The organism is Streptomyces sp. NPDC041784 (genome assembly GCF_055591025.1).
The window spans coordinates 171,481-284,015 of sequence record NZ_JBVJAB010000012.1 but is presented as its reverse complement, the minus strand read 5'-3'; the positions used below and the strand labels follow the sequence as shown (position 1 = coordinate 284,015).

101 protein-coding genes, 1 tRNA gene and 5 pseudogenes (1 of these 107 running past the window's edge) are annotated in these 112,535 nt (G+C 71.9%); 39 read left to right on the top strand and 68 right to left on the bottom strand.

The features are described 5' to 3' along the window. Nucleotides 1–39: 39 nt before the first annotated feature. The 3 genes from ACZ6D7_RS26455 to ACZ6D7_RS26445 form a co-directional block, all read right to left on the bottom strand. Nucleotides 40–660: a TetR/AcrR family transcriptional regulator gene (locus tag ACZ6D7_RS26455; RefSeq protein ID WP_469495471.1), complete on the bottom strand. Its 621-nt coding sequence runs from the start codon at nt 658–660 to the stop codon at nt 40–42. Then, nucleotides 657–1,481: a sugar phosphate isomerase/epimerase family protein gene (locus tag ACZ6D7_RS26450; protein ID WP_469495469.1), complete on the bottom strand. Its 825-nt coding sequence runs from the start codon at nt 1,479–1,481 to the stop codon at nt 657–659. The genes ACZ6D7_RS26455 and ACZ6D7_RS26450 overlap by 4 nt, the downstream gene beginning before the upstream one ends. Before the next feature lie 251 nt (nt 1,482–1,732). Then, nucleotides 1,733–2,689: a Ppx/GppA family phosphatase gene (locus ACZ6D7_RS26445; RefSeq protein WP_469495467.1), complete on the bottom strand. Its 957-nt coding sequence runs from the start codon at nt 2,687–2,689 to the stop codon at nt 1,733–1,735. Between the two features lie 95 nt (nt 2,690–2,784). Here ACZ6D7_RS26445 and ACZ6D7_RS26440 point away from each other — a divergent pair, with 95 nt between their 5' ends. Continuing rightward, nucleotides 2,785–3,669 carry a DUF3109 family protein gene (locus ACZ6D7_RS26440; RefSeq protein ID WP_469495465.1) on the top strand — a complete coding sequence of 295 codons (885 nt, stop codon included), beginning with the start codon at nt 2,785–2,787 and terminating at the stop codon, nt 3,667–3,669. 60 nt (nt 3,670–3,729) lie between these two features. On the opposite strand, the gene ACZ6D7_RS26435 is transcribed toward ACZ6D7_RS26440, so the two are convergent. Next, nucleotides 3,730–5,511 (bottom strand): BACON domain-containing protein, encoded by a 1,782-nt coding sequence (locus tag ACZ6D7_RS26435; RefSeq protein ID WP_469495463.1) that lies wholly within the window; start codon nt 5,509–5,511, stop codon nt 3,730–3,732. Between the two features lie 243 nt (nt 5,512–5,754). On the opposite strand from ACZ6D7_RS26435, the gene radA reads away from it, so the two are divergent. Together radA and disA are read left to right on the top strand one after the other, a co-directional pair. Beyond that, nucleotides 5,755–7,164, top strand: coding sequence for a DNA repair protein RadA (radA, locus tag ACZ6D7_RS26430; protein ID WP_469495460.1), 1,410 nt, complete (start codon nt 5,755–5,757; stop codon nt 7,162–7,164). Nucleotides 7,165–7,245: 81 nt separating this feature from the next. Further along, nucleotides 7,246–8,370 (top strand): DNA integrity scanning diadenylate cyclase DisA, encoded by a 1,125-nt coding sequence (disA, locus tag ACZ6D7_RS26425; RefSeq protein ID WP_469495459.1) that lies wholly within the window; start codon nt 7,246–7,248, stop codon nt 8,368–8,370. A gap of 143 nt (nt 8,371–8,513) precedes the next feature. On the opposite strand, the gene ACZ6D7_RS26420 is transcribed toward disA, so the two are convergent. Beyond that, the gene (locus ACZ6D7_RS26420) at nt 8,514–9,329 is read right to left on the bottom strand and encodes a hypothetical protein (RefSeq protein WP_469495456.1); all 816 of its coding nucleotides are present in this window, start codon (nt 9,327–9,329) and stop codon (nt 8,514–8,516) included. A gap of 261 nt (nt 9,330–9,590) precedes the next feature. Here ACZ6D7_RS26420 and ACZ6D7_RS26415 point away from each other — a divergent pair, with 261 nt between their 5' ends. From ACZ6D7_RS26415 to cseC, 5 genes are all read left to right on the top strand, one after another. Next, nucleotides 9,591–10,514 (top strand): HhH-GPD family protein, encoded by a 924-nt coding sequence (locus ACZ6D7_RS26415; RefSeq protein WP_469495453.1) that lies wholly within the window; start codon nt 9,591–9,593, stop codon nt 10,512–10,514. Nucleotides 10,515–10,826: 312 nt separating this feature from the next. Then, nucleotides 10,827–11,369, top strand: a complete 543-nt coding sequence (locus ACZ6D7_RS26410) for a SigE family RNA polymerase sigma factor (RefSeq protein WP_469495450.1) — start codon at nt 10,827–10,829, stop codon at nt 11,367–11,369. Continuing rightward, nucleotides 11,354–11,998, top strand: coding sequence for a hypothetical protein (locus ACZ6D7_RS26405; RefSeq protein ID WP_469495448.1), 645 nt, complete (start codon nt 11,354–11,356; stop codon nt 11,996–11,998). The genes ACZ6D7_RS26410 and ACZ6D7_RS26405 overlap by 16 nt, the downstream gene beginning before the upstream one ends. A 296-nt stretch (nt 11,999–12,294) precedes the next feature. After that, nucleotides 12,295–12,993 (top strand): two-component system response regulator CseB, encoded by a 699-nt coding sequence (gene cseB, locus ACZ6D7_RS26400; RefSeq protein WP_469495445.1) that lies wholly within the window; start codon nt 12,295–12,297, stop codon nt 12,991–12,993. 20 nt (nt 12,994–13,013) lie between these two features. Then, nucleotides 13,014–14,357, top strand: coding sequence for a two-component system sensor histidine kinase CseC (gene cseC, locus ACZ6D7_RS26395; protein ID WP_469495442.1), 1,344 nt, complete (start codon nt 13,014–13,016; stop codon nt 14,355–14,357). A 49-nt stretch (nt 14,358–14,406) separates the two neighbouring features. Here the strand turns inward: cseC and ACZ6D7_RS26390 are convergent, their stop codons facing one another. The 3 genes from ACZ6D7_RS26390 to ACZ6D7_RS26380 form a co-directional block, all read right to left on the bottom strand. Next, nucleotides 14,407–14,841, bottom strand: coding sequence for a VOC family protein (locus ACZ6D7_RS26390; RefSeq protein ID WP_469495440.1), 435 nt, complete (start codon nt 14,839–14,841; stop codon nt 14,407–14,409). After that, entirely contained in the window at nt 14,838–15,368 is a 531-nt protein-coding gene (locus ACZ6D7_RS26385) for a helix-turn-helix transcriptional regulator (RefSeq protein ID WP_469495439.1), read from the bottom strand. Before ACZ6D7_RS26385 ends, ACZ6D7_RS26390 begins: the two co-directional genes overlap by 4 nt. 114 nt (nt 15,369–15,482) lie before the next feature. Beyond that, nucleotides 15,483–17,066 (bottom strand): MDR family MFS transporter, encoded by a 1,584-nt coding sequence (locus ACZ6D7_RS26380; RefSeq protein ID WP_469495539.1) that lies wholly within the window; start codon nt 17,064–17,066, stop codon nt 15,483–15,485. Between the two features lie 133 nt (nt 17,067–17,199). Between ACZ6D7_RS26380 and ACZ6D7_RS26375 the strand changes: the two genes are divergently transcribed. Further along, nucleotides 17,200–17,796 carry a TetR/AcrR family transcriptional regulator gene (locus tag ACZ6D7_RS26375; protein WP_469495437.1) on the top strand — a complete coding sequence of 199 codons (597 nt, stop codon included), beginning with the start codon at nt 17,200–17,202 and terminating at the stop codon, nt 17,794–17,796. A 72-nt stretch (nt 17,797–17,868) separates the two neighbouring features. Here the strand turns inward: ACZ6D7_RS26375 and ACZ6D7_RS26370 are convergent, their stop codons facing one another. Next, entirely contained in the window at nt 17,869–18,462 is a 594-nt protein-coding gene (locus tag ACZ6D7_RS26370) for a M23 family metallopeptidase (RefSeq protein ID WP_469495435.1), read from the bottom strand. 538 nt (nt 18,463–19,000) lie between these two features. On the opposite strand from ACZ6D7_RS26370, the gene ACZ6D7_RS26365 reads away from it, so the two are divergent. Then, on the top strand, nt 19,001–19,636 hold the full coding sequence (locus tag ACZ6D7_RS26365) for an HAD family acid phosphatase (protein ID WP_469495433.1): 636 nt from the start codon (nt 19,001–19,003) through the stop codon (nt 19,634–19,636). Between the two features lie 138 nt (nt 19,637–19,774). Here the strand turns inward: ACZ6D7_RS26365 and ACZ6D7_RS26360 are convergent, their stop codons facing one another. Continuing rightward, nucleotides 19,775–22,300, bottom strand: coding sequence for an ATP-dependent Clp protease ATP-binding subunit (locus ACZ6D7_RS26360; protein ID WP_469495430.1), 2,526 nt, complete (start codon nt 22,298–22,300; stop codon nt 19,775–19,777). A gap of 865 nt (nt 22,301–23,165) precedes the next feature. Here ACZ6D7_RS26360 and ACZ6D7_RS26355 point away from each other — a divergent pair. Next, nucleotides 23,166–23,555: pseudogene (locus tag ACZ6D7_RS26355) on the top strand (SCO3374 family protein); the annotation flags it as partial. Here ACZ6D7_RS26355 and ACZ6D7_RS26350 read toward each other — a convergent pair. The 10 genes from ACZ6D7_RS26350 to ACZ6D7_RS26305 all read right to left on the bottom strand — a co-directional run bounded on the left by ACZ6D7_RS26350 (nt 23,534) and on the right by ACZ6D7_RS26305 (nt 31,937). Continuing rightward, on the bottom strand, nt 23,534–23,869 hold the full coding sequence (locus tag ACZ6D7_RS26350) for a histone-like nucleoid-structuring protein Lsr2 (RefSeq protein WP_469495427.1): 336 nt from the start codon (nt 23,867–23,869) through the stop codon (nt 23,534–23,536). The pseudogene ACZ6D7_RS26355 and the gene ACZ6D7_RS26350 sit on opposite strands and share 22 nt — an antisense overlap. 226 nt (nt 23,870–24,095) lie before the next feature. Further along, on the bottom strand, nt 24,096–24,644 hold the full coding sequence (locus ACZ6D7_RS26345; RefSeq protein ID WP_469495425.1) for an amino-acid N-acetyltransferase: 549 nt from the start codon (nt 24,642–24,644) through the stop codon (nt 24,096–24,098). A 9-nt stretch (nt 24,645–24,653) separates the two neighbouring features. Beyond that, the gene (locus ACZ6D7_RS26340; RefSeq protein WP_469495422.1) at nt 24,654–25,076 is read right to left on the bottom strand and encodes a BlaI/MecI/CopY family transcriptional regulator; all 423 of its coding nucleotides are present in this window, start codon (nt 25,074–25,076) and stop codon (nt 24,654–24,656) included. A gap of 146 nt (nt 25,077–25,222) precedes the next feature. Further along, nucleotides 25,223–25,402 (bottom strand): hypothetical protein, encoded by a 180-nt coding sequence (locus tag ACZ6D7_RS26335; protein ID WP_469495419.1) that lies wholly within the window; start codon nt 25,400–25,402, stop codon nt 25,223–25,225. 155 nt (nt 25,403–25,557) lie between these two features. After that, the gene (locus ACZ6D7_RS26330) at nt 25,558–26,292 is read right to left on the bottom strand and encodes a hypothetical protein (protein ID WP_469495538.1); all 735 of its coding nucleotides are present in this window, start codon (nt 26,290–26,292) and stop codon (nt 25,558–25,560) included. A gap of 166 nt (nt 26,293–26,458) precedes the next feature. Continuing rightward, nucleotides 26,459–27,256 (bottom strand): type III pantothenate kinase, encoded by a 798-nt coding sequence (locus tag ACZ6D7_RS26325; RefSeq protein ID WP_469495416.1) that lies wholly within the window; start codon nt 27,254–27,256, stop codon nt 26,459–26,461. Between the two features lie 16 nt (nt 27,257–27,272). Then, the gene (gene nadC / locus ACZ6D7_RS26320) at nt 27,273–28,256 is read right to left on the bottom strand and encodes a carboxylating nicotinate-nucleotide diphosphorylase (protein WP_469495535.1); all 984 of its coding nucleotides are present in this window, start codon (nt 28,254–28,256) and stop codon (nt 27,273–27,275) included. Between the two features lie 5 nt (nt 28,257–28,261). Then, nucleotides 28,262–29,977 carry an L-aspartate oxidase gene (locus ACZ6D7_RS26315; protein ID WP_469495413.1) on the bottom strand — a complete coding sequence of 572 codons (1,716 nt, stop codon included), beginning with the start codon at nt 29,975–29,977 and terminating at the stop codon, nt 28,262–28,264. Beyond that, nucleotides 29,974–30,975 carry a pantoate--beta-alanine ligase gene (gene panC, locus ACZ6D7_RS26310; protein WP_469495410.1) on the bottom strand — a complete coding sequence of 334 codons (1,002 nt, stop codon included), beginning with the start codon at nt 30,973–30,975 and terminating at the stop codon, nt 29,974–29,976. The genes ACZ6D7_RS26315 and panC overlap by 4 nt, the downstream gene beginning before the upstream one ends. After that, nucleotides 30,972–31,937, bottom strand: coding sequence for a Rossmann-like and DUF2520 domain-containing protein (locus tag ACZ6D7_RS26305; protein ID WP_469495407.1), 966 nt, complete (start codon nt 31,935–31,937; stop codon nt 30,972–30,974). The genes panC and ACZ6D7_RS26305 overlap by 4 nt, the downstream gene beginning before the upstream one ends. A 184-nt stretch (nt 31,938–32,121) precedes the next feature. Between ACZ6D7_RS26305 and ACZ6D7_RS26300 the strand changes: the two genes are divergently transcribed. After that, nucleotides 32,122–33,309 (top strand): threonine aldolase family protein, encoded by a 1,188-nt coding sequence (locus ACZ6D7_RS26300; RefSeq protein ID WP_469495404.1) that lies wholly within the window; start codon nt 32,122–32,124, stop codon nt 33,307–33,309. A gap of 208 nt (nt 33,310–33,517) precedes the next feature. After that, entirely contained in the window at nt 33,518–34,627 is a 1,110-nt protein-coding gene (locus ACZ6D7_RS26295) for a DUF5937 family protein (protein ID WP_469495403.1), read from the top strand. A gap of 51 nt (nt 34,628–34,678) precedes the next feature. On the opposite strand, the gene ACZ6D7_RS26290 is transcribed toward ACZ6D7_RS26295, so the two are convergent. Next, on the bottom strand, nt 34,679–35,350 hold the full coding sequence (locus ACZ6D7_RS26290) for a response regulator transcription factor (protein ID WP_469495400.1): 672 nt from the start codon (nt 35,348–35,350) through the stop codon (nt 34,679–34,681). Nucleotides 35,351–35,454: 104 nt separating this feature from the next. Then, nucleotides 35,455–36,657 carry a sensor histidine kinase gene (locus ACZ6D7_RS26285; RefSeq protein WP_469495398.1) on the bottom strand — a complete coding sequence of 401 codons (1,203 nt, stop codon included), beginning with the start codon at nt 36,655–36,657 and terminating at the stop codon, nt 35,455–35,457. 118 nt (nt 36,658–36,775) lie between these two features. On the opposite strand from ACZ6D7_RS26285, the gene ACZ6D7_RS26280 reads away from it, so the two are divergent. Next, nucleotides 36,776–37,903, top strand: a complete 1,128-nt coding sequence (locus ACZ6D7_RS26280; RefSeq protein WP_469495395.1) for an SAM-dependent methyltransferase — start codon at nt 36,776–36,778, stop codon at nt 37,901–37,903. A 1-nt stretch (nt 37,904) separates the two neighbouring features. On the opposite strand, the gene ACZ6D7_RS26275 is transcribed toward ACZ6D7_RS26280, so the two are convergent. Beyond that, nucleotides 37,905–39,056 carry an NADH-quinone oxidoreductase subunit D gene (locus ACZ6D7_RS26275; RefSeq protein WP_469495392.1) on the bottom strand — a complete coding sequence of 384 codons (1,152 nt, stop codon included), beginning with the start codon at nt 39,054–39,056 and terminating at the stop codon, nt 37,905–37,907. Nucleotides 39,057–39,087: 31 nt separating this feature from the next. Between ACZ6D7_RS26275 and ACZ6D7_RS26270 the strand changes: the two genes are divergently transcribed. Together ACZ6D7_RS26270 and ACZ6D7_RS26265 are read left to right on the top strand one after the other, a co-directional pair. Then, the gene (locus ACZ6D7_RS26270) at nt 39,088–39,591 is read left to right on the top strand and encodes a PH domain-containing protein (RefSeq protein WP_469495388.1); all 504 of its coding nucleotides are present in this window, start codon (nt 39,088–39,090) and stop codon (nt 39,589–39,591) included. Nucleotides 39,592–39,641: 50 nt separating this feature from the next. After that, nucleotides 39,642–41,048: a PH domain-containing protein gene (locus ACZ6D7_RS26265; RefSeq protein ID WP_469495532.1), complete on the top strand. Its 1,407-nt coding sequence runs from the start codon at nt 39,642–39,644 to the stop codon at nt 41,046–41,048. A gap of 45 nt (nt 41,049–41,093) precedes the next feature. On the opposite strand, the gene ACZ6D7_RS26260 is transcribed toward ACZ6D7_RS26265, so the two are convergent. Both ACZ6D7_RS26260 and ACZ6D7_RS26255 read right to left on the bottom strand, forming a co-directional pair. Then, a complete protein-coding gene (locus ACZ6D7_RS26260) occupies nt 41,094–42,551 on the bottom strand; it encodes a hypothetical protein (RefSeq protein ID WP_469495384.1) in 1,458 nt (485 codons plus the stop codon). A gap of 188 nt (nt 42,552–42,739) precedes the next feature. Continuing rightward, nucleotides 42,740–43,864 carry an alpha/beta hydrolase gene (locus ACZ6D7_RS26255; RefSeq protein ID WP_469495379.1) on the bottom strand — a complete coding sequence of 375 codons (1,125 nt, stop codon included), beginning with the start codon at nt 43,862–43,864 and terminating at the stop codon, nt 42,740–42,742. Between the two features lie 235 nt (nt 43,865–44,099). On the opposite strand from ACZ6D7_RS26255, the gene ACZ6D7_RS26250 reads away from it, so the two are divergent. The 6 genes from ACZ6D7_RS26250 to ACZ6D7_RS26225 all read left to right on the top strand — a co-directional run bounded on the left by ACZ6D7_RS26250 (nt 44,100) and on the right by ACZ6D7_RS26225 (nt 49,280). Further along, entirely contained in the window at nt 44,100–45,911 is a 1,812-nt protein-coding gene (locus ACZ6D7_RS26250) for a phosphatidylglycerol lysyltransferase domain-containing protein (protein WP_469495375.1), read from the top strand. 105 nt (nt 45,912–46,016) lie between these two features. Further along, on the top strand, nt 46,017–46,877 hold the full coding sequence (folP, locus tag ACZ6D7_RS26245) for a dihydropteroate synthase (RefSeq protein ID WP_469495372.1): 861 nt from the start codon (nt 46,017–46,019) through the stop codon (nt 46,875–46,877). Then, the gene (locus tag ACZ6D7_RS26240) at nt 46,874–47,386 is read left to right on the top strand and encodes a nuclear transport factor 2 family protein (RefSeq protein ID WP_469495369.1); all 513 of its coding nucleotides are present in this window, start codon (nt 46,874–46,876) and stop codon (nt 47,384–47,386) included. Before folP ends, ACZ6D7_RS26240 begins: the two co-directional genes overlap by 4 nt. Before the next feature lie 384 nt (nt 47,387–47,770). Beyond that, nucleotides 47,771–48,130 (top strand): dihydroneopterin aldolase, encoded by a 360-nt coding sequence (gene folB, locus ACZ6D7_RS26235; protein ID WP_469495366.1) that lies wholly within the window; start codon nt 47,771–47,773, stop codon nt 48,128–48,130. Beyond that, entirely contained in the window at nt 48,127–48,738 is a 612-nt protein-coding gene (folK, locus tag ACZ6D7_RS26230; RefSeq protein ID WP_469495364.1) for a 2-amino-4-hydroxy-6-hydroxymethyldihydropteridine diphosphokinase, read from the top strand. The genes folB and folK overlap by 4 nt, the downstream gene beginning before the upstream one ends. 56 nt (nt 48,739–48,794) lie before the next feature. Continuing rightward, on the top strand, nt 48,795–49,280 hold the full coding sequence (locus ACZ6D7_RS26225; protein WP_469495361.1) for a DUF3180 domain-containing protein: 486 nt from the start codon (nt 48,795–48,797) through the stop codon (nt 49,278–49,280). 1 nt (nt 49,281) lies between these two features. Here the strand turns inward: ACZ6D7_RS26225 and folE are convergent, their stop codons facing one another. From folE to dacB, 6 genes are all read right to left on the bottom strand, one after another. After that, nucleotides 49,282–49,887 carry a GTP cyclohydrolase I FolE gene (gene folE / locus ACZ6D7_RS26220; RefSeq protein ID WP_469495358.1) on the bottom strand — a complete coding sequence of 202 codons (606 nt, stop codon included), beginning with the start codon at nt 49,885–49,887 and terminating at the stop codon, nt 49,282–49,284. 152 nt (nt 49,888–50,039) lie between these two features. Then, entirely contained in the window at nt 50,040–52,079 is a 2,040-nt protein-coding gene (gene ftsH / locus ACZ6D7_RS26215; protein WP_469495355.1) for an ATP-dependent zinc metalloprotease FtsH, read from the bottom strand. A 205-nt stretch (nt 52,080–52,284) separates the two neighbouring features. After that, on the bottom strand, nt 52,285–52,845 hold the full coding sequence (hpt, locus tag ACZ6D7_RS26210) for a hypoxanthine phosphoribosyltransferase (protein ID WP_469495529.1): 561 nt from the start codon (nt 52,843–52,845) through the stop codon (nt 52,285–52,287). 53 nt (nt 52,846–52,898) lie between these two features. Continuing rightward, nucleotides 52,899–53,930, bottom strand: coding sequence for a tRNA lysidine(34) synthetase TilS (tilS, locus tag ACZ6D7_RS26205; RefSeq protein WP_469495352.1), 1,032 nt, complete (start codon nt 53,928–53,930; stop codon nt 52,899–52,901). Nucleotides 53,931–54,123: 193 nt separating this feature from the next. Beyond that, on the bottom strand, nt 54,124–55,248 hold the full coding sequence (locus ACZ6D7_RS26200) for a zinc-dependent metalloprotease (protein ID WP_469495349.1): 1,125 nt from the start codon (nt 55,246–55,248) through the stop codon (nt 54,124–54,126). A gap of 112 nt (nt 55,249–55,360) precedes the next feature. Beyond that, entirely contained in the window at nt 55,361–56,968 is a 1,608-nt protein-coding gene (dacB, locus tag ACZ6D7_RS26195) for a D-alanyl-D-alanine carboxypeptidase/D-alanyl-D-alanine endopeptidase (protein WP_469495347.1), read from the bottom strand. Nucleotides 56,969–57,092: 124 nt separating this feature from the next. On the opposite strand from dacB, the gene ACZ6D7_RS26190 reads away from it, so the two are divergent. Together ACZ6D7_RS26190 and ACZ6D7_RS26185 are read left to right on the top strand one after the other, a co-directional pair. Beyond that, entirely contained in the window at nt 57,093–57,584 is a 492-nt protein-coding gene (locus ACZ6D7_RS26190; RefSeq protein WP_059193998.1) for an inorganic diphosphatase, read from the top strand. A gap of 100 nt (nt 57,585–57,684) precedes the next feature. Further along, nucleotides 57,685–59,340 (top strand): threonine/serine exporter family protein, encoded by a 1,656-nt coding sequence (locus ACZ6D7_RS26185; RefSeq protein WP_469495345.1) that lies wholly within the window; start codon nt 57,685–57,687, stop codon nt 59,338–59,340. A gap of 16 nt (nt 59,341–59,356) precedes the next feature. Here the strand turns inward: ACZ6D7_RS26185 and ACZ6D7_RS26180 are convergent, their stop codons facing one another. Further along, nucleotides 59,357–60,292, bottom strand: coding sequence for a DedA family protein (locus tag ACZ6D7_RS26180; protein WP_469495344.1), 936 nt, complete (start codon nt 60,290–60,292; stop codon nt 59,357–59,359). Nucleotides 60,293–60,430: 138 nt separating this feature from the next. On the opposite strand from ACZ6D7_RS26180, the pseudogene ACZ6D7_RS26175 reads away from it, so the two are divergent. Beyond that, nucleotides 60,431–60,778, top strand: a pseudogene (locus ACZ6D7_RS26175) (YbjQ family protein); the annotation flags it as partial. 162 nt (nt 60,779–60,940) lie between these two features. Here the strand turns inward: ACZ6D7_RS26175 and ACZ6D7_RS26170 are convergent. Further along, complete coding sequence (locus tag ACZ6D7_RS26170; RefSeq protein WP_469495341.1) at nt 60,941–61,702, bottom strand: MerR family transcriptional regulator; 762 nt, start codon at nt 61,700–61,702, stop codon at nt 60,941–60,943. A gap of 273 nt (nt 61,703–61,975) precedes the next feature. On the opposite strand from ACZ6D7_RS26170, the pseudogene ACZ6D7_RS26165 reads away from it, so the two are divergent. Together ACZ6D7_RS26165 and ACZ6D7_RS26160 are read left to right on the top strand one after the other, a co-directional pair. Then, nucleotides 61,976–62,274: pseudogene (locus tag ACZ6D7_RS26165) on the top strand (ion channel protein); the annotation flags it as partial. A gap of 55 nt (nt 62,275–62,329) precedes the next feature. Continuing rightward, nucleotides 62,330–63,730: a glutamate decarboxylase gene (locus ACZ6D7_RS26160; RefSeq protein ID WP_469495339.1), complete on the top strand. Its 1,401-nt coding sequence runs from the start codon at nt 62,330–62,332 to the stop codon at nt 63,728–63,730. 69 nt (nt 63,731–63,799) lie between these two features. On the opposite strand, the gene ACZ6D7_RS26155 is transcribed toward ACZ6D7_RS26160, so the two are convergent. The 3 genes from ACZ6D7_RS26155 to ACZ6D7_RS26145 all read right to left on the bottom strand — a co-directional run bounded on the left by ACZ6D7_RS26155 (nt 63,800) and on the right by ACZ6D7_RS26145 (nt 66,890). Continuing rightward, complete coding sequence (locus ACZ6D7_RS26155; protein ID WP_469495336.1) at nt 63,800–64,441, bottom strand: PadR family transcriptional regulator; 642 nt, start codon at nt 64,439–64,441, stop codon at nt 63,800–63,802. A gap of 54 nt (nt 64,442–64,495) precedes the next feature. Continuing rightward, the gene (locus tag ACZ6D7_RS26150; RefSeq protein WP_469495333.1) at nt 64,496–65,956 is read right to left on the bottom strand and encodes an aldehyde dehydrogenase family protein; all 1,461 of its coding nucleotides are present in this window, start codon (nt 65,954–65,956) and stop codon (nt 64,496–64,498) included. A gap of 109 nt (nt 65,957–66,065) precedes the next feature. Beyond that, entirely contained in the window at nt 66,066–66,890 is an 825-nt protein-coding gene (locus tag ACZ6D7_RS26145; RefSeq protein ID WP_469495526.1) for a helix-turn-helix domain-containing protein, read from the bottom strand. A 375-nt stretch (nt 66,891–67,265) separates the two neighbouring features. Here ACZ6D7_RS26145 and ACZ6D7_RS26140 point away from each other — a divergent pair, with 375 nt between their 5' ends. Then, nucleotides 67,266–67,748, top strand: a complete 483-nt coding sequence (locus tag ACZ6D7_RS26140) for an ATP-binding protein (protein WP_469495331.1) — start codon at nt 67,266–67,268, stop codon at nt 67,746–67,748. A gap of 120 nt (nt 67,749–67,868) precedes the next feature. On the opposite strand, the gene ACZ6D7_RS26135 is transcribed toward ACZ6D7_RS26140, so the two are convergent. The 5 genes from ACZ6D7_RS26135 to rpmG form a co-directional block, all read right to left on the bottom strand. Then, nucleotides 67,869–68,087 carry a DUF397 domain-containing protein gene (locus tag ACZ6D7_RS26135; protein ID WP_469495523.1) on the bottom strand — a complete coding sequence of 73 codons (219 nt, stop codon included), beginning with the start codon at nt 68,085–68,087 and terminating at the stop codon, nt 67,869–67,871. A gap of 713 nt (nt 68,088–68,800) precedes the next feature. After that, nucleotides 68,801–69,034, bottom strand: a complete 234-nt coding sequence (rpsR, locus tag ACZ6D7_RS26130) for a 30S ribosomal protein S18 (protein ID WP_469495329.1) — start codon at nt 69,032–69,034, stop codon at nt 68,801–68,803. 4 nt (nt 69,035–69,038) lie between these two features. After that, a complete protein-coding gene (locus tag ACZ6D7_RS26125) occupies nt 69,039–70,286 on the bottom strand; it encodes a CobW family GTP-binding protein (RefSeq protein WP_469495326.1) in 1,248 nt (415 codons plus the stop codon). Next, on the bottom strand, nt 70,283–70,537 hold the full coding sequence (locus ACZ6D7_RS26120) for a type B 50S ribosomal protein L31 (protein ID WP_469495324.1): 255 nt from the start codon (nt 70,535–70,537) through the stop codon (nt 70,283–70,285). The genes ACZ6D7_RS26125 and ACZ6D7_RS26120 overlap by 4 nt, the downstream gene beginning before the upstream one ends. 3 nt (nt 70,538–70,540) lie before the next feature. Next, nucleotides 70,541–70,705, bottom strand: coding sequence for a 50S ribosomal protein L33 (rpmG, locus tag ACZ6D7_RS26115; protein WP_015658813.1), 165 nt, complete (start codon nt 70,703–70,705; stop codon nt 70,541–70,543). Between the two features lie 62 nt (nt 70,706–70,767). On the opposite strand from rpmG, the gene rpmB reads away from it, so the two are divergent. The 4 genes from rpmB (at nt 70,768) to ACZ6D7_RS26095 (ending at nt 72,601) form a co-directional block, all read left to right on the top strand. Beyond that, nucleotides 70,768–71,004 carry a 50S ribosomal protein L28 gene (rpmB, locus tag ACZ6D7_RS26110; RefSeq protein ID WP_469495322.1) on the top strand — a complete coding sequence of 79 codons (237 nt, stop codon included), beginning with the start codon at nt 70,768–70,770 and terminating at the stop codon, nt 71,002–71,004. 16 nt (nt 71,005–71,020) lie between these two features. Next, nucleotides 71,021–71,326 (top strand): 30S ribosomal protein S14, encoded by a 306-nt coding sequence (gene rpsN / locus ACZ6D7_RS26105; protein ID WP_469495320.1) that lies wholly within the window; start codon nt 71,021–71,023, stop codon nt 71,324–71,326. Between the two features lie 87 nt (nt 71,327–71,413). Next, entirely contained in the window at nt 71,414–71,929 is a 516-nt protein-coding gene (locus ACZ6D7_RS26100) for a hypothetical protein (RefSeq protein ID WP_469495317.1), read from the top strand. Nucleotides 71,930–72,061: 132 nt separating this feature from the next. Next, nucleotides 72,062–72,601 (top strand): DUF4232 domain-containing protein, encoded by a 540-nt coding sequence (locus ACZ6D7_RS26095; RefSeq protein WP_469495314.1) that lies wholly within the window; start codon nt 72,062–72,064, stop codon nt 72,599–72,601. 63 nt (nt 72,602–72,664) lie between these two features. Here ACZ6D7_RS26095 and ACZ6D7_RS26090 read toward each other — a convergent pair whose 3' ends face one another. Continuing rightward, nucleotides 72,665–73,777, bottom strand: a complete 1,113-nt coding sequence (locus ACZ6D7_RS26090) for a DUF2786 domain-containing protein (protein WP_469495310.1) — start codon at nt 73,775–73,777, stop codon at nt 72,665–72,667. A gap of 128 nt (nt 73,778–73,905) precedes the next feature. Here ACZ6D7_RS26090 and ACZ6D7_RS26085 point away from each other — a divergent pair, with 128 nt between their 5' ends. Then, nucleotides 73,906–74,637, top strand: coding sequence for a Clp protease N-terminal domain-containing protein (locus ACZ6D7_RS26085; RefSeq protein WP_469495307.1), 732 nt, complete (start codon nt 73,906–73,908; stop codon nt 74,635–74,637). 47 nt (nt 74,638–74,684) lie between these two features. Next, nucleotides 74,685–76,406: a bifunctional 3'-5' exonuclease/DNA polymerase gene (locus ACZ6D7_RS26080; RefSeq protein WP_469495305.1), complete on the top strand. Its 1,722-nt coding sequence runs from the start codon at nt 74,685–74,687 to the stop codon at nt 76,404–76,406. A 91-nt stretch (nt 76,407–76,497) separates the two neighbouring features. Here ACZ6D7_RS26080 and ACZ6D7_RS26075 read toward each other — a convergent pair whose 3' ends face one another. From ACZ6D7_RS26075 to ACZ6D7_RS26065, 3 genes are all read right to left on the bottom strand, one after another. Continuing rightward, nucleotides 76,498–79,809: an AfsR/SARP family transcriptional regulator gene (locus ACZ6D7_RS26075; RefSeq protein ID WP_469495302.1), complete on the bottom strand. Its 3,312-nt coding sequence runs from the start codon at nt 79,807–79,809 to the stop codon at nt 76,498–76,500. A gap of 598 nt (nt 79,810–80,407) precedes the next feature. Further along, the gene (locus ACZ6D7_RS26070; protein ID WP_469495521.1) at nt 80,408–81,301 is read right to left on the bottom strand and encodes a glycosyltransferase family 2 protein; all 894 of its coding nucleotides are present in this window, start codon (nt 81,299–81,301) and stop codon (nt 80,408–80,410) included. Between the two features lie 90 nt (nt 81,302–81,391). Then, a complete protein-coding gene (locus ACZ6D7_RS26065) occupies nt 81,392–81,826 on the bottom strand; it encodes a DUF3052 domain-containing protein (protein WP_469495301.1) in 435 nt (144 codons plus the stop codon). Nucleotides 81,827–81,876: 50 nt separating this feature from the next. Between ACZ6D7_RS26065 and ACZ6D7_RS26060 the strand changes: the two genes are divergently transcribed. After that, the gene (locus tag ACZ6D7_RS26060) at nt 81,877–82,836 is read left to right on the top strand and encodes a D-2-hydroxyacid dehydrogenase family protein (RefSeq protein WP_469495298.1); all 960 of its coding nucleotides are present in this window, start codon (nt 81,877–81,879) and stop codon (nt 82,834–82,836) included. A 128-nt stretch (nt 82,837–82,964) separates the two neighbouring features. Here ACZ6D7_RS26060 and ACZ6D7_RS26055 read toward each other — a convergent pair whose 3' ends face one another. Genes ACZ6D7_RS26055 through ACZ6D7_RS26045 form a run of 3 tightly spaced genes read right to left on the bottom strand, consistent with a single transcriptional unit; the run spans nt 82,965 to nt 85,338 of the window. After that, a complete protein-coding gene (locus tag ACZ6D7_RS26055) occupies nt 82,965–84,146 on the bottom strand; it encodes an FAD-dependent oxidoreductase (protein WP_469495295.1) in 1,182 nt (393 codons plus the stop codon). A 27-nt stretch (nt 84,147–84,173) separates the two neighbouring features. Further along, nucleotides 84,174–84,872 carry a TetR/AcrR family transcriptional regulator gene (locus tag ACZ6D7_RS26050; protein WP_469495292.1) on the bottom strand — a complete coding sequence of 233 codons (699 nt, stop codon included), beginning with the start codon at nt 84,870–84,872 and terminating at the stop codon, nt 84,174–84,176. Between the two features lie 25 nt (nt 84,873–84,897). After that, entirely contained in the window at nt 84,898–85,338 is a 441-nt protein-coding gene (locus ACZ6D7_RS26045; RefSeq protein ID WP_469495289.1) for an ATP-binding protein, read from the bottom strand. A gap of 207 nt (nt 85,339–85,545) precedes the next feature. Between ACZ6D7_RS26045 and ACZ6D7_RS26040 the strand changes: the two genes are divergently transcribed. Further along, nucleotides 85,546–86,397 (top strand): helix-turn-helix domain-containing protein, encoded by an 852-nt coding sequence (locus ACZ6D7_RS26040; RefSeq protein WP_469495286.1) that lies wholly within the window; start codon nt 85,546–85,548, stop codon nt 86,395–86,397. Nucleotides 86,398–86,405: 8 nt separating this feature from the next. Then, nucleotides 86,406–86,609 (top strand): DUF397 domain-containing protein, encoded by a 204-nt coding sequence (locus tag ACZ6D7_RS26035; protein ID WP_469495518.1) that lies wholly within the window; start codon nt 86,406–86,408, stop codon nt 86,607–86,609. 246 nt (nt 86,610–86,855) lie between these two features. On the opposite strand, the pseudogene ACZ6D7_RS26030 reads toward ACZ6D7_RS26035, so the two are convergent. The 3 genes and pseudogenes from ACZ6D7_RS26030 to ACZ6D7_RS26020 all read right to left on the bottom strand — a co-directional run. Continuing rightward, nucleotides 86,856–87,131: pseudogene (locus ACZ6D7_RS26030) on the bottom strand (IS982 family transposase); the annotation flags it as partial. Between the two features lie 57 nt (nt 87,132–87,188). Continuing rightward, nucleotides 87,189–87,650 (bottom strand): hypothetical protein, encoded by a 462-nt coding sequence (locus ACZ6D7_RS26025; protein WP_469495283.1) that lies wholly within the window; start codon nt 87,648–87,650, stop codon nt 87,189–87,191. 122 nt (nt 87,651–87,772) lie between these two features. Further along, on the bottom strand, nt 87,773–88,024 hold the full coding sequence (locus ACZ6D7_RS26020) for a hypothetical protein (RefSeq protein ID WP_469495280.1): 252 nt from the start codon (nt 88,022–88,024) through the stop codon (nt 87,773–87,775). 146 nt (nt 88,025–88,170) lie between these two features. Here ACZ6D7_RS26020 and ACZ6D7_RS26015 point away from each other — a divergent pair, with 146 nt between their 5' ends. Beyond that, nucleotides 88,171–89,463 carry a tyrosine-type recombinase/integrase gene (locus ACZ6D7_RS26015; RefSeq protein ID WP_469495277.1) on the top strand — a complete coding sequence of 431 codons (1,293 nt, stop codon included), beginning with the start codon at nt 88,171–88,173 and terminating at the stop codon, nt 89,461–89,463. An 11-nt stretch (nt 89,464–89,474) separates the two neighbouring features. On the opposite strand, the gene ACZ6D7_RS26010 is transcribed toward ACZ6D7_RS26015, so the two are convergent. The 11 genes from ACZ6D7_RS26010 to bldG form a co-directional block, all read right to left on the bottom strand. Continuing rightward, nucleotides 89,475–89,548: transfer RNA gene (locus tag ACZ6D7_RS26010), tRNA-Thr, on the bottom strand. Between the two features lie 85 nt (nt 89,549–89,633). Further along, nucleotides 89,634–91,226: an alpha/beta hydrolase gene (locus ACZ6D7_RS26005; RefSeq protein WP_469495275.1), complete on the bottom strand. Its 1,593-nt coding sequence runs from the start codon at nt 91,224–91,226 to the stop codon at nt 89,634–89,636. 183 nt (nt 91,227–91,409) lie between these two features. Continuing rightward, entirely contained in the window at nt 91,410–92,615 is a 1,206-nt protein-coding gene (locus ACZ6D7_RS26000; protein WP_469495271.1) for a DNA polymerase III subunit delta', read from the bottom strand. Between the two features lie 178 nt (nt 92,616–92,793). After that, complete coding sequence (gene tmk / locus ACZ6D7_RS25995) at nt 92,794–96,171, bottom strand: dTMP kinase (RefSeq protein ID WP_469495268.1); 3,378 nt, start codon at nt 96,169–96,171, stop codon at nt 92,794–92,796. 219 nt (nt 96,172–96,390) lie between these two features. Then, the gene (gene topA, locus ACZ6D7_RS25990; protein ID WP_469495265.1) at nt 96,391–99,231 is read right to left on the bottom strand and encodes a type I DNA topoisomerase; all 2,841 of its coding nucleotides are present in this window, start codon (nt 99,229–99,231) and stop codon (nt 96,391–96,393) included. A gap of 533 nt (nt 99,232–99,764) precedes the next feature. Continuing rightward, nucleotides 99,765–99,962 (bottom strand): hypothetical protein, encoded by a 198-nt coding sequence (locus tag ACZ6D7_RS25985; RefSeq protein WP_469495260.1) that lies wholly within the window; start codon nt 99,960–99,962, stop codon nt 99,765–99,767. A gap of 710 nt (nt 99,963–100,672) precedes the next feature. Beyond that, the gene (locus tag ACZ6D7_RS25980; RefSeq protein ID WP_469495257.1) at nt 100,673–102,193 is read right to left on the bottom strand and encodes a DUF7059 domain-containing protein; all 1,521 of its coding nucleotides are present in this window, start codon (nt 102,191–102,193) and stop codon (nt 100,673–100,675) included. Nucleotides 102,194–102,339: 146 nt separating this feature from the next. Further along, entirely contained in the window at nt 102,340–102,939 is a 600-nt protein-coding gene (locus ACZ6D7_RS25975; protein ID WP_469495254.1) for a small secreted protein, read from the bottom strand. A gap of 193 nt (nt 102,940–103,132) precedes the next feature. Next, the gene (locus ACZ6D7_RS25970; protein ID WP_469495251.1) at nt 103,133–105,541 is read right to left on the bottom strand and encodes a sodium-translocating pyrophosphatase; all 2,409 of its coding nucleotides are present in this window, start codon (nt 105,539–105,541) and stop codon (nt 103,133–103,135) included. Between the two features lie 276 nt (nt 105,542–105,817). Continuing rightward, the gene (locus tag ACZ6D7_RS25965) at nt 105,818–106,249 is read right to left on the bottom strand and encodes an ATP-binding protein (protein WP_469495248.1); all 432 of its coding nucleotides are present in this window, start codon (nt 106,247–106,249) and stop codon (nt 105,818–105,820) included. 111 nt (nt 106,250–106,360) lie between these two features. Next, entirely contained in the window at nt 106,361–106,702 is a 342-nt protein-coding gene (bldG, locus tag ACZ6D7_RS25960; protein WP_009189842.1) for an anti-sigma factor antagonist BldG, read from the bottom strand. Between the two features lie 81 nt (nt 106,703–106,783). Here bldG and ACZ6D7_RS25955 point away from each other — a divergent pair, with 81 nt between their 5' ends. Further along, the gene (locus ACZ6D7_RS25955) at nt 106,784–109,378 is read left to right on the top strand and encodes a DEAD/DEAH box helicase (protein WP_469495245.1); all 2,595 of its coding nucleotides are present in this window, start codon (nt 106,784–106,786) and stop codon (nt 109,376–109,378) included. Between the two features lie 40 nt (nt 109,379–109,418). Here the strand turns inward: ACZ6D7_RS25955 and ACZ6D7_RS25950 are convergent. The 6 genes and pseudogenes from ACZ6D7_RS25950 to ACZ6D7_RS25925 all read right to left on the bottom strand — a co-directional run. After that, nucleotides 109,419–109,691: pseudogene (locus ACZ6D7_RS25950) on the bottom strand (Rv3654c family TadE-like protein); the annotation flags it as partial. Then, nucleotides 109,688–110,032, bottom strand: coding sequence for a TadE family type IV pilus minor pilin (locus tag ACZ6D7_RS25945; protein WP_469495242.1), 345 nt, complete (start codon nt 110,030–110,032; stop codon nt 109,688–109,690). The pseudogene ACZ6D7_RS25950 and the gene ACZ6D7_RS25945, both read right to left, overlap by 4 nt. 46 nt (nt 110,033–110,078) lie before the next feature. Continuing rightward, nucleotides 110,079–110,288 carry a DUF4244 domain-containing protein gene (locus ACZ6D7_RS25940; protein ID WP_469495239.1) on the bottom strand — a complete coding sequence of 70 codons (210 nt, stop codon included), beginning with the start codon at nt 110,286–110,288 and terminating at the stop codon, nt 110,079–110,081. A gap of 175 nt (nt 110,289–110,463) precedes the next feature. Further along, nucleotides 110,464–111,246, bottom strand: a complete 783-nt coding sequence (locus tag ACZ6D7_RS25935; protein ID WP_469495515.1) for a type II secretion system F family protein — start codon at nt 111,244–111,246, stop codon at nt 110,464–110,466. A 103-nt stretch (nt 111,247–111,349) separates the two neighbouring features. Further along, the gene (locus tag ACZ6D7_RS25930) at nt 111,350–112,237 is read right to left on the bottom strand and encodes a type II secretion system F family protein (RefSeq protein ID WP_469495236.1); all 888 of its coding nucleotides are present in this window, start codon (nt 112,235–112,237) and stop codon (nt 111,350–111,352) included. Further along, a protein-coding gene (locus ACZ6D7_RS25925; RefSeq protein ID WP_469495234.1) for a TadA family conjugal transfer-associated ATPase crosses the window boundary here: on the bottom strand, nt 112,234–112,535 show its end. 916 nt of this gene lie beyond the right edge of the window; 302 of the gene's 1,218 nt are visible here — the last part of the coding sequence; its start codon lies beyond the right edge, outside the window; the stop codon is at nt 112,234–112,236. The genes ACZ6D7_RS25930 and ACZ6D7_RS25925 overlap by 4 nt, the downstream gene beginning before the upstream one ends.

The window sequence follows — 112,535 nt, the reverse complement described above, 5'->3', positions numbered from 1 at the left end:
CTCGGCCCGAGAAGCCGATGATCGCCTCCCTCTGGCGGCTCAGGGCCCGGTGAGATGCCCCTGTACGACCGGTGCCACCCGCGCGATGATCAGTTCGATGTCCGCCGAGGCCAGCGGCTCCACCTTGATCACGTACCGCAGCATCGCGCACCCGACCAGCTGCGCGGCCGCCAGCTCGGCGCGCAGTTCGGCGTCCGGCAGGTCGAGCTGCGCGGCGATGCGGCGCAGCACCTGGGCGGCGACGAGGCGGCGGAAGACGGCGGCCGCGGTGTCGTTGTTCACAGCCGAGCGGACGATCGCCAGCAGGGGCGCACGGGTGGCGGGGTTCTCCCAGACGCCGAAGACGAAGCGGGCCAGCCGCTCCCCCACACCGTCCAGCGGACCCTCGGCGATCGCGGCCGGCGCGTCGAGGGCGGGCACGAAGGCGACCTCGATGGCCGCCTCGAAGATCTGTTCCTTGGTGCCGAAGTAGTGGTGCACGAGCGCCGAGTCCACCCCGGCCGCCTTCGCGATCCCGCGCACGGACGTCTTCTCGTACCCCCGCTCGGAGAACTGCTCACGGGCGGCGGCGAGGATGCGGTCCCGGGTGTCGGCCGACTCGGCCCGCGGGGGGCGGCCCCGGCGGCGGGCGGCGGGTTCGGTCGCGCCGGCGTCGGTCACGGGCGGGGCACCTTCGCCGCCGACGCCAGGTGCAGCCGGGTGAAGGCGAGGGCCTCCGCCAGGTCGGCCTCGCGTTCGGCGCTCGACATGGCCCGCCGGGTGTTGACCTCGATCACGACATGGCCGTCGAAGCCGCTCAGCGCGAGCCGCTCCAGCAGCTCGGCGCAGGGCTGGCCGCCGCGGCCGGGGACCAGGTGCTCGTCCTTGGCGGAACCGTTTCCGTCGGCGAGGTGGACATGGCCGAGCCGGTCGCCCATGCGGTCGATCATCTGCATCGCGTCCGTGCGGGCCGTCGACGCGTGGCTGAGATCGATCGTGAAGTGCCGGTAGTCGTCCTTCGTCACGTCCCAGTCCGGGGCGTAGGCGAGCATCTCGCGGTCGCGGTAGCGCCACGGGTACATGTTCTCGACGGCGAACCGTACGTCGGTCTCGTTCGCCATCCGCCAGATCCCCCGGACGAAGTCACGGGCGTACTGGCGCTGCCAGCGGAAGGGCGGGTGGACGACCACCGTAGTCGCCCCGAGCTTCTCCGCCGCGGCGCGGGCGCGCGTGAGCTTGACCCAGGGGTCGGTGGACCACACGCGCTGGGTGATGAGCAGGCAGGGGGCGTGCACGGCGAGGATCGGGATCCGGTGGTGGTCGCTCAGCCGGCGCAACGCCTCGATGTCCTGGCTGACCGGGTCGTTCCAGACCATGACCTCGACACCGTCGTAGCCGAGGCGCGCGGCGATCTCGAAGGCCGTCGCCGTCGACTCCGGGTACACGGACGCCGTCGACAGGGCGACCTTCGCATCCGGGATCCGCACGACTGGCTCTGCCATGGGGGACAGGTTACGGGGTGCGGGTGAGTGCGACCGGGCGCTCGTTCGCCGTTGTGGGGTGCGCCACGGGCGGGTGCGGGGTGTTTGTGGCCGATCGCGCACATTCCCCGCACTCCTTTCCCTTCCGGCGCGCTCCTTTCCCTTCCGGTACGAGCGGGGGCCCTGGCCGAGCAAGGCCCTGTCCGAGCAAGGCCCTGGCCGAGCAAGGCCCTGGCCGAGCAAGGCCCTGGCCGAGCTAAGCCCTGGCCGAGCTAAGCCCTGGCCGAGCTGGACCCCGAGCTGGGCCCCATGTGATCGAGTCGCCGCAGGATCACGCCCTCGCGCAGTGCCCACGGGCAGATCTCCACGCTGTCCACACCGAACAGGTCCATCGCGCCCTCGGCGACCAGGGCGCCGGCGAGGAGCTGGCCCGCGCGGCCCTCGGAGACGCCGGGCAGCTCGGCGCGCTGCGCGGTCGTCATGCCGGCCAGGCGCGGCACCCATGCCTCCAGGGACGCCCGCTTCAGCTCGCGCTGGATGTAGAGGCCCTCCGTGGAGCGGGCGGCGCCGGCGATGCGGGCGAGCTGCCTGAACGTCTTCGACGTGGCGACGACGTGGTCGGGGGCGCCGAAGCGGCTGAATTCGCCCACCGTACGGGCGATCTGCGCGCGGGCGTGCCGACGCAGGGCCCTTATGTCCTCGGGGTCGGGCGGGTCGCCGGGCAGCCAGGCCGAGGTGAGCCGGCCGGCGCCCAGCGGCAGCGACGCGGCCGCGTCGGGCTCCTCGTCGATGCCGTACGCGATCTCCAGGGAGCCGCCGCCGATGTCCAGGACCAGCAGCTTCCCCGCCGACCAGCCGAACCAGCGGCGGGCCGCGAGGAAGGTGAGGCGGGCCTCCTCGGCACCGGTGAGGACCTGGAGCTCGACGCCGGTCTCGGCCTGCACGCGCGCGAGGACGTCGTCGGCGTTGGTGGCCTCGCGCACGGCGGAGGTCGCGAACGGCAGGAGCTCCTCGACGCCCTTGTCCTCGGCGGCCTGGAGCGCCTCGTGGACGACTCCGATCAGCCGGTCGACCCCGTCGGGGCCGATGGCGCCGTCCGTGTCGAGGAGTTGGGCCAGGCGCAGCTCCGCCTTGTGCGAATGCGCGGGCAGCGGGCGCGCGCCAGGGTGCGCATCCACGACCAGCAGATGCACCGTGTTCGATCCCACGTCGAGGACACCGAGTCTCATGAAAGGAACGCTACTGCCAGAGGTGCCGTGCTCCGCCCCAGGTGTACGCACCGGGACGGTGCCGTGAAGGGGTGTGGGCGACTTACCCTGGACGGGTGCCAAAGACGAAAAAGGCGAAGGAAGCAAAGGCCGACAAGGCTGCCAAATCGACCAAGGGCTCCTCGCCGGTGCGCTCGGTGAAGTCACCGACGATGTCGAAGCAGGCCCTGGCAGCGGACGAGAAGGGCCTCGACTTCGCGCGCGCATGGGTGGAGTTCCCTGATCCGGCGGACGACGAGCAGGTCTTCCGGTGCGATCTGACATGGCTGACCTCTCGCTGGAACTGCATCTTCGGCAGTGGCTGCCAGGGCATCCAGGCCGGCCGCGCGGACGACGGGTGCTGCTCGCTCGGTGCTCACTTCTCCGACGAGGAGGACGAGAAGCGCGTCGCCGATCATGTGGCACGTCTCACGCCGGACATCTGGCAGCACCACGACGAGGGCACCCGGGACGGCTGGATCTCGGAGGACGAAGAGGGCTCGCGGCAGACCCGCCCGTTCAACGGCTCGTGCATCTTCCAGAACCGGCCGGGCTTCGCGGGCGGCGCGGGCTGCTCGCTGCACATCCTGGCCCTCAAGGAGGGCCGCGAGCCGCTGGAGACCAAGCCGGACGTCTGCTGGCAGCTTCCGGTGCGGCGGACGTTCGACTGGATCGACCGGCCCGACGACACGCGCGTGCTCCAGGTGTCGATCGGCGAGTACGACCGCCGCGGCTGGGGTCCGGGCGGCCATGACCTGCACTGGTGGTGCACGTCGGCGACCTCGGCGCACGGCGCGGGCGACCCGGTGTACGTGTCCTACCGGGCGGAGCTGACCGAGCTGATGGGCAAGGCCGGGTACGACCGGCTGGTCGAGCTGTGCGAGGAGCGTCTGGCGTCGCAGCTGCCCCTGCTGGCGCCGCATCCGGCGGATCCCGCCCCTCCGGCGGGTTCGGCGGGCTGACCTGCGCATCTCTGGGGACCGGTGGGTCTCGTCCGAGGGAGCGTCGTCCGCACGCATGCCCTACGAGGCCGCCGGGCTCGTGTCGCCGCCGTCCCCCGGTGGCGGTGCCGAGCCCGGGTCGGTCGGGGGCGGGTCGGTGGGCGTGGGCTCCGGGTCGGTCGTGGGCGGCGGGTCGCTCGGAGGCGGCTCGTGGGAGCCCGGATCCGTGGGCGTCGGGTGCGTGGGTGTCGGGTCCGGGTCGGGCGAGGACGCGGGCGGGCCGGACGGGCCGCCGGGGTGCGGGCCGGGACCGGGTCCGGTGCCAGGTCCGGTGCCGGGGTCCGAGGGGCGCGGCGCGCTGCCGTAGCCGTCGATCGACACGACCACGCCGGCCGGGGCGACCGCCACGCGCGCGTGCCAGTGCCCGGCGGGCTCGCGCAGTTGGTCGACGTGGACCTTGACCGTCGCCGACTCGCCGGGTCTCAGGGTGCCCGTGGAGCGGCTCAGGTAGAGCCAGTGGGCGCCGGTGGTGGCCGACCAGCGGATCGATTCCTCGGCGTCCTCGGACGCGGTGAGGGTGATCAGGGTGGTGTCGCCGCTGGTGGCGGCCGTCACGCTCAGCCGGCCCGCGCTCTTGGTGCCGAGCCCCGTGACGCTGACGACCTCCACCGAGACGTCCGGCCCGTCGTCCTCGGCGAAGCCGGTGCCCGGACGGGTGCTGGCGTTCCCCGCGTTCTCGTAGCCGCCGGCCGCCTCTCCGTCGAGGCCGCCGGGGCCCTGCGCCTCGCCGGCGGTGGGCGAGTGCCCCTCGGCGCCCTCGCCCACCGGGGTGCCCCGGTAGGCGGCCCACAGGGCGAGCACGGGCGCGGCGACGACGGTGGCGACCACGGTGGTCGTGACGGCACGCGCGCGGAGCCGGTCCCGGCGGGCGGCGCGGTCCTTGGGGTCCATGGGGAAGCCGCGCCGGTCGTAGCGCGGCAGGGCCGCGCCCCGCGCGCGCGGGGCGTGCGCCAGGGCCATGTGCAGCTCCGCGCGGGGCGCCTCCAGGACGGGCAGCTCGGCGGGGGTGACACCGGCGCCGGGCCAGCGGCCGGGGGCGGCGCGCTCGGCGGTCCGGCGGCAGCGCGGGCAGTCGTCGACATGCCGGACGAGTTCACGGCGCAGGGCCGCGCTGAGCACCAGTTGGTGTTCGCCGGTGAGCCGGGCGACGCCGGGACAACCGCCGGTCTCGACGACGGCGAGGGCCGCGCGGGTGCGCTCGACCTCGCAGGCGGCGGTGGCGAGCAGCTCGCGGGCCGTCGCCTGGTCCCTGCCGAGGACGGCGGCGACCTCGTGCGCGGCGAGGTGGTGGCGTACGGCGAGTTCGAGCGCCTCGCGCTGTTCCGGGGTGGTGCCGGCGGCCTCCGGCCAGGCGAGCAGGGCTAGTTCGCGCCGCCGCCGCTCCTGGAGTTCGTCCGGTACGGCGGTCCCGGCGGGCTCGGTGGGCCGGCTGCCCGGCCGGCGGTGGCCGCCGCCGGTGCGGCCGGACGCGTGCGTGCTCTGACGTTTCTGCTTGGCCTCGGCCAGCTTGCGCAGGCACGCCCAGCGGGCCAGGGCGTACAGCCAGGCCCTGCGGTCGCCGGCGGCGTCCGGGGCGCGCTGGCCGCGCCGCTCGGCGAGCGCGAGGACGTCCCCGAGGGCGGCGGTGGCCGCGTCGTGGTCGCACAGCACGGACAGGCAGTAGGTGAACAGCCCGTCCAGGTACGGCTCGTAGCGTGCGGGCGGGCGCTGCACCAGGGTGCGCGGCGCAGTGCGCCCGCGCACCTCCCGGTGCGCCCGGTGTGCGCCGGTCGTGCGGGTCGAGGTTTCCGGGCTGCTGCTCATCACCCGTGCGACCGTAGGCGGCACGGAACGCACTCTTCTTGTCCCTTGAGTCCTTTTAATCCGTACGGGTGAAACGATCCCTCAATAGGGGACAGGAGAGGGGGGTCCCATGGCTCGTTCGTGACGGGATGTGGCCGGATCACAGGGGGTGTCCTGCTTTGTCCACAAGTGCCTGTCGATGCCGGGTCCCCGCTCGTCCACAGGCACCCCCCGCTGTCGGTGGCGGCGGTTACGGTGTGACCCATGGCTGCCCGTACGAAGACCACCAAGGACCGCCCGTCCTACCGCTGCACGGAATGCGGCTGGCAGACGGCCAAGTGGCTCGGCCGCTGCCCCGAATGCCAGGCATGGGGCACGATCGAGGAGTACGGCACGCCCGCGGTCCGTACGACGGCGCCGGGACGCGTCACCACCTCCGCCGTCCCGATCGGCCAGGTCGACGGCCGGCAGGCCATGGCCCGCACCACCGGAGTCCCCGAGCTGGACCGGGTGCTCGGCGGCGGCCTGGTCCCCGGCGCGGTCGTGCTGCTGGCCGGCGAGCCCGGCGTCGGCAAGTCGACCCTCCTGCTGGACGTGGCGGCGAAGTCGGCGAGCGACGAGCACCGCACGCTCTATGTCACGGGCGAGGAGTCGGCGAGCCAGGTCCGTATGCGCGCCGACCGCATCGGCGCCATCGACGACCACCTGTACCTCGCGGCCGAGACGGACCTCGCGGCCGTCCTCGGCCATCTGGACGCGGTGAAGCCGTCCCTGCTGATCCTGGACTCCGTACAGACGGTGGCCTCCCCGGAGATCGACGGCGCCCCAGGCGGCATGGCCCAGGTCCGCGAGGTCGCCGGCGCCCTGATCCGCGCCTCCAAGGAGCGGGGCATGTCCACCCTCCTGGTGGGCCATGTCACCAAGGACGGCGCGATCGCCGGCCCCCGCCTCCTCGAACACCTGGTGGACGTCGTCCTGCACTTCGAGGGCGACCGGCACGCGCGCCTGCGCCTCGTGCGGGGCGTGAAGAACCGCTACGGCGCGACCGACGAGGTGGGCTGCTTCGAACTGCACGACGAGGGCATCACCGGCCTCGCCGACCCGAGCGGACTTTTCCTGACCAGACGTGACGAACCGGTCCCGGGCACCTGCCTGACGGTCACCCTGGAGGGCCGCCGTCCGCTGGTCGCCGAGGTCCAGGCGCTCACCGTCGACTCCCAGATCCCCTCCCCGCGCCGTACGACCTCCGGCCTGGAGACGTCCCGGGTCTCGATGATGCTGGCCGTCCTGGAGCAGCGCGGCCGTATCAGCGCGCTCGGCAAGCGGGACATCTACTCGGCGACGGTCGGCGGGGTGCGGCTCTCCGAGCCCGCCGCCGACCTGGCGATCGCCCTCGCCCTGGCCTCCGCCGCCAGCGACACCCCGCTGCCCAAGAACCTGGTCGCGATCGGCGAAGTGGGCCTCGCGGGCGAGGTCAGACGGGTCACGGGCGTGCAGCGCAGGCTCGCCGAGGCCCACCGCCTGGGCTTCACCCACGCGCTCGTCCCGGGCGATCCGGGCAAGGTCCCGGCCGGCATGAAGGTCCTGGAAGTCGCGGACATGGGAGACGCCCTGCGGGTCCTCCCGCGCTCGCGTCACCGAGACGCCCCACGGGAGGCGGAGGACCGCCGGTAGACTTTGCCCAGGTCTCGCCCGTCCGTACGAACCGAGTGCGCGAAACGGGAGCGCCTCAGAACCTGCGACCGGAGGAGTGCAGTGGCAGCCAACGACCGGGCGGCAGCTCCCGGAAAGTCCGGTGGGAGTTCCGGTGCCGAGGGCCTGATGCGCGCCGCGCTGAGCGCTGTGGCTCCGGGCACACCCTTGCGCGACGGCCTCGAACGGGTTCTGCGCGGCAACACCGGCGGGCTCATCGTGCTCGGCTCCGACAAGACCGTCGAGACGATGTGCACGGGCGGCTTCGACCTGGACGTCGAGTTCTCGGCCACGCGTCTGCGCGAGCTGTGCAAGCTCGACGGCGGCATCGTGGTCTCCTCCGACCTGTCGAAGATCCTGCGGGCCGGCGTCCAGCTGGTCCCGGACCCGACGATCCCCACGGAGGAGACGGGCACCCGGCACCGCACCGCGGACCGCGTGTCCAAGCAGGTCGGCTTCCCGGTCGTCTCCGTCTCCCAGTCGATGCGGCTGATCGCCCTGTACGTCGACGGACAGCGCCGTGTCCTGGAGGACTCGGCGGCGATCCTGTCCCGCGCGAACCAGGCCCTCGCCACCCTGGAGCGCTACAAGCTCCGCCTGGACGAGGTCGCGGGAACGTTGTCAGCGCTGGAGATCGAGGACCTGGTGACGGTCCGGGACGTCTCCGCGGTCGCACAGCGTCTGGAGATGGTCCGCCGCATCGCCACCGAAATCGCCGAATACGTGGTCGAACTGGGCACGGACGGCCGTCTGCTCGCCCTTCAGCTCGACGAGCTGATCGCGGGCCTGGAGCCCGAGCGCGAGCTGGTCGTGCGGGACTACGTCCCCGAGCCGACAGCGAAGCGCTCCCGCACCGTCGACGAGGCCCTGTCCGAGCTGGACGCGCTCACCCACGCCGAGCTGCTCGAACTGTCCACGGTGGCCCGTGCGCTGGGCTACACCGGCTCCCCCGAGGCCCTGGACTCCGCGGTCTCCCCGCGCGGCTTCCGCCTCCTGGCGAAGGTCCCGAGGCTGCCGGGCGCCATCATCGACCGCCTGGTGGAGCACTTCGGCGGCCTCCAGAAGCTCCTCGCCGCCAGCGTCGACGACCTCCAGACGGTGGACGGCGTGGGCGAGGCACGGGCGCGCAGCGTCCGGGAGGGGCTGTCGCGACTGGCGGAGTCCTCGATCCTGGAGCGGTACGTCTAGGGCACCTCAGAAGCACCTCAGAAGCACCTCAGAGGTCGAACGCCTCATGGGTGGGTGGGACGTCCGTCGCACGCCCTCCCTCGGCGCGCCCGCGGACGCCCAGCGCCCGGGCGCACCACCGGGCGCCCCCTGCCCCGGTCCGCTCAGTCGTCCGTCAGCACGAAGGACGTCTGTGCCTTCGCGAACCCCGGCGCCTGCGCCTCCACGAGGTACGTGGCGGCACCGGCCACCCCGGCCGGAGGCGTGGCACACCCGGCGGCACTCGGCTTGCGGTTCCACGTGACGGTGTACGTGAAGGTGTCGCCGGACGGCACGCGGTACAGCAGGCTGCCGGAGACCTTGGGGCAGTCGGCCGAGGACCAGTAGGCGTCGGTGCTGCCGGTCTGAGTGATCGTCAACACGGCCTTCTTCGGGCCGAGATCGACCTTGCAGTCGCTGCCGGAGGAGTTCTTCGCGGTCAGCCGGAAGGTCGGCGTCTGGTCGGGCGAGTACTCGTTGCGGACGCTGCTCAGCGTCAACGTGACCACGCTGGCGGTGCAGTTGGGCAGTGTGGTGCCGGCCGGCAGGGTCGTACCCGAACCGCTGCCGCTTCCGTTTCCATCTCCGTCTCCGCTGCCGTTGGCGCCGTCGTCGGTGCCGCCGCCGCCCGCGTCGGAGCCCGAACCGTCGTCGCCCGAGCCGGTGCCGGAACCTCCGCCGTCGGCGCCCTCGGTCGATTCGTCACGCCCGCCCGGGGCCTGGCTGATGGCAGGCCCCGACCCGGAGGGTCCCGGGGTGATCGAGGACACGGGATTCTTGCCGTTGGACCCCTTCGCGCTGTCGTCGCCGCCACCCCCGCCCGAGGTGACGATCCAGGTGATGAGCAGCGCCAACAGGGCGATCACGGACAGCAGTACGACCCTCCGTCGCCAGTAGATGGAGGAGGGAAGCGGCCCGATCGGATTGCGCAGAGATCCCACGGCGCAAACTGTACGAGAGATCGCCGCGTTCGCTGGCCCCACCCGCCGCCCGGAGTACAACTTTTCCGGATCATCATCCTGGATCCCCGGTCCGCGCGCCCGCCTTCACGCCCGCGCGCACCCCCCGGATGTTTGCAGCGGCGCCGCTTGCACCTCTGGCCATGGCTACGGCACGCGCGTGTGGCGGCTCTCCTGGACCGGACCCGGGCGAGTGGCGGTACGCACGTGTGCCCCATCGCGCATGGCAGGATCGGAAGGGCCATGACTGCGCCCACGAAGCCCCCGCACAGCAGCCCCGCCGACGGCGTCTCCGGAGCGGACCTGCACGCCCCCGTCATCGACTGGTTCGACGACAACGCCCGTGACCTGCCCTGGCGGCACCCCGAGGCGGGCGCGTGGGGCGTGATGGTCAGCGAGTTCATGCTCCAGCAGACCCCGGTCAGCCGGGTCCTGCCGGTCTACGAGCAGTGGCTCGCCCGCTGGCCGCGCCCGGCCGACCTGGCCGCGGACGCCCCCGGCGAGGCCGTCCGCGCGTGGGGGCGGCTCGGCTACCCGCGCCGCGCCCTGCGGCTGCACGGCGCCGCCGTGGCCATAACGGAGCGGCACGGCGGCGACGTACCGTCGGACCACGCGCAGCTGCTCTCGCTGCCGGGCATCGGCGAGTACACGGCGGCGGCCGTCGCCTCCTTCGCCTACGGGCAGCGGCACGCCGTGCTGGACACCAATGTCCGCCGGGTCTTCGCGCGGGCCGTCACGGGTGTGCAGTACCCGCCGAACGCCACCACGGCCGCCGAGCGCAAGCTGGCCCGCGCCCTGCTCCCCGAGGACGACCGGACCGCCGCGCGCTGGGCCGCCGCCTCCATGGAGCTGGGCGCGCTGGTGTGCACGGCCAAGAACGAGACGTGCGTGCGCTGCCCGATCGCCGCGCAGTGTGCCTGGCGGATCGCGGGCAAGCCGGATCACGACGGCCCGCCGCGCCGCGGCCAGACGTACGCCGGTACGGACCGGCAGGTGCGCGGCAAGCTGCTCGCCGTCCTCAGGGACGCGCACGCGCCCGTGCCGCAGGCAGTCCTGGACCGGGTGTGGCACGAGCCGGTGCAGCGCGCGCGTGCGCTGGACGGCCTCGTCTCCGACGGTCTGGTGGAGCCGCTGCCGGGCGGGCTGTACCGCCTGCCGCTGACCTGACGCACGGTCACGTCACAGGCAACCGGCTCCGTCACGGCCCTTCATCACAGTCGGCGGTCGCCACCGTCACACGCACCGTCCGTCAAAATCCGCACTTAGACGGATGATCCGGCCTGCCTCCTTACCCCGAACCCAGTTCCGTTACACAACCGACGGACAGCCGAGCGCTAGCCGCAGGCTGCTTCGGACAGCCCCGTGACAACACCTCCGTAGCTTCGTTTGCGTGCCCACCGAGGGCACGACGACGACGGACCACGGCAGGAAACCGGCGGACGACCGCGAGCCGGAACGGGGAAAACGGAGGGGTTGACCATGGCGCAGGGCGAGGTGCTCGAGTTCGAGGAGTACGTCCGCACCCGGCAGGACGCGCTGCTGCGCAGCGCCCGCCGGCTGGTCCCGGACCCGGTCGACGCACAGGACCTGCTCCAGACGGCGCTCGCCCGGACGTACGGCCGCTGGGAGGGCATCGCGGACAAGCGGCTCGCGGACGCCTACCTGCGCCGGGTCATGATCAACACCCGGACCGAGTGGTGGCGGGCCCGCAAGCTGGAGGAAGTCCCCACCGAGCAGCTCCCGGACGCCTGTGTGGAGGACTCCACCGAACAGCACGCGGACCGCGCCCTGCTGATGGACGCGATGAAGGTGCTCGCTCCGAAGCAGCGCAGTGTCGTGGTCCTGCGACACTGGGAGCAGATGTCCACGGAGGAGACGGCCGCCGCCCTCGGCATGTCGGCCGGAACGGTCAAGAGCACGCTGCACCGGGCGCTCGCCCGGCTCCGCGAGGAGCTGGAGGCCCGCGATCTGGACGCACGCGCGCTGGAGCGTGAGGAGCGGGAGCGTTGCGCGGCGGCCTGACCCAGGCCGGGCCCCCACGGGCCCGAGGCACCTTCCAGGCGGCGATCACGGCGATGTCCGTGCTCGCCGCCCTCGGCCTTTTCCTCTCCTCGTGCGGTACGGGCGGCACCGGCGCCCGGGACGAAGGACCGGCGCACTCCGACACGGTGGAGGGCGCCGCCCCGGCCGCCACACCCTCGACGGCCCCCACCAACACCCTCGGCCGGGTGGACGCGGTCCAGCTCGTCAAGGACGACCCCCAGGTCTCGCCGGAGGTCAAGCACCAGCTGGCGCCCTGCGTCGGCGACGAGTACCCGGTCGACGTGTCGTACGGCGAGCTGACCGACGGCCCGGAGACCGACATCGTGGTCAATGTGCTGACGTGCAGCGACGCCGTCGGCGTCGGCTCGTACGTATACCGGGAGACGGACGGCCGGTACGAGAACGTGTTCCGGACCGAGGAGCCTCCGGTCTACGCGGAGATAGACCGGGGCGACCTGGTGGTGACCAAGCAGGTGTACGAGAGGGGCGACCCGGTGTCGAACCCCTCCGGCGAGAACGTGATCACCTACCGATGGGTCTCGGGCCGCTTCGTCAAGGCGTTCAGCTGGCACAACGATTACAGCGAAGCGGCCGGCGAGGACTTGTAGGACCTCAGGGACCCTCGGGGACCTGTAGGACCCGGGAGCCTGTAGGACCTCAGGACGGCCGCCCTCCGGTGCCGGTCAAAAAAATCTTCCGGCATCGTGAACCGATCGGGCCGCTCGTTCCGATCAATGGATGAGCGGGCGGGGACGGAGCACTCGTCGCGGCCGCCGAATGAACGCGCGACACCGCCCACGCGTCCCCCTCAGGGGGCGCTCCGACAGGCACACGTCACACTGGCGACGGCAACCGACACCAGACGACTACGACCGACACCCAAACGAGGACTGAGAGCACCGGGATGGCAGACCAGACACACGTCCTGTTCGTCGAGGACGACGACGTCATCCGCGAGGCCACCCAGCTCGCCCTGGAGCGGGACGGCTTCGCGGTCACCGCGATGCCCGACGGCCTGTCCGGCCTGGAGGCGTTCCGGGCGAACCGCCCCGACATCGCGCTGCTGGACGTCATGGTGCCCGGTCTGGACGGCGTGAGCCTGTGCCGGCGCATCCGCGACGAGTCCACCGTGCCGGTGATCATGCTTTCGGCCCGCGCCGACTCGATCGACGTGGTGCTGGGCCTGGAGGCGGGCGCCGACGACTACGTGACCAAGCCCTTCGACGGCGCCGTCCTGGTCGCCCGGATCCGCGCCGTGCTGCGCCGCTTCGGGCACGCGGGCGGTGGCGACCGGAGCGAGGAGGCCCCGCCGGACGGTGGTGTGCTGACCTTCGGGGATCTGGAGGTCGACACCGAGGGTATGGAGGTCCGCAGGGCCGGGCAGCCGGTGGCGCTGACGCCGACCGAGATGCGCCTGCTGCTGGAGTTCTCCTCCGCCCCCGGCACGGTTCTCTCCCGGGACAAGCTGCTGGAACGCGTGTGGGACTACGGCTGGGGCGGTGACACCCGGGTCGTCGACGTCCATGTGCAGCGGCTGCGGACGAAGATCGGCCAGGACCGTATCGAGACCGTCCGTGGCTTCGGCTACAAACTGAAGGCCTGAGCGGCGGGGGTATGCGGGGGATGTTCCGGCACCTGGTTTCCGACCGCGTGGAGCGCGCGGGCATCCGCACGGGCCTGCGGTGGAAGCTCAGCGCGGCGATCGCACTGGTCGGCGCGCTGGTGGCGATCGTGCTCAGCCTGGTCGTGCACAACGCCGCCCGGGTCTCCATGCTGGACAACGCACGCGACCTCGCGGACGAGCGGGTCCAGATCGCCCAGCGCAACTACGAGCAGACCGGGCGGGCCAACTTCCCCAAGATCAAGATCGACGACCACAGGCTGCCGCCGGCGCTGCGCGAGAAGGTCGACGACGGGCGGCGGGCGACGTTCGTCTCCGACAGCGCGGGCGGCCCGGACATCTGGGCGGCCGTGCCGCTCAAGGACGGGCATGTCCTGTCCCTGCACACCGGGTTCACCGACCGCAGCACCGACATCCTCAACGACCTGGACCAGGCCCTGGTGATCGGCTCCATCGCCGTCGTCCTCGGCGGCAGCGCGCTCGGCGTGCTCATTGGTGGGCAGCTGTCGCGCCGGCTGCGCAAGGCTGCGACCGCGGCGAACCAGGTCGCGAAGGGCGAGCCGGACGTCCGGGTGCGGGACGCGATCGGCGGGGTCGTCCGGGACGAGACCGACGACCTGGCGAGCGCGGTGGACGCCATGGCGGACGCCCTTCAGCGGCGGCTGGAGGCCGAGCGCCGGGTCACCGCCGACATCGCGCACGAACTGCGCACCCCGGTCACGGGCCTGCTGACGGCCGCCGAGCTGCTACCGCCGGGCCGGCCGACGGAGCTGGTCCTGGACCGGGCGAAGGCGATGCGCACCCTGGTGGAGGACGTCCTGGAGGTGGCCCGGCTCGACGGCGCCTCGGAGCGCGCCGAGCTTCAGGACATCCTGCTGGGCGAGTTCGTCGCCCGGCGGGTGGCGGCCAAGGATCCGGCGGTCGAGGTACGGGTGGTGCACGAGTCGATGGTCACGACCGACCCCCGGCGGCTGGAGCGCGTCCTGTTCAACCTGCTGGCCAACGCCGCCCGGCACGGCAAGCCGCCGATCCAGGTCACCGTCGAGGGCCGGGTCATCCGGGTCCGCGACCACGGCCCCGGTTTCCCCGGGGATCTGCTGGCCGAGGGGCCGCGCCGGTTCCGCACCGGCAGCGCCGACCGCGCCGGCCACGGCCACGGGCTCGGTCTGACCATCGCGGCGGGCCAGGCCCGGGTCCTCGGCGCCCGGTTGACGTTCCGCAACGTACGGCCGGCCGGGGCGCCGGAGCACATATCGGCCGAGGGGGCGGTGGCGGTCCTGTGGCTGCCCGAGCACGCGCCGACGAACACGGGGAGCTACCCGATGATGCCGCTGTCGGGAGCCTGAGCCGAAAGCTCGGGCCCCGGCCCGTCCCCTTTCGGCTCGTACGGGTCTGTCAGCCGAAGTCCTTCGAGAAGTCCAGCTCCTCGCTGCGCTCGGTCAGCGAGTACCAGTTGCCGTTGTCGTCACGGAAGATCGCCTCGATGCCGTACGGCCGCTCCCGCGGCTCCTGGATGAACTCGACGCCGCGCGCCCTGAACGTCTCGTAGTCGCCGCGGCAGTCGTCCGTGCGGAAGGCACCCGCGCCGATGACGCCCTTGCTGACCAGCTTCTTCAGTGCCTCGGAGGAGTCCGGGTCGAGGCCGGGGCCGTCGAGGCTCATCAGGGCGAGTTCGACGTCCGGCTGGTCCTTGGCGCCGACGGTGACCCAGCTCATGTCGCCCATGGCGAGTTCGGTGCGCACCTCGAAGTCGAGCTTCTCGGTGAAGAAGGCCTTGGTGCGCTGCTGGTCGAAGGTCCACACGGTGGTGATGCCCAGGCCCTTGATCATGGTTCCGCTCTCCTGTCGTTCGAGGGGTCCTGTGCGTCACCGTAGGCAGGGCCGGGGTCGGGGTGCTTCTCCGAAGTTGCGGTTCTCGTGGCGGGCCTCGGCGCAGGCTTCGGCGAGGGCCGTGGCGTGGGCCGTGTCGTGGGGAAGCCGCCGGCCCAGAGCATCGCGTAGCAGCCGGGGATCAGCGAGGCGCCGCGGCCGACATGCTTGGTCCGGTACTCGCTGGGGGTGAGCCCGGTGCGGGCCTTGAAGCGGGTGGAGAAGGTGCCGAGGCTGCTGAAGCCGACCAGGTGGCAGATCTCGGTCACGCTGAGGTCGGCGGTGCGGAGCATCTCCTCGGCGCGCTCGATCCGGCGGTGGGTGAGGTACTGACCGGGTGTCTCGCCGTACGCGTCCTTGAAGGCGCGGACGAAGTGGTAGCGGGAGTAGCCGGCGTGTGCGGCCACGGCGTTCAGGTCGAGCTGCGGATCGGCCCAGTCACGGTCCATGGCGTCCTTGGCCAGCCGCAACTGCCGCATCTTGTCCATGAGGCCGATGGTGGCACGGAGCAGTGACAGCGGGGACTGGGGACATGGGGCCATCGGGACATGACGAAGGCCCCCGGGGCGGACACCGACCGGGGGCCTCACATCAGCGGAGGATCAGACCGCCTCGGCGACCGGCGCCGCCGCGGCCGCACCGTCGGCGGAGTCCTCGTCGGGCTTCTGCGGTCCGGCGCCCTTGAGCGGGACCTCCTTGACGAACACCGCCGCCGCCAGCGCGGCCACCGCGACCACGGCACCCAGCAGGAACGCCGAGTGGGTACCGGCCGAGACGGCGTGCTGGTAGGCCTCGCGGGCCGCGGCCGGCAGCTTGGCCAGGCTGGCCGCGTCGAGCTGCGCGGACTGTTCGGTGATCTTCGAGCCGAGCGCGCCGGCCCGCTCGGACATGACGTCCTGGACTCGGTTGTTGAACAGGGCGCCCATGATCGCGACCCCGAAGGAGGAGCCGAGCGTACGGAAGAGGGTGGTGGACGAGGACGCGACGCCCATGTCCTTCATCTCCACGCTGTTCTGCGCGACGAGCATGGTGATCTGCATCAGGCAGCCCATGCCGAGACCGACGACGGCCATGTACACACCGGAGGTGAACCGGGTCGTACCGGTGTCCATCGTCGACAGCAGGTAGAGGCCGACGACCATCAGCACACTGCCGACCAGCGGGAAGACCTTGTACTTGCCGGTGTTCGTGGTGACCCGGCCGGCGACCATCGAGGTGACCAGCATGGCGCCGAGCATCGGCAGGAGCAGCAGGCCGGAGTTGGTCGCGGAGGCGCCCTGCACCGACTGCTGGTAGAGCGGCAGGAAGAGGGTCGCGCCGAACATCACGAAGCCGGTGATGAAGCCGATCAGGGACATCAGGGTGAAGTTGCGGCTGCGGAAGATGTGCAGCGGCACGATCGGCTCGGCGGCCCGGGTCTGCCAGAACACGAACCCGATGAGCGAGGCGACGCCGATGCCGATCAGCTCCATGATCCGCGCGGACGTCCAGGCGTACTCCGTGCCGCCCCAGGTGGTGACGAGGACGATGGAGGTGATGCCGACGGTGAGCAGCGTGGCGCCCAGGTAGTCGATGCGAGCCTGCGAGCGCTTCTTCGGCAGGTGAAGGACGGCGCTGATCAGGCCGAGCGACACCACGCCGAGCGGCAGGTTGATGTAGAAGGACCAGCGCCAGCCCCAGTTGTCGGTGATGGTGCCGCCGACCAGCGGGCCGCCGATCATCGCCAGCGCCATGACGCCGGCCATCATGCCCTGGTACTTGCCGCGCTCCCGCGGCGGGATCAGGTCGCCGATGATCGCCATGACCCCGACCATCAGACCGCCGGCGCCGAGGCCCTGCACGGCGCGGAAGCCGATCAGCTCGCCCATGTTCTGGGCCATGCCGCTGAGCGCGGAGCCGATCAGGAAGATCACGATCGATGCCATGAAGGCGCCCTTGCGCCCGTACATGTCGCCGAGCTTGCCCCAGATCGGGGTGGAGGCCGCCGTCGCGAGGGTGTACGAGGTCACGACCCACGAAAGGTGTTCGAGTCCGCCGAGTTCGCCGACGATCGTCGGCATCGCCGTGCCCACGATCATGTTGTCGAGCATCGCGAGCATCATCGTGATCATCAGCGCGAGCAGGACGACCCGCACGCTCTTCGGCTGTTTGTCCGGCTCCGGCTCGACCGTCCGTATGTCCGCCATCATTCCCACTCCCCTGGGTACCGCCTCGGCCCGCCCACTTACTTGCCGCCCGGCTAGTTACTACACTGGGGAAGGTAGACCCGTCACTAGCCGGTCGTCAAGTAAGTTTCATAGGAGCTCGAGGAGTACGAGGATGGACGTCACCATGGACGGCACGAAGCGGCAGCGCCGCGGCAACACTCGCCAGCGCATCCAGGACGTCGCACTCGAACTCTTCGCCGAGCAGGGCTACGAGAAGACCTCCCTCCGCGAGATCGCGGAGCGCCTGGAGGTCACCAAGGCCGCCCTGTACTACCACTTCAAGACGAAGGAAGAGATCATCGTCAGCATCTTCCAGGATCTGACGAAGCCGATCGAGGAACTGATCGAGTGGGGCAAGGAGCAGCCGCACACCCTGGAGACCAAGCAGGAGATCGTACGGCGCTACAGCCAGATCCTCGCCGACGCGGCCCCGCTCTTCCGCTTCATGCAGGAGAACCAGGCCACCGTCCGGGAGCTCCAGATCGGCGACTCCTTCAAGGACCGGATGCGCGGGCTGCGGGACATCTTCATCGACCCCGACGCCCGGCTCACCGAGCAGGTCCGCTGCGTGAGCGCCATCTTCACGCTGCACGCCGGGATGTTCCTGCTCCAGGACCTCGAAGGCGACCCCGAGGAGAAGCGTGCGGCCGTCCTCGAGGTCGCCGTCGATCTGGTGACCCAGGCCCACGAGGGCACCCACCCGTCCTGACGGACCAGCGGGCTCCTCGGCGAGCGATGCGCGGGGTTGCTCAGAGGCTCAGAGCCCCAGAGACACAGTGGCTCAGAGGCTCAGACCCTTGGCGCGCAGGAAGGCGACCGGGTCGATGGCCGAGCCGTAGTTCGCGGTCGTACGGATCTCGAAGTGCAGGTGCGGGCCACTGGAGTTGCCCGTGTTGCCGGACAGGGCTATGCGCTGACCGGTCTTGACGATCTGGCCGGCCTTCACGTCGACGCGCGAGAGGTGGGCGTACTGGGAGTACGTCCCGTTGCCGTGCTTGATGACGACGGCGTTGCCGTAGGCCGGGCCGTCACCGGCGCCGTTGCCGCCGGCCTTGACGACCGTGCCACCGTGCACGGCCACGACCTTGGTGCCGCTCGGCACGGCGAAGTCCTGCCCGCTGTGGGTGGACTGCCACATGGCACCGGCCTGGTGGAAGCTCGCGGACTTGGCGTACTTCGCGACCGGCTTGACCCAGCCGGTGGCCGCGACGGCCTTCTTGGCGGCGACGGCGGCGACGGGCGCCGCGGCGGGCGCGGCGGCGGACGCCACTCCGGCTCCCAGCACGACCGAGGCACCGAGGGCGGCGGCCCCGACGGCCACGCGGTTGCGAAGCAGGGACGTACGGGAGGAACGGAAAGTGACGCGCTGGAACATCGAAGACCTCATGGGTTCGGGGACAGACAAACCACCCGGCACACGGACGTCCGCCGGATGGCCATCCCTTGGTAACCCCGGGGCCCACAGACCCCCAAACGTGTGATCTACGACGGAAGCTAGTACTTCAGGTCAAAACTTCACAGTCCTTGACAGACACCCTCAACGCCGCAATTTGGACACGAACCACGCCGGAGGCTCGGGCCGCTTCAGACCCCTGGGATGTATGTCCTTTTTGCCCAAATCGACTGATCCACTACCCGCGCTAGTACCCGCCGAACGGCCTGTGCGGCATGTCACCGACCCCCCGACCCAAGGGACTTCGGGATGTGACGGGGGCTACTCCCCTGCCTCGTAGGGCACTTGTGACCCCGGTCACGATCGCATGCAGGGGTCTGTGACCAGCCTCTCATCACCGTCTACCGTCCAGTAACCCGCTGGTTTCCGCCAGTAACCCTTTGGTTCCCCTCAGGCCATCCCCACCGATCAGCATGCCCACGACACCCGGCAATGCAAAGACGCGAGAGGACCCCCCACCATGACCCGAGGCACCTGGACGCGCCGTATAGCCATGACCGCCGTGGCCACCGCCGCCGTCACGGCGATGGCCGTCCCGGCCGGCGCCCAGGCCGCTACGGCCACCTCCACCACCGTCGCCGTCGCCGCCGCGGCGGCGGAGGACGTCGACTACGCCACCTGGCAGACCGACTGCCAGGCCGTGATGAACCAGGCCCTGCCGTACCTGAAGCAGCGCATCGCCGCCGCCAAGCCGGGCGAGAAGCAGGCGATCGTCCTCGACATCGACAACACCACCCTCGAGACGGACTTCGGCTTCAGCTACCCGCAGCCGGCCAACAAGCCGGTCCTCGACGTCGCCAAGTACGCCCAGGAGCACGGCGTCTCGCTGTTCTTCGTCACCGCCCGCCCGGGCATCATCTCCGGGGTGACCGACTACAACCTCAAGTACGTCGGCTACAAGGTCTCCGGCCTCTACGTCCGCGGCTTCCTCGACCTCTTCAAGGACGTCGCCGCGTATAAGACCGCCCAGCGCGTCGACATCGAGAACAAGGGCTACACGATCATCGCGAACATCGGCAACAGCGCCACCGACCTCTCGGGCGGGCACGCCGAGAAGACGTACAAGCTGCCGGACTACGACGGCCAGCTGTCGTAACCCGACGGCGCCGACGACGCCGTCACCACGTACGAGGCCGCGACGGCGCCGCTCACGAGCGGCGCCGTCACCGCGTACAGGCATGCAGAAGGGGCCGGTGCTCGAAAGCACCGGCCCCTTCTGGCGTCGCCGTGAGGCTTACGCCTCCTTGCTCAGGTTCGGCCCGGCACCGCCGGCCGCCTGCTCGATCGGCGGGACGTCGGGCAGCGCCGACTTCTCCTCGCCGCGGAAGGTGAAGGTCTGGGTCTCGCCCTCGCCCTCGGTGCCCACGACCACGATGTGACCGGGACGCAGCTCGCCGAAGAGGATCTTCTCCGACAGCGTGTCCTCGATCTCGCGCTGGATCGTGCGACGCAGCGGACGCGCGCCCAGCACCGGGTCGTAACCCTTCTTCGCCAGCAGCTCCTTGGCGGACTGGGACAGCTCGATGCCCATGTCCCGGTCCTTCAGGCGCTCGTCCACCTTGCCGATCATCAGGTCGACGATCCGCAGGATGTCCTCCTGCGTCAGCTGCGGGAAGACGACCACGTCGTCGACGCGGTTGAGGAACTCGGGCCGGAAGTGCTGCTTGAGCTCGTCCGAGACCTTGTTCTTCATGCGCTCGTAGTTGGACTTCTTGTCGCCGGAGGCCGCGAAGCCCAGGTTGAAGCCCTTGGAGATGTCCCGGGTGCCGAGGTTGGTCGTCATGATGATGACCGTGTTCTTGAAGTCCACGACCCGGCCCTGGGAGTCGGTCAGACGACCGTCCTCCAGGATCTGCAGCAGCGAGTTGAAGATGTCCGGGTGGGCCTTCTCGACCTCGTCGAAGAGGACGACGGAGAACGGCTTGCGGCGGACCTTCTCGGTCAGCTGGCCGCCCTCTTCGTAGCCCACGTATCCGGGCGGGGAACCGAAGAGACGCGACACCGTGTGCTTCTCGCTGAACTCCGACATGTCGAGGGAGATCAGCGCGTCCTCGTCGCCGAAGAGGAACTCGGCGAGCGCCTTGGACAGCTCGGTCTTACCGACACCGGACGGACCGGCGAAGATGAACGAACCACCGGGACGCTTCGGGTCCTTCAGACCGGCACGCGTACGACGGATCGCCTTCGACAGCGCCTTGACGGCGTCGACCTGGCCGATGACCCGCTTGTGGAGCTCGTCCTCCATGCGCAGCAGACGCGAGGACTCCTCCTCGGTCAGCTTGAAGACCGGGATGCCGGTGGCCGTGGCGAGGACCTCGGCGATCAGCTCGCCGTCGACCTCGGCGACGACGTCCATGTCGCCGGCCTTCCACTCCTTCTCGCGCTTGGCCTTGGCGGCCAGGAGCTGCTTCTCCTTGTCGCGCAGGGAGGCGGCCTTCTCGAAGTCCTGCGAGTCGATCGCGGACTCCTTGTCGCGGCGGACGCCGGCGATCTTCTCGTCGAACTCGCGCAGGTCCGGCGGAGCGGTCATCCGGCGGATGCGCATCCGGGATCCGGCCTCGTCGATCAGGTCGATCGCCTTGTCCGGCAGGAAGCGGTCCGAGATGTACCGGTCGGCCAGGGTGGCGGCCTGGACCAGCGCCTCGTCGGTGATGGAGACACGGTGGTGCGCCTCGTACCGGTCACGCAGACCCTTGAGGATCTCGATCGTGTGCGGCAGGGACGGCTCGGCGACCTGGATGGGCTGGAAGCGGCGCTCGAGGGCCGCGTCCTTCTCCAGGTGCTTGCGGTACTCGTCCAGCGTGGTGGCACCGATGGTCTGCAGCTCACCGCGGGCCAGCATCGGCTTCAGGATCGAAGCGGCGTCGATGGCGCCCTCGGCGGCACCCGCACCGACCAGCGTGTGCAGCTCGTCGATGAACAGGATGATGTCGCCGCGGGTGCGGATCTCCTTGAGGACCTTCTTCAGGCGCTCCTCGAAGTCACCGCGGTAGCGGGAGCCGGCGACCAGCGCGCCGAGGTCCAGGGTGTAGAGGTGCTTGTCCTTGAGGGTCTCGGGCACCTCGCCCTTGACGATGGCCTGGGCGAGCCCCTCGACGACGGCGGTCTTGCCGACGCCGGGCTCACCGATGAGCACCGGGTTGTTCTTGGTACGGCGGGACAGCACCTGCATGACCCGCTCGATCTCCTTCTCGCGCCCGATGACCGGGTCGAGCTTGGACTCACGAGCGGCCTGGGTGAGGTTCCGGCCGAACTGGTCGAGGACCAGGGACGTCGAGGGGGTGCCCTCGGCAGGCCCGCCGGCGGTGGCGGTCTCCTTGCCCTGGTAGCCGGAGAGCAGCTGGATGACCTGCTGCCGCACCCGGTTGAGATCGGCGCCCAGCTTGACCAGGACCTGGGCGGCGACGCCCTCGCCCTCACGGATCAGGCCGAGCAGGATGTGCTCCGTGCCGATGTAGTTGTGGCCCAGCTGAAGGGCCTCGCGGAGCGACAGCTCCAGGACCTTCTTGGCACGGGGGGTGAAGGGGATGTGCCCGGACGGGGCCTGCTGCCCCTGCCCGATGATCTCCTCCACCTGCTGGCGGACCGCCTCGAGCGAAATCCCGAGGCTCTCAAGGGCCTTGGCGGCGACACCCTCACCCTCGTGGATCAGGCCCAGGAGGATGTGCTCGGTGCCGATGTAGTTGTGGTTGAGCATCCGGGCTTCTTCCTGAGCCAGGACGACAACCCGCCGCGCGCGGTCGGTGAACCTCTCGAACATCGTTAATCGCTCCTCAGAGCGGTCAGGCAGTGGGGGGAACTTCCCCTCCCTGTCCTTCCGCAGCTTAGTCCCGCAAGCGGGGACCGCTCATTCCAACTGCCGACACCGTCGATGGCCTCCTGACCCCGAACGCCGACATCTGCTCCAACCCGATGGTGCGAGACGATGTTCCCGCAGGCCAGGCAGTTACCCTCACCATCAGTACGCCGATGGCGAACGCGAGACGCCCTTTCCTGCGTGTCGCCCCCTCCCACTAGGCATGTCTTACCCGCTGGGACTGACACTCCATGCCCTGCGCACCGGTTCCCTCCGCTACGGGCGAACAACCTTGCGCCTCCCGACACCCCCGCGCGCTCCGGATTCCGGCACACTGCGCATGCGCGGCGACACCCAGCGTAACTCTCGGGACTTTTGGGCGGTTGCACTTGGCATGGCTGGCTCGGTCCCACCGCTCTCACACCCGCTCGTGCCTCCGTCCGGTCCCCCCTCCGTGCCACCGGCCGCCCTTCCGGCCGCCTCCGCGCACCCCCTGCTGCCCCTCCCCCGCCGCCCGCTCGCTCCCGAGGCGGAAGGCAGGGACACAGGGGTCCACGGCTGGTACGAGAACGAACTGGGGTGGCCGACGGTGCCCGGGGAGCCGGTACGACTTTTGACCGGCGTGCGCTTCGACGTCCTGGACGTACCGGCTTCGGCCGGGTACGCGGCGCTGTGGCGACCGGGGGCTGCCACCGCCCGGCTCGGAGCAACCGCGACAGCGGCGACACCGGCGGCGGCGACACCATCGGCAGCGGCGGCAGCGACAGCGACAGCGACAGGAAACGGTCGCGCCGGTTCGATTCCCGCAGCGGGGAACGGTGGCACCGATCCGCTTCCGGCGCCGGGCTTCCCGGTGGCCGTGTGCGGGGACCGGATGCGGCTGCTGGTGGCCGCGGGCGGCGCGGAGGAACTGGCGGGGATCCTTCAGTGGCTGGAGTGGGGCTCACTGCCACTGGGCCTGACGGCGATCGGCGCGGGCGGGTTCGTCGAGGCCCCCCTGCCTCCGGGCCGCCACCGCGCCGGGCCATTGCAGGGGGCCGCCGTGTGGGTGCGGCCCCCCGTGGCGGGGTGCGAGGTCGAGGCCTCGCTGCCGACGATGTCGGCCCTCGGGGGCGTAGGGAGCGCCCCCGATCTCGTACGACTGGTGAACACGCTGGCCACGGAGTGCCACCGTGTCCGGCTGGGGCGCGCGTGCGCTCAGCCGTTGGCCTTCTCGTAAGCCTCGCGAATCTGCGCCGGAACACGGCCGCGGTCATTGACCTCGTAACCGTTCTCCTTCGCCCACGCGCGGATCTGAGCGGTGTCCTGGCTGCCACCGGAAGCGGCGCGCGCCTTTCCACGCCCACCCGCGGCGCGGCCACCGGTACGCCGGCCGCCCTTCACGTAGGCCTCGAGAAGACCACGCAGCTTGTCCGCATTGGCAGTCGTGAGATCGATCTCGTACGTCTTGCCGTCCAGCGCGAACGTCACGGTCTCGTCCGCCTCGCCGCCGTCGAGGTCGTCGACAAGAAGGACCTGAACCTTCTGTGCCACCGGATTTCCTTTCATCGATAACGTGAGGGCCGGGAGTCCGCGGCGTCCGCCGTTTAGCCGCACCCTGTTATATGCAGTACTGCGTTACATCGGAAAGCAAACCGCTTTTGCTGGGAAAACACAAACCCCTAGCGGAGACCGGCAGCCCGCCCTCCGCCCGGAAACATGCGCGTTTCGGACATAGGGAACCCGGGCAAGCGTGCTCGGCCTGAATGGGGCCAGACGATCACAGATGCAGAAGCATCCGGCTGTTGCCCAAGGTGTTGGGTTTCACTCGTTCGAGTCCGAGGAACTCCGCGACGCCCTCGTCATAGGAACGCATCAGCTCCGCGTAGACATCGGTGTCGACGGGCGTCTCGCCGATCTCCACGAAGCCGTGCTTGCCGAAGAAGTCCACTTCGAAGGTCAGGCAGAAAACGCGGCGAACGCCGAGCCACCGGGCGGTGTGCAGCAACTTCTCCAACAACTGGTGACCGACCCCCGCGCCCTTCAGGCCGGGCTTCACCGCGAGAGTGCGGACTTCCGCCAGGTCTTCCCACATCACGTGCAGGGCGCCGCAGCCGACCACCTCGGCGTTGTCGTCGCGTTCGGCGACCCAGAACTCCTGGATGTCCTCGTAAAGCGTCACCGTCGCTTTGTCGAGCAGGATGCCGCCGCGGACGTACGCGTCAAGGAGTCGGCGTACGGCCGGGACATCGCTGGTCCGGGCCCGCCGGACGGTGATGGCTTTAGCGGTGACTTCGGGGTTCTCGGCGGAGGGGCTCTCTGCGGACATGTGCGGACGCTATCGCCCGTCGTCCTCCGTTGCCGAGGCGGGGTTCTCCCCGGGAGTCCCCGCACTTGCGGCTTCGGATGTTTCCGGACCTTGGGCGATGCGTACGGCGTCGCGCAGCTGCTGTCGCTGTTCGTCGCTCATCATCCCGAAGAAGGCGACGAGAGCGGCGGCGGGGTTGTCGCTCTGCGCCCAGGCGTCGTTCATGAGGGCGGCGGCGTAGGCGGCACGGGTGGAGACCGCCTCATATCGATAGGCCCGGCCTTCCGCCTCACGGCGCACCCAGCCCTTCTGATGGAGATTGTCCAAAACGGTCATCACCGTGGTGTAGGCGATGGACCGTTCCTGCTGAAGGTCTTCCAGGACTTCTCGAACGGTCACCGGGCGGTTCCACTTCCACACCCGCGTCATGACCGCGTCTTCGAGTTCTCCCAATGGGCGAGGCACAACTCAGAACAATAATGGGAGATCTCGCCAATCGCGTGCCGGACGTGCACCTTCATCGGCAAACATGAACAAAAAGGGCGCACGGCTCCGGGTGGGAGTCGTGCGCCCTTCGAGGGTGCGAGCGGACCGGCCGGTCAGGCGTCGGGGCCCGTGGAGGCCTGGCGGGCGCCCTCCGCGCGCGCGAGGGCGGCGTCGACGGCGGCGTCCTCCTTGGCCTTGTTTGCCCCGCCCTGGGTCTTCACGATCACCCGGATCAGACCGATGAAGAACACGGCCATGACGACCGGGGGCACGAGCGCGGAGACGTAGTCCATGGATCCAGAGTAGCCAGGGAGGAAAGGGACATCGGGGCGGGGTGGGGCTGGTGGCGGAGGCGCAGGTCGCGACTGGTGGCGACTGGTGGCGACTGGTGGCGACGGCTGGAGGCAGCTGGTGGCGGCCGATCGTCGCCGGTGGTGCCGCCTCAGCCTCAGCCCGCCACGAGTCGCCGCTGCTCCGGGTCCGCGGGCGGCGGGCTCGGTTTGCGGCGCGGGAAGACCTCGCCCGGCGTGGGGACGGGCCGGCGCTCCGGCTGCGGTGTGGAGGGCTTCGCCGGGACAGGTCGCGGTGCGGGCGGAGCCGGCTTCTCGGCGGGCTTTCTGCGCGGCTCCTCAGCCGGCCCGCCCTGTCCGCCCGACCCTCCCTGCCCGTCCTGCCCGTCCTGACCGCGCGGCGCGTGGGCCACGGCGAGGACTCGGTCGGCGTCGTCGCCGGAACGGCCTCCAGGGAGGGCCAGGAGGCGCGTACGGGACGCCGGGACCAGCGGAGCGGTGGAAGCGGCCCCGCGGGCCGTACGGCGGGCGAGACGGGCGCGTACGTCCCGTTCGGCGAGGACCTGGCAGCGCTCCAGGAGGGCGGCGGCGGCCGGATTGCCGCGCAGGGCGCGCAGCGCGGCCAGGTCGTCGGGGCCGGGCCGGTGACCTGCGGCCAGGACCTCCTCCAGGAGTGTCAGATAGCCGGCTGCGGTGCCGGGCAGGGCGGCGCGGTACCGGGCGAGGTCGGCCACCAGGAAGGCCCGCAGCCGGGCCGCCTCGCGCATCGCCTCGTCGAGGGAGTCGGCGAGGCGATGGCAGTCCTGGACGTCCTCGGCGGAGACGGGACCGGGGTGGAGGGCGAGGGCGAGGGCGCGGCGGAGCACACGCAGCTCCTCCGCACCGAACGCCATGCCGCCGCGGGATCCGTAGGGCGTGGGCATGCCGCGACGATACGCGCTAATCAGACAAATTTGACATAGCAGGCGAATGCGACGCGCCCGAATCCGCCCTGGTGGCCCCGTCGACGCCCATCACTGCGGCTCGTGCTCCGGCCCCGCCCACCGGCCGCCCGTCGCCTCACATCCGCGAGACGTTCCGCTCGTACACCAGCCGCAGTCCGATCAGCGTCAGCCAGGGCTCGTGCTCGTCGATCACCGAGGACTCGCCGAGCACCATGGGGGCGAGGCCGCCGGTGGCGATCACCGTCACGTCGTCCGGGTCCTCGGCCAGCTCCCGCGCCATCCGGCCGACCACACCGTCGACCTGGCCGGCGAACCCGTAGACGATGCCGGACTGCATGGCTTCGACCGTGTTCTTGCCGATCACGCTCCGGGGCCGCGCCACCTCGATCTTGCGCAGCTGGGCGGCCTTGACGCCGAGGGCCTCGACGGAGATCTCGATGCCGGGGGCGATGACCCCGCCGACGTACTCCCCGCGCGCGCTGATCGCGTCGAACGTGGTGGCCGTGCCGAAGTCGACGACGATCGCCGGACCGCCGTACAGCTCGTTCGCGGCGACCGCGTTGATGATGCGGTCGGCGCCGACCTCCTTGGGGTTGTCGAAGAGGATCGGCACGCCCGTCTTCACGCCGGGTTCGACGAGGACCGCGGGCACGTCGCCGTAGTAGCGGCGGGTCACCTCGCGCAGTTCGTGCAGCACGGAGGGGACCGTGGCGCAGATGGCGATCCCGTCGATGCCGTCGCCCAGCTCCACCCCGAGCAGCGGGTGCATGCCCATCAGGCCCTGGAGGAGGACCGCCAGTTCGTCGGCCGTACGGCGGGCGTCGGTCGAGATCCGCCAGTGCTCGACGATGTCCTCGCCGTCGAAAAGTCCCAGCACGGTGTGCGTGTTGCCCACGTCGATCGTCAGCAGCATGGCCGGTTCCCGCTCTCTATTCAGCCGCTCGCAGATCCAGGCCGATGTCCAGGATCGGCGAGGAGTGCGTGAGGGCCCCGACGGCCAGGAAGTCGACGCCGGTGTCGGCGTACGCCTTCGCGTTGTCCAGGGTGAGCCGGCCGGACGCCTCCAGCAGGGCGCGCCCGCCGACGACGCCGACCGCCTCCGCGCACTCCCCGGGCGTGAAGTTGTCCAGCAGGATCAGATCGGCGCCGGCCTCCACGACCTCGCGCAGCTGGTGCAGGGTGTCGACCTCGACCTCGATCGGCACGTCCGGGAAGGTCTCCCGTACGGCCTCGAAGGCCTGGGCGACGCCGCCTGCGGCGACCACGTGGTTGTCCTTGACCAGGGCCGCGTCGGAGAGCGACATGCGGTGGTTGACGCCACCGCCGCAGCGGACCGCGAACTTCTCCAGGGAGCGCAGGCCCGGTGTGGTCTTGCGGGTGTCACGCACGCGTGCCTTGGTGCCGTCCAGGACGTCCGCCCACGCGCGGGTGGCGGTCGCGATGCCGGAGAGGCGGCACAGCAGGTTGAGCGCGCTGCGCTCGGCGGTGAGCAGGTCACGCGTGCGCGTGGTGACCGACAGCAGCTTCTGCCCGGCCTCCACGCGGTCGCCGTCCTCGACGTGCCGCTCGACCTCGAACTCGTCCGTGCAGACGACCGAGACGACCGCCTCGGCGACCCGCAGGCCCGCGACGACGCCGGCCTCGCGCGCGGTGAAGTCGGCGGTGGCCACCGCGTCCTCGGGGATGGTCGCGACCGTGGTCACGTCCACGCCGTTGTCCAGGTCCTCCTGGATCGCGACGTTGGCGATGTCCTCGACCTCGACGGGGTCGAGTCCGGCGTCGGCCAGGAGCTGGGCGAGCGCGGGGTCGAGCCCGCACTCCAGGTACTCCTCGTCCGCGACGCCGTCGGCGCCGCAGGCGCAGCCGTCGCCGCAGCCGCCGCTCTGGGCGAGGGGAAGGTCGGGGGTGCTCACGTCTGTCACTGCCATTCCTGCTGGTGCTGCCGGGTCGGGGGGAAGTCTGCGGTATCGGTGGTGTGCACGGCGAGCGTGCGGTCCGGATTCAGCCGTACGACGATGTGGCGACGCCAGTCGGCGTCGTCGCGGTCGGCGCGGTCCTCGCGCCAGTGGCAGCCGCGGGTCTCCTCGCGCAGCGCGGCGGCGGCGACCAGGACGCGGGCCACGCACAGGAGGTTGGTGGCCTCCCAGGTGTCGACGCCGGGCTCGGCGGTCTTGCCGTTCTCGTCGAGGGCGTCGCGGGCCTCGGTGTGCAGCCGCTGGAGCTGGTCGGCGGCCTTCTTCAGGGAGTCGGCGGAGCGCAGGACGCCCGCGCCATCGGTCATGATCCGCTGGATCGCGAACCGGGCCTCCGGGGCGAGGAGCGGGTGCGCGGGCCGCTCGGGGTGCTCGACCGGTGCGGGCACACGCGCGTGCAGGCCGTCGTCCGCGTGGCTGTCGGTGATGTCGACGGCGATCCGCTCGGCGTAGACCAGGCCCTCCAGGAGGGAGTTGGAGGCCAGCCGGTTCGCGCCGTGCACACCGGTGCAGGCGACCTCGCCGCACGCGTACAGGCCCGGGACGGTCGTGCGGCCCCGGGAGTCGGTGCGCACGCCACCGGACGCGTAGTGGGCCGCCGGCGCTATCGGGATGGGCTCGTGGACGGGGTCGATGCCGTGGGCGCGGCAGGCGGCGAGGATCGTCGGGAAGCGGTGCTCCCACATGGCCGCGCCAAAGTGCCGGGCGTCCAGGAACATGTGTTCGGCGTCCTGCTCCTGCATGCGGCGCATGATGCCCTTGGCGACGATGTCCCGGGGCGCCAGCTCGGCCAGCTCGTGCTGCCCGACCATGAAGCGCACGCCGTCGGCGTCGACCAGGTGGGCGCCCTCGCCGCGTACCGCCTCGGAGACCAGCGGCTGCTGGCCCTCGGCGTCCGGGCCGAGGAACAGCACCGTGGGGTGGAACTGCACGAACTCCAGGTCGGAGACCTCGGCGCCGGCGCGCAGGGCGAGCGCCACGCCGTCGCCGGTGGACACGGACGGGTTGGTGGTCGCGGAGAACACCTGGCCCATGCCGCCGGTCGCGAGGACGACCGCGGGGGCGTGCACGGCGCCCACGCCGTCGTGCTGGCCCTCGCCCATGACGTGCAGGGTGACGCCCGCCGTACGGCCGTGCGCGTCCGTCAGCAGGTCCAGCACGAGCGCGTTCTCGATCGTGCGCAGGCCACGCGCGCGTACGGCCTCGACGAGCGCGCGGGAGATCTCCGCGCCGGTCGCGTCACCGCCCGCGTGCGCGATACGGCGCCGGTGGTGGCCGCCCTCGCGGGTGAGCTCCAGCCGGCCCTCGGACTCGTCGAAGTGGGCGCCGGTCTCGATGAGCCGCCGTACGGCGTCGGGGCCCTCGGTGACGAGGATCCGGACGGCCTCCTCGTCGCACAGGCCCGCGCCCGCCACCAGGGTGTCGTCGAGGTGCTGTTCGGGGGTGTCGCCCTCGCCGAGGGCCGCGGCGATGCCGCCCTGCGCCCAGCGGGTGGAGCCGTCGTCGAGGCGGGCCTTGGTGACCACGACCGTGCGCAGGCCGGCGGCCTCGCAGCGCAGGGCGGCGGTCAGGCCGGCGACGCCGGAGCCGACGACCACGACGTCCGCGGAGATGCTCCACCCGGGCGCGGGCGCGTGCAGTCGTATGCCTGTGCTGGTCACGAGGCGGCTCCGAAGGTTCCGAAGGTGAGGGGGAGGTTGTCGATCAGCCGGGTCGCCCCGACGCGGGCGGCGACGGCCAGGACGGCCTCGCCGGTGAAGTCGTCGTCGATCTCGGTGAAGTCCGACGGGTCGACGAGCGCGAGGTAGTCCAGTTCCAGCGGCGGGTCGAGGCGGACGGCCTCGTCGAGGATCTGCCGGGCGGCCGCGCGAACGGCCGCCGGGTTCCCCGGGGCGGCCTTGGCGACGGCGTGCGCGTCGGCTGCCGCGCGGGACTCCCCTATGGCGCTGAGCGCCTCGGCCCGTGCCTGGGTGGCGGGCACTTCACGCGCGCGTGCCCGCAGCGCCTCCTGGGCAGCGTGCCGGTCGCGGCCCGCGAACAGGGCGCCCGAGAGCGCGAGCGCGGTGCGCCGTTCCTTCGGGGAGAGAAAGCGGTTACGGCTGGACAGGGCCAGCCCGTCGGCCTCGCGGACGGTGGGGACGGCGACGATGTCGATGCCGAAGTTCAGGTCGCGGACCATGCGGCGGATCAGGGCGAGCTGCTGGGCGTCCTTCTGCCCGAAGAGGGCCACGTCGGGCCGGGTGAGGTGCAGCAGCTTGGCGACGACGGTGAGCATGCCGTCGAAGTGCCCGGGGCGCGAGGCGCCCTCCAGCCGCTCCCCCATGGGGCCCGCGCTGATCCGGACCTGGGGTTCGCCGCCCGGGTAGACCTCGTCCACGGACGGGGCGAACACGGCGTCCGCGCCGGCCTGCTCGGCGATCTTGAGGTCGGCGTCCAGGGTGCGCGGGTAGCGGTCGAGGTCCTCGCCCTCGCCGAACTGGAGGGGGTTCACGAAGACCGTGACGACGACCTCGCCGTCCGGTCCGGCGATCTCCCGGGCGTTGCGTACGAGGGTGGCGTGGCCCTCGTGCAGGGCGCCCATCGTCATCACGACGGCCCGGCGGCCCGCACGCGTGCGTGCGTGCAGTTCGGCGGCGGTGCGCAGCAGGGTGGTGGTCATCCGGCATCTCCTTCGGTGCCGTGCGTGCCGTGCGGGCCCTCGGGGTCGCGGGTGCCATGGGGGCCGTCCGCGAGCACCCCGAGGAGGTCCTCGGCGAGTTCGGGCTTGAGCAGCCCGTGGGCGAGCGCGCGGTCGGCGGTGGCGCGGGCCATCGCCAGATAGCCGTCGACGGCCTGCGGGGCGTGCCGGCGCAGCTCGGAGACGTGTGCGGCGACCGTGCCCGCGTCACCGCGCGCGACGGGCCCGGTGAGCGCCGCGTCGCCGGAACGCAGCGCGTTGTCGAGGGCGGCGCCGAGCAGCGGGCCCAGCATCCGGTCGGGGGCCTCCACGCCCGCCGCCCGGAGCAGCTCCATGGACTGGGCGACCAGGGTGACCAGGTGGTTCGCGCCCAGAGCGAGGGCCGCGTGGTAGAGCGGGCGGTTCTCCTCGGCGATCCACTCCGGCTCGCCGCCCATCTCGATGACGAGCGCCTCGGCGGCCAGCCGCAGCTCGTCGGGGGCGGTGACGCCGAAGGAGCACCCGGCCAGGCGCTGGACGTCCACGGGCGTGCCGGTGAACGTCATCGCCGGGTGCAGGGCCAGCGGCAGCGCGCCCGCGCGCAGGGCGGGGTCGAGGACCCGTGCGCCGTAGCGCCCGGAGGTGTGCACGAGCAGCTGGCCCGGCCGGACGGCGCCGGTCTCGGCGAGGCCCTCGACGAGCCCGGGCAGGACGTCGTCGGGGACGGTCAGCAGCACCAGGTCTGCCCGCCGGAGGACTTCCGCGGGCGGGACGAGGGGCACGTCGGGCAGCAGCAGCGCGGCCCGCCGCCGGGAGGCGTCGGAGACACCGGAGACGGCCACCGGGCGGTGCCCGGCGAGCTGGAGGGACGCGGCCAGCGCGGGGCCCACGCGGCCGGCGCCGACGACGCCGACGGTGAGCCGCGCGGGGCGGTCCCTGGGGTCTGGCTGTTGGACTGTACTCACGCGACGGCGGCCTTCCGTTCCAGTCCGCTCGGGGTACCGGACGATTTCTCGTCATGTTAACGCGATTGGTTCGAGGGGAGTCCGACTGTCCACAGGCTGTGGGTAATCTCGCAGCGAAACGCCGCGCGGGAGTCCACGGGAAATCCGTGTGCCCGCGCGAACCGGCGCGCGGCATGATCCGCGCATGACGGATACGGCGAAGCAGAGCGACCAGGACGAGGGGAAGTCGCCGCAGCAGCGGCTGCGGGAGCGGCGGAGGGCGGCCTTCCGGGCGGCCGAGCGCGTCCTGTCGCGCGGGGGCTTCCTGGGCACGCTGCGTGAGCGGCTCGCTCAGCTCCAGGAGGCCGCGCCCGAGGTCTACGACCTGGACGAGCGCGCGGACGTCTACGGCGACGGGGTCGTGGCGGCCTTGGAGGAGCGGGTCGCCGCGCTGCTGGGGACGGAGGCGGCCGCGTTCTTCCCGACCGGCACCATGGCCCAGCAGGTCGCCCTGCGCTGCTGGGCGGGCCGCACCGGCGACACCACGGTCGCGTTGCACGGGCTGGCCCATCCCGAGGTGCACGAGCGGGGCGCGCTGTCCGTGGTCAGCGGATTGCGCACGGTCCGGCTGACGAGCGAGCCCCGACTGCCGACGGCCGACGAGGTGCGTGGCTTCGAGGAGCCGTTCGGCGCGCTGATGCTGGAACTGCCCCTCAGGGACGCCGGTTTCGTGCTGCCCACCTGGGAGGAGCTGACCGAGCTTGTGGAGGCGGCGCGCGAGCGCGACGCGGTGGTGCACTTCGACGGCGCGCGCCTGTGGGAGTCCACCGTCCACTTCGGCCGCCCGCTGGACGAGATAGCCGGTCTCGCGGACAGCGTCTACGTGTCGTTCTACAAGTCCCTCGACGGCTTCGGCGGTGCCGCGCTCGCCGGCCCGCGCACCCTGGTCGAGGAGGCGAAGGCCTGGCGGCACCGGTACGGCGGCATGGTCTTCCAGCAGTTCCCCACCGCCTTGTCGGCGCTCGTCGGCCTGGAGCGGGCGCTGCCCCGGCTGCCCGAGTACGTGCGGCACGCGCGCGTGGTGGCCGCCGCGCTGCGCGAGGGGTTCGCCGAGTCGGGCGTGGCGTGGGCGCGCGTGCACCCCGAGGTGCCGCACACCCACGAGTTCCGGGTCTGGCTGCCGTACGAGCCCGATGTGGCGGCCGAGGCGGCGGCACTCCAGGCCGAGGAGACCGGGACGATGCTGTTCGCCACCCCCTGGGACGCCGGCGGGCCGGGACTGTCGTTCACCGAGGTGACCGTCCGCTCCCAAGGGCTGGAGTGGACGGCGGACGACGTGAAGGCGGCGGTCGCCGACTTCGTCGCCCGGGTGGAGTCGGTGGCCGGGAGGTAGTTCCGGGCGGGGGGGGAAGCGGGAGGAGCGGACGGTCGGCGGGTCGGGCGCGAGTGGTGCGGGCGGAGCAGGCGGCCCGGGGCCCTCCGGACTCGCCCCTTGGCCCGGTCGTCCCAGGTTGCGCCCGGCCGGCGGGGTTCGTCGCGTCGTTTGACGGCAGCCGTCAATCGAGGGCGGCGTTGTCAGTGGCCGGGTGCACCATGAGGGCATGAGCGTGAGCATCGACATCGCGGGGCTGCGGCCGGAGAGGGTCGCCGTCGTGCCCTCGCCCCTGGCCGAGCTGGGCATGGCGCTGCACGCCCTGTCCGAGCCCGGCCATCACCCCCGCCTCCAGGGCTGGGCCACCGGCGTCACCGCAGGGCTCGACCCGCATCTCGCCGACCGGATGTGCGAGGCGGACTTCCTGTGGCGGACGACGTTCTCGGACACCTTCCTGCCGTACGCGGGCATCCCGAGCGGCGCCACGCTCCCGGGGGCCACGCTCGCCGAGGAGCTGGACCTCCTGGACAAGCTGACGGACGAGCAGTTCGTGGACGCGGCCCTGGAGTTCATCACGTGCTCGCTCACCTACGACATGCAGACGGCGGACTTCCTCTCCGACGCGTCCGCGCGCCTGCGGGCCCTGGAGGCCGCCGCCTATCGCGGCCCGCAGCAGGTGCGGTTCACCCAGCGACTGCTCGACGACCCGCCCGGCGTCCGTGCGTGGGTGCGCCGCTTCCTGGAGGACTGCGACGAGGCGTTCTTCGCGGACGCCTGGTCCCGGCTGTCGCACCAGCTGGCGGCGGACGCCCGGCACAAGACGGAGCTGCTGCGGCACAAGGGGCTGGCGGACGCGCTGGCCGCCGTCTCCCCGGTGGTGACGCTGGACGAGGCGGCCGGGCGGATCGTCGTCGACAAGCTGCTGGAGGGCCGCACCTCGCTGCGAGACGGCGGCCTGCTTCTCGTCCCGACCAGCTTCGGCTGGCCGCACCTCAGTGTGCTGCACCGGGCGGGCTGGCAGCCCGTGCTGCACTACCCGGTCGGCTCCCCCGACCCCGCCTCGCCACCGTCGGTCGAGCAGCTCACGCTGCGGATGACCGCCCTGTCCCATCCCGTCCGGATGCGGATCTGCCGCTATCTGGCGCGCAGCGCCTACACCACGACCGAACTGGCCCAGGTGCAGGGCATGACGGCCCCCGAGATATCCCGGCACCTCGCCGTCCTGAAGAAGGCCCGACTGGTCACCACCCGCAGGCGCGGCCGGTACGTGCTGCACCAGCTGGACGTGGCGGTGGTGGCGCGGCTGGGCAGCGACTTCCTGGAAGGCCTGCTCAGATAGCCGCCCCGTACGCGGCCCCGGCGGCCCCCATGTCAGCCGTGGCCCCCCGCGTCAGCCGTGGCCGCCCGCGCGGACGAGCCCCGTCTCGTACGCCAGGACGACGACCTGCACACGGTCGCGCAGCCCCAGCTTGGTCAGGATGCGGCCCACATGGGTCTTGACGGTCGCCTCGGACAGCACGAGCCGGGCCGCGATCTCCCCGTTGGACAGGCCCTGCGCGACCAGCACCATGACCTCGCGCTCGCGGCCGGTCAGCCGCTCCAGCTCCTGGTGCTGGGGCTCCTTGCCGGTGGACGGCAGCATCGGCGCGAACCGGTCGAGGAGACGGCGGGTGGTGGAGGGGGCGACGACGGCGTCACCGCTGTGCACGGAACGGATCGCGGCGAGCAGCTCACCGGGCGGCACGTCCTTGAGCATGAAGCCGGAGGCGCCCGCCTTCAGTCCGGAGAACGCGTACTCGTCGAGGTCGAAGGTGGTCAGGATCAGCACCTTCGGCGGGTCGGGCTCCTCGCAGATCCGCCGGGTCGCCTCCACGCCGTCCAGCTTCGGCATGCGGACGTCCATCAGGACGACGTCGACCGCCGTGGACCGCACCACCTGAAGGGCCTCGACGCCGTCGCCCGCCTCGGCCACGACCTCCATGTCCGGCTGGGCGGCGAGCACCATCCGGAACCCGGTGCGCAGCAGCACCTGGTCGTCGACGAGCATCACGCGGATCGTCATCGGGTCCTCTTCCGTGGGTTGGTTACAAGTACGGGGGGCGGGGGCGCGGGGCGTGACAGGTGTCGCGGGGCGTGACAGGTGTCAACGGGGGGCGTGCGTTCGCGTCAATGCGCCGGTTTGAGCGGGAGCAGCACGCTGATGCGGAATCCTCCGCCCGGGCGCGGGCCCGCGTCCAGGGTTCCGCCGACCATGCCGACCCGTTCCCGCATGCCGATCAGGCCGTGGCCCTGGCCGTCGACGCCGCCCTCCTCGTACAGCTCGTGCGGGGCGCCCTTGCCGTCGTCCTCGACGAGGAGGCCGAGGCCGTCGTCGAAGTAGACCAGACGGACGCTGGCGCCCGCGTTCGGCCCTCCGTGCTTGCGCGTGTTCGTCAGCGCCTCCTGCACGATGCGGTACGCGGTCAGCTCGACACCGCTGGGCAGCGGCCGCGGGGTCCCCTCGATCTTGAAGTCCACGGGCAGTCCGGAACCCCGGCACTGCTGGACGAGGTCCTCGATCTGCTCGACGTCCGGCTGCGGCACGTACTCGCCGCCCTCCTGGTGCTCCCCGGTGCGCAGCACGCCCAGCAGGCGCCGCATCTCGGCGAGGGCCTGGCGTCCGGTCGAGGAGATCGTCTCCAGGGCCTTCTTCGCCTGGTCGGGTGCGGCGTCGAGGACGTACGCGGCGCCGTCGGCCTGCACCACCATCACCGACACGTTGTGCGCGACGACGTCGTGCAGCTCGCGCGCTATCCGGGCGCGCTCGGCGGCGACCGCGACCTTCGCCTGCGCCTCGCGCTCCTTCTCCAGGCGCGCCGCGCGCTCCTCCAGCTGCGCGAAGTAGGCCCGCCGGGTACGCACCGAGTCGCCGAGCACCCACGCGAGCGCGAACGGCACCGTCTGGAAGACGACGATCGCGACCTGGCCCGGGACACTCACGTTCTCCTGCGGCCAGCGCAGGCTCGCCACGGTCGCCGCGCCCAGTCCCATGACCAGCGCGAGCCGGGAGGCCCAGCGGGCACCGGTCGCGGCGACCGTGTAGACGATCACCAGCAGGGCGAAGTCGGCGGCCGTGATCCCGACGTTCAGCACCAGCTGCGCGATCCCGAGCGCGGCGGCCAGCAGCAGCATCTTCTCGGGCATACGCCGACGCAACGCGATGACCAGGCACAACAGGAGGACGACGGGCACGAGCAGCGCCGTGGAGTTGGTGCCACCCCGCTCCTGACCGGCGGTTCCGGCGGCCACGGAGATCCCGAACAGGACGAGGGCCCAGAAGCCGTCGACCCAGGTCGGGTGTCTGCGGAGGAAGTCGTAGAGGCGCTGCACGTGACCCAGCGTAGGGAAGGGGGAAGTGTGCGGGGGTCAACCGGAGGGCCGATCCGTTCCCGACGCGCGTACTCCGCAAGGTGGAGGCGATGATCACCTGTACGCCTAGTCTGTCCGGGTGGCGCGAGAGGTGACCGGTTTCGGCGAGTGGCGCGGGTGGCGTGCGGCGGCCCGGTCCGCCCTGTACGGGGCGGACGGCGACGGAGGCTTCTACCGGCGGCCCGAGGGCCCGGCCGGGCACTTCCGGACGTCCGTGCACGCGTCGCCGCTCTTCGCCTCGGCCGTGGCCCGGCTGCTGTGCCGTGTGGACGAGGCGCTGGGCCGGCCCGCGTCGCTCGACTTCGTCGACATGGCGGCCGGGCGCGGCGAACTGGTCAGCGGGGTGCTCGCCGCGCTGCCCGCCGACGTGGCGGCCCGCACGCGCGCGTACGCCGTCGAGATCGCCGGCCGTCCCGAGGGCCTCGCCCACCGGATCGAGTGGCTGGCCGATCCTCCGCCGCAGGTCACGGGGCTGCTCTTCGCCAACGAGTGGCTCGACAACGTGCCCCTGGAGGTCGCGGAGGTCGACTCCGCGGGCGTACCGCGGCTGGTGCTCGTCCGCGACGACGGCACCGAGCGGCTCGGGGATCCCGTCTCCGGGGCGGAGGCGGAGTGGCTCGCGCGGTGGTGGCCGCTGCCGGCCGAGGAAGGGCTCCGCGCGGAGATCGGGCTGCCCCGGGACACGGCCTGGGCGTCCGCCGTCTCGGGTGTCGCGCGCGGGCTCGCGGTGGCGGTGGACTACGCCCACACGGCCGGCGCCCGGCCCCCGTTCGGGACCCTCACCGGTTTCCGGGAGGGACGCGAGACGGCTCCCGTACCGGACGGGTCGTGCGACATCACGGCGCACGTGGCACTGGACGCGTGTGCCGCGGCGGGTACGGAGGCGGGCCGCGCGAAGGCGGGCACGGCGGCGGATGCGACGGCGGATTCGGACGGCTGCACGGCGGCGGGTGCGGACAGGTACGCGACCGCGGACGCGCCGGAGCGCGCGACCCTGATTCCCCAGCGCGCCGCCCTGCACGCCCTGGGCATCGCGGGCGCGCGCCCCCCGCTCGCGCTCGCCTCCACGGACCCCTCGGCCTACGTCCGCGCCCTCGCGAGCGCCGGGGAAGCCGCCGAACTCACCGCACCGGGCGGGCTGGGCGACTTCGGGTGGCTGCTCCAGCCCGTTGGAATTCCGAACCCACTGACGGACGAGCCGGCGTGACCTACTTGTCGATGTCCCCGACCACGAAGAACATCGACCCCAGGATCGCCACCATGTCCGCGACCAGCGTGCCCGGCAGCAGCTCGGTGAGCACCTGGATGTTGTTGTAGGAGGCGGACCGCAGCTTCAGGCGGTACGGCGTCTTCTCGCCCTTGCTGACGAGGTAGTAGCCGTTGATGCCGAGCGGGTTCTCGGTCCACGCGTACGTGTGCCCCTCGGGCGCCTTGAGGACCTTCGGGAGCCGCTGGTTGATCGGGCCGGGCGCCAGCTCGGCGAGACGGTCCAGGCAGGCGTCCGCGAGGTCGAGCGCGTTGTGGGTCTGGGCCAGCAGGCACTCGAAACGGGCGAGGCAGTCGCCCTCGCTCCGGGTGACCACCTTCAGGGTGTCCTGCAGCTCCCCGTAGGCCAGGTAGGGCTCGTCGCGGCGCAGGTCGAAGTCGACGCCCGAGCCGCGCGCGATCGGCCCGCTCACGCCGTACGCGTGCACCGCCCGGGCCGTGAGGGTGCCCACGCCACGCGTGCGCCCCCGGAAGATCTCGTTGCCGAGGACGAGGTCGTCGAAGACGTCCATGCGCGAGCGCACGGCGGAGACGGCGGCACGCGCGCGTGCGGCCCAGCCGGCCGGCAGGTCCTCCTTGAGGCCGCCGACGCGGTTGAACATGTAGTGCATGCGCCCGCCGGAGACCTCCTCCATGACGTTCTGGAGCACCTCGCGCTCACGGAACGCGTAGAAGACCGGGGTGATGCCGCCCAGTTCCAGCGGATAGGAGCCCAGGAACATCAGGTGGTTGAGGACCCGGTTCAGCTCCGCGAGCAGCGTGCGTGTCCATACCGCGCGCGGGGGGACCTCCATGCCGAGCATCCGCTCCACGGCGAGGACCACACCCAGCTCGTTCGAGAAGGCGGACAGCCAGTCGTGGCGGTTGGCCAGCATGACGATCTGCCGGTAGTCGCGCGCCTCGAACAGCTTCTCCGCGCCCCGGTGCATGTAGCCGATCACCGGCTCCGCGTGCTGGATGCGCTCGCCGTCCAGCACGAGCCGCAGCCGCAGCACGCCGTGCGTGGACGGGTGCTGGGGGCCGATGTTCAGCACCATGTCGGTGCTCTCCGCGGCACCGCCGATCCCGACCGTGGTCTCCGTCGTAGGAGTCATGGGCACAGTCTCCCCTACGTACGCTGACCGTATGGAAACGGGGAGCCCGGGGGGCGTGGAGACGGCGGCGGACGAGCCGGTGTGGACCGGACTGCCGCCGGGGCTGCTGCGGATGCGGCGGCTGTTGCTGGTGGTGTGGCTGGGCCTGGCGGCCGTGGCCGCCGGGCTGCCGCTCGGCCTGCTCGCCGGCCCCGGCTGGGCGGCGTTCGCGCTGCTGCCGCTGGCCGGGATCGGCTGGGGCTGGGTGCTGCTCGGCCGCAACTGGCGCTCCTGGCGCTACGCCGAGCGCGCCGACGACCTGCTGATCAGCCGGGGTGTGCTGTGGCGGGAGGAGACCGTGGTGCCGTACGGGCGGATGCAGCTGGTCGAGGTCACCTCCGGGCCCGTGGAGAGGCACTTCGGGCTGTCCAGCGTCCAGCTGCACACGGCGGCCGCCGCGACCGACGCGACCATCCCGGGCCTGGACCCGGCCGAGGCGGAGCGGCTGCGCGACCGGCTCACCGCGCTCGGCGAGGCCCGATCGGCGGGGCTGTGACGGCGCCGGGCGCCGACGACGGCGGATCCGACGCACCAGAAGTCGGCGCGCTGGCGGGCGGGTCCGGGGCCGACGGCCTACCCGACGCGTCCGGCACACCCGGGGAGCGCCCCGGGCGGCCCGTCACCGAGCGCCGGCTGCATCCCATAACGCCGTTCCGGCGGGCCTGGGCGCCCGTCGCGGTGCTCGTCGGCTGGGCGGCGCACGACCCGAACCAGACGCAGCAGCAGCTGACCCGGCTGACCACCACGACCTTGCTGATCGCGCTCGCCGTACTGCTCCCGGCGGCCGCCGCGTACGGGTTCCTGACCTGGTGGTTCACCCACTTCGCGGTGACGGACAGCGAGCTGCGCATCCGTACCGGTCTGCTGTTCCGGCGCACCGCGCACATCCGGCTGGAGCGCATCCAGGCGATCGACGTCACCCAGCCGCTGCTCGCGCGCGTCGCGGGGGTGGCGAAGCTGCGGCTCGACGTCGTCGGGGTGGAGAAGAAGGACGAGCTGGCCTTCCTGGGCGAGGAGGAGGCCCGCGCGCTGCGTGCCGAGCTGCTCGCGCGGGCGGCGGGTTTCGCGCCCGAGACGGCGCACGAGGTGGGCGAGGCGCCGGCGCGCGAGCTGGTGCGCGTACCGGCGCGCGAACTGGCGATCGCGCTGGTGCTGACCGGAGCGACCTGGGGTGCGCTGGCCGCCGCGCTCGTCGTACCGCCGGTGCTGTGGCTGACGACGCACAGCGTGGTCACGGTCCTGGCGACCGGCCTGCCGCTGCTCGGCGCTGCGGGCGCGAGCAGCGTGGGGCGGTTCGTCGGCGAGTACGACTGGCGGGTCGGCGAGTCCCCGGACGGGCTGCGCATCGACCACGGGCTCCTGGACCGCGCCCACGAGACGGTGCCCCCGGGACGCGTGCAGACCGTGCGGATCGTCCAGCCCTTGCTGTGGCGGCGGCGCGGCTGGGTGCGCGTGGAGCTGGACGTGGCCGGGTCGTCCAACTCCGTGCTCCTGCCGGTCGCCCCGCGCGTGGCGGCGGAGGCCGTCATCGCGCGCGTGCTGCCCGGCGTGACCGTCCCGCCGACGGATGCCCTGTCCCGCCCGCCGCGCCGGGCCGGGCGGTGCGTGCCGCTGTGGTGGCGGGGCTACGGCATCACCGTCACGGACGCGGTGTTCGCGGCCCGGCATGGACTGCTGCGCCGGCACCTGTCGCTCGTGCCCCATGCGAAGGTGCAGAGCGTACGGCTGTCCCAAGGGCCCTGGCAGCGCCTCTGGCGCCTCGCGGACGTCCATGTGGACACGGGAGCCGACAAGACCGTCACGGCCCGGCTGCGGGACGCACAGGAGGCCGCGGAACTGCTCCGCGGCCAGGCCGAGCGGTCCCGGACCGGGCGCCGGGACGCGCGGCCCGACCGGTGGATGGCCCTGGAGACGACGCGGGAGACGACGCGGGCCCCGCGGCCGACGTCCTGACGACGGCGGTGCGGGGCCCGGGGGTCGACCGGCTCTCGGGGCGGTTCAGGAAGCGGCGCTGCGCAGTCCGTGAAGGTTGATCTGCTCGGTCTCGTCGTGCGCGGTCAGGTCGATCACCTGGCCCACACCGCGCGCCTCCGCACCGGCGGGCTTGAACTCCGCCTCGGCCTCGGCCTTGTGCAGTGCCAGGGCCTCCTGCCCGACGACGTCGGCGAGGTCCTCGTTGTGCATGTCCGCGAGAGCGTCGGACGACGTGGCGCTCTTCGTGCCGAAGAAGTCGAACCCGCCCTCCGCCGTGGGACGCCGTACGGGCGGCGTGGCCGGGACGACGGCGACGGCGGTCGGCACGGTGAAGTGCCCGGAGGGCCGCACCACGGGGGCGGCGGGACGCCGGACGAGCGCGGTCGAATCGGAGAGGGAGGGCGCCGGAGCCGGGGGCTCCAGGGCGTCGGCCTCTTCCGGAGCGGGCGATTCGGCAGCGGTGGCTCCCGAAGAGGTCTCTCTCGCCGGGCTCTCGTGCTGCTCGGCGACCGTGTGGAGGGCGGCCGCGCGCGTGTGCTCGTCGACCGCCTCGGGCTTCCCCTCCGCCTCGTCCTCCCGGGCGGCATCCGCGTCGCCGCCGGAAGCACCGGTCGTACCGCTCGCACCGCTCGCGGTCTCGGCGGAGACCGCGTTCGCGGGCTCCTCACCGGCCGGGTCGTCGTCCTTGGCGGTCTCGGTGGCCTTGGCAGCCTTTGCGGCCTTGGCCGCGTCCGGGTCGAGCTTGATCAGCGCCACCCGGGCACGCAGGAACAGCTTGGAACCCTCGGGAGAGAAAGCCGCCGGAGCGTCGGGCTCCTCCTCGGCGGCACCGCTCATGTCGAGCGGCTCGTCGGCAGTCCCGGCCGTGTCGACGGCCGTTTCCTTCGTCTCGGCCGCGTCGTCGGCCGTGCCAACGGTCATGTCGTCGGCCGTGTCGTTCGTCTCGGCAGTCTCGGTCTCGCGCGTGTCGGCGGCGTCCGTCTCCTGGTCCTGCGCCGAGCGCGCGGGCGGCAGGGCGGGCGGCGCCGTGGTCTCTATCTCGAGCAGGCGGCGGCCCTCCAGGGCGCTCGCCCGCTCGGTCTCCGCGGTGGCGTAGCGGCGCAGCAGGGCGGCGTGCTCGTTGCGCAGGCCGGCCAGCTCGGCGCGCTTGGCCCGCAGCCGCTGTTCCAGCTTGACGCGCAGCTCACGCGATTCGTCGAGGTCTGTCTCCAGTTCGGCGACGCGTTCCTCGAAGCGCCACTCGTCGCTCGCACGCGCGCGCGTGAGGTCGGCTACGTGCCTGCCGGCCTGCATGTCCCAGCGGCGCATGACGACGCCGCCGAGGACCGCCGTCACCGCGGCGGCCGCGGCCAGACCTCGGAGCACCATGGGCTCCGTGAACAGCCAGGGTCCCAGGGCGCAGACGACCGAGACACCTGCGATCGCCGAGGGAGGCAGCAGCCTGTGCAAAGGCGGGGAATGGCGGTGACGTCCACGTGGCATGGCCAGAAACTTACCGCGCGTAGGCGAATGTTGGCGCCCCGCCCCGCAAAAACACAGCCATACCGAAGTCTTCACAGGACATCAGGAAACAGACAGGTCGCCGAATTCAACAGGACACAAGATCATTTCCGGTAGGGCCCGACCCGAGCCGGACGCCACCCGACCCCCACCGCCCGCTTCCCGCCCGCTCACCGGTCGCTCAGCCGCCCGCTGATCCACTCCAGAGTCGGCGGGATCTCCCGTCGCCAGGTATTGAAGTTGTGCCCGCCGCTTTCGAGGATGATCGACGAGATCCTCGTCTTGTCCGTGGCCTTCACCTGGTCGATGAACTTCAGCGTGGCCTTGTAGTTGGATTCTCCAACCTTGCTGCTCGTGACCAGCAGAGAGGTGTCGGGGGCGGAACGGTTCTTCAGATACCAGTGCAGATCGGCCTCGTTGCGCAGGGTCTCGTTCCCGTGGAAGAGGTCGCCGGTCGTCGGGTCCTTCGGCGCCTTGTAGTACGCCGACAGGCCCGCGCCCGCCGCGTACACGTCCGGGTGGTGCATCGCGAGCTTCAGCGCGCAGTAACCGCCCGTCGAGTCCCCGATGATGCCCCAGCTGCCGGGCTTCTTCCCGACCCTGTAGTGGGCCGTCACCGCGTCCGGCAGATCCTTGGCGAAGAACGACTCGGTCTGCGGCCCGCCCGGGATGTCCACGCACTCCGTGTCGCGCGGCGGCGCCACCGTGGGCCGCAGCATCACCAGGATCATCGGCTGCATCCGCCCGTCCTTGGCGAGCTGCCGCGCGGTGCGCGGGTAGTGCAGCTTGTCCACGAGCGCCTCCGCCGTCCCGGGGTAGCCGGTCAGGACGACGGCCGCCGGGAACGTACGCGTGCGGTTCGCCGGGTCGAAGTACTCCGGCGGCAGGTACACGTACGCGGGCGTGGCGATGCGTGTCGTACGGCCGCTGACGGCCACCTTCTGGATCTGCCCGCCGTACCGCGGCCGTCCCCCGCCCCCGCCCACGTCCCGGGTGTCGAGGACCTGAAGGGGTCCGCCCGGCGCGCCGCCCGCCGTGTGGTCGACGACGACGCCGACGTCCGTCTCCCGGCCGAGGAGGTCCGCCCAGCTGGCGTAGAACCCGAAGGCCTGGTTCGCGAAGAGGCCCACCGACACGAACAGCGACAACTGCGTGGCGAACAGCAGGCCGACGCGTCCGCTGACGGCCCGCCAGCCGCGCCGGGCCAGGCGCGGCCACAGCCACACCGTGCCGACGAACAGCGCCGAGGCGAACGCAACGGACAACAGCAGCACTGTGGTGCTCGTAAGACCCATGCGGTGGCTTCCTGCCTGCTCTCCGTCCGGGCACAGACCCGTCCCCCCGACTCCTTCGCGAGGGCTTGTCCCGGACTTTCCCTGGCCTTTTCAGTGGCTTTGAGGAGCCGAGTGAACCTCTCTCCCCCAGACACCGTCCTAGAGGGCGCAATGTCGCCGGATGCCCGAATCGGCACCGGGTCCAAGGTCTCTCGCGGAACAACGGGATGCGATGTCTGTCAGGGAAGATGGGGAAATGTCGGGCGGGGTTCCGAATCGATCAGGCCTGGTGCGGCGGGTAGCGCGTGGCCCGCGCCCCGAGTCCGTGCCCGTCCTCGTCGGCAGAGCCTGTGCCCTCGTCGGCCTGCTGGACGTGGCCGCGGGTGTCTTCCCGCGGTTCCGGCACAGCCGTATGCACACCCTCGCCGAGGTGCTGCCCGGCTCGTTCGGCCCGTTCGCCGCGGCGCTCTCGCTCAGCGTCGGCGTCCTGCTGCTGCTCCTCGCCCACGGCCTCAAGCGCTCCAAGCGACGCGCGTGGCGCGCCGCGGTGGTGCTGCTCCCGGCGGGCGCGGCCGCCCAGTTCGTGTACCGCCACTCGATCGTGGGCGCGCTCATCTCCCTCGCGCTCCTGGTGCCGCTGGTGGTCCACCGCGACCAGTTCGCCGCCCTGCCCGACCCGCGCAGCCGCTGGCGCGCGCTCGCCAACTTCGTCCTCATGGGCGCCGGTTCCCTCGGTCTCGGACTGGTCATCGTCAGCGTCCACCCGAACCGCCTGATCGGCGACCCGAGCCTGGCCGATCGCATTACGCACGTCCTGTACGGCCTCTTCGGCTTCGAGGGCCCGGTCGACTACTCGGGCAACACGTCCTGGACCGTCGCCTTCTCGCTCGGCGCCCTGGGCTGGATCACCGCGGTCACCACCGTCTACCTGGCCTTCCGGCCCGAACACCCGGCCGCGCGCCTCACCGAGGACGACGAGGCCCGGCTGCGTGCCCTGCTGGTGAAGCACGGCCGCCGCGACTCCCTCGGCCACTTCGCGCTGCGCCGCGACAAGGCGGTCGTCTTCTCGCCCAGCGGCAAGGCCGCGGTGACGTATCGCGTCGTCTCCGGCGTGATGCTCGCCAGCGGTGACCCGATCGGTGACGTCGAGGCCTGGCCCGGCGCCATCGAGCGCTTCATGGACGAGGCCAAGGCCCACTCCTGGACGCCCGCCGTCATGGGCTGCTCGGAGACCGGCGGCGAGGTCTGGACCCGGGAGACCGGCCTCGACGCCCTCGAACTGGGTGACGAGGCGGTGGTGGACGTCGCGGATTTCTCGCTCGCCGGCCGCGCGATGCGCAACGTGCGCCAAATGGTCAAGCGCATCGAGCGTGCCGGTTACGAAACCCGGGTACGACGTGTCCGTGACCTCGGCGAGGCCGAGCTGGACCGGATCAGGCGGGCCGCCGAGGACTGGCGCGGCACCGACACCGAGCGCGGCTTCTCCATGGCGCTGGGCCGGGTCGGCGACCCGGCCGACGGCGACTGCCTCATCGCCACCGCCCACAAGGCCGACGAGACCCCCGGTCCGTACGGCGACCTGAAGGCGATCCTGCACTTCGTGCCCTGGGGCACCGACGGCGCCTCCCTGGACCTGATGCGGCGCGACCGCGCGGCGGACCCGGGCATGAACGAACTGCTGATCGTCGCCGCGCTCCAGGCCGCCCCCAGGTTCGACATCACACGCGTGTCCCTGAACTTCGCGATGTTCCGCTCGGCGCTGGCCCGCGGCGAGAAGATCGGCGCGGGGCCGGTGCTGCGCGCCTGGCGGGGTCTGCTGGTGTTCCTCTCCCGCTGGTTCCAGATCGAGTCCCTGTACAAGTTCAACGCCAAGTTCCAGCCCCGCTGGGAGCCCCGCTTCGTCGTCTACCGCGCCTCCGGCGACCTGCCCCGCATCGGTTTCGCCGCCATGCAGGCCGAGGGCTTCGTCAACCTCGCCGTCCCCCTGCCCCGCTTCCTGCGCCGGCGCGCGAAGCCGGCACGCGTGTGTGCGCACGGGCTGGCGGAGAGAGACGTGCGGGCGGCGTAGGAGCGAGAAGGGGCCGTGGCCGGTGAGCCGCGGCACGGCCCCTTCGAACGCCGGGCGCCCGGGCCGGGCGGAGTCCCCGTCCGCCGCTGGGCCTACGCTGAACATATGAGCAAGCAGAGCGGACGCGGACGGGTCGCGGGTCTTCCGGAATGGGACCGCTGCGCGGTCATGGGGGTCGTCAACGTGACCCCCGACTCCTTCTCCGACGGTGGCCGCTGGTTCGACACGACGGCCGCCGTCAAACACGGCCTCCACCTCGTCGACGAGGGCGCCGACCTCGTCGACGTCGGCGGCGAGTCCACCCGCCCCGGCGCCACCCGCGTCGACGAGGCCGAGGAACTGCGCCGGGTCGTCCCCGTCGTCCGCGGCCTCGCCGCCGAGGGCGTCGTCGTCTCCGTCGACACCATGCGCGCCTCCGTCGCCGCCCAGGCCCTCGCCGCCGGCGCCGCCCTCGTCAACGACGTCAGCGGCGGCCTCGCCGACCCGGAGATGATCCCGGTGGTGGCCGACTCCGGCGCACCCTTCGTCGTCATGCACTGGCGCGGCTTCCTCGAGGGCGGCAACGTCAAGGGCGTCTACGCCGACGTCGTCGCCGAGGTCGTCAACGAACTGCACGCGCGCGTGGACGCCGTTCTGGCGGGCGGCATCGCCCCCGACCGGGTCGTGGTCGACCCCGGCCTCGGCTTCTCCAAAGACGCCGAACACGACCTCAACCTGCTCGCCCACCTCGACCGGCTGCGCACACTCGGACACCCGCTGCTCGTCGCCGCCTCCCGCAAGCGGTTCCTCGGCCGCGTCCTGGCCGGACCGGAGGGCGCACCGCCCCCCGCGCGCGAGCGCGACGCCGCCACGGCCGCCGTCTCCGCGCTCGCCGCGCACAACGGCGCATGGGCGGTGCGCGTGCACGAGGTCCGCGCGACAGCGGACGCCGTGCGGGTCGCGCGCGCCGTGGAAGGAGCCCGGTGAGCGCCCCCCACACCGACGTCGAACAGGTCGAGGCCGCCAACACCGCCTTCTACGAGGCGCTGGAGCGGGGCGACTTCGAGACGGTGTCCGGGCTCTGGCTCACCCCCGCCGACCTCGGCGTCGACGAGGAGTACCACGACCCGGCGGACACTGGCGTGATCTCCTGCGTGCACCCCGGCTGGCCGGTGCTCACCGGCCGCGGCGACGTGCTGCGGTCGTACGCGCTGATCATGGCGAACACCGACTACATCCAGTTCTTCCTGACCGACGTCCATGTCTCCGTCACCGGCGACACGGCCGTGGTGACCTGCACGGAGAACATCCTCAGCGGCGGCCCCGCCCCGTCGGCCGGCGAGGAGCTGGGGCCGCTCGTGGGCCAGCTGGTGGTCGCCACGAACGTGTTCCGCCGCACCCCCGACGGCTGGAAGCTCTGGTCGCACCACGCCTCCCCGGTCCTGGCGGAGAACGACGAACCCGAGGGCGACGAGGACGGCGACGCACCGTCGTGACGGCGGACGCATCGCCCTGAACCTGCCGACGCATCGCCCTGAACCGGCGGACACGACGCCCTGGACCGGCAGACCCGCCGCCGTGACCTGACGACAACAAGGGATGATCCCCCCAAACAATCAGCAACCCCCCGAACCCGCCCGTTCCCCCTCCTGAACCAAGGAGTGGTTGGAATCACGAACCCGCGGGTAGGGGCGGCTACCACCCCGTGAGCCGCCGGGTTCCCCAAGGGAAACGCCCGGTGAAAACTCCCGGCACCCGGCCGGGCCACGCCAGGCGGAGCCCGGCCCTGTCAGTGCTCGCAGGTAGATTCGTTCGAGGCCGGGGTGTCGCCCGCACGCGGCACGGGCCGGCCGAAACCGACGATTGCAGGAGTGATTCGCGTGGATCGTGTCGCACTGCGCGGCCTGAAGGCCCGCGGGTACCACGGTGTGTTCCCCAAGGAGCGCGAGGAGGGCCAGACCTTCATCGTGGACCTCGTGCTGGGCCTGGACACCCGGCCGGCCGCCGCCGACGACGATCTGGCGAAGACCGTGCACTACGGCGTCGTGGCGGAGGAGGTCGTCGCGGTCGTCGAGGGCGCGCCGGTCGACCTCATCGAGACGCTCGCCGAGCGCATCGCCCAGGCCTGTCTGAAGCACAAAGGGGTAGACGAGGTCGAGGTGTGCGTCCACAAACCGGACGCGCCGATCACCGTCCCCTTCGACGACGTGACCGTCACCATCACCCGGAGCCGAGCATGACCGCGTCCTTCACCGAGGGTCACAGCGACCCGACCGTACAGCCGGTACCCGCCTCCGTCGTCGAGAAGGTCGACGCCGCCGACACCACCCTGCACAACCCGCAGCGCGCCGTGATCTCCCTCGGCTCCAACCTCGGCAACCGTCTGGAGACCCTCCAGGGCGCCATCGACGCCCTGGAGGACACCCCGGGCGTCCGCATCAAGGCCGTCTCCCCCGTGTACGAGACGGAGCCGTGGGGCGTCGAGCCCGGCAGCCAGCCCTCGTACTTCAACGCGGTGGTCCTGCTGAAGACGACCCTGCCGCCGTCCTCCCTGCTGGAGCGGGCGCACGCGGTCGAGGAGGCCTTCCACCGCGTCCGCGACGAGCGCTGGGGCGCACGCACCCTCGACGTCGACATCGTCGCGTACGCCGATGTCGTCGACGACGACCCGCACCTCACCCTCCCTCACCCGCGCGCCCACGAACGCGCCTTCGTGCTCGCCCCCTGGCACGACGTCGAGCCCGAGGCCCAACTGCCCGGCCGCGGCCCGGTCGCGGGCCTGCTCGACACGATCACCCGTGAGGGAGTCACCGCGCGCAAGGACCTGGAACTTCACCTGCCCGAGTAGTCGTTAAGGTCAAGACGACCACTGTCCGGGAGACCCGGGGGAGCTGAAGGGACACCGTGAGAGAGCTGCGCATCAGGGTGCTGGCCGGGGTCTTCCTCGTGGCCGGCATCCTGTCCTGGGCGGGCGCCCGCCTCTGGAACTCGATCGGGACCCTGCCCAGCGTCCCGCTGGCCGCCCCCATCGTCCTCGCCCTGATCGCGGTGGTCCTGCTGGCCACGGCGCTCTCGCTGCGCGCCCGCCTCAAGGCCCAGCGCGAGCGCCGCCCCGGCGCCAAGGGAGTCGACCCCCTGATGGCGGCCCGCGCGGTCGTCTTCGGCCAGGCCAGCGCCCTGGTCGCCGCCCTCGTCTCCGGCATGTACGGCGGCACGGGCGTCTTCCTGCTGGAGTCCCTCGACATCCCGGCCCGCCGCGACCAGGCGATCTACGCCGGCTTCTCCGTCGTCGCGGGCATCGGCGTCATAGCGGCCGCCCTGTTCCTGGAGCGCGTCTGCAAGCTCCCCGAGGACGACGACCACAACAACGGTGCGGCGTCCGCGGCCTGACTCAGCGAGCCATGATCAGGCTCATCGCCTCGTTGCGCGTCGCCATGTCCCGCAACTGCCCGCGCACCGCCGAGGTGATGGTCTTGGCACCGGGCTTGCGGATGCCCCGCATGGACATGCACATGTGTTCGCACTCGACGACGACGATCACCCCGCGCGGCTCCAGGATCTCCATCAGTGAGTCCGCGACCTGCGTAGTGAGACGTTCCTGCACCTGCGGTCGGCGCGCGAAGACGTCCACGAGCCGCGCCAGCTTGGACAGGCCGGTGATCTTCCCAGTGGTGGACGGGATGTAGCCGACGTGGGCCACCCCGCGGAACGGCACCAGGTGATGCTCACAGGTCGAGAACACCTCGATGTCCTTCACGAGCACCATCTCGTCGTGCCCCAGGTCGAACGTCGTGGTCAGCACGTCCTCGGGCTGCTGCCACAGACCCGCGAATATCTCCCGGTACGCCCGCGCCACCCGCGCCGGAGTCTCCTTGAGGCCCTCGCGGTCCGGGTCCTCGCCGACCGCGATCAGCAGCTCGCGTACGGCGTTCTCGGCCCGCTTCTCGTCGAACTCGCCGATCAGGCCCTCGCCGTCCAGCGTCACGGGGTCGGTCATCTGGTGCCTCGTTCCTGTGGGTCGCGCGTGTGGGTCACGCGCCTCATCTGCGGACATACGCAACCGGTCATACGGAAATGCCGCGCCCCCCAGGCTAGAACCTGGGGGGCGCGGCATCCATTCCGGGCCTGGTTGCGGCTCCGGGAGCCTGATCAGCTCTCGGGGCGGTCCTCCGGAGCCGGCTCCGCCACCGGGGTGGCCTCCGCCGCAGTGGACTTCGCGGTGGAGATCGCCGGGGTCGCGCCGTTGGCACCGTTCGTCAGGGCCAGCTCCTTGGGGGAGAGCACCGGCGGACGGGTCGAAGGCGTGCGGCGGGAGGAGCCGGTCCAGGCCGGCCGCGGGGGACGCTTGACGATGGGGGCGAAGATCTCGGCGATCTCCTCCTTGCCCAGCGTCTCCCTCTCCAGCAGCTGGAGCACCAGGTTGTCGAGGACGTCGCGGTTCTCGACCAGGATCTCCCAGGCCTCGTTGTGCGCGTTCTCGATGAGCTTCTTGACTTCCTCGTCCACCAGTGCGGCGACCTCTTCCGAGTAGTCGCGCTGGTGAGCCATCTCACGGCCGAGGAACGGCTCGGTGTTGTCGCCGCCGAACTTGATCGCGCCCAGACGCTCGGTCATGCCGTACTGGGTGACCATCGCGCGGGCGGTGGTGGTGGCCTTCTCGATGTCGTTCGCCGCGCCCGTGGTCGGGTCGTGGAAGACCAGCTCCTCCGCCGCGCGGCCGCCCAGCATGTAGGCCAGCTGGTCCAGCATCTCGTTGCGGGTGGTGGAGTACTTGTCCTCGTCCGGCAGGACCATCGTGTAACCGAGGGCACGGCCGCGGGACAGGATCGTGATCTTGTGGACCGGGTCGGAGTTCGGCGAGGCCGCCGCGACCAGGGCGTGACCGCCCTCGTGGTACGCGGTGATCTTCTTCTCCTTGTCCGACATGATCCGGGTCCGCTTCTGCGGGCCCGCGACCACGCGGTCGATCGCCTCGTCCAGCATGTGGTTGTCGATCAGCTTCTTGTCCGAGCGGGCCGTCAGCAGCGCGGCCTCGTTCAGCACGTTCGACAGATCGGCACCCGTGAAGCCGGGGGTGCGGCGGGCGACGGCGGACAGGTCGACGTCGGGCGCGACCGGCTTGCCCTTCTGGTGGACCTTGAGGATCTCCAGACGGCCCTGCATGTCCGGGCGGTCGACCGCGATCTGGCGGTCGAAGCGGCCGGGGCGCAGCAGCGCCGGGTCGAGGATGTCGGGCCGGTTCGTCGCGGCGATGAGGATCACGCCGCCCTTGACGTCGAAGCCGTCCATCTCCACGAGCAGCTGGTTCAGCGTCTGCTCGCGCTCGTCGTGACCGCCGCCGAGGCCGGCGCCGCGGTGGCGGCCGACCGCGTCGATCTCGTCGACGAAGACGATCGCCGGGGCGTTCGCCTTGGCCTGCTCGAAGAGGTCACGGACTCGCGAGGCACCGACACCGACGAACATCTCGACGAAGTCGGAACCGGAGATCGAGTAGAAGGGGACCCCCGCCTCGCCGGCGACTGCGCGCGCGAGGAGCGTCTTGCCGGTGCCGGGCGGGCCGTAGAGCAGGACGCCCTTGGGGATCTTGGCGCCGACGGCCTGGAACTTCGCCGGCTCCTGGAGGAACTCCTTGATCTCGTGGAGTTCCTCGACGGCCTCGTCCGAGCCCGCGACGTCCGCGAACGTCGTCTTCGGCGTGTCCTTGGTGATGAGCTTCGCCTTGGACTTGCCGAAGTTCATGACACGGGAGCCGCCACCCTGCATCTGATTCATCAGGAACAGGAAGACGACCACGATGAGGACGAAGGGGAGCAGGGACAACAGGATCCCGACGAAGGCGTTCTGCTTCGTCGGAGAGACCGTGTAGCCGTCCGGAATCTGCTTGTCCTGGTACTTGGTCTGCAGCGTGTTGGCGATGGTCACGCCCTGATCGCCGATGTAGCTCGCCTGGATCTTCGAGCTGCCCTCGACCTTTACGCCGTCCTTGAGCGTGACCTTGATGATCTGCTCGTCACCGGTGGTGAGCTTGGCCGACTCGACCTTGTTGTCGTTGATCGCTGCAACGACCTGGCCGGTGTCCACCGTCTTGTAGCCGCCGGACGAGCCGACGACCTGCATCAACACGACCACGGCAAGGACGGCCAGCACGATCCACATGACCGGCCCACGGAAGTATCGCTTCACGTCCATCCATACGGAGCGGTGCCGCCCCGTCCCTCCTGCCATAGTGAGTTTGATAAGACAGTTCTTCTGACGGTACCCCAGCATTGTGGCCCGAAGCCGCACAGGAGAGCCGGTGAACCCGTCTGCCTGCTCCAACGGTGCGAAACCCGCTGGGGTTCCCGATCGTCCTACAAGACTGGCCCGTCCGGCTCAGTCGTCGCAGGGGTTCGGCTCAGCCGCCGTAGACATGGGGCGCGAGCGTACCGACGAACGGGAGGTTGCGGTACTTCTCGGCGTAGTCGAGGCCGTAGCCGACGACGAACTCGTTGGGGATGTCGAATCCGACCCACTCGACGTCGATGGCGACCTTGGCGGCGTCCGGCTTGCGCAGGAGCGTGCACACGTTGAGCGTGGCGGGCTCGCGGGAGCCGAGGTTCGAGATCAGCCAGGACAGCGTCAGGCCGGAGTCGATGATGTCCTCGACGATCAGGACGTGCTTGCCCTTGATGTCGGTGTCGAGGTCCTTGAGGATCCGCACGACACCGGAGGACTGGGTGCCCGCGCCGTACGACGACACGGCCATCCAGTCCATGGTGACGGGGGTGGACAGCGCCCGGGCGAGGTCGGCCATGACCATCACCGCGCCCTTGAGGACACCGACGATCAGCAGGTCCTTGCCCTCGTACTCGGCGTCGATCTTCGCGGCCAGCTCGGCCAGCTTCGCGTCGATCTCTTCCTTGGTGATGAGGACCTGCTTGAGGTCCGCACCCATGTCTTTCGCGTCCACCCGCATCACTTTCGGTCGTCCCACCGGCCGCCCGAGCCCTCCGTGCGGAGGGTCGGGATTCAGCCTTGCCGAATCACCAGTCTGCCACCCTGACGCTGGGCCACGACTTTGCCGGGGAGATTGATGGCTCCCTGGCCGCGCCATCCGGTGATCAGCCGGTCGACCTCCTCGATGTGCCGGGCGAAGAGGGAACCCGCCGGAGCGCCCGCCTCGATGGCGGCGCGGCGCAGGATGCGGCGCCGGACGGCGGGCGGCAGGGCGTAGAGCTTGGCGCACTCCAGGAGGCCGGTGGCGTCCCGTACGGCGGTCTCGGCCTGCCCGGCCCAGGCGTCCAGGGCGTCGGCGTCGTCGCGGGAGAGCTGGGCCGTCCGGGCGAGGGCCTCGACGACGCCCTTGCCGAGGGCCTTCTCCAGTGCGGGCAGGCCCTCGTGGCGCAGCCGGGAACGGGTGTACGCGGGGTCGGCGTTGTGCGGGTCGTCCCACACGGGCAGCGACTGGACCATGCAGGCCTTGCGGGCCGTCTGCCGGTCGACCTGGAGGAAGGGGCGCCGGTAACGGCCGCCGGCCCCCGAGACCTCGGCCATTCCGGACAGGGAGCGGATGCCGGAGCCGCGGGCGAGGCCGAGCAGGACGGTCTCGGCCTGGTCGTCGCGGGTGTGGCCGAGCAGGATCGCGGCGGCTCGGTGGCGTTCGACGGCGGCGTCGAGGGCGGCGTAGCGGGCGTCGCGGGCGGCGGCCTCGGGTCCGCCCTCGCGGCCGACGGTCACGGCGGTGGCCTCGACCGGGTCGAGGCCGAGTTCGCGCAGGCGCAGGACGACTTCGTCGGCGCGCAGGTCCGAGCCGGGCTGGAGGCCATGGTCGACGGTGACGCCGCCGGCGCGCAGGCCGAGCCGGGGGGCTTCGAAGGCCAGTGCGGAGGCGAGCGCCATGGAGTCGGCGCCGCCGGAGCACGCCACGAGCACGAGCGGCGCGGGCGGGCGCTCGTACGAGCCCTGCGCGGTGGTGTCGGAGGGCTGGTGGTCGTTGAGGATGTCGTGAAGTACGCGGCGGACCGCCAGGCGTATCGCCGCGACCGCAGGATGGGGACCCATTGTCCGGTTCCCTTCATGAAGTTTTCGGGGGATGAACCCCGGGCCGGTCACTCAGAGTGTGTAGATGGTGACAGAACCGGGCGGTTCCCCGAGCATTGCACGCCTGTCGAGGGCCCACGGTCCCTCGGACGGGTGATTGAAGGGGCGTTCGCCTGCCGTCGGCCGGATCCGGTTCACGACGTGCCGCACGGGTTCACGACTCGGCCTTGCGGTGCACCCGTGCGACCCAGTCCGCGGGTTTGGCGATCTCCGCCTTGGTCGGCAGGGTGTTCGGAGAGGTCCACACGCGGTTGAAGCCGTCCATGCCGACCTGCTCGACGACGGCCCGGACGAAGCGTTCGCCGTCCCGGTACTGGCGGAGCTTGGCGTCCAGGCCGAGCAGCTTGCGCAGGGTCATGTCCAGGCGGGAGGCGCCCTTGGCGCGGCGCTGCTGGAACTTCTCGCGGATCTCGGAGACGGTCGGCACGACGGCCGGGCCGACCCCGTCCATGACGAAGTCGGCGTGTCCCTCCAGGAGGGACATCACGGCGGTGAGCCGGCCGAGGATCTCCCGCTGGGCGGGGGTCTGCACGAGTTCGACCAGGGAGCGGCCGCCGTCGTCCTCCTCGCCCTCGGGACGGCCCCCGGAGAGGGACTGGGCGGCTTCCCGGACGCGCTCCAGGAAGGTCATGGGGTCGACGTCGGTCTCGCCCAAGAACGACTGGATCTCGCCCTCCAGGTGGTCGCGCAGCCAGGCGACGGCGGAGAACTGGGTGCGGTGCGTCTCCTCGTGGAGGCAGACCCAGAGGCGGAAGTCGTGGGGGTCGACGTCGAGTTCGCGCTCGACGTGGACGATGTTCGGCGCGACGAGGAGCAGCCGGCCGCCGTTCCTGCCGCCGGCGGGGAGCTCGCGGGTGGCGGGGGCGAAGGTCTCGTACTGGCCGAGGACGCGGGAGGCCAGGAACGAGAGCAGCATGCCCAGTTCGACACCGGTGACCTTGCCGCCGACGGCGCCGAGCATCGCGCCGCCGGGACCGCCGCCCCGGCGTTCCTGCATCTTGTCGAGGAGGGGTTTGAGGATCTCCCGGAAACCGGCGACGTTGGCCCGCACCCAGCCGGGGCGGTCGACGACGAGGATCGGGGTGTCGTGGATGTCCTCGGTGCCCATCCGGGTGAAGCCGCGGACGTGTTCCTCCGAGGCCTTGGCGTGCCGGCGCAGCTCGGTGACGACGGCCCTGGCCTCGTCACGGCTCACCTCGGGGCCCGGCCGCACCAGCCGGGTCGCGGTCGCCACCGCGAGATTCCAGTCGACCATCTCCACACCACCGATGCTCGTCATGCGTCAACCGTACGTGGTCGCTGCCGGTTGGGGCAGGGCCGCGAAGGGCGACGGGGCCGTGCCGGGTGCGAAAGGCACCACCCGGGACGGCCTCGGACAAGCCGGCCGCGGGCTATCCGCAGCCGCAGCCCGCCAGGGCCGTCGCCGCCTTGTCCAGGGCCGTCTGGGCCGCTGTCCGGTCGGTCGTGCCGGAGGTCAGGAGGGCGAAGGCCAGGAGGTGGCCGTCGTGGTCCACGACCGTCCCGGCCAGGGCGTTGACGCCGGTGAGGGTGCCGGTCTTGGCCCGTACGACACCGGCGGCGCCCTCGGCGTAGCGGGTGCTGAGGGTGCCGGTGAAGCCGGCGACCGGGAGGCCGGTGAGGGCCGGGCGCAGGTCGGGGCGGTCCGGGTCGGCGGCCTCGACCAGGAGGGCGGTCAGGAGGTTCGAGGTGAGGCGGTCGCCGCGGTCGAGTCCGCTGCCGTCCCTGAAGACCGCGCCGGCCATGGGCAGCCCGAGCTTCTTCAGCTGGGCGTGGACGGCGCGGCCGCCGCCGGCGAAGTCGGCCCGGCCGCCGGTCGCGAGGGCGGTCTGGCGGGCGAGGGCCTCGGCGATGTCGTTGTCGCTGTTGGTGAGCATCCGCTCGACCAGGTCGGACAGCGGGGGCGAGGAGACCGTGGCGAGGGTCTGCGCGCGCGTGGTCGCCTTCGAGGGGCCCGGGGACGTCGCTTTGATGCCCTCGGCCTTCAGGAACCCGGCGAACGTGCGGGTGGCGTCGGCCGCCGGGTCGCTCACGCGGGTGGCGGTGCCGCTCGTGGAGTCGTCGGTGCGGCCCTGGTCGGCGCTGAGGGCGGTGACGGGGGCGAGGTTGGGGTCGATCCCGATCGGGTGAATTTCGGAGCCGGTGAAGAGGGTCGTGTCGTACGAGAGGGTCACCTCGGTGAGGCCGCGCTTCTTGAGCGCCTTGGCGGCCGAGGCGGCGAGGGCGCGCAGGTCGGCCCAGCCCTCGGCGTCCTTGCGGGCGGTCAGGGTGGGGTCGCCGCCGCCGACGAGCACGAGTTCCCTGGTGTCGGGTTCCAGGGCGGCACGGGTGGTGAGGCGGTGGTCGGGGCCCATCGCGCTGAGCGCGGCGACCGCGGTGGCGATCTTCGTGGTGGAGGCCGGGGTGAGCGCCTGGTCGGCGCCGACGCCGTACAGACGGCTGCCGGTGGTCACGTCGACGACCGCGGCGGTGTGCCGGGTGCCGAGCGCCGGGTCGCGCAGGAGGGGCTCCAGGACGGCGGCGAGGGCCTTGCCGGCCGGGGCGGACTTCACGGTGCTGCTGGTGGCGCCGCCGAGGCCGGAGAGGACGGAGGCGGCGCTGGGGGCGGGCCGTGGGGCACCGGCCGCGGTGTCGGACGAACCGGACGAACCGGTGCGACGGCCGTGATCTGTGCCACCCGTGCGTTCCAGTGCGGTGGCCCGGTCCCGCTCGGCCGTACGCTGACCGGTGGAGTCCCAGGGCCCGGCGGCGGTCACCGCGCCGGCGGCCAGCGCCAGGCCGGCGGTCGCCGCACCCGCGGTGTACTGCCAGGACCTGATGGCCGGACCGGCCTTCGTGATCCGCGCGAGCTGCGGTTTCGCCGCCTGCGTGAGCCGTGCGACCTGCGGCTTCGCGGCGGCCGCCGCCCGCGCGAGACGAGGGCCTACGATCCCTGCGGCCCGTGCCAGACGCGGTCGTACGGCGTCCGCGACCCGCACCACATGCGGTCTCGCGGCTCGCCAAGGCCTCAGCTCTGGCACAACCACCAGCCCCTTTCGCGATCACACACCTGCGTGAGGGACACTTAACCACCAGAACTATGTGCTGATCATGGAGGAGCCACCGGTGGAGTTCGACGTCACGATCGAGATCCCGAAGGGTTCGCGGAACAAGTACGAGGTGGACCACGAGACCGGTCGGATCCGCCTGGACCGTCGACTCTTCACCTCGACCGCCTACCCGACCGACTACGGCTTCGTCGAGAACACCCTCGGCGAGGACGGCGACCCGCTGGACGCGCTGGTCATCCTGGACGAGCCGACGTTCCCGGGCTGTCTCATCAAGTGCCGCGCGATCGGCATGTTCCGGATGACGGACGAGGCCGGCGGCGACGACAAGCTGCTGTGTGTCCCGGCGACCGACCCGCGCGTGGAGCACCTGCGCGACATCCACCACGTTTCGGAGTTCGACCGCCTGGAGATCCAGCACTTCTTCGAGGTCTACAAGGACCTGGAGCCCGGCAAGTCCGTCGAGGGCGCCGACTGGGTCGGCCGTACCGACGCCGAGGCCGAGATCGAGCGGTCCTACAAGCGCTTCAAGGACCAGGGCGGTCACTGACCCCGCTGTGAAAGGGCCGCACGCACACGCGTGCGGCCCTTTCGCGTGTCTGTGCGCATACTGAGGCCTACGGAAGGTGTCGTTCAGGGAGCGTTGCCCAGTGTCGGAGGCGGAGGACCGCAAGCCGCAGTCGGACGAGGCGAGGGGCTCCTACGAGCCCGAGGTCACCTCCGAGTTCGCCGTTCCGGACGGGCTGGCCGTCCCGAGGACGGGCGGCGAGTCGGAGACCACGTCGGAGTTCGCGGTCCCGGAGGGGCTGGACGTGGCGCCCGCCGGGGAGCCGGAGGGGTCGGCGTTCAGCCGGCCGAGCACGTACAGCGCCCGCAGCGCCCCGGCCGCGTTCACCCCGGCCGACGGGATACCCCTGGTCAGTCTGACCAAGGACGTGCCCTGGCAGGACCGGATGCGCACGATGTTGCGGATGCCGGTGGCCGAGCGGCCCGCGCCGGAGCGCGCCGTGAAGGCGGAGGAGGGCGGACCGGCCGTCCCGCGCGTGCTCGACCTGACGCTGCGCATCGGCGAGCTGCTGCTGGCGGGCGGGGAGGGCGCCGAGGACGTGGAGGCCGCGATGTTCGCGGTCTGCCGCTCGTACGGGCTGGACCGCTGCGAGCCGACCGTCACCTTCACGCTGCTGTCGATCTCGTACCAGCCGTCGCTGGTGGAGGACCCGGTGACGGCGTCCCGGACGGTGCGCCGGCGGGGCACCGACTACACGCGGCTGGCGGCCGTCTTCCGGCTCGTGGACGACCTGAGCGACCCGGAGGCCCATCTCTCGCTGGAGGAGGCCTACCGGCGGCTCGCGGAGATGCGCCGCAACCGGCACCCGTATCCGACCTGGGTGCTGACCTCGGCGAGCGGGCTGCTCGCGGGCGCGGCCTCGGTGCTGGTCGGCGGTGACGTGATCGTGTTTGTCGCCGCCGCGCTCGGGGCGATGCTCGGCGACCGGCTGGCCTGGCTGTGCGCGGGGCGCGGGCTGCCGGAGTTCTACCAGTTCCTGGTGGCCGCGATGCCGCCGGCCGCGATAGGGGTCGCGCTGACCCTGGCCGACGTCGATGTGAAAGCCTCCGCGGTGATCACCGGCGGGCTGTTCGCCCTGCTGCCCGGACGGGCGCTGGTGGCGGGCGTCCAGGACGGGCTGACCGGCTTCTACATCACCGCGGCCGCGCGTCTGCTGGAGGTCATGTACTTCTTCGTGGGCATCGTGGTCGGGGTGCTGGTGATGCTCTACGTCGGGGTGCAGCTGGGGGCGCATCTCAACCCCGACGCGGCCCTGGGCATCACCGAGCGGCCGCTGTGGCAGATCGGCGCGTCGATGCTGCTGTCGCTGACCTTCGCGGTGCTGTTGCAGCAGGAACGGTCCACCGTGCTGGCCGTCACCCTGAACGGGGGCGTGGCCTGGTCGGTGTACGGCGCGATGCACTACGCCGGTGACATCTCGCCGGTGCCCTCGACGGCCGTCGCGGCGGGGGTCGTGGGGCTGTTCGGGCAGCTGCTGTCGCGCTACCGGTTCGCGTCGGCGCTGCCGTACACGACCGCGGCGATCGGGCCCCTGCTGCCGGGGTCGGCCACATACTTCGGGCTGTTGGCCATCGCGCAGAACGAGGTGGACCAGGGCCTGGTGTCCCTCACCAAGGCCGCGGCGCTGGCGATGGCCATCGCGATCGGAGTGAACCTGGGGTCGGAGGTGTCCCGGCTGTTCCTGCGGGTCGGCTCGGCCGAGAAGCGCCGGGCGGCGAAGCGGACCCGCGGGTTCTGACGGCCCCGGGGCGCTGTCAGTAGCCCTGGTTGTACGGGTACTGGCCGTTCTGCTGGGTGCCGTACGGCTGCTGCTGGGGCTGCTGGTCCCAGGTCCCCTGCTGGGGGTACGGCTGCGGCTGGGGGTACTGCTGGCCGTAGTAGTCGTTCTGCTGGGGCTGCTGGGGCTGCTGGGGCTGGGCGTCCTGGTGGCCGTAGGGCTCGTGCTGGTCGATGCGGCGGAGCTGGGTCGTGGCGTCGTCCATGACCGGGGCCTGCTGGTGCGCGGCCTGCTGCGGGGTCTGCCGGTACGGCGGCCGCTGCTGCTCGGCGGGGGCCTGCGGGGGGTTCTTCTTCGCCTCGCGGCGCGCCTTCATGAACTCGATGACGATCGGGATCACCGAGATGAGGACGATCAGGAGGAGGATCGGCTCGATGTTCTTCTTGACGAAGTCGATGTTGCCGAGCCAGGAGCCGAGCAGGGTGACGCCCGCGCCCCACAGGACGCCGCCGACGATGTTGAACGTCAGGAACGAGCGGTACCGCATGCCGCTGACGCCGGCGATGATCGGCGTGAACGTGCGCACGATGGGCACGAAGCGGGCCAGGATCAGGGACTTCGGGCCGTGCTTCTCGAAGAACTCGTGGGCCTTGGCGACGTTCTCCTGCTTGAAGAGGCGGGAGTCCGGGCGGGTGAAGAGCGACGGGCCGACCTTCTTGCCGAACATGTAGCCCGCCTGGTCGCCCAGGATGGCCGCGACGCAGATCAGGGCGACCGCGCCCCACAACGGGAAGTCGAGCTGGCCCGAGGTGATGAGCAGGCCGGCGGTGAACAGCAGCGAGTCGCCGGGCAGGAAGAACCCGATGAGCAGGCCGGACTCCGCGAACACGATGAGCAGCAGACCCCAGATGCCGTAGCTGTCGAGCAGGAAATCGGGGTCCAGCCAGCTCGGTCCGAGGGCAAGAGTCGTCACGGTTCCGGGCTCCTGAGGGGTGAGGGCGATCGGTGCGGCGGCGAGACCGCCCCAAACTATCAACGCAGCGCCACAGGACCAGGTTCCCAGGGCCTCCCCCAGGATGCACTGTGCCCTTCCTCGGTCAAAGCTGTGAACATGGGCATCGAGGATTTCGGCGGCGGTCAGGGACCCCAGCCGGACGTACTGGTCGTCACCACGAACGACGTACCCGGGCTCCGGGTCGAGCAGGTGCTCGGCGAGGTCTTCGGACTGACCGTGCGCTCGCGGCATCTCGGCAGCCAGATCGGCGCGGGCCTGAAGTCGATGATCGGCGGCGAGCTGAAGGGGCTGACGAAGACCCTCGTGCAGACCCGCAACCAGGCCATGGAGCGGCTCGTCGAGCAGGCACGCGCGCGTGGCGCCAACGGCGTGCTGGCGTTCCGCTTCGACGTGTCGGAGGCGGCGGACGTGGGCACCGAGGTGTGCGCGTACGGGACGGCGGTGGGGGGGGGGGGGGGGGGGGGGGGGGGGGGGGGGGGGGGGGGGGGGGAGAGGGGAGGGGAGGAGGGGGGGGGGGGGAGGGGGGGGGGCCTGGGGGCCTTGCCTTCCCCCCCCCCCCCCCCCCCCCCCCCCCCCCCCCCCCCCACCACCAGGGCCGGACAGCTCCTAGGGGGTGTGCCGGGTCGCGTTCGCCCGGATCGCCTCCTGGAGGTGCTCGGCGAGTCCCGGCCGCATCGAGTCGTAGAACGCCTTGAAGCGCTCGTCGGAGACGTACATCTCGCCGAGGCGGACATGGACGTCGTACATGCACTCGTAGAACCACGTCGTGATGTGCTGCCGGTGTTCCTCGGCGAGGTCCATCGCGGCCTCGCCGGTGGGCGGCTCCCCGGCGGCCATCAGGGCGTCGTAACGCTCGCTCCAGAGGCTGACCTCGGCCTGCATCCGCTTCCAGTCGTCCTTGGTGTAGCGGGCGGCCCGGCGCTGCGACTCGGCGTAGGCCTCGGTGCCGCCCCAGCGCGCCTCCGCCTCCTCCGCGTACTGCTCGGGGTCCTTGTCGCCGAAGACCTCGAACCGCTCCTCGGGGGTGAGGTTGATGCCCATCTCGCGTGCCTCCATGGCGTGTTCCACGGCCGCGGCCATCTTCTTCAGCTGCTCGATCCGGGCGGTCAGCAGTTCGTGCTGGCGGCGCAGATGCGCGCGCGGGTCCGCGTCCGGGTCGTCCAGCAGGGCGGCGACCTCCTCGAGCGGGAAGCCGAGCTCCCGGTAGAACAGGATCTGCTGGAGCCGGTCGAGGTCGGCGTCGTCGTAGCGCCGGTGGCCCGCGTGGCTGCGGCCGCCGGGGACGAGCAGTCCGATCTCGTCGTAGTGGTGCAGGGTGCGCACCGTGACGCCGGCGAAGCCCGCGACCTGTCCTACGGAGTAGCTCACTTCTCCGCTCCCTTCTCGGTAGGTACGCGTGCCACGGTGGGTCCTCACGCGGCGTGAGGTGCAAGCCCGCTGCGGCGATCCCCACGCCCGCACCTCCGGATGTCATGTCCGTTTCGCCCGCTTATCGTGAGCCTGTGGCCCAGGAGACCGCGCGGCACGCACCCACCGCTCCGGCGACGCCCGCCCGCGCGCTGCCGCCCCTGATCCTGCCCGGGCCTGGTGGTGCGGAAGGCGCCGGGGCACGCGGGGCCCGACCCGGCGACGACCGGGCTGGGCTCGCCCGACCGGGGCGATCTGCCGGCGGCGCTGGTGGTCGCGTCCGTGGCCGCGCTGCCCGGCGGGGGCGTTCTGGGGCCGTCGGCGGCCCTGGGCGGGCATCTGACGCTCTTCAAGGGGCTGGACGAGGTCGCGGAGCCGGCGGCCGGTCCCGGCGCCTGGACGGCCGGCCAGTTCGCCACGCCGACGGTGGTGAAGCCGGCGCGCCGGTGGTCGCCATGCGCTGCGGGTTCCGGGGCGGGCGGATCTTCCCGGCGGTGGTCGTCGGGACCGCGCTCGGCCGCACCGCAGTCGCGGGCGGACGGAACTCCCGTCCGCTGACATCCGTTCGATCCTTCAGGAGGCACATCCATGGCGTTGCACAAAGGTCCCGCGAAGCCCGATGAGCGCCCGCTGTCCGTCAACCCCTTCTACGGAGAGGCCAATCCGGTCGGCGGCATGAGGGAGGCGCCGCCCAAGCACCGGATGCCGGACGCCCCGATCTCGCCGTCGACGGCCTATCAGCTGGTCCACGACGAGCTGATGCTGGACGGCAACTCCCGGCTGAACCTGGCCACCTTCGTCACCACCTGGATGGAGCCGCAGGCCGCCCTCCTGATGGGGGAGTGCCGCGACAAGAACATGATCGACAAGGACGAGTACCCGCGCACCGCCGAGCTGGAGCGGCGCTGCGTGGCGATGCTCGCCGACCTGTGGAACGCGCCGGATCCGTCGGCGGCCGTGGGCTGTTCGACGACCGGGTCCAGCGAGGCGTGCATGCTGGCCGGCATGGCGCTCAAGCGCCGCTGGAGCAACCGGAACCCGAAGGCGGGCGCCCGCCCGAACCTGATCATGGGCGTCAACGTCCAGGTGTGCTGGGAGAAGTTCTGCAACTTCTGGGAGGTGGAGGCCCGCCTGGTCCCCATGGAGGGCGAGCGCTACCACCTGGACCCGCAGGCCGCCGCCGAGCTGTGCGACGAGAACACCATCGGGGTCGTCGGCGTCCTCGGCTCCACCTTCGACGGCTCCTACGAGCCGATCGCCGACCTGTGCGCGGCCCTGGACGCCCTTCAGGAGCGCACCGGCCTGGACGTCCCGGTGCACGTGGACGGCGCGTCCGGGGCCATGGTCGCGCCCTTCCTCGACGAGGACCTGGTGTGGGACTTCCGCCTCCCGCGCGTGGCGTCGATCAACACCTCGGGCCACAAGTACGGGCTGGTGTACCCCGGTGTCGGCTGGGCGCTGTGGCGGGACAAGGAGGCACTGCCCGAGGAGCTGGTCTTCCGGGTCAACTACCTGGGCGGCGACATGCCGACCTTCGCGCTGAACTTCTCCCGGCCCGGCGCCCAGGTCGTCGCGCAGTACTACACGCTGCTGCGGCTGGGCCGCGAGGGCTACCGCGCGGTGCAGCAGTCCACGCGGGACGTGGCCCTGGGCATCGCCGACAAGGTGGAGGCCCTCGGTGACTTCCGCCTCCTCACCCGGGGCGACCAGCTGCCCGTCTTCGCCTTCACCACGGTGCCGGAGGTCACTGCGTACGACGTCTTCGACGTCGCCCGGCGGCTGCGGGAGAACGGCTGGCTGGTGCCGGCGTACACCTTCCCGCCGAACCGGGAGGACCTGTCCGTCATCCGGGTGGTGTGCCGCAACGGCTTCTCGGAGGACCTCGCGGAGATGTTCGTGGAGGACCTCACACGGCTCCTGCCGGAGCTGCGGAGCCAGTCGGGCCCGACGACCCGGGACAAGGGAGCGGCGACCGGATTCCACCACTGAGGCACCCCGCCGCCGCGCAGAGGTGCCCCGGCTCCCCGCCGGGGCCGCCGAGCAGGTGCCGTACGGCTGTCAGCGGTTGTCCTCCGGGTGCCGCTCCCCCGTCGCGTACGGGTTCTCCTCGCCCTCGGCCAGGACGCCCACGAAGGGGTCGCCCTCGCCGGCGAAGGTGTAGGCGCCCGCCTCGATGCGATCGATCAGGCCCCGGGTCCAGGCGGCCTCGCCGTCGGCCGTGTGGACCCACATGTTCATGATCTCGCCGATGTGGCCGAGCTTCTCGGGCCCGTCCTGCGGGACGTAGTGCTCGGTGACGGCGTCGCGCCACTCGGCCAGCCCGCGCAGCCGCTGCCGGAGCAGGTCCACGGCCTCCGCCCGGTCCAGGTCGACCATGAAGCCGATCGCCGCGGAGAGCGTGTCGATGCTCCGGTCCCGCGCGACCAGGGCCTCCCGCAGCAGCCGCAGGTACTCCTCGGTGCCCTCGTCCGTGATCTCGTACTCGGTGCGCGGTGGGCCGCCGGCCGTGGACGGCGCGATCTCGTGGGCGAGCAGGAGTCCCTGCTTGGCCATCTGCTTCAGGGCGTGGTAGATCGAGCCGGGCTTGGCGCTGGACCACTCGTGGGCGCCCCAGTACTCCAGGTCGTTGCGCACCTGGTAGCCGTGGGCCCGCCCGTGCTGGCGGACCGCGCCCAGCACGAGGAGACGGATCGCTGACATGCGCTCCAGGGTAGGGGCCGGGCACCCGCCCGCCCCCACCCTCCGGGGCAGCGGCTAGAAGGGGAACCCGCTGCGGCCGTGCTGTACCGAGATCCACTTCGTGGTGGTGAAGGCCTCCAGGGTCGTCTCGCCGTTGAGGCGGCCGACGCCGGAGTTCTTCTCGCCGCCGAAGGGGACGATCGGCTCGTCGTGGACGGTGGCGTCGTTGACGTGGAACATGCCGGTGACGATCTGCTTGGCGAAGGCCACGCCGCGCTCGACGTCGGCGGTGTGGACGGCGCCGCTCAGGCCGTACGGCGTGTCGTTGACGAGGCGTACGGCCTCTTCCTCGCCGTCGAAGGTGATGAGGAAGGCGACCGGGCCGAAGACCTCCTGCTGGAGCAGGGCGGAGTCGGCGGGCAGGCCGGTGAGGACGGACGGCTCGACGAGGTTGTCGGTGGTCGTGCCGTGCAGCAGGGCGGTCGCGCCCTCGGCGATCGCCTGCTCGACGGCGCCGGTCACGGCCTCCGCCTGCTGGGAGTTGATCACCGGGCCGATGAGGGTCGCCGGGTCGCGCGGGTCGCCGGCCTTCAGCGTGCGCACCTTGGCGACGAACTTCTCGGTGAACTCGTCGGCGAGCGAACGGTCGACCAGGATCCGGTTGGCGGCCATGCAGACCTGGCCCTGGTGGACGAAGCGGCTGAAGACGGCCGCGTCGACCGCGTAGTCCACATCGGCGTCGTCCAGGACGACGAAGGCGCTGTTGCCGCCGAGTTCGATGATCGACCGCTTGAAGTGCGAGGCGGCGACCGTGGCGACGTGCCGGCCGACCTTGTCGGAGCCGGTGAAGGAGATGACCCGCGGGATCGGGTGCTCCAGGAAGGCGTCGCCGATCTCGGCGATGTCGGTCACGACCACGTTCAGCAGGCCCGGGGGCAGCCCCGCGTCCTCGAACAGCTTGGCGATCACGGTGCCGCCGGCGATCGGCGTGTTCTGGTGCGGCTTGAGCACCACGCCGTTGCCGAGGGCCAGCGCGGGGGCGACGGACTTCAGCGACAGCAGGAACGGCACGTTGAACGGGCTGATCACACCGACCACGCCGACCGGCTCGCGGTAGACGCGGTTCTCCTTGCCGTCGATCGGCGAGGGCAGGATGCGGCCCTCGGGGCGCAGCGCCAGGTGGATCGACTCGCGCAGGAACTCCTTGGCCAGGTGGAGTTCGAAGGCGGCCTTGCCGAAGGTGCCGCCGGCCTCGGCCACGAGGATCTCGCTGATCTGGGCCTCGCGCTCCTCGACCAGCCGCAGCACCTTCTCGAACACCGAGCGGCGGGCGTAGGCGTTGGTGGCGGCCCACTCCTTCTGCGCACGGGCGGCGGCCCGGTAGGCCTGGTCCACCTCGTCGACCGTGGCGATGGTGATCGAGGCCAGCTTCTCGCCGTCGTAGGGGTTGAAGTCGATGATGTCCCAGGACCCTGTCCCTGGACGCCACTTGCCGTCGATGTACTGCTGGGCCAGGTCGGTGAAGTAGGACGACATGTGATCCCTCAATCCCCTGCTGCGATCGACGTCACGATCTGATCACACGTCATCGTACGTGTGTTTCAAGGGAGTTGTGGTGCGGTCCTCGGTTAACCGAGGGGAAACCCTAGGACAGCTGGATCAGACCGCGCAGCAGGTCCCGGCTCTCGTCGGGGCCGGGGCTGTCGTCCTGAAGTTCCTTGAGCGCCTGCTCGTACTGGCTGACGTCCTCGCGTTTGTCCAGGTAGAGAGCGCTGGTGAGCTGCTCCAGATAGACGACGTCCGAGAGGTCGGCGTCCGGGAAGCTCAGGATGGTGAAGGCGCCGGACTCCCCGGAGTGGCCACCGAAGCTGAACGGCATGACCTGAAGCCGTACGTTGGGCCGCTCGGAGATGTCGATCAGATGCTGGAGCTGACCGCGCATCACCTCGCGATCGCCGTAGGGCCGGCGCAGGGCCGCCTCGTCGAGGACGATGTGGAAGTCGGGGGCGTTCTCGGCGACCAGGTACTTCTGCCGCTCCAGACGCAGCGCCACGCGCCGGTCGATGTCGGCCGCGCTCGCGCCCTTCATACCCCGGCTGACGACCGCGTGGGCGTACGCCTCGGTCTGGAGCAGGCCGTGCACGAACTGCACCTCGTACGCCCGCAGCAGGGAGGCCGCGCCCTCCAGGCCGACGTACGTGGGGAACCAGTTGGGCAGGACGTCGGAGTAGCTGTGCCACCAGCCCGCGACGTTGGCCTCGCGGGCGAGTCCGACGAGCGCCTGGCGCTCGGTGTCGTCCGTGATGCCGTACAGCGTCAGCAGGTCCTCCACGTCCCGGGTCTTGAAGCTCACTCGGCCCAGTTCCATGCGGCTGATCTTCGACTCCGACGCCCGGATCGAGTACCCGGCCGCCTCACGGGTGATGCCGCGTGCCTCACGCAGTCGCCGTAGTTGCGAGCCGAGCAGCATCCGCCGCACCACCGATCCGGGCTCTCCCGCGCTCACGTTCGCCAGCCTCCCCAACCGTCCACAGGCCCCGCAGTCTGCCACTAAAACACTTCGAGCAGTACTCGTCCGATTACAGAGATGGAAAGAAGCCAAAGGATACGGACAGAGCGGCGCAGGGGAAGGGGAAGAGGAAGGCAAGAGAAGTGCCGCTGATAGGCGAGAAGATGGCGGAAAAAATGGCCAAGAAGCGGTACGGGGAGGTCCATTTCGGTCACGTGCACGTGCATCTGCCCTTGCATCCGCCGTGCGCATCCGAAACCATGGTCCCGCGCCACCGCTGCATCGCAACGACCGCGACTCCCGGGAGTGCCTCGCATGGGGACGAATGGATCGACCATGCTCGAGCCGTTACGGCAGGGCCTTCCGCCGCTTGATCCCGCGGCCGTGTCCAACGCGGCCTCCTGCGCCCTTCCGCCCCGCTTCGAAGCCGTGCGCGAGGCACGGCAGTTCACCAGACGAACCCTTGGCCAGTGGGACGTGGGCGACCGCTTCGACGACGTCTGTCTGGTGGTCTCGGAACTGGTGACCAACGCGCTGCGACACGGGATGTCCCCGGACACCGCCCCGCCCGCGGGGGATCAGCACCCGCCGGTGCGGCTGCACCTGATGCGGTGGACCGAGCGACTGGTGTGCGCGGTGCGCGATCCCAGCCACGACAGCCCGCTGCCGCAGGACAGTGAGGACTTCTCGGCGGAGTCGGGCCGCGGCCTGTTCCTCGTCGACAGCTTCGCCGACAGCTGGGGCTGGCATCCGCTGTCCGGCTCCCTGGGCGGCAAGGTGGTCTGGGCGCTGTTCCGGTTGCGCACGCCGGCGGAATGAAGAACCGCGGCACCGTTCGGCGCCGCGGTTCTACGCGCGTTGCAGCCTGATTTCAGGTGGTACGCGCGACTTATCCGGATGTGAGACATCCATGTCCGACGGACGCGAGGGACGGGGACGTCAGCTCGCGATCAGGTGATCGAACTCGCCGTCCTTGATGCCCAGGAGCATCGCCTCGATCTCGGCCCGCGTATAGACGAGCGCGGGGCCGTCCGGGAACCGCGAGTTGCGCACGGCCACCTCACCGCCCGGCAGTCGCGCGAACTCCACGCAGGACCCCTGCGAGTTGCTGTGCCGGCTCTTCTGCCAGGCAACCCCGGACAACTGTGTGGCCGTCATGCCGTTGTACACGTCGTGCCCCCCGTCAACGTGGTGGTCCACAGGTCGCTCCCTGGTGGTGCACTGGCTCGTGTGGCCATTGGTGCCGTGGTCAACTGTCCCGGATCATAACCCCGTTCATGTGCAGTTGCATGAGCAGATGCACGTGCACGTGGGGTGCCGGCACGGTTACAGCTTTGACGCCCGCTTTACCCGACGCGTCGGCCTGCCGGACCGGTGATTTAGTTCGGATCGAACCACTCGTGCACTAGGAACAGACGCGCGGCACGGCCGTCGTGTTCCGTCGGTACGGCAACGGTTCGGCTGCCGGGAGCGTACGCCCGTCACCTCGGCCTCCCGCGCGGGCACCCTTCCCCCGGACGGCCGTCATCCGCTCCGCACGGTAGGCCGAACCTCCGGATGTGGCGGTTCCGCATGTCCCGCCGGGAGATGTGGGGGAGACGGTGCCGGGATGGCCGGGAGGGACCGGAAGCGGTCCGGCTCCCTCCGGCCGGACGCGACAAGCACTCGCCCCCGCGTACGACACGGGGGTCGTACGCGGGGGCGGGGTGGGCTCTGGTTCCGGGGCCGCGAGCGGTGTCCGGCTTTTGGCGGGTGCGTGGCGCAGCTGGCCGTCCAGAGGCTGTGGACGGACGGCGGGTGTCCACTCGTACCGATGACGGGGTCGTCCTACGGTCGCCGAAAGGGTCCGGATCAATGGCCCCGGGACGGGATCAGCGGCTGCCGTACGGCAGGAGAGCCATCTCTCGGGCGTTCTTGATCGCCCGGGAGAGCTCGCGCTGCTGCTGGGCGGTGACCCGGGTGACGCGGCGGCTGCGGATCTTGCCGCGGTCGGAGACGAACTTCCGCAGCAGATCGGTGTCCTTGTAGTCGATGTAGGTGATCCCCGCCTGGTCGAGCGGGTTGGGACGGGGCTTGGCGGGCTTGCGCTCGGGCTTGCGCGGCATGGGGTCAGATCTCCAGAAGGGTGTCGAAGGCGGGCGGCAACCGCTTCCAGGCGTCGCGGCCCGCGGTGTACTCGGCGTCGGTGAGCAGGCAGGACTCCAGGACCTGTTCGAGGCCGTCGCGGTCGAGGCCGGGGGACGTGAAGACCAGGTGCTGGCAGCAGTCGCCGTGCTCGGGGTGCCAGTCCAGCGCGGCGGCGGCGCGGCGCACCGGCGGGACCATGTCCCAGGCCGCGTCCGGCAGGGAGGCCAGCCAGGGGCCGGCCGGCTCCACGCACAGGGCGCCGCCGGCCGCGTCCCAGTGGAGCAGCGTGTCGGGCCGGTCGGCGAGCCAGAACCGGCCCCGGCTGCGGGCGGCGGCGCAGGTCAGGTCCTCCAGCGCCGCGTAGAGCCGCTCCGGGTGGAAGGGACGGCGGCGGTGCCAGACGAGCGTGCTCACCCCGTGCGCGTCGGCCTCGGCGGGGAGGAGGGCGCAGGCCGGGTGCTGGGCCGCGGCGGCCGCCTCGACGTCGAAGCCGGCGAGGGCGGCGGCGGCCAGCTCGGAGGTGATGCCTGGTGCGGATGCACGTGCGGATGCGTCCGGCGTGGGGGTGGGCACCTCCGCCGTGGGGGCGGGGGTGTGCGCCTTGGGGGCGGCTGGGCCCGCCGGGTCCCCTGGGTGGCCGCCCGGGACGGGGACCCGGCGAGCTGTCGGGTGGAGCTGGGCGAGCAGCTCACGGTCCTCGGCGTCGGCCTCACCGGAGTCGACGACAGCCAGCACGGGGGCGTACTCCAGCTGACGCGCGAAGGTGTCGGCGACGGTCCGCTGGTCGGTGGCGGCCGCGGCGAGGCCGCAGTCGGCGAGGTCGTCGCCGTTGCCGAGGCAGGGCAGGAGCAGGGCCGGGTCGACGGCGGTGATCACACCGGTGACCGTGAGCCCGCCGGCCACGACCACCTCGGCCATGGCCTTGGGCTCGACGGAGTCCCACAGCTCGACGACCGCGAGCCGGGTGGTGCCGTCCTCGGCGAGGCGGAGCAGCTCGGGCACCAGATCCTCGCGCAGGGCACAGCAGGCGCAGTCGTTGACCAGGGGCGCCTCGCCGGCGGACAGGATGCCGCCGGCGTCGCGGACGGTGCGCACGACCGTGCCGGCCGCGGCCGTCGCCAGGTCGTGGTGGAGTACGACGCTGCCGGGGACGTCGGCGAGCAGGCGCGCGACCGTCGCCCGGCGGGCGTCGGCGTGCAGCCCGCCGACGATCACGACGGACAGGCTCACGCGCCGCCCGCCTTCCCGTACCGGCGTTCGAAGCGCTCGACGCGGCCGGCGGTGTCCAGGACGCGGGCGGTGCCGGTGTAGAAGGGGTGGCTGACGTTCGAGATCTCGACGTCCACGACCGGGTAGGTGCGGCCGTCCTCCCATTCGATCGTCTTCTCGCTCGTCATCGTCGAGCGGGTGAGGAAGGTGTAGTCGGCGGCACGGTCACGGAAGACGACCGGACCGTAGGCCGGGTGGATTCCCTCGCGCATGGGTCAGCGCTCCTCTCGGAAGTCGACGTGGCGGCCGGCGACCGGGTCGTACTTCCTGAGGGTCATACGGTCCGGGTCGTTGCGGCGGTTCTTGCGGGTCACGTAGGTGAAGCCGGTCCCCGCCGTGGAGCGGAGCTTGATGACCGGGCGGAGTTCGTTGCGTGCCATGCTGCTATGTTACTGAAAATGAATTCCATTAGCGATAGCTGTCCGAGAGAGGTACGTCACGTATGTCCGCGCACTGCATGCTGACCGGGGCCCGGCCCGGGTTCGGCAACCGCATCTCCCACTCCCACCGGCGGACCTCCCGCCGCTTCGACCCGAACATCCAGTCCAAGCGCTACTGGCTGCCGAGCGAGGCCCGGCACGTGCGGCTGCGGCTGAGCACGAAGGGGATCAGGACCGTGGACGCGCTCGGCGTCGAGGCGGCCGTGGCGCGGATCCGCGCCCGGGGAGTCAGGGTCTGAAGGGGCTGAGGGACCGATGGCGAAGAAGAGCAAGATCGCGAGGAACGACGAGCGGCGGAAGGTCGTCGCGCGGTACGCCGAGCGGCGGGCCGAGCTGAAGGAGATCATCCGTCGGCCGTCCTCGACGGAGGCCGAGCGGACCGCCGCGCAGCGGGAACTGAGCAGGCAGCCGCGTGACGCGAGCGCCACGCGCGTGCGCAACCGGGACCAGGTGGACGGGCGGCCCCGGGGCTACTTCCGGACGTTCGGGCTGTCCCGGGTGGGGCTGCGGGAACAGGCGCACGCGGGACATCTGCCGGGGGTGCGCAAGTCGTCCTGGTGATTCGCTCAGCTCACCCCCAAGGTTCTGCCAAGCCGTGCTGGTAGCTTGCTGCGCACCTTCCGTCCGGCTAGAGCTTGGGAGCTTGCAGTGACTTCGGCGATCTTCTCGCGCGGCACGTCCCGGCGACCGGTGCGGGCCGTGGCCTGCGCCGCCGCGCTGGCCGGCGCGCTCGCGCTGACCGGGTGCAGCGACGACGGCGGTTCGGACGACGGCTCCTCGGCCACGCCGTCCACCACGGCCACGGCGTCGGCGGACACCGGGGGCGCGAGCGGGGCGACGCCCGAGGTCGCCGGTGAGCTGGAGGGCAGCTGGCTCGCCACGGCGGACGGCAAGGCCGTGGCGCTGATCATCACCGGAAAGCAGGCCGCCCTCTTCGCGACCGGCGGGACCGTGTGCAGCGGGACCGCCGGGCAGGAGGGGGGCATGCAGATGATCCGCCTCGAGTGCACGACTGGCTCGAAGGACCGCACCACCGGCATGGTGGACTCCGTCGGCGACGACTCGCTCCAGCTCACCTGGGAGGGCGCGGCCGGCAAGGAGACGTACACCAAGGCGGAGGGCGGTCAGTGGCCGTCGGGACTGCCGACGGCCGGGCTCGGGTAGGGCGCCCGCCGGGGCGTCGGCGTCCCGTACGGAACCACTCACGCGGGTGGGTTGGGCGGGGGTGCGGAACGATTCGCCGCACGCGTGCGTGATGATCCTTCGAGCACCGTCACGAACCTCAGGGGATCACTCATGCGCGCCGTTCCGATCACCATCACCGCCCTCGCCGCGGCTCTCCTCCTCACCGCCTGCTCCAGTGCCGACAGCGGCTCGGAGGGCTCGGGCGACGGCGGGAGCAAGGCCGCCGGGACGGCCGGGGCCGCCTGCGCCGCCGCCGATCTGTCCCAGGAGGTGGCCGCCAACGCCGCCCCCGCCGCCGGGGACAGCGGCAACGTCACCGTCACCCTGACCAACAAGGGCGCCGAGTGCACCCTGGACGGCTTCCCGGGCGTCGACCTCGTCGCGGGCGGCGCCTCTGCGACCGTCGCGAACGATCCGGCCGCCGAGGCGCAGAAGGTGACGCTCCCGGAGCAGGGCACCACCTCGTTCACGATCACCTACCTGCGCGGCGAGGGCGGCGACAAGAGCGTCGCCGTCAAGACGGTGAAGTACAGCCTGCCGGGCGCCACGGAGACGCAGAGCTTCGACTGGTCGTACGGCGATGTGGCGCTGAAGGGCGAGGGTGACGCGGCGGATGCGACGGTGAGCGCGTTCCAGCAGGCGGGCGACTGACGACGCCCGTATCCACGGACGTCCGGACCTCAGGGGAGTCCGGACGTCAGAGGAGTCCGGGTCTCAGGGAAGGCGGGTGCGGGGGCGGACCTGTGCGCGGTCGGCGGCCTCGGCGCCCTGGGTCCAGCCCGCCTCGTCGGTGACCCCGCGCAGGCGGGTGGTGACCGTGGCCGGGAACATGCGGTCCGTGGCGGCGGTGACGGCGACCTCGCGGGTGGCCAGGACCGGGAGCAGGTCGTCGCTGACCTGGGTCTCGGCGGCGGCGGTGAGGCGGGTGCCGATGCGGTGGGCGTAGGCCGCGAGGAAGGACTGCCGGAAGGTCTTGGTCCGCTTGCGTCCGCCGGCCCGCTGGGCGGCCTCCGCCCTGGTCATCGCGGAGTGCGCCTGCACCAGGAGTGAGGTGTAGAGGAGTTCCACGGCTTCCAGGTCGGCCTCGAAGCCGACGACCGTGGAGAAGCAGAACGGTTCGTTCCACACCGCCTTGCAGTGGTTGGCGTCGGCGACCGCGTCCAGGAGCACCGCCTTGGCCTGCTCGTACGGCGGTTCCACGCCGATCCGGCAGGCGCCGGGCGCGTCCGGGTCCGGGGCCTGGGCGTCGAGCAGCGCCTCGTCGACGCTGTGCCGGGCCATCAGCTCCTGCGCCTTCGCGGTGAGCGCCTCCGCCTCCTCCGGATAGCCGGTCGCCTCCGCCTTGGCGAGCAGGGCGCGGATACGGGTGAGCATCTTGGAGTCGGAACGCCGGCCCGGCCGCCGTTCCCGGCGCTCGTCGAGGGGTTCGAGCGCGGGCAGGCTCAGCAGCAGGCGGTACAGCTCCAGGACGGCGGTGGCGTACGTGAAGCGGTCCGCGCGGGGCGGGTCACCGGCGGGCAGGTCGGCGAGCTGGGCCGCCCAGCGGGGGCCGCGGGCCTTGTCGTCCGGCGCCTGCGCGCGGATCAGCGCGGCGGCCAGCCGTACGTGGACGTCGTCCAGGTCCCGCCGCACGATGCGTACGACGTCGGCGGGCTGCCAGCCGCGCCGCCACACCGCCGCCACGAACTCCGTCCCGCGGCGCGCGAGTTCGGCGTCCGCCGCGGGGTCGGCGGCGAGCACGGAGGCGCCCGCGTCGAGGGCGGCGTCGGCGGCGTCGTAGAGGGCGGCCCGGAAGGCGCGGTCGACGGTGCTGGGGGTGCTGCTCACCGGTCGATGGTGCCACGCGCGCGTGGCCGCACGGAGAACAGGACCAGCGGCGAACAGGACCAGCGGCGAACAGGACCCAGTGACAACCCGAGGTTGACAGTGAGGGGATGTCAACCTACGGTTGACACATGACTGAGCGACCGGAACCCACCGCATCCATTCGTCTCGACGACCTCATCGCGGCCATCAAGAAGGTCCACGAGGAGCCGCTCGACCAGCTTCAGGACGCCGTCATCGCGGCGGAGCACCTCGGGGAGGTGTCCGACCACCTGATCGGGCACTTCGTCGACCAGGCCCGGCGGTCCGGGGCGTCCTGGACCGACATCGGGCGCAGCATGGGCGTCACGCGCCAGGCCGCGCAGAAGCGGTTCGTGCCGAAGGAGTCCGTCGACCCGGACGGCCAGGGCTTCAGCCGCTACACCCCGCGCGCGCGGAACGCGGTCATGGTCGCCCACAGCGAGTCCAAGGCCGCCGGCAACGCCGAGGGGCTGCCGGCCCATCTGGTGCTAGGGCTCCTCGCCGAGCCGGAGGGCCTCGCGGCAAAGGCCATGGTCGAGCAGGGCGTCACCCTGGACGCGGTCCGCGAGGCCGCGACCGCCGCGCTGCCGCCCGCGGTCGACGAGGTGCCCGAGCTGGTCCCGTACGGCTCGGACGCCAAGAAGGTCCTGGAGCTGACCTTCCGCGAGGCACTGCGCCTCGGCCACAACTACGTCGGCACCGAGCACCTCCTGCTGGCGCTGCTCGAGTTCGAGAACGGCGAGGGCGTCCTCAGCGGCCTCGGCATCGACAAACCCGGCACCGAGCGGTACGTCGCGAAGGCGCTGGCGGACATCGTGGATGGGCGGCAGGACAAGGACTGAGGGCGGCGAGGGGGGGCGTTGTCAGACCCCCCTGGCAGACTCGCAGTGTGGTCGATCGGTGGGTGCTCGCTCCGGTCGAGGACGGTGGCGTGGAGCTGGCCGTCCTCGGTCCGGACGGGCTGCCCGCAGGTCCGGTGCTGCGGGAGGCGGAGCTGACCCGGGCCGTGCGCGAGCGGCCCGACGTCACCCGCTGGGTCTGGCGTTCCACGGCCGAGGTGTATCCGCGTCTGCTCGCCACGGGGGTGCGAGTCGAGCGGTGCTACGACGTCGAGGACGCCGAGACCCTCCTCCTGGGTCACGAGGGGCGGTACGGGGAACCCCGCTCCGCGGCCGCGGCCCTGGCCCGGCTGCGCGGCGGCCCCGTGCCGCCCGACCCGCCGCAGGCCTCCGCCACGCCCGGCACCCAGTCCTCCCTGTTCGAGCCGCAGTCCGTGCGGTCCGCCCCGATGCCGCTGGCCGACCTGGTCGAGGTGTACGCCGAGCAGCAGCGGCGCCACGACCGGGCGGAGCACCCGGACCGGATGCGGCTGCTGACGGCGGCCGAGTCGGCGGGGATGCTGGTGGCCGCCGAGATGAACCGCGCCGGGCTCCCCTGGAGCGCGGACGTCCACCGCGCGGTGCTGCACGACCTGCTCGGCGAGCGGTACGCGGGCGGCGGCGAGCCCCGGCGCCTCGCCGAGCTGGCCGACGAGGTGTCCGCCGCCTTCGGCCGCCGGGTCCGCCCGGATCTGCCCGCCGATGTGATCAAGGCCTTCGCCCAGGCCGGGATCCGGATCAGGTCGACCCGGCGCTGGGAGATCGAGTCCGTCGACCATCCGGCGGTGAAGCCGCTGATCGAGTACAAGAAGCTGTACCGCATCTGGGTCGCCCACGGCTGGTCCTGGCTCCAGGACTGGGTGCGCGAGGGCCGGTTCCGGCCCGAGTTCCTGGCGCACGGCACGGTCACCGGCCGCTGGGTGACCAACGGCGGGGGCGCCCTCCAGATCCCCAAGGTGATCCGGCGGGCCGTGGTCGCCGACCCCGGCTGGCGGCTGGTCGTGGCCGACGCCGACCAGATGGAGCCACGCGTCCTCGCGGCGATCTCCCGCGACCCCGGCCTGATGGAGGTGGCGGGCCGCGAGAGCGACCTCTACCAGTCCGTCTCCGACCGCGCCTTCTCCGGCGACCGCGACCAGGCCAAGATCGCGGTCCTCGGCGCGGTCTACGGCCAGACCTCCGGCGACGGCCTGAAGAACCTCGCCGCGCTGCGCCGCCGCTTCCCGCGCGCGGTGGCCTACGTCGACGACGCGGCCCGGGCCGGCGAGGAGGGGCGGCTGGTGCGGACCTGGCTCGGGCGGACCTGCCCGCCGGCCGTCCGCGACGGCGACGACGGCACCGAGGAGGCGGGCATCCCGGACGATGCCGACGAGACCGGGGCCGGAACCGAGACCGGGGCCGACGGGCCGGAGCGGTGGGGGCGCGGCTATGCCTCTTCCCACGCACGCGCGCGGGGCCGCTTCGCCCGTAACTTCGTCGTCCAGGGCAGCGCCGCCGACTGGACGCTGCTGCTGCTCGCCGCGCTGCGCCGCAGCTGCGCCGGCATGGCGGCCGAGCTGGTCTTCTTCCAGCACGACGAGGTCATCGTGCACTGTCCGCAGGAGGAGGCCGAGGCGGTCGTCGCCGCCATCCGGGAGGCGTCCGACCTGGCCGGGCGGCTGACCTTCGGGGAGACGCCGGTCCGGTTTCCGTTCACCACGGCGGTGGTGGAGTGCTATGCCGACGCGAAGTGACCGGGCCGGCCGACGCGAAGTGACCGGGCCGGCCGACGCGACGTGACCGAGCCGATCGACGCGGCGTGACCGGCCCGTGCGCCGGGCGCGATCAGGCCTCGCCGGGCGATCGGCCCTCGCCGGCGAGCAGTTCCCTCAGCTCCCGCAGGACCGACGTCTCGTCCGTGCCGTCCAGTGCCGTCAGAGCACGGCGCCACTCCTCGTGCGCCCGCTCCTCCCGCCCCTGCGCGCGGAGCAGGAGACCGTACTGGTGGCGGGCCAGGCCGTCGGTGTAGCGGTCGGCGCGGGTGCCGGCCCGGCGCAGGAGTTCGGCGCACTCCCCCAGCGCGCGTTCGGTACGGCCCAGCAGGCGCAGGGCGCGTACGGCACCCAGCCGGGTCTGGGACTCGCCGTGCCAGTCGCCGTGGCCGCCCAGGATGCGCAGGCTCTCCTCGAAGTGCGGCAGGGCGGCGGCCGGTTCGCCCAGGGTGAGATGGGCGTAACCGATGTTGCAGTGCGCCGTGTGCCGCAGGATGACGGCGCCGATCTCCTCCCCGATGGCCAGCGAGCGCCGGTGCTGCTCGATGGCGGCGCGCGGGTCGGTGTGCTCGTAGAGGTTGCCGAGGTGGCTGCGGGTGACGGCCTCGCCGTAGGGGTCGTTCAGCCGGCGGGAGCACTCCAGGCTCTGCCGCAGGGCCTCGCCGGACTCCTCGTGCCGGCCGAGGCTCTCCAGCAGCAGCCCCCGGTTGTTGAGGCAGCGGCGGATCCAGGAGGGCCGGCCGAGCCGTCGCCAGATGGCCAGGGCGCGGCCGTTGAGGGCGAGCGCGTCCTTCTGGCGGCCGGTCAGGAAGTGCAGGCCGGCCAGGTCGACGAGCGCGTACGCCTCGGCCGCGTCGTCCCCGAGCCGGCGGGCCGTGCGCAGCGCGGTCCGCCCGAGCACCTCCGTCTCGGCGACCCGGCCGGCGCGCTGGAGATAGGGGAAGAGCAGGCGCAGCAGGGTGGAGACGAGGGGCGCGTCACCGGCGGCGTCCGCGCGGCTCTCCACCAGGGCGACGATGTTCTCCAGTTCCGTGTCACCCCAGGCGAAGGCCTCCTCGGCCCCGGTGAAGGGCGGTACGGCCCGGACGTGCGCCGCGTGCGCGTCGGGCTGGGCGGTGGTCGGGAGGCGGCGGTCGTCCCGGTCGAGGCCGGGCTCGACGATGGCGGTGAGGACGTGTTCGGCCTTGGCGGCGTACCAGTGCAGGGCCGTTTCGGCGGCGGCGCCGGCGTCCCGCGTCCCCACGAGTTCGCGCGCGAAGACCCGCACCAGGCCGTGGGGCACGTAGCGGCCGTACGCCGTCTCCTCCAGGAGGGCCACGTCGACGAGCCGATCCAGGGCGGCCTCGGCGCGCCGCTCGTCGATGCCGGTGAGGCGGGCCAGCAGGGGTGCGCCGTACGCGGGCAGGTCGAGCGCGCCGATGCGGCGCAGGGCGAGGGCCGCGTCCCGGTCGGTCTGGCGCGCGGAGGCGGCGAGCCCGTCGTGGGCGACGGCGAGGGAGCGGCGGACGCTCAGGTCGTCGTACTCCAGGTGGTACAACCGGCTCTCGGTGGCGGCGAGTTGGCGGGCGAGGGCGTCCGGGGTGAGGGCCCGGCGCGCGGCCAGACGGGCGGCGACGATCCGCAGGGCGAGGGGGAGGCGGCCGGTGAGGTCGATGAGGGGGTGGGTGGCGTCGAGGTTGTCGAGGGGGTGGGTGGGGATGGGGTCGGGTGGGGGGCTGGGGGTGCCGGGGGTGCCGGGAGCGTTGGGAGGGTTAGGGGCTGCAGGAGAGTTGGGAGCGTCGGTGTTTTCGGTTCCCTTGCCTGCGGCCGTCGCCGCGGCCGAACCCGTCACCGAACCCGCCCCGCGCCCGGACGCCGCCCGCAGCAGTTCCGCGCTCGCCTCGGCGGACAGGGGCGCGAGCGGGAAGCGGTGGGCGCCGTCGAGGGCGGTGAGCGGGGAGCGGCTGGTGACGATCACCGCGCAGTCCGGGCCGCCAGGCAGCAGCGGGCGGATCTGGGCGGCGGTCGCGGCGTCGTCGAGGACGAGGAGCGTGCGGGTGGGAGCGAGCAGGGTGCGCAGCAACGCGGCTGCCGCGTCCGGGTTTTCGGGGATGTGACGGGGCTCAGTGCCCAGGTCGCGGAGCAGGGCGGCGAGTGCCTGGCCGACGGGAAGGGGGGTCATGCCGGGGGTGGCGCCCTGGAGGTTGAGGTAGAGCTGACCTCTGGTGAAACGTTCCTTCAGGGCATGCCCGAGGTGGAGCGCGAGCGCGGTCTTGCCGACGCCGGCCATGCCGCTGATCACGGCGACGGGGGTGCCGCCGTCCGCGGTGAGGGTGCGCTCAAGCGGGCGGAGGATGTCGTCGCGGCCGGTGAAGTGGGCGGGTGGGGGTGGGAGTTGGGCGGGGTGGAGAGCGGGGTGGACGGCGGGGTCCGCGTGTGGGCAGCGGTCCGCGGTCGAGGCGGCAGGGGCGGCCGGGGCGCCTGAAGTGGCCGGGTCACCTGGGCCATTGCCCATCATGCTGCTCGGGGTGTCCTCCTCGACAGCATCCCCAGGCACCGCCCCCCGCACCGCATCCGGCACCGCCTCCCGCATCGCATCCGGCACCGCCTCCCGAACCGTCTCCCCCACCTCCACCCCCCGCAGCACCTCCACGTGGGCCTCGCGGACCGCCGGGCCCGGTTCGATGCCGAGGTCCTCGACGAGACGGGTGCGCAGATCGCGGTGGACGGCGAGGGCCTCGGCCTGGCGGCCGGTGCGGTACAGGGCGAGCATCAGTTGGCGGTGGTACGCCTCGCGCAGCGGATGCTCGGCGGCCAGCGCCGTCAACTCCGGGACGACCCGGTCCAGCCGACTGCCGCCGAGGGCCAGTTCGGCGTCGTAACGCCACTCCAGCAGAAGCAGCCGGGCCTCGCAAAGGCGCTGGACGAAGGCGTATCCCCCCAGGTCGGCGGGGAGCCCGCTGAGCGGGGTGCCGCGCCAGAGCGCGAGGGCCGCGGCGCACTCGCGCACGACGCGCTCCCAGTTGCGGGCGGCGTACGCCCCGCGTGCCGCGGCGATGTGGCGGTCGAAGGCATGGACGTCCAGCTCGCCCTGCGCGACCCGCAGTTGGTAGCCGGGCGGCACGGCCCGCAGGCGCTCCGGGTCGTCGAGGAGGCGGCGCAGTCTGGTCACGTGGTTGTGCAGCGAGGCGTGCGCGGAGGCCGGCGGCGCTCCGCCCCACAGCGCCTCCTTGAGCGACTCGACGGGGACGACCCGGCCCGCGTCGAGGAGGAGGACGGCGAGGAGGGCGCGGACCTTGGGGCTGCGGATGGTCTCGTACGAGAGGTCGGCACCGGCGTCGAACTCCGGAGCACCTGGCTCGCCCGGCGCATACGGAGCACCTGGAGCACCCGGCGCGTACAGCACCGGTGGTCCCAGGAGTCCGAACCGTAGCTCGCACTGGCGCCGCCGTATCACGCCGCCCCTCGCCTTCCCGCGCCCCCGTGCCGGGGTGCGCCGCCCGGCGGGCACTCCGTGGCACCGGCGGGATTTCGCCCCCCGGCACAACGGCTTTCCGCCATCCTGTCCTTGACGGTTCGCGCCGGAATCGGCTGCCGCTCCGGTCGCCTCCCGGGTTCGCCCGATGACTTCAGGCCAGGTGACCAGCGAGGACATGGAGAACCGTTGGCCATATGTTAGCGATTCGTTGGTGCGGTCTGATGTGATCACACCATCGGATCTGGCCCGACGGCGCGCGCGTGTACACGCGATACTCGGGGGAGTGTCGCCGCCGCGGCCGGGTCCGGGCGCGTGTTCGGGCCCCGGTCGTCAGAGGTGAACGACCGGGGCCCGCGCGCCGTTCACAGAACGGTCGGTTCCGGACTCGTTCAGAACAAGTCGGTCCCGGACTCGCTCAAGACAAGTCGGCCCCGGACTCAGACGACCGGACCGGGGTCACATGACCAGGCTCAGACGACTGGGGTCAGACGACCCGGGTTCGACGACCCGGGTTCGACGACTGGGCTCAGATGACCGGCGGTCGGCCGAGCCGGGTCAGCCGCCATACCGTCCGCCACCGCATGGGCCGCCGTTCGCCCGCCGGCTTGCGCACGCCCTCCACGAACCCGCCGAACCAGGCCTTGAGCCCGCCGAGCGAGCGGGTGCGCAGCAGGGTGACGGCGATCCACACGCCCAGGTGGACGGGGATGAGCGGCAGCGGGAGGTTGCGCCGGACCAGCCAGACCCGGTTGCGGGCGGTGACGCGGTAGTAGATGGCGTGCCGGGCGGGCGAGGTCTTGGGGTGCTGGAGCAGCAGTTCGGGTGCGTAGAGGATCTTCCAGCCGGCGTCGGTGGCGCGCCAGGCCAGGTCGGTCTCCTCGTGCGCGAAGAAGAACTCGGCGGGCCAGTCGCCGGTCTGCGCGAGCATGGCCATGCTGAGCGCGTGGCCGCCGCCGAGAAACCCGGTGACGTAACCGCCTTCCATCGGGTCGGAGGCGCCGACGCGCGGCACGTGCCGGCGCTGGGTCTCGCCGTGCTCGTCGGCGATACGGAAGCCGACGATGCCGAGGCGGGGATCGGCGGCGTACAGATCGCGGACGCGGCGCAGCACGTCGGGGTCGACGAGCAGACCGTCGTCGTCCAGTTCGACGACGACATCCACGTCCCCGAACTCCCGCAGGCGGGCGAGGGCGACGTTGCGGCCGCCGGGGCAGCCGAGGTTCTCGTCGACGTCGATGGTGGTGACCTCGCCGGGCAGGGAGAGGCGCTCGGCGAACTCGGGAAGCAGGCAGCCGTTGCCGACGACGACTATTCGGGCCGGGGCCAGGTCCTGTTTGGCCACGGACGTCAGCAGGGCGTCGACCTCGGCGGGCCGGTTCCCCATCGTCACCACGGCAACGGCGATCCTCGGCTCCACCACGTCCCTCACACCCCTCACTCCATCCGGCCCGACGACGCCCGTCGTTCACCAAGATGTTGCCTCAAGTGGGGAGGTTGCTCTGACGCCGGTTCACTTTGTGTCCCGTTTACGGCGATTTTCCCTGCGTCGGACGAACTTCAGCCCCGACCAGTCCTCGCCCAGCGCGGCGACCTTCACGTCGACGACGCCGAGGGGGAGGAAGAGGTCACGCAGGTCGTTCTCGGCGAGGTCGCTGACGTGTCCGGCGGCCTTGCGCGGCCAGGCGATCCACAGCATGGCGTCGTCGGCGAGGTCGCGGACGAGGGCGGGGGTTTCGGCCGCGAGCCCGGCGTGGGTGCGGTAGAAGGCGACGGTGACGTCCGCGTCACGGGGGCCACCGGGTGCGACGTCGACGCCGTCGGGGAGATCGGGTACGGCCCACCCGGGCGGGGCGTGGCGCAGGCGCAGCCGGCGTCCGGGCCTGACGCCGAGTTTCCTGGCGAGGGGGGTGCCGGAGTAGCCGTCGGTCGCGGCCGAGGGGCTCACCGTTCCACCGTAGCCTCGCCTCGGACCCGCCTCACCCGGAGGAGAAGACCATGCCTTTGCGCTGTGCCGTACTCGACGACTTCCAGAACGTGGCGACGGAGTTCGCCGACTGGTCCCTGCCGGGCGAGAAAGTGGAGGTCGTCTCCTTCACCGAGCACTTCGGGACGGAGGACGAGCTGGCGGCGGCGCTGGCCGGCTTCGACTGCGTGGTGACCCTGCGGGAACGGGTCCCCTTCCCCGCGTCGCTGCTCGACCGGCTTCCCCGGCTGCGGCTGCTGATCGCCTCCGGCATGCGGAACTCGGTGATCGACTACGCGGCGGCGCGGGCGAACGGCGTGACGGTGTGCGGTACGGAGAGTTCGTCGACGCCGCCGATGGAGCTGACCTGGGCATTGCTGCTGGGGCTGGCGCGGGGGCTGGTCGAGGAGAACACGGCGCTCCGGTCGGGCGGGCCCTGGCAGTCGACGGTCGGCGCGGACCTGCACGGACGGCGGCTGGGACTCCTGGGCCTGGGGAAGATCGGCGGCCTGGTAGCCCGGGTGGGGCTGGCCTTCGGGATGGAGGTGAGCGCGTGGAGCCAGAACCTGACAGCGGGGCGGGCGGCGGAGGTGGGCGTGCGGCTCGCGTCCTCGAAGGAGGAACTGCTGGCGGAGAGCGACTTCGTGTCCGTGCACCTGGCCCTGAGCGACCGCACCCGGGGGCTGGTCGGCGCCGCCGAGCTGGCTCTGCTGAAGCCGACGGCGTACCTGGTGAACACCTCGCGGGCGGCGATCGTCGACCAGGACGCGTTGCTGGCGGCGCTGCGGGAGGGGCGGATCGCGGGGGCGGGGGTGGACGTGTTCGACGTCGAGCCGCTCCCCGTCGACCACCCGATGCGGACGGCTCCGCGCCTGCTGGCGACTCCGCACCTGGGGTACGTGTCGCGGGCGAACTACGAGCGGTACTACGGGCAGGCGGTGGAGGGGATTCGGGCGTATCTGGAGGGGACACCGGTGCGGGTGCTGGGCTGAGGGAGGGGCTGGGCCTCGGGGTTCCGGCGGGGGTTGATCGAGGCGGGAGGCCCGGAGGCCTGGAGGCCGGAGACCCCGAGGCCCAGAAGCCGGAGGCCCAGAGACCGGAGAGACCGGAGAGACCGGGCTCAGTGGGAGGCGAACATCTCCACCAGTCCCCTCGGCGCGTCCTCCGCGAAGCACATGTCCAGACTGTCCGCCGACTCCCGCGCGGCCGTCTCGGCCCGCGCGAACATCGCTTCCTCGTACGCCGCGAGGGCCTTCTCCGGGTCGTCGCGGTGGTCGGCGAGCGCGCGGGCGAGGTCGGCGCCGTCGATCATCGCGAGGTTGGCGCCCTCCCCGGCGAACGGCGACATCAGGTGCGCGGCGTCACCGAGGAGCGTCACGCCCGGCACCCGCTCCCAGCGATGCCCCACCGGCAGCGCGTGCACCGGCCGGGGCAGCAGCCCGTGGTCGGCGTCGGCGATCAGGGCCCGCAGTGTGTCGTCCCAGTCCTCGAAGTACGCGAGGACATCGGCGGCCGGGACGTCCTTCCCGTACGCGGTGAAGGTCTCCTCCGGAACGCGCACCGCCGTATAGACGTGCACACTGCCGTCCGGCTCCCGGTGCGCCAAGATGCCGCACCCCGCCCCGAGCGCGAACAGCGAACCCCCGCCGGCGACGGCCGCGCTCACCGGATGCCGCGAGTCGGCGTCGTCGAGGTCGCCCTCGACGAAGGAGATCCCGGTGTACGAGGGCCGTGCCGACGACACCAGGGGGCGCACCTTCGACCAGGCGCCGTCCGCGCCGACCAGTACATCGGCGATGAAGACCCGGCCGTCGGCGAGGGTCACCTCGTGCCGACCGCCCGGCAGGGCACGTACGTCTGTGGCCTTCGCTCCCCACCGCACCGTGCCCTCGGGCAGCGCGTCGAGCAGCAGGTCGCGCAGCCGGCCGCGCTCCACCTCGGGGCGGCCGCCGTCGGCGTCGTCGGCCTCCTCCCAGAGCACGGTGGCGTGCCGGTCGAGGACCCGGGTGGCCTGTCCGCCGGGCAGTACGAGTCGCTCGAACCCTTCGGAGAGGCCGGCCGCCCGCAGCGCCGCCTGGCCCGACTCCTCGTGGAGGTCGAGCATGCCTCCCTGGCTGCGGGCGTCCCGCGAGGGTTCCAGGTCGTAGACCGCGGCGTCGATTCCGTGGACGTGCAGGACGCGGGCGAGAGTGAGCCCGCCGAGGCCGCCGCCGACGACGGCGATCTCGTGGTGAGGGGTGTTCCGACCGGTGTTCCGACCGGCATTCCCGTCAGTGTGCTGGTCGGTGTTCTGGACGTTCATGGCAGACCTCGATTCGCGTGGGGGCGGTCAGCGCGGGTCGCGCGGTGTGCTCGCGACCCCGTTGACCACCGATCGGAAGATCCATGCGAGCCGCTGTTGCGGCGTGCCGCCCAGCAGCTCGCCTGCCGTCGCGGCGATGCGCGGATACCGCTCCGGGTCCGCGCCGCGCAGGGCCTGGGCGGCCGCAGCCTCCTCGGCAGCCGCGCCCCCGTCGGCGTCCCGGACGGCGTGCTCGGCCGCGGTCGCGGTCGCCACCTGGAGCAGCACGTCGACCCCCCAGGCGGCCTGTTCGTCCGGCACCCCGCCCTCGTGGAGGAGGCGCAGCAGCGTCTCGACCAGCGCGAGGTAGTGCGCCCCGTACGGCCGGGCGACGAGCGCGGCCTGCGCGAGGCTCGGGTGCGCGAAGAGCACCTCGGTGTACGAGCCGAGGACGGCGGCGATCCGGTCCCGCCAGTCGCCGTCCGCCGGGGGCGGGGCCACCTCGCCGAGAAGGGCGTCGAGCACGGCCGCGTGCAGCTCGGCCGTGTTCCGCACGTACACGTAGAGCGAGGCGGGCCCGGTGTCCAGCTCCTGCGCGAGCCGCCGCATGGTGACCCGGCCGAGCCCTTCGGCCCGCATCAGCCGTACGGCCGTGGCGACGATGCCGTCGTACGTGAGGGCGGCCTTCGCGGGCCGCTCGCGGCGGCTTCGCGGGGCGGATTCGGATTCTGGAGGAAGTGGGCTCATGCCTCCACCGTAACGAACATGTTCGTTACGAACAAGTTCGTTCGCCTCGCGCCGCCGACAGGTCACCCCACACGAGCTTCCCGCGACGCCCCAGCCGGGACATCGGCTGCCAGCCCCACGTGTCGGCACAGGCCCGGACGAGAGCGAAGCCCCGCCCGCTCTCGGCGTCGACGAGTCCGTCGAACTTGCCGGGTGGCTCAGGGGGCTGGGGGTCGGCGTCCCAGGCACCGATCTGGAGGACGCCGTCGCGGTACCGGATCCGGAGGGCGGCGGGGCCCTTGGTGTGCGTTACGGCATTGGAGACCAGCTCGGAGGTCAGCAGCTCGGCGGTGTCGGTGAGGTGGGTGAGGTGATGGAGGGAGAGGATCAGGCGCAGGGTGCGACGGCAGAGGGTGACGGCGCGGGGGTCGGTGGGGATGTACAGGGTGTACTCCCAGGAGTCGGGGGCGCGGCCGGTTTCGGGCATGGGACAGCTCCGGGTGGGGTGAGGTGGGTCTTGGGCGCGCGGTGGCAGTGCCGCAGCCGTCACGGCAGGACGGGGCGGTGCACTTCCGCAGCGTGTACGTCGCGTCACTGACGGTACGGGTAAAATTTGGGACGCCGCAAGCCGCTGCCGTAATCTTCCCCTCGAACGAGTCGCTGCCCCCAGGGCAGTTGGGGCTAGGAGGAACCCATGCCGCGTAGACGGCAGCCCACCGCACGCCAGGAACGCCTAGGTGCCGAACTGCGCAAACTGCGTGAGGCCGCAGGCCTCAAGGCGCGCGAAGCGGCCGCCCTCATCGGGTCGGACTCGGCCCAGATGAGCCAGATGGAATCCGGAGTCGCAGGCGTGAGCGAGGAACGCTTGCGCAGCTTGGCATCCCACTACGCCTGTCTGGACGAGGCGTTCATCGATGCCCTGGTCGCGATGGCCTCCGACAGGACCCAGGGCTGGTGGGAGAAGTACCGGGGGCTGCTGCCCATGCCCTTCCTGGACCTCGCCGAGCTGGAGCACCACGCCACCTACCGGCATGACGTGGAGTTTCTGTACATCCCCGGCCTGCTTCAGACGGAGGACTACGCCCGCGCCATTTTCTCCTACCGGGTCCCGGAACTGCCTTACGGAGACCTTGAGTTGCGCGTGCGCCACCGGATGGACCGGAAGGTCGTCTTCGAGGACCCCAACCCGGTCCCGTATGAAGCGGTGATCCACGAGTCGGCGCTCCGCATCAGAGTCGGCGACCGGACCGCTTCACGCGTTCAGCTCGCTCACGTCCTGGAACTCTCCGAGGCGGACCAGGTCACCGTACGCGTCATTCCCTTCGACCTGGACGGCTTCGCCGGTGCCGCAAGCGCAATGGCGTACGCGGGAGGGACGTTGCCCAAGCTGGATACGGCATTGCGTGACACGCCCCACGGCACGGCCTACATCGACGCAGAGGCTCAACTAGGCGCGCTTCGAACGCTCTTTCGTAAGGTGGAAGCAGTGTCACTGAACCCCGAACGTTCGCGTGACTTCATCCATAGGCTGGCGAAGGAACTGTGATGCACGCTATGACGGCCCCCGGCGACTGGCAGAAGTCGTCCTTCTCAGGCTTCGGCGACGGCAACAACTGCCTCGAACTCACCTCCACCCCCACCACCCGCCACCTCCGCGAGAGCGACACCCCGACCACGGTCCTCACGACCGCCCCCGCGGCCCTGGCCCACCTCCTGGCAGGCATACACGCCGCCGCACTGACCGATCAGACCCCATAACCAGGGGCGGCGACGAGAGCGGACTCGAACCAGCGGCGGCCGGGTGCGTCCTCCAGAAGCCGATGAACAGCTCCGGAGCCGTGACGTTCAGTCCGTCGTCCTCGATGTCCAACCGGTGACTCTCGGCGAGCCGCGCAACGACGACGTCCGCGGGTTCCGCGAAGACGGAGATGCCCTGGAACACGACCTCGACGTCCCGCTCGGGGCGGAACACCTCCACGCCGCGGACCACACCCCGAAAGTCGACCGGATGGCCCGTTTGACCAGGGGCAGCGCGGCTCGCAGCCGCTTGTTGTAGGCGGGCCGCTGGGGCAGGTAGGGGAACATCCGGTGCAGGTGGACGTGGGCGAAGCGCAGCCAGCCGGCCTCGCAGTGGAAGCCCAGCACGGCCTGGGCCACCGCCAGGGTCACCAGCTCGGCATCAGTCAGCCACGGCGGACGCCCGCGCCACCGCGAGGTCTTCAAACGGTCATCGACATGCACGTACAGTGCCGTCAAGAGGGTGTCTAAATCGGTCGTCACAACCCGATGTTGGACACCCTCCCTCCGTCTGAGAACCCCGCAATCGGAACTACTCGTCTAGGGCTCAGCGCCGAGGTCAGATCTCATGGCACGCCGCAGCAACGAATGAGCCTCCTTGTAAGCCTGCCGGAGTTGCGCGTATTCGTCGCTGTCGTTCGTCACGCCGTCTGCGACCGCAACACACAGATCGCGGAACGCGTGGTGGGTGTTCTCCGCCGCAGCCACAACCCGTGTCGGTGCCGTGATCTCAACCTCGTAGCGACGGCTGATGCACAGCACGTAGGCATCCCAGACTGCCGCTGCGCGCTCCGTCGACTGCATTTCCCTCGCTCGTGCCAGAGCACCCAATGTGTGTCGCGTCTTGGACAAGACCGCCAGATACGAGCCGTAGAGAACCCGCTTGTTCTCGGTGTTCTGGTCAACCCTCTGCCGTTTCGATCGCCAGAACTCAAGCGCTCCCGCTGAAAGCGTGGCGATACCGCCTCCCGCAAGGGTGCTGACCAGCGCAGTCCATTCCACTCGCACCGCCCCTCACGACACCAGCGTTCGTCCAAGCGAGCCAACGACGCAGGGCGGCCCTCGTTCTCGCCAAAGCCCGGGGCCGCCCTTGCCCAACCAGCCAGCAACCGACCTGTTGGAGGTCATCCAGCATGCAGCAACCCACCCCCATCGGGCGAGCCCTCGCCCTGCTCTCCCGGATCGAACCCCTTCGGGTGCTCGACGCCTACTCGTGCATCGGCGGCGGCACCGAGGGCTACCGGCGCGCGTTCGAGAACTGCCACATCACCGGTGTCGACATCCAGGCACAGCCGGACTACCGGGGCGACGCCTTCCACCAGGGCGACGCGATCGAGTTCATCCGCGCCCACGGGCACGAGTTCGTCTTCAGCCACGCGTCCCCACCGTGCCAGGGCGAGGGCGCCCCGACCAAGGGCACGAACGCCGCCCGCAACGCGGCGATCGGCCGCACCTACCCCGCCTCATCGCCCCGACCCGCGAAGCGCTGGAGGCCACCGGGCGGCCGTACGTCATCGAGAACGTGCCCGGCTCCGAGGTACGCAAGGACGTCCGCCTGTGCGGGGAACAGTTCGGCCCGGCCGTGCTCATGCACCGCTACTTCGAACTCGGCGGATGGACGACCGCGCAGCCGGTCCACCCCCACCGGGGCTACGTGCGCGGGTGGCGCCACGGCGAGTACCGGGACGGCCCGTACGTCGCCGCCTACGGCGCTGGCGGAGGCAAGGCCACCGTCACCGAGATCCGCGAGGCGAAGCGCATCGACTGGTCCACCAACCACCTCAGGCTGCGCGAGGCCCTCCCGCCCGCCTACACCGAATGGATCGGCCGCGCGTTCCTCGCCACCCTCGCCCCCGCGCTGGGGGGTGGCCGCGTGAGCCCCCTGCCCCTGCTCGACACGGCGCTCGCGCTCGCCCAGCACGGGGTACCCGTACTGCCGTTGCGGGCGGGGAAGGTCCCGTTCGGCAACTGCCCCAACTGCACCGCCAGCGCGGGCGGCGGACGGCCGAACATGAAGACCGCCGGCCCCTGCCTGTGCCCAGACGTCTGCCACGCGTGGGCCGCAGCCACCACCGACCCAGGCACCCTCACCTCCCCGGTGTGGGCGTCCGCGTGGCTCCGTGCCGCCGCCCTCGCCTGCCACCCCGGGGGCGCCGCACTGACCGTGGTCGACCTCGACGACGCGGCCGCCATCGACTGGGCCCGCGAAGCCCTCCCAACCACCCGAACCGTTGGCACGACCAGGGGCGAGCACTGGATCTACCGGGGTGCGATGCACTCCGCGAACCATGTGCGCCCCGGAGTCGACGTCAAGTCGACCATGGCCTACGCCCGATGGCTGCGCGACCACAAGGCACTCCAGGAAGAGATGCGAGCCGCCGCCGGGGAGCTGTGGCAGGAACACCGCGTCGTGTTCTCCCGGCCGGACGGGCACCCCCTCGACCCGCGCGCCGACTACGAGGAGTTCAAGCAGCTGCTCGCCGAGGCCGGGATCGACGACCGCCGCCTGTACGACGGGAGCCGCCACACGGCCGGCACGATCCTGAACGAGCTGGGCGTAGACATGCCCACGATCATGGAGATCCTGCGGCACACACAGATCAGCCAGACGAGGCGGTACGTGAAGGGCAGATCACACCTGTCGAAGGACGCGATGCGGCGCATGGGCGAGTTCTTCGCGCCTACTCCCCCGGCGCCCGCCCCGGGCCCCACTGAAACCAAAACTGAGACCCTCGACAGCCGCACGCCCCGCGCTCAGCGCCGTCGGCGCATCCGGCAAAAGCAAAAGCCCCAGGTCACGGCGAGTGAGTCCTAGGGCTTCCACAGAGCCGCCTTCGGGATTCGAACCCGAGACCTACGCATTACGAGTGCGTTGCTCTGGCCATCTGAGCTAAGGCGGCGCGCTGTCCGCACTATGGTGCGATCAGCAACGTCGGTAAGTCTACACAGTTTCCGGGAGTGCTCTGACCACCCCCGGAGCGAGGGCTACCGGCAGCGCTTGCCGGGGGCCGGGGGCGTGCCGTGGAGGAGGTAGGCGTCGATCGTGGAGTCGATGCAGGCGCTGCCGCGGCCGTACGCGGTGTGGCCGTCTCCGGCGTAGGTGAGGAGGCGGGCCGAGGAGAGCTGGCGGGAGAGGGCCTGGGCCCAGCGGTACGGGGTCGCCGGGTCGCGGGTGGTGCCGACGACGACGATCGGGGCGGCGCCCTTCGCCTGGATGCGGTGCGGCTCGCCCGTGGCGCGCACCGGCCAGTACGTGCAGTTAAGGGAGGCCCAGGCGAGGCCCTCGCCGAAGACCGGGGACGCCTTCTCGAAGGACGGCAGCGCCCTCCGTACGTCTTCGGGGCCGGAGAAGGCCGCCGGGAGGTCGAGGCAGTTCACGGCCGCGTTGGCGGACATCATGTTCGCGTAGCGGCCGTCGCCGTCGCGCTCGTAGTAGCTGTCGGAGAAGACGAGCAGAGCCGAGCCGTCGTTCTCCTCGATCGCCGAGGTCAGCGCCCCGCGCAGCTGCTCCCAGGTGCTTTCGTCGTACATCGCGGCGATCACGCCGGTGGTGGCGAGCGCCTCGCCGAGGCGGCGGCCGTCCGGGTCGCCGGTGGGGACGGGGCGCGTGTCGAGGCGGCGGAAGAACGCCTTGAGGTTGCGGCCGACCTCGGCCTCCTTGGCGCCCAGCGGGCAGTCGCTCCGCCGCGCGCAGTCCTTCGCGAACGACCGGAACGCGGTCTCGAAGCCCGCCGTCTGGTCCAGGCTCATCCGGCGGGCTGGCAGCGACGGGTCCATCGCGCCGTCCAGCACCAGCCGCCCCACCCGCTCCGGGAACAGCCCGGCGTATGTCGCCCCGAGCAGCGTCCCGTACGACGCCCCCACGTACGTCAGCCGCCTGTCCCCCAGCGCCGACCGCAGTACGTCCATGTCGCGGGCCGCCTCGACGGTCGAGACGTGCCGCAGCAGCCGGGCGGAGTGGGCGCCGCAGCTCTCCGCGAACTCCTTGTACGCGCCGACGAGTTCCCCGGTCTCCCGCTGGCCGTCGGGGGTGACGTCGGCCTGCGTGTACGTGTCCATCTCGCGCCCGTCGAGGCAGCGCACGGGCTCGCTGCGGGCCACGCCGCGCGGGTCGACCGCGACCATGTCGTACCGGGCGCGGACCTCGGCCGGGTAGCCGATCCCCGCGTACCCCTGGAGGTAGCCGACCGCCGAACCGCCCGGTCCGCCCGGGTTCACCAGCAGGGAGCCGAGCCGCTCGCCCGGTCCCGATGCCTTCTTCCGGGCGACCGCGAGCCGGACGTCCCCCTCGCCCGGGCGGGCGTAGTCGAGCGGCGCCTTCATCGTCGCGCACTCGAAACCAGGGACGCCGCAGGAGTGCCAGCCCAGCTTCTGCCCGTAGTACGGCGCCAGCGCCGACGGCGTCGCCCTCGGCAGCGCGGCCAGCTCCGCCCGCGCCGCCGAACCCGCCGACGTCGCGGCACCCCCGGTGGAGCAGGCCGGGACGAGCAGCGCCGCGAGGGAGAGAAGGGTGACGCCGGTGAAGGACCTACGGGGGGACCTGCGCGGGAACCTGCGGGGAGAGCGCCTGGTGTGCATTCCGCGAGCGTAACTCTGCGCGATGACACGAACGCCTTACGTGCACGAAGTGCCACGGACGAGGTACGCCGTCAACCACGGTCGACGCGCGACACTCACTCCGCCCGCGCGACGGCCGCCACCGGCCCCGCCCGCCGCGGCCCGTCCTCAGCCCCGTCCGCAGCCCCGCGGGCCGGGCCTCCGTCAGCCCGCTCTCAGCGCCATCGTCATCGCCTCCACCGCCAGCAGCGGCGCCACGTTCCGGTCGAGGGCATCTCTGCACGCGCCGATCGCCTCGATGCGGCGCAGGGTGGCTTCCGGTGTGCTGCCGCGGGCGAGACGCTCCAGGGTGTCTTCGGCGTCCCCGTTGGCGATCGCGATGCGGGAGCCGAGCTGGAGGGCGAGGACATCGCGGTAGAAGCCGGTGAGGTCGGTGAGCGCCAGATCGAGGCTGTCGCGCTGGGTGCGCGTGCGCCGTCGCTTCTGCTTGTCCTCCAGGTCCTTCATCACGCCCGCCGTACCGCGCGGCATCCGGCCGCCCTGGGCCGCGCCCAGGGCCGCCTTCAGCTCCTCGGTCTCCTTGCCGTCCATCTCCTCGGCGAGCACCTTGGCGTCCTCCGCCGCCGCGTCGACCAGCTCCTGTGCGGCCTTGAGGCAGCCGCCGACGTCCTCGACGCGCAGCGGCAGCTTCAGCACGGAGGCGCGGCGCTCGCGCGCGGCCGGGTCGGTGGCCAGGCGCCGGGCCCGGTCGACATGCCCCTGGGTGGCGCGGGCGGCGGCCGCGGCGACGGCCGGTTCGATGCCCTCGCGCCGTACGAGCATGTCGGCGACGGCGTCGACGGACGGCGTGCGCAGGTTCAGGTGGCGGCAGCGGGAGCGGATCGTGGGCAGCACGTCCTCCAGGGAGGGCGCGCACAGCAGCCAGACCGTCCGCGGGGCGGGCTCCTCGACCGCCTTCAGGACGGCGTTGGCCGACTTCTCGTTCAGCCGCTCGGCGTCCTCGACGAGGATGACCTGCCAGCGGCCCGTGGCGGGCGAGGTGTACGACTTGCGGACCGTGTCGCGCATGTCCTCGGCAAGGATCTGCGTGCCCACGGCGGCGACGGTGGTGACGTCGGCGTGGGTGCCGATGAGCGCCGTATGACAGCCGTCGCAGAACCCACAGCCCGGGGCGCCGCCGAGCGCCCGGTCCGGGCTCACGCACTGCAACGCGGCGGCGAAGGCCCGCGCCACCTGGGTCCGGCCCGCACCGGGCGGGCCGGTGAACAGCCAGGCGTGGGTCATCCTCGACGCCTCGGGCCGCGGGGCGGCGGTGGCGACCGCGGTGACGAGCGCGTCGGCGTCCCGGGCGGCGGCGGCCAGCTGGTCGCTGACCTTCTCCTGCCCGACGAGGTCGTCCCACACGGTCATGGGTCACGCCGTCCTTCCGTCACGTCGTCCGCGCCCGGCCGCTGAAATGCGCCGGTTGTGGTGGTCGCTTCCATTGTGCGGGGGACCACTGACAACGCGGTCCACCCGCCCACCCGACCGGCTCCGGCACCTGGCACTCGGCAGGCAGCACCTGGCACCCGGCACCCCCGGCACGCGCTCAGCGCCGCCGGCCCCGCCCGCGCCCGCCGTCCCGGCCGTCGTCGAAGCCGTCGTCGTCCCGGCGCGGGCCCAGCAGTTCGTCCGCGAGCGACGGCAGGTCGTCCAGCGGGGTCTCCTCGGCCCAGTCCGGGCGCGGCCGCCGCCGGGGCGCACCCTCCTCGTCGACCTGCGGCATCTCACGCGTACGGTCCTCGGACCCGTCCGGCCCGACGCCCGGCCGCTCGTCGCGGAAGAACCCGGGCGGCACCCGGTCCGCGGGCCTGTCCCCGCCCGCCGGAGGCACCGGAGGCAGGACGGCCGTCTCGTCCGCGGCACCCGCCGGGGGCACGGGGGGCAGTACAGCCGTCTCGTCGACCGCGGAGGTCACGGGAGCCGAGGGCGTCACTGGAGTCGTGGGAGCCGTGGGCGGGACCGGAGGCTGGGGCAGCTCCGCCGTCACCTCGGTGTCCGAGCCCTGGGCGGACGCCGACGACGTCCCGCCGGTCCTCCCGGACGGCTGCTCCAGCGGGTCCTTGTCGAACCGCGCCCGAGCGGGCTCCGGGTCCTTCTCCAGGCGCGCCCTGGCCGGCTCCGGATCCTTGTCCATCCGCGCGCGGGTGGGCTCGGGATCCTTGTCCATCCGGATCCGGGGCAGCTTCGCGGTCTCCTCCACCGAGCCACGCGCCGCGTCCGCCGGCGTCACGACCGGGGTGGGCACGGTCACCGCCTCCGACGGGACCGGAGCGGCCGCCGGCGGCGCCGGAGGCGTCGGACGGGGGCCGACCTGCGCCGCCGCCGCGGCCTGCTCCGCCGCCCGCCGGGCCTCCTCGGCCCGCAGCAGGGCCTCCTCGGCCTTGCGCTGCTTCTCCAGGCGCCGCGCCTCGGCCTCGGCGCGCAGCCGCGCCTCCTCCTCGGCCTGCTTGCGGCGCCGCTCCTCCTCCGCCTTGCGGCGGGCCTCCTCCTCGGCGCGGGCCTTCTCCTCGGCGAGGAGCCGCTTGCGCTCCTCCTCCGCGCGCCGCTGCGCCTCCTCGGCGCGCCGACGGGCCTCCTCGGCCTGACGCTCGGCCTCGCGCCGCTGCGCCTCCTCCAGCTCGCGCCTCTTGCGCTCCTCCTCCTCGGCGCGCAGCTTGGCGAGCTGCTCCTGGCGCTCGCGCTCCAGGCGCTCCTCCTCGGCCTTGCGGGCGGCCTCTTCCTCGGCCTTGCGGCGGGCCTCCTCCTCGGCCTTCCTGCGCGCCTCCTCCTGGGCCTGGATCTCGGCCTCGGACAGCGGCAGCATCCGGTCGAGCCGGGCCCGTACGACGGTGGTGACGGCCTCGGGCTTCTGGCCCGCGTCGACGACCAGGTAGCGGCCGGGGTCGGCGGCGGCCAGGGTGAGGAAACCGGAGCGCACACGCGTGTGGAACTCCGCCGGCTCCGACTCCAGGCGGTCCGGCGCCTCCGTGAACCGCTCGCGGGCGGCCTCCGGGGAGACGTCCAGCAGCACCGTCAGATGCGGGACCAGGCCGTCCGTCGCCCAGCGCGAGATACGGGCGATCTCGGTCGGGGAGAGGTCACGGCCGGCGCCCTGGTAGGCGACGGACGAGTCGATGTACCGGTCGGTGATCACGACCGCGCCGCGCTCCAGGGCGGGCCGGACGACCGTGTCGACGTGCTCCGCGCGGTCCGCCGCGTACAGCAGCGCCTCCGCGCGGTGCGAGAGACCCGCGGACGACACGTCCAGCAGGATCGAGCGCAGCCGCTTGCCCACGGGAGTGGCCCCCGGCTCGCGCGTGAGGACGACCTCGTGGCCCTTGGCCCGGATCCACTCGGCGAGCGCCTCGGCCTGGGTGGACTTTCCGGCGCCGTCGCCGCCCTCCAGGGCGATGAAGAAGCCGGTCGTGGCCGGGGCCTGCACCGGGTCGTCGCCGCCGAGCAGCGCGTCCCGCAGGTCGTTGCGCAGGGGGACGCCGGAACGGTCGTCGACCTTGGCGAGCACCAGCGCGGCCACCGGCAGCAGCAGCGCGCCGACGAGCATCAGGGTGAACGCGGCGCCGCCGTGCGCGAACACGAACTTGCCGCTCTCCAGGCGGTGAGGGCCGATCAGCGCCGCGACCAGCGGGGCGATCAGCGCGGCCAGCGCCACGAACACCCGGACGACCGCGTGCAGGTGTTCCGTGGTCCGCGTCCGGCGGCTGTCCTCGGTCTCCTGGTCGAGCAGCGCGTGCCCGGTGTTGGCGGCGACGCCCGCGCCGATGCCGGCCAGGCCGGTGAGCAGCAGCACGGTGGTGACGTCCGGGACCAGACCGGCGGCCAGCAGGGCCACGCCGGTGAAGGCGATGGCCAGCGCGAGGAGCCGGCGCCGCGACAGCGACACCAGCACCTTCGGTGCCGTCCGCACGCCGACGACGACCCCGCCGGTCAGCCCGAGCACCAGCAGCCCGTAGAGCACCGGGCCGCCGCCCAGGTCCTTGGCGTGCAGGACGGCCACGGCGACGGCGGCCGCGATCGCCCCGGCGACGGCCGCGCAGGCGAGGACCAGCAGCGGGATGGCGCCCGTGCGGCCGGCGTCGACACCGGTGGCCGTACGGGGCCGGCGCAGGCCCTCGAGCGGGGACCGCGCGCGCGGGGTGCGCGTCGAGGGCAGTTCCAGGAAGACGACGACGGAGAGGGACCCGGCGAAGAGCCCCCCGGCGACGTACGACGCGAGGGCCGCCTGGTGCTGGGCGAACCAGTCGATGCCCGCGCCCAGCAGGTTGTTCACCAGCGAGGCCACGACCAGCGCGGCAGCGCCGAGCGGGATGGCCAGGAAGCCCGTGCGCAGCGAGAGCCGGCGCAGCGCGTCCATGTGGTCCGGCAGCGGCCGTACCGTCGCTCCCTCCAGGGGCGGGGCGGGCAGCAGCGCGGGGGCGGCGCTCTCTCGGGCGACCGTCCAGAAGCGCTCGGCGACGCCGGTCACGAAGACGGTGACCAGCAGCAGGGCCAGCGCGTCGTCCGCCATCCAGTCGATCCACAGGGGCGCGACGAGCAGCAGCGCTGCGCGCACACCGTCGGCGCCGACCATGGTCCAGCGCCGGTCGAGCGGGCCCTCCGGGGAGGTGAGCGAGGTGAGCGGGCCGAGGAGGACCGCGCCGAAGAGCAGGGTGGCCAGAATCCGTACGGCGAACACGGTGGCCACCGCGAACGCCACGCCCCGGTAGCCGGCCCCGAAGGAGCCCTCGGCGATGGCCGCCTGGAGGGCGAGGAGGACGAACACCAGCAGGGCCAGCGCGTCCGCCACACCACCCACCAGCTGCGCGCTCCACAACCGCTTGAGCTGAGGCTCGCGCAGGAGGGCGCGCACGGCGCGCTCGCGTGAGTCGGACACCAGGGCGTCGTCCGGGGCCGGGTGGTGGGCCGTTGGCTGCTCGGCTCGCGTCATGCTTTCAGCCTATCGGCAGCGACTGACACCCCGGGGCGCCCGTCCGCACGTACGACCGCCCCGACACCAAAGTGATGCCGGGGCGTTCGCTTCGTGAATCCGCCGTGGAGAAGTGGAGGATCGGAGGAGTGGAGGAGACGCGACCGACGTCAGTCCTCCGACCCGGCCCGCAATCGGTCCCGATTCGGCCCGGAGTCGGTCTCCCGACCCGGCCCGGAGTCAGTCCTCCGAAGGGGCCGTCCGGGACGAGGCCGTCTTGGCGGCCGTCGTCTTCTTCGCGGCCGTCGTGGTCGTCTTCGCCGCGGTCTTCTTGGCGGCCGTCTTCTTCGCCGGGGCCGCCTTCTTGGCCGTCGCCTTCTTCGCCGGGGCCTTCTTGGCGGGCGCCTTCTTGGCCGTCTTCTTGGCCGGCGTCTTGGCGCGCTTCTCGGCGAGCAGCTCGAAGCCGCGCTCCGGGGTGATCTCCTCGACGCTGTCGCCGGAGCGCAGGGTCGCGTTGGTCTCCCCGTCGGTGACGTACGGCCCGAAGCGGCCGTCCTTGACGACGACGGGCTTCCCGCTGACCGGGTCCGCGCCCAGCTCCTTCAGCGGCGGCTTGGCGGCGGCGCGGCCGCGCTGCTTGGGCTGGGAGTAGATCTCCAGCGCCTCTTCGAGGGTGATCGTGAAGAGCTGGTCCTCGGTCTGGAGCGAGCGGGAGTCCGTGCCCTTCTTCAGGTACGGCCCGTAGCGACCGTTCTGGGCGGTGATCTCCTGGCCCTCGGCGTCGGCGCCGACGACACGCGGCAGCGACATCAGCTGGAGGGCGTCCTCCAGCGTGACCGTGTCCAGCGACATCGACTTGAACAGCGAGGCCGTACGCGGCTTGACGGCGTTCTTGCCGGTCTTCGGGGTGCCCTCGGGGAGCACCTCCGTGACGTACGGGCCGTAACGCCCTGCCCTGGCGATGATCTGGTGGCCGCTGACCGGGTCGGTGCCCAGCTCGAAGTCGCCGCTCGGCTTGGCGAGCAGTTCCTCGGCCAGCTCGACGGACAGCTCGTCGGGCGCGAGGTCATCGGGGATGTCCGCGCGCTGGTGGCCCTCCGCGTCCTTCTCGCCGCGCTCGATGTACGGGCCGTAGCGGCCGACCCGCAGCACGATGTCGTTGCCCACGGGGAACGACGACACCTCGCGCGCGTCGATCGCGCCCAGGTCGGTCACCAGCTCCTTGAGGCCGCCGAGGTGGTCCCCGTCGCCGTTGCCGGCGTCGGCGGCACCGCCGTGGCCCGTGCCCTCGCCGAAGTAGAACCGCTTCAGCCACGGCACGGCCTGCGCCTCACCGCGGGCGATGCGGTCGAGGTCGTCTTCCATCTTGGCGGTGAAGTCGTAGTCGACGAGCCGCCCGAAGTGCTTCTCCAGGAGGTTGACGACGGCGAAGGACAGGAAGGACGGGACGAGTGCGGTGCCCTTCTTGAAGACATAGCCGCGGTCGAGGATCGTGCCGATGATCGACGCGTACGTCGACGGGCGGCCGATCTCGCGCTCTTCCAGCTCCTTGACCAGGCTGGCCTCGGTGTATCGGGCCGGGGGCTTGGTGGCGTGCCCGTCGACCGTGATCTCCTCGGCGCTGAGCGCGTCGCCCTCGCCGACCTGGGGCAGGCGGCGCTCGCGGTCGTCCAGCTCGGCGTTCGGGTCGTCGGCGCCCTCGACGTACGCCTTCAGGAAGCCGTGGAAGGTGATCGTCTTGCCGGAGGCGCTGAACTCGACGTCCCGGCCGTCGGCGGCGGTGCCACCGATCTTGACCGTCACGCTGTTGCCGGTCGCGTCCTTCATCTGGGAGGCGACGGTCCGCTTCCAGATCAGCTCGTAGAGCTTGAACTGGTCGCCGGTCAGACCCGTCTCGGCCGGGGTGCGGAAACGATCACCCGAGGGGCGGATCGCCTCGTGCGCCTCCTGCGCGTTCTTGACCTTCCCGGCGTACGTGCGCGGCTGGGCCGGCAGGTAGTCGGCGCCGTACAGCTGGGTGACCTGGGCACGGGCGGCGGACACGGCGGTGTCGCTCAGCGTCGTGGAGTCCGTACGCATGTACGTGATGAAGCCGTTCTCGTACAGCTTCTGTGCGACCTGCATGGTGGCCTTCGCACCGAAGCCGAGCTTGCGGCTGGCCTCCTGCTGGAGCGTCGTCGTACGGAACGGGGCGTACGGCGAGCGGCGGTACGGCTTGGACTCGACGGACCGGACGGAGAAGTTCGTGTTCTCCAGGGCGGCGGCGAGGGCGCGGGCGTTGGCCTCGTCGAGGTGGAGGATGTTCGCGCTCTTCAGTTGTCCCAGGGAGTCGAAGTCGCGGCCCTGCGCGACCCGCCTGCCGTCGACGGCCTGGAGGCGGGCGACCAGCGACGACGGGTCCGACGGATCTCCCGCGCGGCCGGTCGCGAAGGTGCCCGTCAGGTCCCAGTACTCAGCGGAACGAAACGCGATGCGCTCGCGTTCCCGCTGGACGACGAGTCGTGTGGCGACGGACTGGACACGGCCGGCCGACAGGCGCGGCATGACCTTCTTCCACAGGACCGGCGAGACCTCGTAACCGTACAGACGGTCGAGGATGCGGCGGGTCTCCTGGGCGTCGACGAGCTTCTGGTTGAGCTGACGCGGGTTGGCCACGGCGGCCCGGATCGCGTCCTTGGTGATCTCGTGGAAGACCATCCGCTTGACGGGGATCTTCGGCTTGAGGACTTCCTGGAGGTGCCAGGCGATCGCCTCGCCCTCGCGGTCCTCATCGGTGGCGAGGAAGAGCTCGTCGGACTCCTTGAGCAGGTCCTTGAGCTTCTTGACCTGGGCCCGCTTGTCGGCGTTGACCACGTAGATCGGCTGGAAGTCGTGTTCGACGTCCACGCCGAGGCGACGGACCTCACCGGTGTACGACTCCGGCACCTCCGCGGCGCCGTTCGGAAGGTCGCGGATGTGCCCGACGCTGGCCTCGACGATGTAGCCGGGGCCGAGGTAACCCTTGATCGTCTTCGCCTTGGCAGGCGACTCGACGATGACGAGTCGGCGGCCGCCCTTCGCGGTCTCGCTGGTCGGGGACAACTTCGCTCTTCTCTCCGGTCGACGCTGGGGCCTCCCCAGGCCTTGCTCCCGGGGTCGGGTCATGGTGACGCTGCGGAGTGTGACGGTACATCCCGCCCCCGTGTCAAACGGGAAAAGCCCGCAACGGCCACTCGAACGGTAACCCGACTACCGCCATTCCTGCCGCCCGGAGTGCCGACCGGTCGATTTCCGCCGGACCGGAACGCGTCCTCTCCTTTACGGCGTGACCCCGCTTACACGGTTCAAACGCAAGCCTGGGCAAGATCCTCGAAGGTGGTCCGGAGCGGAGATCGGAACCGGGTTCGAAACCGGGTGGGGACCCGGGTCGGAACCGAGGGGGAACCGAGGGGGAACCGCGGTCGAAACCGGGTTCGGAACCGGGTTCGGAAGCCTGTCCGAAGGCAGATCCGAAGCCAGATCCGGAGCCAGGTCCGGAGCCAGGTCCGGAGCCAGGTCCGGCGGCTTGTTCCGGCACGTCCGGGCCGCAGGCGGAACGCATCCGGGAGGCATCCGCAAGGCGTCCGGAATGCGTGTCAGAGGCGGGTGAAGCACCACGCCCCGAGGGCCAGCGCGACGACTCCGGCGAGCGTGGCGAGGGTCACGGATGCGACAGGGCTCACACCCTGGGCGACGGGTTCCCGCTGCCGCAGGCGGACCGCGGTCCACAGCAGCAGCGCGCCTCCGAACAGGGCGAACACCATTCCCGCGAAAATCGCCGGCCCGCTCTCCATGATCCGCCCCGCCCCTTTTCTCTCACCCGCACACGCCCCAGCCACGGGAGGCTGACACGCGCGGGCGGCGCCCCGGCGAACCCGAGGTGAACGAGAGGGCTACGGACGGGGGCGGCGGATCTCGGGGGGCTCGTGGCGCCGCCTGCGTGGGCCCTTGTGGGGGGCCTGGGTGGACCCCTCCGTCAACGGGCGGCGGGCAGCCGGTGGCGAGCCCCCGGGGCGCACCGGGAACGGACCGGCGAGCGAACCGGCGGGCGGACCAGCGAGCGGACCAGCGGGCGGATTCGAAACGGATCAGCCGCGACGGGACTCACACGGAACCTGGCGGGGTACTTTTCCGGTCGACTTCCGTGGCCCGTCGCTGGGCCGTCCCACCCTGCACACGATGCTTACGATCTTGACAAATCCGGTGTTCCCGTCGACCTCGCCGATCACCGAGCGACCGTGACGCACTCCACGCCGGCATCGAGGGTGACTCGAATTTGTCGCCCTCGACCATGGCCGAGTTGCCGCTGCCCTCTTGCCCCTTCCCGATCTTCCTTAGTCCTTCTGAGTCCTTCTGAGTCCTTCTCAGTCCTTCTTACGGCTTGTTTTGCCAGGCGCCCGATCGCTTCCGATCACTTCTCCCCAGGCCCCCGACTCTCCAGACCGCCGACACTCCGGCCCGCCCGAAGCCGCCGCCCGTTTCACGCCACCCCCACCCTCAACTCTCACCCCACCGGTTCCAGGAACCCCTGCTCCACCAGCAGTCGGATCTGCGCCGGGGTTCGGTCGCGCAGCGACACCGGATCCTCGCCGACCAGTTGGGCGATGGCGTCCAGGATGCGGCCCGCGCTCAGCGTGCCGTCACAGACGCCGGCGAAGCCCGCGCCGACCGTGTCCACCTTGGTGGCCCGGCGCATCCCGCGATGCTGGCGCAGCACGACGTGCTCCGGGTCCTCGGCGCCCGGCAGCCCGACCTGCTCCTGGACGACCTCGTCGGCCAGCCGGAAGCGCCCGGCGAGCAGAGCCGCGTCGTCGTGCCCGCGCAGGTAGTCGAGCCGCTCGAAGTGGGCCCGGACGGTGTCGCCGAGCGGCTGCTCAACCGGGTGCGGCCACTCCTCCACGGTGACGACCGGCTCGGCGGCGGCCGTCTTCCGCAGGGTGATCCAGCCGAAGCCGACGGCCTTCACCTTGCGCGCCTCGAACTCGTCTAGCCACGCGTCGTACCGCGCCTGGTACTCGGCCTGGTCGCCCCGGTGGTCACCGGCGTCCCTCAGCCACAGCTCGGCGTACTGCGTGATGTCCTGCACCTCGCGCTGCACGATCCACGCGTCGCAGCCACGCGGCACCCATGACCTGAGCCTGTCCTGCCAGTCCTCCCCTTCCACGTGCTGCCAGTTGGCGAGGAACTGCGCGAACCCGCCCTCGCTCAGCCGTTCCCCCGCTCCCTGAACGAGCGAGCGGCACAGATCGTCCCCGCCCATGCCGCCGTCGCGGTAGGTGAGCCGGGCGCCGGGCGAGATCACGAACGGCGGGTTCGAGACGATCAGGTCGTACGTCTCGTCGTCCTTGGCCGGCTCGTAGAGGGAGCCCTCGCGCAGGTCCGCGGCCGGGGCGCCGGACAGGGCGAGGGTGAGTGCGGTGATGTGCAGCGCGCGCGGGTTGAGGTCGGTGGCCGTCACGCGTGTGGCGTGCCGGGCGGCGTGCAGCGCCTGGATCCCGGAGCCGGTGCCCAGGTCGAGGGCGGCGGCGACGGGCGTACGGACGGTGATGCCGGCGAGGGTCGTGGACGCGCCGCCCACGCCCAGGACGACGCCCTCGTCGCGGCTGCCGATGCCACCGGCGCCGCCGACGGCGCACCCCAGGTCGGAGACGATGAACCAGTCCTCGCCGTCCGGCCCGCCGTACGGCCGTACGTCCACGGTCGCGGCGACCTCGTCGGCGCCGACGCGCACCAGCCAGCCGCTCTCCACGCACACGTGTACGGGCAGGAACGTCTCCACGCGCGCGTGGGGCACGGGTTGCTGGAGCAGGAAAAGACGGGCGAGCGTCTCCAGCGGCGCCTCCCCGCGGGTCGCCCGGAGCGCGGGCACGGTCTCGCTGCGGGCCAGTGCCGCGTACGCGGGGGCGCCGAGCAGATCGAGCAGCCCGTCGGCCGTGAAGGAGGCCGCGAGCAGTGCCTCGCGCAGCCGTGCGGCCACGTCGGGACGGTCGGCGGAGGGCAGGGGGGACAGGGTGGCGTTACTCACGCCCCCCATTGTGTCCCGCGACGCGTCCCGCGACCCACCGGAATCGCGTCCCCTGGACGACGTCGGGGAACGGTCTCGGCCTGCCGCCGCGCGGCCTCAGCGCCTCGCCCCGCCTCGCCGCGACGTGCCTCGCCGCGACGCGCTCGTCAGCCCGTCGTCGCCCGGGCCGCCGCCGACGCGGCCACCTTCTTGCAGCTCTCCTGCTCGGCCATGGCTCCCTTGACGTCGCCCTGCTCCAGGTTCTTCAGCGCGGTGTTGCCGCTCTTGCTGAGGGTGCCCAGTTCGGTGGCGATGTCCTGGAGGCCGTCGGCGAACTTCGCCTGGTCCTTGGTGTCCAGCGCGTCGACCTTCGTCTTCAGGCCCGCGTAGGAGGTGGAGAGCGCGTTGAGCGCGGTGACCGCGTCCTTCTGCTTCTTCTCGCCCTCCTCGACCCCGGGCGGCGTACCGGCGTTCTGGACGGCCAGGGCGAGCGCCTTGTAGGCGTCGGACATGTCCTGGAACGCCTGGGAGTCGGTCTTCTGGACGTTCGCCGGAGCGTTGTTGTCCGTGGCGGCCTGCTTGATCGCGGCGTTGGCGGCGTCGACCTTCGCGTCCTGGGCGGGCAGCGCGTCGCAGACCTTCTTGGCCCAGGCGTCGAGTTCCTTGTTGCCGTCGTCGCTGCTGCATCCGGACAGCGCCAGTACCAGTACCGCACCGCCGGACAGCACGGCCGCGAGCTTCTTGTTCACCGGTTTGGTCCCTTCCATGGCTCTCGGCCCCGGAACATACACGCCAACCGGGCGACAACCCCAGAACGAATGTCCGCTATACAGAATTTTGCAGCCATTTGCACCAAGAGAGAGAAGCCTCACGGCTGGAACGAGCACCCCACACGACGGGCGGGCGGCGCGTCAACCCGCGCCACCCGCCCGCCTTTTGAGCTGGGCCCCGTCGGCCGAACTACGAAACCACCGCCGGATCCGCCGACTTGGACGGTGAGTCGGCGTTGTCTTCGTCACCCATGGCGATCCCGCGCCGCTTGGAGACGTACACCGCGCCCACGATCACCGCGAGCGAGAGGATCGCGATCACGATCCGTACACCGACGCTCTTGTCCTCGCCGTAGCTGAACTTGATCACGGCAGGCGCGATGAGCAGCGCCACCAGGTTCATGACCTTCAGCAGCGGGTTGATCGCGGGGCCGGCGGTGTCCTTGAAGGGGTCGCCGACCGTGTCGCCGATCACCGTCGCCGCGTGCGCCTCGCTCCCCTTGCCGCCGTGGTGGCCGTCCTCGACGAGCTTCTTGGCGTTGTCCCAGGCGCCGCCGGAGTTGGCGAGGAACACCGCCATCAGCGTGCCCGTGCCGATCGCGCCCGCGAGGTACGCGCCCAGCGCGCCGACGCCGAGCGTGAACCCGATGAAGATCGGCGCCAGGACGGCGAGCAGACCGGGAGTCGCCAGCTCCCGCAGGGCGTCCCGGGTACAGATGTCGACGACCTTGCCGTACTCCGGTTTCTCGCTGTAGTCCATGATCCCGGGGTGCTCGCGGAACTGCCGCCGCACCTCGTACACCACCGAACCCGCCGACCGCGACACCGCGTTGATCGCCAGCCCCGAGAAGAGGAAGACGACCGCCGCGCCCGCGATCAGCCCGACGAGGTTGTTGGGCTGCGAGATGTCCATCATCAGGCTCATCGGCGCGCCCTCCCCGGAGAGTTTCTCCCCGACGTCCTGCGCGCCCGTGGTGATCGCGTCCCGGTACGACCCGAAGAGCGCCGACGCCGCGAGGACGGCGGTGGCGATGGCGATGCCCTTGGTGATCGCCTTGGTGGTGTTGCCGACCGCGTCCAGGTTGGTGAGCACCTGCGCGCCCGCGCCCTGGACGTCGCCGGACATCTCGGCGATGCCCTGCGCGTTGTCGGAGACCGGCCCGAAGGTGTCCATCGCGACGATCACACCGACCGTGGTGAGCAGGCCGGTGCCGGCCAGCGCCACCGCGAACAGCGCCAGCATGATCGACGTACCGCCGAGCAGGAACGCCCCGTACACGCCCAGACCGATCAGGAGGGCGGTGTAGACGGCCGATTCGAGGCCGACGGAGATACCGGCCAGGACGACGGTGGCGGGGCCCGTCAGCGACGACTTGCCGATGTCGCGGACCGGGCGGCGGGTGGTCTCGGTGAAGTACCCGGTCAGCTGCTGGATGACGGCGGCCAGGAGGATGCCGATCGCCACCGCGACGAGCGCGAGGACGCGCGGGTCGCCGTCCTTGCCCGCGATCGCCGGGTCGGTGACCCCGTCGAGGTCCGCGTACGAACCGGGGAGATAGACGTAGACGGCCACGGCCACCAGGACGAGCGAGATCACCGCGGAGATGAAGAAGCCCCGGTTGATCGCCGACATACCGCTGCGGTCGGTCCGGCGCGGCGCGACCGCGAAGATCCCGATCATCGCCGTGAGCACGCCGATCGCGGGCACCAGCAGCGGGAACGCCAGCCCCGCGTCGCCGAAGGCCACCTTGCCGAGGATCAGCGCGGCGACCAGGGTCACGGCGTACGACTCGAAGAGGTCGGCCGCCATGCCCGCGCAGTCGCCGACGTTGTCGCCCACGTTGTCGGCAATGGTCGCGGCATTGCGCGGATCGTCCTCCGGAATGCCCTGTTCGACCTTGCCGACCAGGTCGGCGCCGACGTCGGCGGCCTTGGTGAAGATGCCGCCGCCGACCCTCATGAACATCGCGATGAGCGCCGCGCCGAGACCGAAGCCCTCCAGCACCTTCGGCGCGTCGGCCGCGTACACCAGCACCACACAGGAGGCGCCCAGCAGGCCGAGCCCCACCGTGAACATGCCGACGACTCCGCCCGTACGGAATGCGATCTTCATCGCTTTGTGCGAGACGGTGGTGAGATCCTTTTCCGGTTCGCCTTCGGCCGGAGTGGCTTCGCGGGCCGCCGCGGCGACCCGCACATTGCTGCGTACGGCGAGCCACATGCCGATATAGCCGGTGGCCGCCGAGAACGCCGCGCCGATCAAGAAGAACACCGATCGTCCGGCGCGCTGATTCCAGTCGTCCGCAGGCAGCAGCATGAGCAGGAAGAACACGACCACGGCGAATACGCCGAGCGTGCGCAGTTGCCGGGCCAGATAGGCGTTCGCGCCTTCCTGGACCGCCGCCGCGATCTCCTTCATGCTCTCGGTGCCCTCGCCGGCCGCGAGCACCTGGCGCAGCAGTACGCCCGCGACCACGAGTGCGGCCAGTGCGACGATCCCGATGACCACCACGAGCAGCCGGTTGCCGTCGGTCAGCTGCACCTCGGCAGCGATGGTTGTGGAGTGGTCCAGCAGATGAGGGGTAGAAAGCCCCGCCATTCGTCCTCCTTGACGCTTGGGCTGAGCTCAAGATGTGGACGGATTGTAGGTACCGAAACCTGATCAAAACAGTGTGCGGTAAACGGAATTCGCCTTCGCATCAAGTAATGCCCTGAAGACGTTGATCGTGAATTGATTCACGAAATGCGCTCGCTTCAGAAGTCCCATGATTCATTCCTGGGACCACTGTAAGCACGAGTACCCCGGTGCGCGCATGCCAAAGGGCCCCACCGGAGTGGGGCCCTTTGGATGAGTGAGTGAGCCGTGGGAGCCGGCTCAGGCCAGCGTCGCCTCCGCGGGCGTCGTCGGCCAGGTCATGCGGATGAGCCCGCCGTGTTCCCCGGCGGTGACCTCCACGTCGTCGACGAGGCCGCTGATGACCGCGAGGCCCATCTCGTCCTCCTCGAGGTCCACGTCGTCCGCGCCGGAGCCGGGCACCCGGTCGCCGGGGGCCACACGAGGCGCCTCGTCACCGACCTCGATGGAGAACTGCTTCTCCTCCTCGATCAGCGCCACCTTCACCGGGGCGGTGATACCACCGCTCTGGTGCAGGCCTACGGCGCGTGTGCAGGCCTCGCCGACGGCGAGCCGCACCTCGTCGAGAACGGCCTCGTCCACTCCAGCCCTGCGCGCAACCGCTGCCGCCACCAGTCGGGCGGTCCTGACGTGCTCGGGCAGCGCGCTGAAGCGGAGTTCAACGGTGGCCATACGTCCCCCTCGGAACTACGGGCGTGCTGTCGGGGGGCCGGGCCGCCGAAGCCCGGACCCCCTACTTTTTCAACCAGCCATGCCGGACCACGTGGGCCCGACACAGAGTGGTCAGTCGGTGGCAGCGACCGCTTCGTCGACCGAGGTGTGAATCGGGAACACCTTGGTCAGACCAGTGATGCGGAAGATCTTCAGAATGCGCTCCTGGTTGCACACCAGGCGGAGCGAGCCCTCATGGGCACGCACCCGCTTCAGGCCGCCGACCAGCACGCCGAGCCCGGTGGAGTCGAGGAAGTCCACGCCCTCCATGTCGACGACGAGGTGGAAATTGCCGTCGTTCACCAGCTCGACCAGCTGCTCGCGCAGCTTGGGCGCGGTATATACATCGATTTCGCCACCGACCTCGACGACCGTACGATCGCCGACGGTACGGGTCGACAGGGACAGGTCCACGGATCCTCCAGCACCTTGCTATCGAGCGGTCGTCCCGCGGGACACCTCGGCAGGAGCCCCCGGGACGGTTCGCCAGCCGCGATGGCATTCAATCACTTACCGGCAGGCGTGCACGACGCCTTGGCTCCATTGTCCGTCACGCCAGTGACACACTCGGTGCCGATGGCCAAGAATCACCGATCCGATCGATCCTCGGCACAGCCCGCGTCCCGGCTGTCGCCGGGCGCGCTCCTGGACCGGCTCGCCCCGGGCCCGAGTCGGGCGTCGCGCATCACTCATACGGAGCACTTGCCCCCGCGGGCGGGTCGCCATGCCGTCTGGCCGGACCGGATTCGATCCGAGGTCATCGCGGCCGTGCAGGCCCGCGGCATCGAGCACCCCTGGGCCCACCAGGCGCTGGCCGCCGAGCACGCCCTGGACGGCGACTCGGTGGTCGTCGCCACGGGCACCGCGTCCGGCAAGTCCCTGGCGTATCTCGTGCCGGTGCTGTCCACCCTGCTGGACGGCTCCGAGGCCCCGAACGGGCGCGGCGCCACCGCCCTCTACCTCGCCCCCACCAAGGCCCTCGCGGCGGACCAGCACCGCTCCGTGAAGGAACTTTCACAACCGCTGGGCAACGCCGTGCGACCTGCCGTGTACGACGGCGACACGCCGTTCGAGGAACGCGAGTGGATCCGCCAGTACGCCAACTACGTCCTGACCAACCCGGACATGCTGCACCGCGGCATCCTCCCGTCCCACCCCCGCTGGTCCTCCTTCCTGAAGTCGCTGAAGTACGTCGTCATCGACGAGTGCCACACCTACCGCGGCGTGTTCGGTTCCCATGTCGCCCAGGTGCTGCGCCGGCTGCGGCGGCTGTGCACCCGCTACGGCGCCTCTCCGGTCTTCCTGCTGGCCTCGGCGACCGCCGCCGACCCCGCGGCGGCCGCCCGCCGCCTCACCGGCCTCCCGGTGGTCGAGATCGCCGACGACGCCTCACCTCGCGGCGAACTGGTGTTCGCCCTCTGGGAACCCCCGCTCACCGAGTTGCAGGGCGAGAAGGGCGCCCCCGTCCGGCGTACGGCCACCGCCGAGACCGCCGACCTGCTCACCGACCTCGCCGTGCAGGGCGTGCGCACGGTCGCCTTCATCCGCTCCCGGCGCGGCGCCGAGCTGATCTCGGTGATCGCCCAGGAGCGGCTCGCCGAGGTCGACCGCTCGCTGGCCCGGCGTGTCGCGGCCTATCGCGGCGGCTACCTCCCCGAGGAACGGCGCGCCCTCGAACAGGCCCTCCACTCCGGCGAACTCCTCGGCCTCGCCGCCACCACCGCCCTGGAACTCGGCATCGACGTCTCCGGTCTGGACGCCGTCCTGATCGCCGGCTACCCGGGCACCCGCGCCTCCCTGTGGCAGCAGGCAGGCCGGGCGGGCCGCGCCGGACAGGGCGCCCTGGCGGTCCTGGTGGCCCGCGACGACCCGCTGGACACCTACCTCGTCCACCACCCCGAGGCCCTGTTCGACCGCCCGGTGGAGTCGACGGTCCTCGACCCCGACAACCCCTACGTCCTCGCCCCGCACCTGTGCGCGGCCGCCGCGGAACTCCCGCTCACCGACGAGGACCTGGAGCTGTTCGGCCCCGAGACCGAGGGCCTGCTGCCCCAGCTGGAGGCCGCGAAGCTGCTGCGCCGCCGGACGAAGGCCTGGCACTGGACCCGCCGCGAGCGCGCCGCCGACCTCACCGACATCCGCGGCGAGGGCGGCCGGCCCGTGCAGATCGTCGAGGCGGGGACCGGCCGGCTGCTCGGCACGGTCGACGCGGGCTCCGCCCACACCACCGTCCACGAGGGCGCCGTCCACCTCCACCAGGGCCGCACGTATCTCGTCCGCTCCCTGGACCTGGAGGACTCCGTCGCCCTCGTCGAGGAGGCCAACCCGCCCTACTCGACGGTGGCCCGCGACACGACCGCCATCTCCGTCCTGGAGACGGACGTCGAAATCCCCTGGGGCGACGGCCGGTTGTGCTACGGCTCGGTCGAAGTCACCAATCAGGTCGTCTCCTTCCTTCGTCGGCGTGTCATCACCGGTGAAGTGCTCGGCGAGTCGAAACTCGACCTCCCTCCTCGTACGCTGCGCACCCGCGCGGTGTGGTGGACGGTCACCGAGGACCAGCTGGACGCCGCCCGCATCAACCCCGAGATCCTCGGCGGCGCCCTGCACGCCGCCGAACACGCCTCCATCGGCCTCCTCCCGCTCTTCGCGACCTGCGACCGCTGGGACATCGGCGGCGTGTCGGTCCCCCTGCACCCCGACACCCTCCTCCCGACGGTCTTCGTCTACGACGGTCATCCGGGCGGCGCGGGCTTCGCGGAGCGCGCCTTCCACACCGCCCGCGCCTGGCTGACCGCCACCCGCCAGGCCATCGCCTCCTGCGAGTGCGACGCCGGCTGCCCGTCCTGCATCCAGTCCCCCAAGTGCGGCAACGGCAACGATCCGCTGCACAAGAGGGGCGCGGTACGACTCCTCACGGAACTGCTTCGGGGGGCGCCGGAGGAGAAGGAACCTCCGGTGGCGGGAGGCGCGACCGAGGAGCCCCCGCAGGAACCTCCGGTGGCGGGAGGGGCGACCGAGAAGCCCCTGCGGGAAACTCCGGTGGAAGGGGCGGTGATACCGGCCCCGGAGGGCCCGCCCGAGCCCTGACCTCGGCCCTGAACGGGCCCTGCCCCGACGCCGCCGTCACGTCCGAGATCTCCCCCACGACCGCGCACCGCACCAGGAGCGCGCCCTGTGCCCGAGCCACCCGGCCCGCCCGGGCACAGGCCTCTCCCTCGCCGTCCGCCCAGTGGTCCGCCGCCGCGAGCGCCGCGAGGTCCGCGCCACCGGCGGCCCGGTGCCGGGTCACGACGGCCTGCCCGTAGGCCAGCAGAACGCCGAACACCACACAGAGGACGGCGATCACGGCGAGGCTCACGACGGTGGCGGAGCCCTGGTCTTTACGATCGCCGGCCCTCATGGCCCCGCCCCCACGTCTTCTGCCGCCGCCACGTCTTCCGCCGCCGCCACGGCCTCCTCCCGCACCTCGAACGGCAGGCCGCGCAGGACCGCCGGCTTCGCCACGACCACCACCCGGACCTGGTCGCCCTCCCGGCCGACCGTCACCCTCGCCCCGCTCGGTGCCGCCTCGCGGGCCAGCGCCACGACCGCGTCGGGAGGGTCCTGCCGGGCCGCCGCCCGGGCGCCGGTCCTGGCCGCGTCCACGCACTGGAGCTGGGCGGCCATGACGAGCAGCCCCCACACCAGCGCCATCGCGAACGCCACCAGCACCGGCAGCACCACGGCCGACTCCGCCGTCACGAACCCCTGGTCGGAGCCTCGCCACCGCCGCCACGCGCGCGTCCGCTCACATCTGCGCACTGAGCGCCCGCTTCACGATGTCCTGCAACAACGTCATGACGGTGTCGCTCGTGAGCACCTCGTACAGGAGCACGGCGAAGCCCACCGTCGCCACGATCCCCATCGCGTACTCGGAGGTCACCATTCCCGCGTCCCTCCGCCCGCGCCGCGTCCCGCACACCAGGGCGCGCAGCCGCGCCCGTACCGCCTTGTACATCTCAACCCCCGTATGGTTCGGCCCTGTCAGCCGCTTCGGTTTCACTTTGGCCACTTGGTCACTTGGCGACCTGGCCACCTGGCCGCCTGGTCACTCGGCCACTCGGTCACTCGGTCACTACCGGTCGTTCGATCAGTCGCTCCGCGCCCTACGGCGCCCCCTCACCGCATCCCGCTCACCTCCCGCCGCCCAGTGCCCCGCCCGCGAGCCCGATCACCACGGGCAGGACGCCGACCGCGATGAAGGCGGGCAGGAAGCACAGCCCGACCGGCGCGGTGACCATGACGCCCGCCCGCCGGGCCCGAGCCGTCGCGGCACGCGTCCAGTCGGCCCGGGCGTCCGACGCGACCCGGGCGACCGGCACGGCCGCCGGCACTCCCGAAACGCCGGCCCGTTCCAGCAGCCGGGCCAGCGCCGCGGCGCCCGGTGCGGAGGCCAACCTCCGCCAGGCAGTGGCCGGTTCGCCGCCCAGCCGCACCTCGGCGGCACCGCGCGCCAGCGCCTCCCCGACAGGCCCGCCCAGCGCCTCGCCCACGGCCTGCGCCGCGATCACCGGACCGGCGCCCGCCGCGATGCACGCGGCCAGCAGGTCGGCCGCGAGCGGCAGTTGACGGGCGGCGAGCCGCGCGTCGACCTCGCTCACGGACTCCGCCGTCCGCCGCCCTCGACGCCACCGCCACAGCACCACCGCGCCGATCAGCCCCACCGCGAGGCCGCCGACACCGCCGACCACCGCGCACGCGGCACCGGCCACCGCCACCTCGGGCAGCCACCGCTTCACGGTGACCCGCAGCCCGCCGCGCGATGCCTTCGCCGCCGGCAGCCAGGGCAGCAGTCCGGCCAGCCGCTGCCGCGCCCGGCGCCTGCGCCGCACGGTCTCCAGCCACCGCGCCAACCACACCAGGAGCAGCACGACCCCCAAGGTCACCCCCAGCCTGTGGAAAACTTCCCCGCCCATCACGCCTCCGCTCACGTCACCCACCTCGCACGCGTCCCGCCCGCCCCGGAGCCCGTCACCTCACGCCCCTCACACCCGGTCACGCCCCTTCCCAGCTCGCCCCTCACGCGCCTCTCACTCCGTCCCGCCCCTCCGCCTTCCGCACGATCCACAGCACCCACCACACCCCGGCGCCCTCCAGGACCCCTCCGACGAGCAGGCAGGCCAGCCCCGCGCCGGTGTGCAGCAGGACGTGCAGTGGGTCAGCACCGAGGGCCGTGCCCAGGAGGAGGCCCAGGACTGGCAGGCCGGCGAGCATCACCGCCGTGGCGCGTGGTCCCGCCAACTGGGCTCTCAGGTCGGCCCGTTGGTCGCACTCCGCCCGCAACGCCCCTTCGAGGCGGTCGAGGCCTGCCGCGAGGCCGGCGCCCTGGTCCACGGCCACCCGCCAGCACGCCGCGAGTCCCAGCAGCCCCTCGGCCCCCGGTTGCCGTGCCGCGGCCGCGAGGGCCTCGGGGACGTCCTCGCCGAACCGTGCCGCCGCCAGCACCGCCGCCTGGGCCGCACCGAGCCCTCCGGTGTCCCGCGCGGCCCGCTGCAAGGCCTCCCCGGGCTGCCGCCCCGCGCGCACCTCCCCGGCGAGCGCCGCGCACAGCGCGATCACCGCGTCCCCGCGCCGCTCCCCGTCCCGCCGCGCCTCCGCGGCCCGCCGCACCCGGCGCAGCAGGGGCACTCCGGCCGCCCCCGCGACGACCGGCAGCACCGAGGCGCCCAGCACCGCGAGGGCCAGCCCGACGACCGGCGCCCACCACTCGGGCCGCCACCGGCCGCGCAGCCGCCGCAGCTCCTGGGCCAGCTCCGGCCAGGACGGGGGCCCGCCGCCGACCACCCCGCCCCCGGCCAGCAGCAGCTGCGCCCGCCGGGCCCCGGAGTACGGCCCGCCCAGCAGCCACGCCGCCGCCCCGGCACACGCCACGGCCACGGCCGCCGGCATCTCACCCGTCCAGTTCATCGCCCTTCTCCGCCCTCTCCGCTCCCAACGCTCTCCCTGCTCCCCTCGCTGTCTCCGCTCCGGAGCAGCTCCCGCAGCCGCGCCCACCCCCGCTCGCGGGCGAAGGCGTCCGCCTGCCACCGCAGCGCCGGCACCGTCCGCACCAGCCCCGACGGGTCCCGCTCCAGGACGTCCACCTCGGCGATCCGCCGCCGCCCGGCGGGATCACGGACGAGGTGCAGGACCACCGACAGAGCGGCCGCCACCTGGCTGTGCAGCGCGGCCCGGTCGAGCCCGGCCGCCGTGCCGAGCGCCTCCA

Coding starts and splice junctions, on each gene's coding strand:
- panC (WP_469495410.1), bottom strand. CDS start 30,975: ATGACCACCACCCTGCTGCGCACCGCCGCCGAACTGCACGCACGCACG.
- folK (WP_469495364.1), top strand. CDS start 48,127: ATGACCGCGTCCTTCACCGAGGGTCACAGCGACCCGACCGTACAGCCG.
- ACZ6D7_RS26330 (WP_469495538.1), bottom strand. CDS start 26,292: ATGGCGTTCGGTGCGGAGGAGCTGCGTGTGCTCCGCCGCGCCCTCGCC.
- ACZ6D7_RS25940 (WP_469495239.1), bottom strand. CDS start 110,288: ATGTACAAGGCGGTACGGGCGCGGCTGCGCGCCCTGGTGTGCGGGACG.
- ACZ6D7_RS26035 (WP_469495518.1), top strand. CDS start 86,406: ATGACGGCCCCCGGCGACTGGCAGAAGTCGTCCTTCTCAGGCTTCGGC.
- ACZ6D7_RS26385 (WP_469495439.1), bottom strand. CDS start 15,368: ATGGACAAGATGCGGCAGTTGCGGCTGGCCAAGGACGCCATGGACCGT.
- ftsH (WP_469495355.1), bottom strand. CDS start 52,079: ATGGACGTGAAGCGATACTTCCGTGGGCCGGTCATGTGGATCGTGCTG.
- radA (WP_469495460.1), top strand. CDS start 5,755: ATGGCTGCCCGTACGAAGACCACCAAGGACCGCCCGTCCTACCGCTGC.
- ACZ6D7_RS26255 (WP_469495379.1), bottom strand. CDS start 43,864: ATGGGTCTTACGAGCACCACAGTGCTGCTGTTGTCCGTTGCGTTCGCC.
- ACZ6D7_RS26390 (WP_469495440.1), bottom strand. CDS start 14,841: ATGATCAAGGGCCTGGGCATCACCACCGTGTGGACCTTCGACCAGCAG.
- ACZ6D7_RS26375 (WP_469495437.1), top strand. CDS start 17,200: ATGGACGTCACCATGGACGGCACGAAGCGGCAGCGCCGCGGCAACACT.
- ACZ6D7_RS26290 (WP_469495400.1), bottom strand. CDS start 35,350: ATGACGATCCGCGTGATGCTCGTCGACGACCAGGTGCTGCTGCGCACC.
- ACZ6D7_RS26335 (WP_469495419.1), bottom strand. CDS start 25,402: ATGGACTACGTCTCCGCGCTCGTGCCCCCGGTCGTCATGGCCGTGTTC.
- ACZ6D7_RS26135 (WP_469495523.1), bottom strand. CDS start 68,087: ATGACGGCCACACAGTTGTCCGGGGTTGCCTGGCAGAAGAGCCGGCAC.
- ACZ6D7_RS26275 (WP_469495392.1), bottom strand. CDS start 39,056: ATGACTCCTACGACGGAGACCACGGTCGGGATCGGCGGTGCCGCGGAG.
- ACZ6D7_RS26060 (WP_469495298.1), top strand. CDS start 81,877: ATGCCTTTGCGCTGTGCCGTACTCGACGACTTCCAGAACGTGGCGACG.
- ACZ6D7_RS25965 (WP_469495248.1), bottom strand. CDS start 106,249: ATGGCCACCGTTGAACTCCGCTTCAGCGCGCTGCCCGAGCACGTCAGG.
- folP (WP_469495372.1), top strand. CDS start 46,017: ATGAGCAAGCAGAGCGGACGCGGACGGGTCGCGGGTCTTCCGGAATGG.
- ACZ6D7_RS26260 (WP_469495384.1), bottom strand. CDS start 42,551: ATGCCACGTGGACGTCACCGCCATTCCCCGCCTTTGCACAGGCTGCTG.
- ACZ6D7_RS26295 (WP_469495403.1), top strand. CDS start 33,518: ATGAGCGTGAGCATCGACATCGCGGGGCTGCGGCCGGAGAGGGTCGCC.
- ACZ6D7_RS26370 (WP_469495435.1), bottom strand. CDS start 18,462: ATGTTCCAGCGCGTCACTTTCCGTTCCTCCCGTACGTCCCTGCTTCGC.
- ACZ6D7_RS26360 (WP_469495430.1), bottom strand. CDS start 22,300: ATGTTCGAGAGGTTCACCGACCGCGCGCGGCGGGTTGTCGTCCTGGCT.
- rpmG (WP_015658813.1), bottom strand. CDS start 70,705: ATGGCACGCAACGAACTCCGCCCGGTCATCAAGCTCCGCTCCACGGCG.
- ACZ6D7_RS26365 (WP_469495433.1), top strand. CDS start 19,001: ATGACCCGAGGCACCTGGACGCGCCGTATAGCCATGACCGCCGTGGCC.
- ACZ6D7_RS26380 (WP_469495539.1), bottom strand. CDS start 17,066: ATGGCGGACATACGGACGGTCGAGCCGGAGCCGGACAAACAGCCGAAG.
- folE (WP_469495358.1), bottom strand. CDS start 49,887: ATGACCGACCCCGTGACGCTGGACGGCGAGGGCCTGATCGGCGAGTTC.
- hpt (WP_469495529.1), bottom strand. CDS start 52,845: ATGCGGGTGGACGCGAAAGACATGGGTGCGGACCTCAAGCAGGTCCTC.
- ACZ6D7_RS26050 (WP_469495292.1), bottom strand. CDS start 84,872: ATGAGCCCACTTCCTCCAGAATCCGAATCCGCCCCGCGAAGCCGCCGC.
- ACZ6D7_RS25930 (WP_469495236.1), bottom strand. CDS start 112,237: ATGAACTGGACGGGTGAGATGCCGGCGGCCGTGGCCGTGGCGTGTGCC.
- cseC (WP_469495442.1), top strand. CDS start 13,014: ATGTTCCGGCACCTGGTTTCCGACCGCGTGGAGCGCGCGGGCATCCGC.
- ACZ6D7_RS26095 (WP_469495314.1), top strand. CDS start 72,062: ATGCGCGCCGTTCCGATCACCATCACCGCCCTCGCCGCGGCTCTCCTC.
- ACZ6D7_RS26200 (WP_469495349.1), bottom strand. CDS start 55,248: ATGACGAGCATCGGTGGTGTGGAGATGGTCGACTGGAATCTCGCGGTG.
- ACZ6D7_RS26160 (WP_469495339.1), top strand. CDS start 62,330: ATGGCGTTGCACAAAGGTCCCGCGAAGCCCGATGAGCGCCCGCTGTCC.
- ACZ6D7_RS26410 (WP_469495450.1), top strand. CDS start 10,827: ATGGCGCAGGGCGAGGTGCTCGAGTTCGAGGAGTACGTCCGCACCCGG.
- ACZ6D7_RS26435 (WP_469495463.1), bottom strand. CDS start 5,511: ATGAGCAGCAGCCCGGAAACCTCGACCCGCACGACCGGCGCACACCGG.
- rpmB (WP_469495322.1), top strand. CDS start 70,768: ATGTCCGCGCACTGCATGCTGACCGGGGCCCGGCCCGGGTTCGGCAAC.
- ACZ6D7_RS26345 (WP_469495425.1), bottom strand. CDS start 24,644: ATGTCCGCAGAGAGCCCCTCCGCCGAGAACCCCGAAGTCACCGCTAAA.
- ACZ6D7_RS26415 (WP_469495453.1), top strand. CDS start 9,591: ATGACTGCGCCCACGAAGCCCCCGCACAGCAGCCCCGCCGACGGCGTC.
- ACZ6D7_RS26150 (WP_469495333.1), bottom strand. CDS start 65,956: ATGTCGTCCTACTTCACCGACCTGGCCCAGCAGTACATCGACGGCAAG.
- ACZ6D7_RS25985 (WP_469495260.1), bottom strand. CDS start 99,962: ATGGAGAGCGGGCCGGCGATTTTCGCGGGAATGGTGTTCGCCCTGTTC.
- ACZ6D7_RS26250 (WP_469495375.1), top strand. CDS start 44,100: ATGTCGGGCGGGGTTCCGAATCGATCAGGCCTGGTGCGGCGGGTAGCG.
- cseB (WP_469495445.1), top strand. CDS start 12,295: ATGGCAGACCAGACACACGTCCTGTTCGTCGAGGACGACGACGTCATC.
- ACZ6D7_RS26120 (WP_469495324.1), bottom strand. CDS start 70,537: ATGCGCGAGGGAATCCACCCGGCCTACGGTCCGGTCGTCTTCCGTGAC.
- ACZ6D7_RS26145 (WP_469495526.1), bottom strand. CDS start 66,890: ATGCTGCTCGGCTCGCAACTACGGCGACTGCGTGAGGCACGCGGCATC.
- ACZ6D7_RS26450 (WP_469495469.1), bottom strand. CDS start 1,481: ATGGCAGAGCCAGTCGTGCGGATCCCGGATGCGAAGGTCGCCCTGTCG.
- tilS (WP_469495352.1), bottom strand. CDS start 53,930: ATGGGTCCCCATCCTGCGGTCGCGGCGATACGCCTGGCGGTCCGCCGC.
- ACZ6D7_RS25975 (WP_469495254.1), bottom strand. CDS start 102,939: ATGGAAGGGACCAAACCGGTGAACAAGAAGCTCGCGGCCGTGCTGTCC.
- ACZ6D7_RS26155 (WP_469495336.1), bottom strand. CDS start 64,441: ATGTCAGCGATCCGTCTCCTCGTGCTGGGCGCGGTCCGCCAGCACGGG.
- ACZ6D7_RS26445 (WP_469495467.1), bottom strand. CDS start 2,689: ATGAGACTCGGTGTCCTCGACGTGGGATCGAACACGGTGCATCTGCTG.
- tmk (WP_469495268.1), bottom strand. CDS start 96,171: ATGACGCGAGCCGAGCAGCCAACGGCCCACCACCCGGCCCCGGACGAC.
- ACZ6D7_RS26140 (WP_469495331.1), top strand. CDS start 67,266: ATGCTCGAGCCGTTACGGCAGGGCCTTCCGCCGCTTGATCCCGCGGCC.
- rpsR (WP_469495329.1), bottom strand. CDS start 69,034: ATGCCGCGCAAGCCCGAGCGCAAGCCCGCCAAGCCCCGTCCCAACCCG.
- rpsN (WP_469495320.1), top strand. CDS start 71,021: ATGGCGAAGAAGAGCAAGATCGCGAGGAACGACGAGCGGCGGAAGGTC.
- ACZ6D7_RS26325 (WP_469495416.1), bottom strand. CDS start 27,256: ATGCTGCTGACGATCGACGTGGGCAACACGCACACCGTGCTGGGACTT.
- ACZ6D7_RS25955 (WP_469495245.1), top strand. CDS start 106,784: ATGGCATTCAATCACTTACCGGCAGGCGTGCACGACGCCTTGGCTCCA.
- ACZ6D7_RS25935 (WP_469495515.1), bottom strand. CDS start 111,246: ATGGGCGGGGAAGTTTTCCACAGGCTGGGGGTGACCTTGGGGGTCGTG.
- ACZ6D7_RS26045 (WP_469495289.1), bottom strand. CDS start 85,338: ATGCCCGAAACCGGCCGCGCCCCCGACTCCTGGGAGTACACCCTGTAC.
- ACZ6D7_RS26085 (WP_469495307.1), top strand. CDS start 73,906: ATGACTGAGCGACCGGAACCCACCGCATCCATTCGTCTCGACGACCTC.
- ACZ6D7_RS26040 (WP_469495286.1), top strand. CDS start 85,546: ATGCCGCGTAGACGGCAGCCCACCGCACGCCAGGAACGCCTAGGTGCC.
- ACZ6D7_RS26270 (WP_469495388.1), top strand. CDS start 39,088: ATGGAAACGGGGAGCCCGGGGGGCGTGGAGACGGCGGCGGACGAGCCG.
- ACZ6D7_RS26300 (WP_469495404.1), top strand. CDS start 32,122: ATGACGGATACGGCGAAGCAGAGCGACCAGGACGAGGGGAAGTCGCCG.
- ACZ6D7_RS26000 (WP_469495271.1), bottom strand. CDS start 92,615: ATGACCGTGTGGGACGACCTCGTCGGGCAGGAGAAGGTCAGCGACCAG.
- ACZ6D7_RS26055 (WP_469495295.1), bottom strand. CDS start 84,146: ATGAACGTCCAGAACACCGACCAGCACACTGACGGGAATGCCGGTCGG.
- ACZ6D7_RS25970 (WP_469495251.1), bottom strand. CDS start 105,541: ATGGCGGGGCTTTCTACCCCTCATCTGCTGGACCACTCCACAACCATC.
- ACZ6D7_RS26005 (WP_469495275.1), bottom strand. CDS start 91,226: ATGCACACCAGGCGCTCTCCCCGCAGGTTCCCGCGCAGGTCCCCCCGT.